The sequence below is a fragment of the Streptomyces sp. SAI-127 genome (assembly GCF_029894425.1).
In the GTDB taxonomy this organism is placed as follows: Bacteria; Actinomycetota; Actinomycetes; order Streptomycetales; family Streptomycetaceae; genus Streptomyces.
This window is the reverse complement of sequence record NZ_JARXYJ010000001.1, coordinates 394,761-509,450: the sequence shown is the minus strand read 5'-3', so window position 1 is coordinate 509,450 and position 114,690 is coordinate 394,761. Positions and strand designations below refer to the sequence as shown.

Sequence of the window (114,690 nt, the reverse complement as noted above, 5' to 3'; positions counted from 1 at the left end):
CCAGATAGAGAGAGCACACGTACTCGATGAGCAGAACAGTGTGGACCACGCACAAGTCGCCCCAACTCGTCGCCGCTGCCCTGGCGGTCGTACTGGGCGCGCCCGGGGTGGCCGCCGCCGACTCACCGACGAGCGGCAAAGCCGCCACTACGTACTACATCTCCATCGGCGACTCGCTCGCCTCCGGCTATCAGCCGGACGTCAACCAGGACACCCATATCGCTTACACCGACCGGCTCTACGCACAGCTCAAACAGCGTCAGCCAGGTCTGAAGCACATCCGTCTGGGCTGCGCCGGGGAGACCACCGCATCGCTGCTCAAGGGCGGTACGTGCCACTACCCGAACGCCAGGTCCCAGCTGGACGCCGCCGCGAAGGCCCTGGCCATGCACCGCGGCCACGTCAGCTACGTGACGATCGACATCGGGGCCAACGACATCCTGGTATGCGCCGACGACACGACCGGTGCCATCGACCAGACGTGCGTGAACCGTGCCGCTCAGGCGATCCCGAAGAACCTGGCTCAGATCACGCGTGCACTGCGCCAGGCGGGTACGCCAGGCACCCGGTACGCGGGTGCGACCTACTACAACCCGTTCCTGGCGCAATGGCTCCGCGGCGCCGCCGGGCAGCAACGCGCCCAGGACTCCGTCGGCCTGGTGAAGTCCGAGAACACGGCCATCTCGCAGGTGTACGCCGCCGCCGGATTCAAGCTCGCGGACGTGGCCGGAGCTTTCTCTTCGGACGATGTCACCCGTGTCAGTCTGCCCGGCTACGGCGAAGTACCCGCGAACTTGGCCAAGATCTGCCAACTGACCTGGGCCTGCACCATGTCAGACCCCCACCCGAATCCGCTAGGCCACCAGGTGATCGCAAGCACCTTCGCGGCGGTCCTACCGCAGAGCGGCATACACCAGCAGGCCGGGCACGCGGACTCCGGGAACGTGCAGGACACTCGCGCGAACCACCCGAAGACGAACGCCAACCTGGCGCAGACCCGCTGGTAGAGCAGCACACCGGCTGTCGTGGACGTGCGCTGTACACGTGATCATGTGCAGTTGGCGTACAGCACCGTCACCACTGGTACCGCCGCTGCCCTGCGGGGCGCTCATGCGTTGACCGCGCAGGGCATCGCCGTGAAGAGCATCCCGCAGGCAACAACATGACCCTGGGCTCGGGATTCGACCACTCAAGAGAAAGCACGACCTTGCCCCGGCACCAACCCGGCAGAGGCCGCCTCCGCCGCACAGCTGCCTCCCTGTCGGCCCCGGCGTTCGCCGGTGTCCTGCCCCCTGCAGACACTGCCCCGTTTCTCGGCCTGAAGGGGGCAGGGTGGGACCCCGGGTTCGCAGAGTGGCGTATCGAGTTTGCACCGCCCGTGAGGACGGTGACGGTGCGATGAACGACCCGGCCGCGGAGGCCACGCTCCCTTCCGGGAGACCGCGGCCGGGTCTCTTCCCATCCGGCATCCGCCCACCCGCTGGATTGTGGCGTGCAGTCGGCCCTTCAGGGGCAGGTCACCGATGTCGGAGAGGCAAGGCGGTGCACCTGGTGATGCGGGAGCCGGCGAGTAAAGCACTGATCACAGGGCCGCAGCCACTGCCGAGAGCAGGCGCCACAGTCGGGTGTGGGGCGTGGGGTCGGGGATGGCGCGGCTGGTGAGGAAGGCGAACGCAATGCCGGATTCGGGGTGGGCGAAGGCCAGGTGTCAGTTCGACCTTCGACTCACCGGCCGCCATCTCAGGGGCCGAACCGCACTCCCTGATGTCCAGACGGCAACAAGTTGACCTCCGTCGTCTGCCGGTCCCCGTCCCGTCACAGCGGAGCCGACCTGTGGGGCCGGTCGGGCCGCTGGGAGACCCTGGGTGATCCCGGGATCATGGCTTGGCCCTGACCAGCCCGGTGTCGTACGCCATGATCACTGCCTGGATGCGATCGCGCGCTCCGATCTTGGTGAGGACCCGCCCGACGTGCTTCTTCACCGTGGACTCGGTGAGGAGGAGCCGTTCGGCGATCTCCGTGTTCGTCCAGCCCTGGCTGATGGCGACCAGTACCTCGCGTTCGCGGTCGCTGAGCGTCTGCAGCCGGGGGTCCTCGGCCGCGGGCGTCTCGGCCGGTGCCAGCACCTGGTGGGCGTAGGCATCCAGCAGGCGCCGGGTCAGGCGGGGGGCCACGACGGCGTCGCCGGTTGCGACCGCGTGGATACCGGCCACGAGTTCCTCGGGGCGTGCGTCCTTGAGCAGGAAGCCGCTTGCCCCGGCCCGCAGGCCTTCGTATGCGTATTCGTCGAGGTCGAAGGTGGTGACGATGAGGACGCGCGTACGGCCGCCGGTGGCGACGATCCGGCGTGTCGCCTCGATGCCGTCCATACCGGGCATGCGGATGTCCATGAGGACGACGTCGGGTCGCAGCTCTGCGGCCAGGCGGACGGCCTCGGCACCGTGTTCGGCCTCGCCGACCGAGGTCAGGCCGGGGGTGCCGTGCAGGAGCATGCGGAAGCCCATCCGCTGCAGGGGTTGGTCATCGGCGATCAGCACGGTGGTCATGGCAGACGGTCTCCTGACACCGTTGGTGCGGTCGAGGACGGCACGTCGAGCACGACCTCCACGATCCAGCCGAGCCCGGCCTCGCGTGGTCCGATGGTGACGTCCCCGCCGTACATGGCGGCCCGCTGACGGATGCCGACGAGGCCGTGGCCGGGGTCGCCGGTCCGCGGGCCCGGCTCGGCCTGCACGTGTGCTCCTGGCGGTGCTCCGATGTCGGTGACCCGGATCCGTAGTCTGCCGACGTCGGTGGTCACCGTGACCTCGGCGGCGGAGCCCGCTCCCGCATGCCTGAGCGTATTGGTCAACGCCTCCTGGACGATGCGGTACACGGTGAGCTGTACGCCGATGCCCAGTGCGTCGACATCGCCCACCGACCGGTAGGTCACCCTCAGCCCGGCCGCGCGGACCCGGGCCAGCAGGTGGTCCAGATCACGGATACCCGGTTGCGGGTTGAGAAGCCGTTCGTCGTCCTGTTCCGCGCGCAGGACCCCCAGGACGCGGCGCAGTTCACTCATGGCCTGGCGGCCGGTGTCGCCCAGAATGCGCAGGGCCTCCGCGGACTGCTCTCTCCGGTTGGCAGCGAGGGTTGCGGCCCCGTCGGCGACGCTGACCATGACGGAGAGATTGTGGCCGACGATGTCGTGCATCTCGCGCGCGACCCGGGCGCGTTCGGCAGCGGCTGTGAGCTGGACGCGTTGGTCGCGCTCGATCTCAAGTCGCCTGGCACGGTCCTCCAACGCCGCCAGGTACATCCTGCGGATGCGGAGCGTCAGGCCGACGGCGATGGCTGCCGTCGTGGTTCCCACCAGGAAGAAGAGACCGAGCAGCGGATGTTCGACGTGCACCAGGAAGCACACGGACAGAGCCAGCCCGACGAAGGTCAGCGCGGCAGCCCAGCCCAGTACCCGCAACGAACCGTGCAGGGCCAGGGAGTACAGGGCGACGAGCGCACTGATGCCGGCCTGCTGCCAGACTCCGAGCGACCACTGGACGAAGGACACAAGCAGGATCACGAAGAACGCGACGGTCGGGGACCGGCGACGCCACCACAGGGGCACGATGAGCGCGGCGGCGAAGACGACCAGGACGGCGGTCGACAGCTGACCGCGGTTGCCCGTCTCGCCGAAGGGGCCGTTACTGCTGTCGGAGAGCAGGTCGGGCAGGCTGACGAGAAAGACGACCAGCACCACCGAGGTGTCCAGCAGCCATGGATACCGTCGGTCCAGCCGTTGATGGCGGCCCTGACCGCGCAGCAGGCGGCCCAGGACCGGGTGCGACCAGGCAGCGTCGAGACCAGGGGACGGCGCTCCCGCCGCCCCCTGGCCGCTGTCGGCAGCGGCTGCCGAGCGTTCCGGAGTCATGGATTCAGTGTCCTCGGTGCGCTGGTCAGGCGTCGGTGCGCAGGAGCCGGTAGGAGGCCCCGGCGAGGGCGAGCGCCACCCAGCCGGCGAAGACCGCGAGACCTGCCCCGGAGGAGAGGGCATCGGAGGACTGGTGCAGGGCGTAGACGGCCGAGCCCGCGTTGCTGGGGAAGTAGGGGTTGATGTTGTCGTAGAGCGAGTCGGGCAGCAGCGAGGCCAGGCCGGGGAGGATGAGCAGGATGCCGACCAGGGCGGCGATGGCACCGGCGGAAGAGCGGATGAGTACGCCCAGGGCCACGCCGAACACGGCCACCAGGCCGAGGTAGAGGCCGGCGCCGGTCAGGCTGCGCAGGACGCCGTCGTCGCCCAGGGACAGGGCGATCTTCTCGCCGTCCAGACCGAGCGTGCCCAGCTGGAACGCGGCGAGCGCGGCGATCGTGGTGAGGACCAGCGAGATGGGCCCGATCACGGCGCTCTTCGACCACAGGACCGGCAGCCGCCGCGGAACCGCGGCGAGCGTGGATCGGATCATCCCGGTACTGTACTCGCCGGCGGACAGCAGCACGCCGAGCACGCCCACGGCCAGAGACGCGAAGGTCACGCCGGTCAGCGCCAGGCTGACCGCGTCGCTGTCGCCGGAGCCCGGGCCGGGAGGCCCCTGGTTCACAGCGGCGTCCGGGCTGTAGGTGGCAGAGGCGATCGCCCCGAAGGCGACCAGCAGGACCAGGGCGACGGCCAGGGTGATCCAGCTGGAGCGCAGCGACCAGAACTTGCCCCACTCCGAGCGCAGCACCCGGCGGCCGGTCACTTTCTGCACCCTCGTGGGAGAGGACACCGCGGAAAGGTCGGTGGCAGTCATCAGGCGGCCTTTCGGGCGGTGTCGGCGGGAGCGCTGTGGTATTCCACGGCGTCGTGGGTGAGTTGCATGAAGGCCTCCTCCAAGGAGACCGCCTGCGGGGTGAGTTCGTACAGCGTCACCCCGTGCTGTCCGGCGATCGCCCCGATCTCCCGGGCGTCGCGTCCGGATACCAGCAGCTCCTCATCCGAGGAGGAGCTGATCATGACATCCGGGCCGGCCAGCAGCGAGCGCAGCTTCTGGGCCTCGGCGGTGACGACCTTCACGCCACCGCCCCCGGCCTCTCGGACGAAGTCGTCGACCGTGGTGTCCGCGAGGAGCCGGCCGCGTCCGATGATCACCAGGTGGTCGGCGATCAGCGCTGTCTCGCCCATCAGATGCGAGGAGAGCATCACGGCCCGCCCCTCGTCTGCGAGGCGGCGCAACAGGTTGCGCACCCACAACACGCCCTCGGGGTCCAGGCCGTTGACCGGTTCGTCGAGCATGACGATCGCCGGATCACCGAGGAGGGCGGCCGCGATGCCGAGCCGCTGTCCCATGCCGAGCGAGAAGGCGCCCACGCGCTTGCCCGCCACGCTGGTCAGTCCGGCCAGTTCGATGACCTCCTCCACCCGGCGGCGCGAGATGCCGTGCGTATGGGCCAGGGCCATCAGGTGGTTGAACGCGCTGCGCCCGGGATGCACGGACTTGGCCTCCAGCAGGGTGCCGATCTCGTGCAGCGGCGCGGCTTGCTTGGCGTAGGGGCGTCCGTTGACCGTGACCGAGCCTCCGGTGGGGAAGTCCAGACCGATGATCATGCGCATAGTGGTGGACTTGCCCGCGCCGTTGGGGCCGAGAAAGCCGGTCACCTCGCCTGGTTTGACCGTGAAGCTCAGGTGGTTGACGACCGTCTTGTCCCCGTAACGCTTCGTCAGCTCACGTGCTTCGATCATGAGTGTGGACCTTCCCGCCTCGAACTCGGCCACGGAAACACCGCGGTGTCTGCTTCGAAGTTACGAGCGCCTGAGACCGGAACTCTGGGACCGTAGGGGAATCTTCGGCCTGCGAGTGGTACTGCGGTACCACTCGGACGGTCTTCGCCGGCAGGTCCCACCGGCGAACGTCGATGACCGTCCATGAGGCGGAGGCCGCCAACGGAACGACTGCGGACTCGGCTCGACGGCACGATGCCGTGATGACATCTACTTTTCCTGCAGCCCCCGAGAGGGATGGTGGCTCGCGTCGGCATCAGGTCCGTAGCCGGGATGAGGTGCCGACTCGGGAAGATCCCCGAGCGGGTGAGTGTGGCCGTACTCCCTTGCGGCGCCATCTCGCCGGTCAGCGGCTCCCATCCCGTCTCCGTCGCGGTTGTCCTGCCCCCTTGGGAGCCGGGCCTGCGCGGCTGCTCCCAGGAAGAGTTCGGGAACGGCTGGGTCGTAGTCTCAGCCTGATCTCTGCAAAACCATCGGGGCCTACTTCGCATTGCCTGTGGATCGCGAAATTCATCACCGGCTGCATCGTCCGCGCCGCCCGCGTGTGCCTTGGAGGTCAGCCCCGGGGCTGCCGGGCTCGGTCTTCTTCTGCTCTGCGCCAAGCCCGCCCCAGTTACCTCCAATGAAGTGGCCATCTCATCATATGGCGGAGCAAAGAATTCCTTGCGGCACTGCCGGTTCGCCCGCCTCGGATTTAGGTTCCTCTCGCACCCTGTCATGTCACGTTCATCGGCATCTCGGGTCAGTCGAATGTCATGCTCATGGCTGCGCGGTTTCGCCGCCGCTACGCGCGTCACGGGCCTGCCAATCCAGTGCGCATCCCCACGTCTACGGAGGCAGAACCCCATGCGTGAGTCACGTCTGAGCAAGCGGAGACGGAGTCTGCGGAGACTCCTCGTCGTCTCCATCCCGGCCCTCGTCCTCACCGTCGCCGGACTCGTCGCGGCACCGACGGCCGGCGCCCAGCCCGCCGCAGCCCACTCGCACACCACCAAGGTCACGCAGAACAACAGGGCGCTGACCGACCCCGCGGCCCAGACCTTCCACTCCACCGGCAAGGCGGGCCAGAAGGTACCCACTACTCACCTGTGCGCCAGCGCCGAGCCGGGCCACGCGTCCTGCTTCGCCCAGCGCCGCACCGACATCAAGCAGCGCCTCGCCACAGCGCTCGCGGCCGCGGCCCCCTCCGGCCTCTCCCCGGCCAACCTGCACAGCGCCTACAACCTGCCCACCACAGGTGGCAGCGGCCTGACGGTCGCCGTGGTCGACGCCTACAACGACCCCAACGCCGAGTCGGACCTCGCCACTTACCGCTCCACCTACGGTCTGTCCGCCTGCACCAAGGCCAACGGCTGCTTCAAGCAGGTGAGCCAGACCGGTTCGACCACCTCGCTGCCGACCAACGACAGCGGCTGGGCCGGCGAAGAGGCCCTCGACATCGACATGGTCAGCGCCGTCTGCCCGAACTGCAACATCATCCTCGTCGAGGCCACCTCCGCCAACGACAGCGACCTCGGCATCGCCGAGAACGAGGCGGTCTCGCTCGGCGCCAAGTTCGTCTCCAACAGCTGGGGCGGCGACGAGTCCTCCTCCCAGACCAGCGAGGACACCTCGTACTTCAAGCACCCTGGCGTCGCGATCACCGTCTCCTCCGGTGACTCCGCCTACGGTGCCGAGTACCCGGCGACCTCCCAGTACGTGACCGCGGTCGGCGGCACCGCCCTGTCCACGTCCTCCAACTCCCGGGGCTGGACCGAGTCCGTGTGGAAGACCAGCTCCACCGAGGGCGCCGGCTCCGGCTGTTCGGCCTACGACCCCAAGCCGAGCTGGCAGACCGACACCGGGTGCACCAAGCGGATGGAAGCCGACGTCTCCGCGGTCGCCGACCCTGCGACCGGTGTGGCCGTGTACGACACCTACGGCGGCTCCGGCTGGGCGGTCTACGGCGGCACCAGCGCCTCCGCCCCGATCGTCGCCGGCGTCTACGCCCTCGCAGGCACCCCGGGCTCCAGCGACTACCCGGCGAAGTACCCGTACAGCCACACCTCCAACCTGTACGACGTGACCAGCGGCAACAACGGCTCCTGCTCCCCGTCGTACTTCTGCACCGCGACCACCGGCTACGACGGCCCGACCGGCTGGGGCACCCCCAACGGCACCACCGCCTTCGCCTCCGGCAGCACCTCCGGCAACACGGTCACCGTCACCAACCCGGGCAGCCAGTCGACGACGACCGGCGGCGCGGTCAGCCTGCAGATCAGCGCGAGCGACAGCGCGGGCGCGGCCCTCACCTACAGCGCCTCCGGGCTGCCGACCGGCCTGTCCATCAGCAGCTCGACCGGCAAGATCACGGGCACGGTGTCCACCGCGGGCACCTACCAGGTCACCGTCACCGCGAGTGACTCGACCGGCGCCTCCGGCTCGACGTCCTTCACCTGGACCGTCGGCTCCGGCAGCGGTACCTGCACCTCGACCCAACTGCTCGGAAACGCCGGGTTCGAGTCGGGCAACACCACCTGGACCGCGTCCAGCGGGGTCATCACCAACTCCACCAGCGAGGCGGCACACGCCGGTTCCTACTACGCCTGGCTGGACGGCTACGGCTCCGCGCACACCGACACGCTCTCCCAGTCGGTGACCGTGCCGAGCGGCTGCAAGGCCACCTTCACCTTCTACCTGCACATCGACACCGCGGAGACCTCGACCAGCAGCGCGTACGACAAGCTGACGGTCACCGCGGGCTCGACGACCCTGGCCACCTACTCGAACCTCAACAAGGCCTCCGGGTACGCCCAGAAGTCCTTCGACCTGTCCTCGTACGCCGGCTCCACCGTCACCCTGAAGTTCAACGGAGCGGAGGACTCCTCCCTCCAGACCAGCTTCGTCGTGGACGACACCGCCGTAACGACCAGCTGACCCTCCCGAGGGGAGCACCCGATCCCGCACGCGGAGACCGTCCGCGTGCGGGACACCCGTCATCCACTCAGTCGAACACCGGCAGCGGTCTCGGATGACGCGTTCGCAGCTGGGTGTGGACAAGGGCGGGCCACGCACTGGGAGCAGGTGCTCATCGGGCTGATGGCCCAGCCCAACGGGGCGCGACGATCCGGAACCTCAACGGGAGTCCTCCCGGGGCGGTCGTCGATGAAGCAGCAACCCCAGCGGGCGACCGCTGGAACCCCCCGCCTCTAGGCGGGGGAGGAGGCCAAGAGCATGGTCATCGACCACAGCACCACGGTCCGTTCCTGTCCTTGCGGCCTCGACGCGGCCTCAATCAGGCCCCACGGAGCCAGGCAAGCGCCGCGCGGGAGGGTCTCGCCGGCTCGCGAACGGGGCTCGTGCTCGCCCGTGGCGGATGCCCCTTCCCACGCGTAGGGGTTCCGCCGGGGCAAGGTCCGGGGAGAGCCACGTTCGACCGGTTTGATCCTGGAGTGCGGTGGGGGGTCAGGACAGCCTCGTCGGCATGAGCCGTGCGACCCGGACGCGGAGGACGTTCGGCTTCGCCGCGTCAGCGGGGCGGAGCGAGGATCCTTCCAGGATCGGGCGGCCCGTTCAGGTGGTGCCGATCGGGTTCACGCGTATGGTGTGCACCCGCTCCCCGGGCCGGCCTCACAACGAGAACTCGCGTATCACCGTGTTGCGGAACACCGCGCTGCCGCCGATCGTGAACAGGGCGAGCCGGGTGTCCAGCAGGTACGGGAACACCTGGCTGGTGTGCACGTAGCGGCCGTCGTCGACGAACATCTCCACCGACGTGCGGTCCACCAGGATGCGCAACTTCACCGTGCCGGCGGTCGGGTCGAACGGGGTGTGGCTCTCCTGCCACTTGCCGGACGTGTCGGCGTTCACCGTGTTGCGTCGGTTGAGGAAGGCGTAGTCTGCGTAGATCCCGGCGTCGATGTGTCGGCCGCCGTTGGGTGAGCGCCTCAGCTGGAGGCCGGCGCCGGTGAGTTGGGACCAGGTGATCTCGGTCGTCACCTCGTAGGAGATACCGGTGTAGTCGAGCACCTTCGTGCCGTCCACGGTCACGTCGCCCAGGTTCACGGTGCGGGAGACATGCGAGTCGAGGCCGGCGACGGGCCGGGAGGCGAGGTAGTAGGTGTTGTCGGATGCCTTCTTCAGGGTGATCTCGCGGACGATGGAGTCGGTGCCGTTGAAGCCGTCGCAGTCGATGGTGGGGGTGGTGTCGGCGTAGTCCCAGTTGTTCACCCATCCGATCGCGTACCGGGCGGCCGTGTCCACCGCGCCGCTCGCGTCCCGCTTCTCGAAGGTGACGGCGCCGTACCAGTCCCAGCCGTGGTCGAGCCACTGCGGGTCACGTGCCTCAGCGGTGAAGGCGCTGCCGTCGAAGGAACCCGTCCAGTAGGCGTATGTGTTGGGCAGCCCCGAGCCCTTCCCGTTGGCGCTCACGCCGAGCACCCATTTCACGGTGCCGTCGTCGGCGGTGATGCGGAACAGGTCGGGGCACTCCAGAACGCCGATGCCGTCGTGGACGAAACCGTTCACGTACGTCCAGGACTTGAGGTCGTCGGAGTGATAGAAACCGATCTTGTCGTTCTCGGCGAGGGCCATCACCCAGCGGCCCCGGTCCTCGTCGCGGATCACCTTGGGGTCGCGGAAGTCGGCGACGCCGGGGTTGGGCAGGACTGGGTCGGTCCCGTAGTTGGTGAAGGTGAGACCGCCGTCGGTCGAGTAGTACAGGAACTGCTCCTGGTGGTCGGTGCCGCCGCCGGGGGACATGGTGACGATGACGACGACCGCGCCCGCGCCGAATCCGGCCGTGTTGCCGGTGTCGACCACCGCCGAACCCGACCAGAGATCGCCGTTGACCGTGGTGTCCTTGGGCACGGCGACCCCGCGGTCGGCGAACGAGACCAGGTCCTTGGTGGTGGCCAGGCGCCACGCGGTGCCGACGTCACCGGCGAAGTAGTCGGCGTTGTAGAGGTAGTAGTAGTGGTACTCGCCGTCGATCCAGACGGGCCGCTGCGGGTCGTTCTTCCACTGGTCGGGGACCGTGAAGTGGTACGCGGCGCGGTAACTCGCCCCGCTCGCCGCGGACTTGGGCTTGTTCTTGGCCGTGGCCCCGGCCCTGGGCTGCGGGGCGGCCGTGGCCGCTGCGGTGGGCAGCAGCGCGGCGGCGGTGCCCGCCGCCGATCCCGCGAACAGTGACCTCCTGGAAATCCCCGATGTTCCGGGCATGACGCATCGTTCCTCTCGTGGCGGCCCATGAGGGCCCGTGGCGGCTCGTCACGCACGCGAGTGCGGCTCACAACGCGAGGGCGTGAAAATTTCGGCTCATGTGAAACGAGGACTGTAGACCTAACTCGTTAAAGGTCAAGCCTTCCCGACCCCTTGACAGGTCTGCCGCCCGGTTCCCATCATCTGGGGCATCACCCCTGAACTAACACGAGTTAGGCCCGTTTGATGACTGACTCGCACGTCCCCCGCCGCACGCTGCTGCGGTACGGCGCCTACGGGGCCGGAGCAGCCGCCCTGGCCGCGACCGCCGCCAGCTGGGAACGGCTCACGGGAGCCGACATCCCCGGCCGTGACGACGGCTCCCTCGTCGTCGCCACCCTCGGCTCCGCCTTCGACCCGGCCACCGTCGAGGCCCTCACCCAGGGCTTCCACCGGCTCCACCCCGACATCCCGCTGCGGGTGAACGCGGTGCAGGCCGTCGACTGGTCGGACTTCTTCGCGAAGATCCTCACCCAGATCGCCGCGGGCACCGCCCCCGACCTTGTGTACGTGGCAACCGAGGGCGTGCAGTTGTTCGCCCAACGGCTCGGCGTGCCCCTGGACCGCTGGGTGCGGCGGGACGCGGCGGAGCTGCGTGAGTACTTCGCCGACGTCCACCCCTCGCTGGTGGAGTCGATGATGTACGAGGGGAACCTCTACCAGCTGCCGATGGAGTTCAACGCCGCCGACATCTACCTCAACAAGCAGGTGCTGAAACGGGCAGGCGCGGGTTTCCCGGCGGCCGACTGGAGCCGCGACGACTTCACCGCGCTGCTGCGGGAGATGAAACGTGCCGGCGATGCGCACTTCACGCCGTACTTCTGGACCAACCGGCTGTGGGGCGGCGTGATGCCCTGGCTCTTCGCGAACGGCACGAACCTGCTGAAGGAGTCGAAGGCGCCCGGCGGCTCCTGGCTCTGGGACACCTTCTACCCGGCCGCCGACCGGCAGGGCCGCGGCGGAGGCTTCCGTTGGACGACCCCGCAGGCCACCGCCGACCGGGTCGAGGAGGCGTACGACTATCTCGCTTCCCTCGTCCAGGAGAACCTGTGCAGCCGGCCCGAGGGCGGCAACGGCAGCAATCTGGTCGGCGTGTTCTCCACCGGCCGCGTCGGCGTCACACCGGCGGGCGGCTTCTGGGCGGGCGGCCTGCACCTGGCCGGCATGCGGGCCGCCGACTACGACGTGCAGTACTTCCCGCGCTGGCGTACCCAGCGCCACCAGTTCGGCGCGGCGGGCTACGCGCTGCTGCGCACCTCGAAGAAGCAGGAAGCCGCCTGGGAGTTCATCAAGTACGCGGCGCGCAAGGACACCATGACCCGGCTGTTCCAGAGCAACCAGACCACCCCGGCCCGGCGTTCGATGCTGAACGCCGCCCGCTACGCCGCGAGCGGCCCGGCACACTGGCAGGTCTTCTACGACACCCTCGACCGGTTTCCCGACACCGGCCCGATCCCCGCGCCGCCGCAGGTCGCCGAGGTGACCGACGTCCTGCTCAAGTACACCGGCACGGCGCTGGCCTCGCCGCGTGCGGTGGGTCCCGCGCTGCGCCGGATGCAGGGCGACCTGGAGCAGGCCATGGAGCGTGAGGTATGACGAACACCCAGGTCCCGGCCGTACGTCCGCGGCCCGCCACACCACCCGCCGTCGCCGTGCGGCCGTCGGTCCGCGACCGCGGTACCCGGCTGCTGGCCGCGCTGTTCCTGGCGCCCACGGTCGTCGGCATCGTCGTCTTCACGATCGTGCCGATCATCGGGTCCCTCGTGCTGAGCCTGTTCCACTGGAACGTGATCGACCCGCCCCGTTTCGCTGGCGGCGCCAACTACCGCACGACCTTCACGGACTCGACCGTCCTGGTCTCCTTCCGCAACACGCTCCTCTTCATGGTCCTCGCGGTCTCGCTGCAACTGCTGATCGCGCTGGCGCTGGCCCTCGCGCTGAACGGGCGGATGCCGGTGTGGCTGCGGTCGGTGTTCCGTTCGGCGTTCTTCTTCCCGCTGGTGCTGTCCGCCGCTTCGATCTCGGTGGTGATGAAGTACCTGTTCAACCAGGACTTCGGGGTGGTGAACTGGCTGATCGGCCTGGTCGGCGTCGCGCCCGTGCCCTGGCTGACCTCGGAGCACGCGGCGATGGCCACGGTGATCCTGGTCTACGTCTGGCAGCAGTTCGGTTTCTCGTTCCTGCTGTTCGTCGGCGGTCTGAACAACATCCCCAAGGAGATCCACGAGGCCGCCGCTCTCGACGGCGCGACCGGCCTGCGCAAACACCTCGGCATCACGCTGCCGCTGCTGTCGCCGACGCTGCTCGTCGCGTCGGTCGTCGGCATCATCAATGCCCTGCAGGTCTTCGAACAGCCCTACGTCCTCACCGACGGCGGACCCGGCGACGCCACCCGCACCGTGGTGATGGTGATCTACGAGAGGGCCTTCGAGCAGCTCGACTTCGGCGAGGCATCCGCGGTGGGCGTGCTGCTCTTCGTGCTGATCATGGCGGTCACCGCCCTCCAGTTCCGGCTCAGCCGGCGTTTCGTCCACTACCAGTGAGCCGGTGAACCGCATGAGCCAAGCAACCCCGACCCTGAGTCGCGTACGTCACTCACTCAGCCCCTGGGCCCGGATCGCCGCACTGACCGTGTGCGCACTGCTGACGCTGGGCCCGGTCATCTGGACCGTCGCCACCTCACTGCGCACTCCGGCCCAGTCCTTCGACCTGCCCCCGCAGATCATCCCGACGCACCCGACGACCGCGGCCTACCGCGGGGTCTTCCAGCAGATCGACGTGTGGCTGCTCGCCCTGAACTCCACACTGGTGACCGCACTGATCGCCTTCGGCCAGATGATCACAGCCGGCCTGGCCGGATACGCCTTCGCGCGCCTGGAGTTCCGTCTCAAGAAGCCGCTCTTCGGCCTGGTCCTGGCGACCATGATGGTGCCGTTGCAGGTCACCATCGTGCCGGTGTTCCTGGTGCTGAAGTCGATGAGCCTCACCGACACGCTCCTCGGCCTGATCATCCCGGCCTTCCCGACGGCCTTCGGCACCTTCCTGATGCGCCAGTACTTCCTCGGTATGCCGAAGGACCTGGGCGAGGCGGCCATGCTGGACGGCGCGGGGCCCTGGCGGATCTTCCGCTCGGTGTACGCGCCTTTGGCCACTCCCGGCCTGGCGATCGTCGGCGTACTGGCCTTCAACTACCACTGGAACGAGTTCTTCCGCCCGCTGATCCTGGAGACCTCCAGCCAGAACTACACGCTTCCGCTGGGTCTGGTCTCCCTGCAGGGCAACCTCGGCACCGGGTCGATCTCGGTGGTCCTGGCCGGGGTCGTGCTCTCGATGCTCCCCGCCCTCGCCGTGTTCGTCGTCGGCCAGCGCCCTCTGCGCGAGGGCATCACCTCGGCAGGAGTCAACCGTTGAGCAATGACCCCTACGTGCCGCGTTTCAGGGTCCGTCCGCCCGTCGGCTGGATCAACGACCCCAATGGGCCGTTCCGTTGGCGGGACCGCTACCACCTCTTCTACCAACACAACCCCGACGCACCGGTGCACGCGAACGTCCACTGGGGTCATGCCTCCAGCACCGACCTCGCGCACTGGGAGCACCACCCGATCGCGCTCACCCCGACGACCGGCGGCCCCGACGAGGCCGGCTGCTGGTCGGGCTGCGTGGTCGACGACGCCGGCACACCGACCGCCGTATACACGGGAGTCGACCGTGCTCACGCCGGACTCGGCACCATCTGCCTGGCGCGGGCGGCGGACCCGGACGACGAGCGGCTGACCGAGTGGAAGCCCCTGCCGACGCCGGTGGTGGCAGGACCGCCGCCGGGACTGGACGTGGTGATGTTCCGCGACCCGTTCGTCTTCCGCCTCGCGGACAGACGCTGGGCCCTCGTCGGGGCCGGGCACGCCGACGGCACGCCGTCGGTCCTGCTCTACGACTGCGACGACCTGACCGACTGGCGGTTCGCCGGTGTGCTGCTGGATGGCAAGGACCCGGTGGCCGCAGGCGCGTTCGGCGACAAGTCGGTGGGCTGGGAGTGCCCGCACCTGTACCGGACAGCAGGCGGCGACCACGTGCTGGTGGTGTCCCTGTGGGACGGAGATCCCTGCTCCACCGGATACCTGACCGGCCGTCTGCAGGTCGATGGCCAGGGCGCGTTGAGGTTCGTGCCGCGCGCCGGTGGCCGGCTCGACCAGGGGCGGGACTTCTACGCTCCCGCCGTGCTCCAGGAGCCGGACCGCGTACTGCTGTGGGGCTGGTCGTGGGAGGCCCGCCCGCAAGAGGAGGTGCACCGGGCCGGATGGGCAGGCGTACTCACCGCGCCACGGGTCGTCGACATCCACCCCGACGGTTCACTGCGGGTGAGTCCGGCCCCGGAACTCGACCTGCTGCGCCCGGCCGAACCGTTCGTCACCGCGCCGGGCCGGGTTCCGCTTCCCCACACGTACGACCTGACGGTCACCGCATGTGAACCGACCACGGTAAGCCTGCTCCGGGGCGCGGCGGGCCGGGAGCTGACCGTCCGGGCGGACCCTGCTTCGGGGACCGTCGTCCTCGACCGCAGCGCCTGGCCCCGGACCGGCAGGGAAGGCTCCGCCCCGATCACCGTGCACGTGCCCGAGGGGCCGGAACTCACGCTCCGGCTGCTCGTCGACGGCTCGCTCCTCGAACTCTTCGTCGTGGAACGGGCCATGGTCACCGAGCGCGTCTACCGGCGCCCCGGCGACATCGCCGAGCTGGTCGTCGACGGGCCGGGTGCCCGGGTCACCGGGTGGGCGCCGGACCCACGGAGGCGCGGCTGACCACAGGGCAGGCCAGGCGCCGGACCGTCGCGGGCGGCGTACGTCCGGCCTCGATGGCGTCCAGGAGCAGCCGGGCCGCCGCCTCGCCCATCGCCCGGTGCGGCAGCGCGACCGAGGTGAGCGGCGGTGTGAGGAACGCGGCCATGTGCTCCTGGTCGTCGTAACCGACCACGGACAGATCGGCGGGCACATCGATCCCGAGCCGGGTCGCGGCGTGCAGGACACCCGCCGCGACCCGGTCGTTGTAGCACAGGACGCCAGTGGGGCGACGGCCCGGCTCGACCCCGTCGAGCAGGCGCAGCGCCCCCGCGTATCCCGCGGAGATCTCCCCGCCGCCGCGCACGATCCACTCCGCGGGCACGGTGACGCCCTCGGCGCGCAGCGCGTCCCGGAAGCCGCGGGTGCGTTCCACCGAGGCGATGTCGTCCAGACCGCCGATCACGGCGAGCCGGCGGTGGCCCGCACCGAGCAGCAGCCGGGCCGCGGTACGGCCACCAGCGCGCTCGGCAGGGACCACGGCGGGCAGGGAGCCGTCCTCGGGCAGGCAGTTGGCCAGCACCGAGTGGGTGCGGTGCAGGCCCTCGGGGACGCGGACCCGGCGCAATGACATGGCCGCGTAGATGATGCCGTCCACGCGCCGGTCGAGCAGCTCCGCGACGGCCGCGTCCTCCTTGGCCGGGTCACCGCCGGAGTCGACGGTGAGAATGAGATGGTCGCTGCCCCAGGCGGTGTCCATGGCGCCGCGCAGCAGCCGACCGGCGAACGGCGAGGACGCGATCTCATCGGTGACCAGCCCGATCACGGCCGTACGGCGACGGCGCAGACCGCGGGCCACCGGGTCGGGGCGGTAGCCCAGCCGGGCCGCGGCCTGCCGGATACGTTCCTGGGTGGCGGGGGAGAGGTTGCCCTCGGCTCGGCCGTTGAACACGAAGGACACCGCGGTGTGCGACACGCCGGCGAGCCGGGCGACGTCCCGTGACGTCGGGCGCCCGGTGCCCGTGCTCCTGCTCTCCTCGGCACCGCCCACGCCGTCCGCCGCCCTCGCCCAGCCCGTCCCTGTCGATCACCGCCCACCCTATCCGCGGGGAGCGCCACGGCACACGGGAGATCCTCAGGAGGCCGCGGTGTGGGCGTCCGATTTGAACACCGGAGTCCCCGGAGGGCGGGGACCGCTTCGGATGGGGAGCAAGCACGTCATCCGCCGGCGATGCTGATCCACCGTCCCGGTGGAGGGTAGCCGGGCCAGACCGCGCAAGCCGCTCACGACGACCGGGCTGTGGTGGCGGACCTGACCGGCGCCCTCGCTGAAGGTGACGTCCTTGGTCCGGTGGACGGTGTTCTCGATGGCCCGGTGCGCGCGCCCGGGCCGGCCCGGCAGGAAGGCCTGGCGGCTCCGAAGGCCCCGGATGCGTGCCCGCCGGGGCGGTGTGTCAGACGATGGCGAGGCGGTCCACCAGCAGCTTCACCCTCGGCTCGGCGTCCTCGGGCAGCAGGCGGCCCGCGCGGGTCAGGGTTGCAAGGCCGTGCAGGGCCGCCCAGAACACCTCGGTGAACAGTTCCGGTTGGACGCCGTCGCCGGTGACCTCGCCGAGAGTTTCCAGCAGGGCGGCGAAGGCGTCCTTCAACGGCTCGGGGGTGTCCTCCTGCGCGTACGGCAGGCCGCCGTCGAGCTGGAACAAGGCGTCGTAGACCGCCGGGTTGCGTGCGGCGAAGTCGAGGTAGGTGCGGGCCAGGGCGGCGACCCGGGCGCGGGGGCCGTCCGCGGTGGCGGTTGCGGCCCGCACCGCCGTGGCCAGTTCGGCGGCCCCTTGGAGGGCGACGGCGCCGATGATCTCGCGCTTGCCTCGGAAGTGGCTGTAGAGGACGGGCTGGCTGTATTCGATGCGCTCGGCGAGCCGGCGGGTGGTGACTGCGTCCCAGCCCTGCTGCTCGGCGAGTTCGCGGGCTGTCGCCACGATGAGGCGCTCGCGCTCCGCCCGTTCGCGCTGCTTGCGTTCCTGTACCGACATGGATTGATCCTAGCACCGCTAGACAATCGAGCGGCAGCAGTACTAGCGTTGCTTCATCAGCTAGCAACGCTAGTTCGCCACGGAGGGATCCTCATGCTCAACGCACTCGGAGTCGTCACCACCGTCGTCGTCGGCCTGATGGTGGGGGTGGAGTTCTCCGTCGCCTTCATCATGAACCGGATCCTGAACGCGCTCCCCGAGGACAGCGCCCAGCTCGGCCACGCCCACGGCGGCCGGATGCTCGGCACCCTGATGCCGTTCTGGTACATCGGCTCACTCGTCCTCAGCGCGATCTGGGCCGCCGCCGGATGGGACCACAAGGGCGCCGGACTCGTCGCCACCGCCGCCGGTCTGCTGATCGTCAGCGTGGTCATGTCGATGCTGCTACTCGTCCCGATCAACAACCGAAACAGGACCTGGACCCCCGAGAACCGCCCCGCCGACTGGAAGGAGCAGCTGCACCGCTGGGAGCGCTACCACTACGTCCGCGTCGCCGTCATCATCGCCGCCTTCGCCCTGCTCACCTCCGCCCTCGTCTGATACCGCCGCCACCTCGAGATGAGCTGGATCGCCCCTGTATATCGACGGCTTCTGCCCAGTCGGGGCGAGCCCGAGAGGGCTTCGGATTTCTGCGCCCGCGGGCAGGTGCCGCGCCGGTGGCCGCAACATCCCCACTCCTCAGGGCGGTTGCCCACCGAGATCCCGACATCCGCAAATGCAGCTGCCGCGCAGATCGGCCTGATCAGGCCATACGACTCACCGGGCTCCATGAAGCTCACCAAGCTGACGAAGTTTCGCAAGGGCAAGAAACCGTGTCGCTGAAGAAGATCAATACCGTACTGGCCGCCGCCTTCGTCCTCTTCATCCTCTGGTTCGGGACGGAGTTCATCCTGAGACCGGAGACGACGGCGACAGCTTCTTGATCATCAAGGGAATCCGCGACGTCGTCTTGGCACTGGTCCTGGGCATCCTGCTGGTGACGGGCCACCGCCGGGCGCTGGGCTGGGTGCTGCTGGTTGAGGCCCTCGCCGCGTACGGCGACATGACTGCGGTGCTGGCCCACCACGGCTCCGTGGCCACCGCGCTCGGCGTCCACGGCCTGACCGCGACACTGATGGTGGTCAACGGCTTGCTGATAATGCTCGAGACTCGCAAGGTCGCGGCCACTCCGGAAACACCCGCCCCGCAGTCCGCCTAAGGTGCGGATCGGGTAGTGATCAATCCGTGGGTTTCGCCCCGTTCCAGGCCCTGGCCCGGTAGACCGTCGTGCGTGACGCGCCCACAACTGACTGACGAAGAGTGGGAGTTCATCGGGCCACACCTGCCGATCGGCGGGTACGGCCTGTACCCCAAGACTCTGCGGCGGCAGTTCGCCGGCGTGATCTGGCGGTTTCGACCGGCGGGCAGTGGCGGGAGATGCCGAGCGCGTTCGGTGTCTGGGCATCCGTCTCCAACCGCTTCAGCCGGTGGCACGAGGCCGGCGCCCGATGCCCCGATGGAGGACCTGATCGCGGAGGCGGCGAGTCGCGGCGAGATGTCCCCGTTCAGCATTGACTCCACCATCGCAGGCGCCCACCGCGATGCCGCCGGGATGTACCTGGGCCAGTGGGTCTGCACCGCCCTGGAGAAGGCCGCCGCGGAAGAGGAGAAAGCTCGACTAGAGGGGGCAGCCCCGAAGAACAGAGCGGACGCGACGCCGAAGCGGCCGCCGAGCGGGAGGAACGGGGACGGGTTCGGCCGGTGACAGCTCCGCCTGAAGACCGCCTTCTTGGGAGGTTCGCGGGGCGGGCGGACCAGCCAGGTCCACCTCGCCGCCGACCGCAGGTGCCGCCCGTCGGCGTTCGCGTTGATCGCCGGACAGGTGGCTGACAGCCCGCAGTTCATCCCCGGCCCGCGGAAGATGGGGATCCGCGGGTCCGCGGGTCCGTCGGCCGCCCCCGCGCCCGGCCGGACGCCGTCGCGGCGATCCGCCGGCCCGGACCGGCGCCGGCCTCTACAGAGAGAGCAACACCGTCGACCGGCTGATCAACAAGCGCAAGCGCATGGCGGGGCCTCGCCACTCGCTACGACAAGACCCCGGACAGCTACCTTGCCGGTCGTTACCTGAGCGCCTCGATGATCTGGGGCAAGGAGCTCACCGGAGCGATTCGTTGAGCACGACCCGATACGCACCCTAGACGCCCGCCAGGACGCGATCGAGTGCCGCCCGGCCTACGGGTCCCCAGTGCGGCTTGCCGCCGGGAAGACCCCGGTCTCCGTTCTGCCCCATGAGCATGAGGAAGAGGCTCTTCATGGTGGCCAGCCCGCGGGCGCGCCGGATCGCCGCCTCGTCTGCATGCGCGTATGTGTCGAAGAACCGTGAGGCGGCGCCCGTGGGCAGCAACACCCATGCGGCGGCGAGGTCCCAGGCCGGATCGCCGGCGAACATGTCACCGAAGTCGACGATGCCGGAGAGCGTTCCGTCCGAGACGACGACGTTCGCGGGATGAAGGTCGCCATGCACCCACACCGGCGGGCCCTCCCACGGCAGGGCCGCAACGGCGTCGTCCCAGACCGCCCGGACGTCGGCAGCGATGTCGTCGAGGGCAACGGCTTGGAGGAAGTTCTCGAAGCCGTCGGTGCAGTTCTTGGGATGGGCGCCGCGGTCGGTACCGATGGGCGCGTCGGCGGGCGCCTCCACATGGAGCGCCTGCAGGAAGCCCGCCAACGTGTCGGCCGCGTGGTCGCCGCGGCTGATCGAGCCGTGGTCCAGCGGCTCGCCGTCGACCCACGTCATCACGGTCCAGTGCTTGGGGAAGCGCCCAGACGGTTCACCGAACCGCACCGGGGTGGGCACCGGGAGCGGCAGGTGCGGGGCCAGCACGGGGAGCCACCGCCGCTCCTTGAGCTGGAGCTCCGGGGTGGGGTCCATGCGCTGCATGCGCACGGCCAACTCCTCCCCGAGGCGCCACATTTGGTTGCCCCAGCCGCCCGCCACCTCGCGGATGGCCAGCCCCGCAAGGTCTGGATGCTGTTCCTGCAGCAGGTCGCGCACCAGGTCTGCGGTGATCTCGATATCGGTGTCGGTCATGCGAAGTCACAGTACTGAGGCGGCAGGCGGAGCGGCTCTCGCTCTCCGGATCATCTCGCTGTGATTCCTCCGGCACCACCAATTCGGTTTCTGAGAGCTGCAGATCAGGAGATGGCGCCGCTCCAGATGGTGCGGGGCATGGCACAAGCTCCGCAGCGAGTAACTGGGTGCGATTACCGGGTGGGACTCCGCGACGGGACCACTCTCCGCTGGTACGGGGAGCAGTTCAGAGACCTCATCGGAACCGGAACCGACGTGGGACCACGGTTATCTTGGTCGAAAACCCATCTACCAGGGGATTCATCCGTCTGTCAGGCCAACTTCCCACCTGACGCGGAGGCTTGGAAAAGCTCAGTGGGGACTGCCCGTCGACGAGTTGTCGTAGGTACCGTTGGGCTTGGCACGGTATGGGTAGTGGCCGAGTTTCCGGCCGCGCCGCATTCGACGGCCAGCAAGCAGCAGCACGGTGACGATGATCAAGATGAGCAGCGTGACCCCGCTGCCGGCGAGTATCAGTGCCGTCTCCATCGGCTGAGTGTATGAGACAAGGGACGGCGGGTCAGCCGAGATACAGCCCGAAGGGCAGCCAGTCGTACTGGTAGGTGAGGAGGTGCCAGACGCCGACGAGGATTGTGTGCCCTGGCCACGCCTCTCGGAGAAGCGGCTGAGGGCATCGGTCTCTGACGGCGTTCGTAACAGGGACGGGGCAGGGCTCGGTCCGTTGTCGGAACAAGACGCATGCGAGGGCGTCACGCACGACTTCCTCGACGGGCGCTCGGCCGACTCACACCTCCAGCACCAACCGTTCTCCTTCCGGTGCACGCGAGACGCACGGCAGCATGGCGCCGGCCGCACGTTCGGTGGTGGTGAGCCGGCGGTCACGATGATCTACGTGCCCATGGGCCACCCGTACCCGGCAGGTGCCGCAGAACCCCTGGCGGCAGGAGAACGGCACGTCCGGCAGGGCTTCGTGGAGAACGTCCAGGGCGGAGCGGTCGTGCGGTACGGGCAGTACCCGTCCGGTGTCGCCCAGCTGAAGTTCGAAGGGACGGCCGTCCGTGATCGGGGCCGGGGCGAAGCGCTCGAAGTGCAGGGCTGACGCGCGGCTGTCACCGAACGCGCGCCGAACGCCGTCGATCATGGGCGCGGGCCCGCAGCAGTACACAGCACCCGCCGCCGGGCTCACGCTCAGCAGATCGGCTGCTTCGGGCGCGCCCGACTCGTCGTCAGGGCGGATGGAGACCCGGCCGGGGGCTGCGGCTGCGAGTTCGGCCAGCTCTGCCGCGAAGGGCATCGAGCCGCGGCTGCGGCCGGTGTGCACGAGCCTCCAGTCCAGTCCGCGTCGGACGGCTTCCCGGGCCATCGGCAGGATGGGGGTGATTCCGATGCCGCCTGCGATGAGCAGGACGGATGTTTCGGCGGCGAAGGGGAAGGCGTTCCGGGGCCCGGTGACGGCGACGCGCATGCCCTCTCCGAGGGCGCCGTGTACCTCGGCCGAACCGCCTCCGCCGTTCGCGATGCGGCGCACCGCGATGCGGTACCGGTACCGGTCGGCGGGGTCGCCGCACAGAGAGTACTGCCGCTTGCGTCCGGAGGGCAGGTGCAGTTCGATGTGGGCGCCGGGCTGCCAGGGCGGGAGCATTCCCCCATCAGATGACCCATCGGATGCCCCGTCGGGTGCTGCCAGGCGCAGGGAGACGACGTCCTCGGCCTCCTGGTGCTTGGCGGCGACCACCAGCTCCCGGATCACGGGCTCTTCGGAGGTCGGCGGGCGCCGGGGTGGAGTGCTGCGCCGCGCGAGGCGCGTGACCGCGTTGTCGCTGAAAGCCGCCAGCTTCTGCATGAAGGAGTCGCTGCGGGGCCTGCCGTACAGGTCCGGCGGCCGGGTGACGGGTGCGCTGATGTCCATGGGATGCCTCACTGGTCGCCGGGTCATTGGGCAGCCGCTCGGGCAGCGGGGGACGCCGCCAGGTAGGCGACCGCCTGCTGGGTCGAGCCCTCCTGGGTCGGGTGGTAGCCGGGGCGGAAGTAGCGCAGCACCGAGCGGGCGAACGCGCCCGGCCGGGGCAACAGGTCCTTGCGGGCCGCGGCCAGGTAGTAGCGGAAGCGGACCTTGACCCGCTCGTCGAGTTCGGGGTCGGCGCTCATCAGGAAGCGGACTCCGCGGATCCACAGCCGGGTCAGCACCGGAGCGGTGACGAGCATGCCGACCACTCGGCGCCGGTACCGGGGATCGAGGTGCACCAGCAGGTCGAACGCGACCGAACGGTGCTCGACCTCCTCCGCGCCGTGCCAGCGGAACAGATCGAGCATCGCGGGGTCCGCGCCGGCCTGGTCCAGGTGTCCGTTGCTGAGAATCCAGTGACCCATGTACGCGGTGAAGTGCTCGAAGGCCGCTATGAGGGCGAGCCGTTGGAGGAGGTGCGCGTGGGTGGCGGCCGGCGTCAGCTCCGGCCGGTCTCCGAGCACCCTTCGGAAGATCCATTCGGACTGGAGGGTGTACGGAGCCGGGTCCAGCCCCTTGGCGAGCAGGTGCTCCAGGACCCCCTGGTGCGCCTCGGCGTGCATCGCTTCCTGGCCGATGAAGCCGCGTACGTCCTCGCGCAGCCGGTCATCGGTGATCAGCGGCAGTGCCTGCTCGAAGGTGCGCACGAACCAGCGTTCGAGTTCGGGGAGCATGAGGTGGAGCACGTCGAAGGTGTGGGTCGCGAAGGGCTCGCCCGGCAGCCAGTGCAGCGGGGTGGCGCCCCAGTCGAAGGTGACGTCCCGGGGTTGCAGCACCAGGTCGTGGTGGTCGATGGGCTCGGACGGTCGGTGCGGGTGGGCATGTGCGGCTCGGAACATGACAGGTTCCTCCATCAGCGATGGGTGTGGGGGAGGGGCGGTCAGGCAGTTGTCCCGTACTGCTGATCCGTCAGATCGGGTGCGCGGTGTGGTCCGAATCGCGGCGGAAGCTGTCTTCGACGCGCTCGGCGAATTCCGCGATCCGGGACGCGACCTCCTCGGGGTGACTGAGCTGTACCCAGTGCCCGGCGTCGATCGGACGCCGTTGTGTCTGGCCCGTCCAGTGCTCCACTCCGTACGACAGCACCGGGGTGACGCAGAAGTCGCGGCTGGGGATGATGAGTTGAACCGGGACCGTGGTCCGCCGGTCCCGGGGACGCAGCAGGCGGGGCAGCATGTTGGCGCGGTACAGCGCGGTGCCGGACACGGCGTCGCGGGCCAGCGTCGGCGCGGGGTAGGGCGTGTCCCCGGGCATGCCTTGGGAGCCGGTGAGGAAGGCGCGCCAGCGGTGTCCCAGTGCTCTCCAGGTCAGGGCGGGCAGGAGCGGAAGATGGAAGTAGGCGATGTACCAGGACCGTGCGGCCTGCCGCAGCATCTTCGGCAGATCCGGATGCCGCGGCCCGAGGCGGGCACGGATCAGGTGGCCGACGTGGTCCAGGCAGGGTCCCGAGATGGAGGTGAACGAGGCGATCCGCCCGGCCAAGCGGGTGCCGGTGACCGACTCCCAGGAGTGGATCGATCCCCAGTCGTGTCCGACCAGGTGCACCGGCCGGTCGGGGCTCACGGCGTCGAGAACCGCCTCCAGGTCGGCTTCCAGACGGGACATCCGGTAAGCGCGCAGCCCCCTGGGCCGGTGGGAGGCACCGGCTCCGCGCACGTCGAAGGCGGTGACGTGGAAGCGGTCGGCCAGGCGCTCGGCGACGGGGTGCCACACGGCGCTGGTGTCCGGATAGCCGTGGACCAGCACCACCGGAGGAGCCGTGGACGCTCCCCATTGATAGGCGGCCAGCTCCACGCCGTCCGACTCCACGCCGTCCGCGGCGATCCGGCGGGCGGCCGGGCCGGTCATAGGCCACCACCGGCAGAGGTCAGTTCACCGGCAGGGGTCAGTTCGCCGTAGTTCAGACCGCCGTGGAGGAAGCTGGGCAGCACCGGCCACTGCCGTTTGAAGGGGGCCAGCTCCGAGGAGGGCAAGATCTGCAGCCAGCGCGGGTCGCGCCGGCTGGGGTCGGCGAGGGTCTTCTCCTTGACCATGGAGTCGTACTGATCGAGGGAGTCCTCGAGGGTGTTGGCGTTGGGGACCACCTCACGGCCGTAGAACGCGGCGTGGCGGCGCACCCCGGGGATGCGGGAGAGCTCGGGCTGCCAGTTGTCGGCCGAGATGCCGTTCTCGGAGGAGACCCACACCCCGTCGGGGGTGTTCAGCACCAGGGAGTGGTTGCCGTCCGTATGGCCGGGGGTCCACAACAGGCTGACGCCGACACCGAGTTCGACATCCCCGTCGAAGGCGGTGACGCGCTCGTCCGGCACCCCGTCCATGCCTCCGTCGACGTACCAGGCCCACTGCATCGGATGCGTCGATTCGAAGGTGCCCAGCTCCCTTCGGTGCACCAACAGCTGGGCGCGTGGGAACAGCGCTTCGCGGGGCGCCCGTTCGCCGGGAACAATGCTGGTACTTCCCATGATCATGCGCACGTCCTGGACGTGCAGGTGGTCGAAGCTGACGAAGTCCACGTCCTCGGGTCGCAGTCCGCAGGAGGGCAGGACGGTGTTCGGGTCGTGGTAGTAGCGGGCGAAGACGTGCTCGGTGAGAAAGTCTCCCGCCAGCCGCTTGAGCTGGGCGTAGTACGGCGCTCGAGCCGTTCCGGCGGCGACGGTCGGCTCCCACACCAGTGTTTTCGGCTCACCGTCGAAGCCGTCGAACTGCACGACGAGCATCCGGTTGACGATGCTCACGAACGGGTTGACGGCGAGGGCTGCGCCGTGGAAGCCGAACCGGGTCGGGTACGGGGCGGCGGCGATGTCGAAACTGCGGACGGCGTGGATGCGGCCCTGCTGGACGAACCGCTCACGGTAGGTGGCCGCGGCACGGCGCACGGCGCGCAGCCGGTCACCGCGGGGCCATACGTCGTGGACACCGTCGAATTCGGGAATGGGACGCAAAGCGGCGGCGTCCTGGGCCTTCTCCGCGCTGGGCGCCGGCTTGGGCGTGGTGGTCACGGGCTCATCCTTCGGGATGGCGGGCGGTCCGGGTGCGCTGCTCGTAGGCCGCGCGGACCGACCGGTCGGACAGGGCGGCGAGCTGGTCGGGGACAAGGAGGTGATGCAGGGCGTCGCGGGCACGGCCCGGCAGGACCGCGGCCAACCGGGTCAGGGCGGCCACCTGGCGTGGAACGAAGACCTCGAACCGCGGGCGCAGCACGACGTCGAGCACCGCGTCGGCCACCTGATCTGTCGTCAGGCGCCGGGTGGGGCCGGACGCGGTGCCCACGGCCAGGTCGGTGTCCACGACGCCGGGCATCACGAGGGACACGTGCACGCCGGTGCCGCGCAGTTCGGCGCGGACGGCTGTGCTGTAGCCGTGGACGGCGTGCTTCGTCGCCGCGTAGGTCGCCTCGCCGGGCGGGGCGACCTTGCTGGCGGCGGAGGCGATGTTCACCACGTGGCCGTGACCGCGTTTCCGCATCCTGGGGATCACGAGTTTCATCCCACGCAGTACGCCGTGGACGTTGACGTCGAACTGGCGCAGGGCGGCTTCCTCCGGTTCCTCCCCGAAGGGGCCCACCCACATGATTCCGGCGTTGTTGATCAGCACGTCGATCGGCCCCAGCCGGGTCTCGACGGTGCGCAGGAAGTCCTCGAAGGAATGTGTGTCGGTGACGTCGAGAGACAGTCCGAGTGGTCGGCCACCGGGATGCGCGCCGATGGCATCAGCCGCCTCCGTGGCGAGCTCCGCGTCGAGATCGCCGATCGCCACGGCGGCTCCGGCCGCGGCGAGCCGGGCTGCGACGGCACGCCCGATTCCGCGGCCCGCCCCGGTGACCGCGATCACTCGGCCGGTCAGCGGTTGTGTGCGGGGGAGTCTGTCGCGGTCTCGTCGGCCGAACCTGTACGGGTGCCTGGGCGGTGCTGCCACGGTCGAGCCCCTTCCCTGCCCTGAGCATGAGCGGAACGCCGAGGCGGCAAGCGGCCCCCACGCACGTCTGACACGATGCCATGTCAGATGAACTGACAAGCTAGAGTGTCAGTTCAGAGCACACCGGTGTCAACACCTCTGCGAAGGGGAAAAATGACCGGCACACAGGCCGCCGGGCGGCGCTACGGCGGACGCGATGCGGCGCAACGACAGCAGGAGCGCCGCACCCGCCTCGTCCAGGCGGGCCTCGACCTGTTCGGCACGGCCGGATACGCCTCGGTGTCCGTCAAGCAGGTGTGCTCGCATGCGGGACTGACCGAGCGCTACTTCTACGAGTCGTTCCGGGACCGCGAAGACCTTCTCGCCGGGGTCTACAACGAGCTGATCGCTGCGATCACAGCCGAAACCGCGCAGGCCGCAGCCGCTGCCGCACCCGATGTCGACGCCCAACTGCGCGCCGGCCTCGAGGTGTTCATCCGCACACTGGCCGACGACGCCCGCAAGGCCCGCCTGGTGCTCATCGAGGTCGTGGGCGCCAGCCCCCGCCTCGAAGTGCGCCGCCGTGAGGTCCTGCACGAATTCGCCGCGATGGTCGCCGCCGTCGTCGGATCGCTCCCTGGCCCGGAAGGCTCCTCCGGCCGGCTGACCATGACCGCGATGAGCCTGGTCGGCGGGGTCAACGAACTCCTCGTGGACTGGACGCTGGGCCACCAGAACGCCACCGTCGACGAACTGATCGACCTGTCCCACACCCTGTTCATCGCGGCCTACCGAGCCGTCAGCGATCGGCCCTGATCACGCGGCCGGACTCTTTCATGAGCCCTTCTGTACCTGCACCGGACGGCAACTCACGCCCTCTGTTCAACGGCCCGGCGGCCCTGGTTCGATCCGACTGTCGGACGAGCGCCATACCCATGATCCATCCGGAAGCGGCGCAAGGCGATCGGGCTGAGGGGCCGCGAACCATGGCGGGCCCGTCGCGTCGTGGGAGCTGCTGAACGATGGGGGATCACCCATCGCCCGCGCCCCCGCCGGTGCGCGCCTCGGTACCTGGCCCGCGCCGGACCAGACTCCGCCGTTGTCGCTGGGCGCCTGCGAATGCCCAGGCCCGCTGAGTGCCCTGTGTCTCCCGACCGCGGTCACTTTCCGTTTGTTCGCGCGGGGACGCATTCGGCAGGATCGAGTACTGCGCGTCGCCATGACCTGAGGGACGACTCGGGACCCGGGGGCTTGGCGGGTGGATGGCCCGGGCCGGAGGCGGCGGGATGCGGCCGTCCGGCCGGGACCTGCCCACGGGTTACCAGGAGGCCAGTGAGCCGTCCGTGTTGCGCCAGACCGGGTTGCGCCAGCGGTGGCCGCGTTCGGCGGCGGCGCGGACCGCGTCCTCGTCGATGGTGATGCCGAGGCCGGGTGCGGTCGGACGGTGGATGTAGCCGTCGCGGAAGGTGAAGGGTGTGGTGTCGGCGAGGTAGTCCAGTAGTCCGCTGCTGTCGCCGTAGCCGATGCCCAGTGCCTGTTCCTGGATGAGGAAGTTGGGGATCGCGAAGTCGAGTTGGAGGCTGGCCGCGAGGGCGATCGGGCCGAGCGGGCAGTGCGGGGCCACCATGACGTCGTACGCCTCGGCCATCGCGGCGATCCGGCGGGACTCGGAGATGCCGCCGGCGTGGCTGATGTCCGGCTGGGCCACGGCGATGCCGTCGGAGAGGACCGAGCGGAAGTCCCAGCGGGAGTACAGGCGTTCGCCGGTGGCGATGGGGATGGAGGTGGAGCGCACCACGGCGCCGAGGTCCCGGGAGAACTCCGGCAGCACGGGCTCTTCGACGAAGAGCGGCAGGAGCGGCTCCAGGAGGGGCAGTACGCGGCGGGACATCGCCCCGCTGAACCGGCCGTGGAAGTCCAGTGCCAGGTCGCGCTCGGGTCCGATGGCCTCGCGGACCGCGGCCACCCCGTCCACGATGGCGTTGATGGCGGCAGGTGTGGCGAGGGGTTCCAGCTGGCCGCAGGGGTTCAGTTTGACCGCAGTCATGCCCTTGGCGACCTGCTCGGCGGCCGACTCGGCCAGTTCCTCGGGGGTCTCGCCGCCGACCCAGCCGTAGACGCGCACCCGGTCGCGTACGTGGCCGCCGAGGAGCTGGTGGACCGGGACGCCGTGGGTCTTGCCCGCGATGTCCCACAGGGCCTGGTCGATTCCGGCCAGGGCGCTGCTGAGGACGACGCCGCCGCGGTAGAAGCCGCTCTTGGCGAGGACCTGCCAGCGCTCCTCGATCCGGGCCGGGTCCTGACCGACCAGGTAGTCGAACATCTCCTCGACACAGCGGGCGACGGTGTGGGCCTTGCCCTCGACTATCGGCTCGCCCCACCCGGAGACGCCCTCGTCGGTGTCGATGCGGAGGAAGAGCCAGCGCGGTTCGACGAGGAAGAGCTCGTATCCAGTGATCTTCATGGGGTGGGTCTCCGGGTTCTGTGTTCAGTGCTGTGTACGGCCCCCAGACCGGCGGCTCCCCGCGCGGAGGGGGAGGGAGGGTCCGAGGAAGGGTTGCGGGCGTCCGTGCGGCGCGGGCAGTCCGCCGGCGTGCGGCGGTCGGGTCGGAGTGGGACGGGCGTGGCGGTTGGCCGCCCGGTACGGGCGAGGCCCGGCGGCCTACTCCTGGGAGCTGATGCTGCGGCCGCCGTCCACGAGGAGGTTTTGTCCTGTGATGAAGGAGGCGTCCTCGGAGGCGAGGAAGGCCACAGCGGCGGCGATGTCCTCGGGGGCGCCCAGCCTGCCGACAGGTGTGCGTCCGATGGTCTGCACCTTGTACTCCGAGGGCGTCTGGGTCCACAGGGCCGTGACCACGGCTCCGGGCAGGACGGCGTTGAACCTGATCTGTCCGCCGTACTCGACGGCCAACTGGCGCACGAGAGCGTCGATTCCGCCCTTGGCCGCCGCGTATGCCGGGAAGCCCTTGAAGCCGACGGCCGCGTGGACGGACGAGGTGATCACCACCGCGCCCCTGGCCGTCCTGAGCAGCGGCACCGCGGCCCGGACGCCGTAGAACACCGAGTCGAGGGAGAGCCGCAGCTGGTCGTGCCAGCCGGCGTCGTCGAGTTCGTGTGCCGCTCCTGGCAGGTTGCGACCGGCGTTGAGGTGGAGCACGTCGAGGCGTCCGGTCCAGGACTCGGCCTCGGCGACGGCAGCCGCCCACTGGGCCGGCGAGGTGACGTCCAAGGGCAGGTCGCGTGCCTGCCTGCCCTCGGCGCGGATCTCCTCGGCGACGCGATGGGCGCCCTCGACGTCCACGTCGGTGACGAGAACGGACGCTCCCTCCGCCGCCAGGCGGCGGGCGGTGGCCGCCCCGATGCCGGAGGCGGCCGCGGTGAGCAGGGCGGTACGGCCGGTGAAACGTGCCGGTGCGGCGGCGACGGTCATGGCGTTTCTCCTGGTCGTGCTGGTCTGGCCGTGGAAGCGCGCAGCACCAGCCGCGGCTCGGTCGGTACGACGACGTCTCCCGTCGGCTTGCCCTCGATGGTGGCCACCAGTGCGTCCACCGCGGCGGTTCCCAGCTCGTGCAGGGGCATCGCGACGGTGGTCAGCGGGGGATGGAGGTGCGCGGCCACGGGCAGGTCGTCGTTGCCGACCACGGAGACGTCCTCCGGGATCCTGAGGCCGAGGTCCCTGATCGCCGCCATGGCGCCTATCGCCTGGGCGAGCGAGCTGGTGTAGAGGGCGGTGACCGGTGGCCGCCCGTCGCCGTCAGCGGGGCTCAGCAGCGCCCGCGCCGCGGATCCGCCGCCGTCCTCGGTGAAGTCCCCGGAGGCGACCGGAGCGGCGTCGAGCCCCAGTGTGTCGGCGTGCCGCAGGAACGCCTCCTTGCGGACCTCGCTGGGCGTGATCCCGGGAGGGCCCGCGATGTGTCCGACCGCTCGGTGGCCGAGGCCGTGCAGGTGGTCGAGCGCGGTCACGCTGGAGCGGGCGACGTCCATGGTGATGTTGCGGCCGGAGCCCTCGACCGAGCGGTTGAGGAAGACGTGCGGGATCGCGCTGCGGCTCAGCGCGTCCAGCAGGGGGTGGCCGGGACGGGCAGAGGCGATGAGCAGCCCGTCGACCCTGCCCTCCTGTACCAGGTCGTGGAAGGACTCGTCTGCTTCCTGGCCGTCGAAGTCCTCGGCCAGCAGGGACAGATAGCCCAGTTCGCGGGCCCGCTGGTAGGCGCCGCGGGCGATGGTGACGTACGTGGGGTTGGCGAGGGCGGGGATCAGCAGGGCCAGCGCGTGGGTGCTCGCGCCGGCCAGGGCCCGGGCCCCGGAGTGCGGCCGGTAGCCGAGTGCCTCGGCGGCCTCATGGACGCGCTGACGTGTCTCCGGCCGTACGGACAGGTCCTGTCGGCCGTTGAGCACCTTGGACACGGTGGCCTTGGAGACCCCGGCCGCCTGGGCCACATCCACGAGCCTGGCCCGGGCGGGCTGTTCCGGCACGTGCTCCCCCTCTCCGGTGGGCGTTGCCCGGTCCGCGCTGCTGTGGACGGGGGTGACGCGTTTTTGCCTCTTGACACCTTCTGGCGACGCAACCTAACGTTCGCGAAAGTTTCAGTCAACCGGTTTCCTCAGACGGAAATAAGCGATAAGTCTGAGCAGAGCCCTAGAAACGGGTCATACCGAAACAGCAAGATGTCGGCCAGAGTTGACCTCAAGTCAACTGGGCCGGGGGAGTCGCCCTCGGGCTCACCGCACACGCGACCACCGTCGCACCAGCGGTCCCCAGCCATCGGTGTGCGCACCCGTCCACGCAGACGGATGCGCTCGGTCTCGGGTACCTCGCACCACCGCCGAGCGAGCCGGCGTTCCACCGCCGCCGCGCACCTCCGTTCGCTTCCCGCGGTAGTCCCTCCTGCCGCCATGACCCCCGTCGCACGTCCCCGCAGCCGCCGTACGTCTCCCACTCGCGTACGTCACGCACGAAAGGCCTTTAGGCATGCCCATGTCAACGACGACATCCCTCGACAGACGACGCTTCCTCGCCGTCTCCGCCGGAACCGCGCTCGCCGCGACCGGCCTGTCCGCCTGCGCCGGCACCGCCGGCAACAGCACGGGCGGAACGGGGAGCGGTAAGACGACGCTCACCGTGATGACGGTGCAGAACGAGTGGCCGGACAAGAAGGCCCTCAAGGCCGCCGAAGAGGCGCTGGGGATGAACCTCAACGTCATCATCTGGGACCCCACCAAGCTCAACGCCATGCTGGCCGCCAAGAACCCGCCGGACGTGGTCCGTGGCTTCGGCGCGACCGAGACCCCGTACTTCGCCGCTCGCGGCCTGATGACCGACCTGGACTCGTACTTCGCCAAGAGCTCGGTGCTGAAGGCCTCGGACCTCGACCCGGTCAACGACGTGTGGCGCTACGACGGCAAGAAGCAGGGCGCCGGCCCGCGCTACGGCATGGCCAAGGACTACTCCCAGGACTCCATGTTCTGGTACCGCACCGACCTGTTCGAGGCCGCCAAACTGGACGCGCCGAGCGCGACCGAACCGATCTCCTACGACGAGTGGCTCGACCTGGGCAAGAAGCTGGTCAAGCGCCGTCTGGGCAAGGTCAAGGTGTACGGCCTGAACGCCACCGGAATGGGCGTCTTCCCGCAGCTCATGGGCATGACCGCCTCCGCCGGCGGCAGCTTGTTCGCCGAGGACCTGGCCACCGTGGACTTCTCCTCCCCGGAGGCGCTCAAGGCGCTGCAGTGGTATCTGGACTACGCCAAGGCCGACATAGGCCCCAGCGTCAGCAACCCCAACCCGGACGGCTGGGACGGCCCCACCTACCAGGCCAACCGCATGGCGATGAGCTGCAACGGCTACTGGTTCGGCGGACTCATCGGCGGTGACCCCAAGCTCGCGGCAGTCTCCCGCTTCGCGCCCGCCCCGCAGCTCGGCAGCCATCGCGTCAGCTCCTGCTTCGGCGCCACCGGCTTCTGGATCCCCAGGGACGCCAAGAACAAGGAAGCGTCCTGGAAGTTCTTCGAGTGGTACTTCGGCGGCAAGCCCGCCCAGGAGCGCGCGGCGAGTGGCTGGGGCATCCCCTCCCTGACCTCGCTGCGCTCGAAGATGCCGCAGACCAGCGCCTTCCAGAAGCAGGCCTTCCAGGTGCAGGAGCAGGAGCTGCCGCACTTCTCGGTGCTCAGCTTCACCCCCTACGCCCAGCAGGCCGCCCTGGAGGGCGTGCTGAGCAAGGTCCTGCCGGGCGCCTTGAAGTCCGGAACCCCGGCGGGCAAGGTCGCCGACACGCTCAACTCCCGGATGAACGAGCAGCTCGCCCAGGGCAAGGAGCTCGTGGGGTGAGCACCGAACAGATCACCGCGCCGGGCGCGCCGTCCCCCTCCGGGGAGACGGCCGCCCGGCCCGGGCCCCGGGCCGGCGCGCCCACCGGCCGCGGGCGCGGCTCGCTCACCACCCGCCGCGCCTTCTCCTTCTACGTGTTCGCCGGACCCTGGGTGCTGGGCTTCCTCGCCCTGACGGCCTTCCCGCTCGGCTACGCGCTGTGGCTGAGCCTGACCAACTCCGACGGGCTGTCGAACAACTCCCGCTTCGTGGGCCTGGCCAACTACCGGGAGGTCCTCACCGATCCGGAGACGCTGTCCTCGCTGGCCCGCACCGGCGTGTTCACCGCGATCACCGTGCCGCTGACACTCGCCGCGGGGCTGCTGCTGGCGGTACTGGTCAACCAGCCGATCAGGGCACGAGGACTGTTCCGCACCCTGCTGTACCTGCCCGCGGTCGTCCCACCGGTCGGCGCCGCCCTCACCTTCAAGCTGATCTTCGACCGGGACTCGGGCGCCGCCAACGGTTTCCTGGACGCCCTGAACATCGACGGCGTGAGCTGGCTGATGGACCCCTACGCCCGCTGGGTCCTGATCACCCTGACCCTCTGGGGCGCCGGCAACGCCATGATCGTCTCGCTGGCGGGATTGCAGGACGTGCCCAAGGAGCTGTACGAGGCCGCCCGCATCGACGGGGCCAACACCTGGCAGACCTTCACCCGGATCACCCTGCCACTGCTTTCCCCGGTGCTGTTCTTCCAGGTCATCACCGGCATCATCGCCGCCGTACAGAGCTTCCTGCCACTGCTGATCTCCCTCGACCCCACGCCCAGGGGCGTCACGTCGGTACCCGAGGGCAACTACCTGTTCATGATCCACGTGTTCGCCCAGTACTTCGCCAACGGCCGCTACGGATACGCCTCCGCGATGCTCTGGGTGCTGTTCCTGATCATCATCGCGATCACCTTCCTGGTCTTCAAACTCAGCAAGGGCGCGGTCTTCTACGCCGTCGACCCGGAGCCGGACAAGACGTCCCGGCCGCGCACCCTCGGAGGCAAGTGATGGTGTTCCGCCGCACAAGTGCCGTCTACATGCTGCTGGTCGGCGCCCTCGTCCTCTTCCTGGGCCCCTTCGCCTGGCTGCTGGACACCGCTCTGAAGGCCCCCGACGAGCTGCGCGCGCTGCCCATCCACTGGTGGCCGCACCACCCCAGCCTGAACAACTTCCGGGACGCGCTGACCCAGATCGACTACTTCGGCTACGCCCGCAACTCCTTGACGATCGCCACTCTGTACGCCGTCCTGGTCACCCTGGCCTCGGCATGGGCGGGCTACGGATTCGCCCGCCTCAACGCGCCCGGCAAGCGGCTCATCTTCAACGTGCTGCTGTCGACGATGATGCTGCCGCAGATCCTCACCCTCATCCCGACCTATCTGCTGTTCGCCAAGCTGCACCTCACCAACACCTACGTGCCCTGGGTGCTGTGGGGTCTGTGCGGCGCCCCGTACCTGATCTTCCTGTTCCGGCAGTTCTTCTCGAACATGCCCAAGGAGCTGGAGGAGGCCGCGATCATCGACGGCTGCGGGCAGTTCCGTATCTTCTGGCGCATCTTCCTGCCGCAGTCCTGGCCCGTCATCGCCACCAGCCTGATCCTTTCCTTCAGCTGGACCTGGGGCGACTACATCGCGCCCGCCCTGCTGCTGGACGACGCCCACACCACGCTCGCGGTCAAGCTCGCCTACGGCTACGTCAACGAGCACGGCTCACCGCTGGGGAACCTGGTCGCCGCGGGCGCGGTGATGTACGTCGTCCCGGTGCTGGCCCTGTTCCTGATCGTGCAGCGGGGCTTCGTCGCCGGCGTCGCCACCTCCGGCCTCAAGTGACCCGCGTCTGACTCACGTTCACCAACGCACCCCGCTGCAAAGGAACTTCGTATGACCGACAGCCAGGCAACCGCCAAGTCCCCTGCGGCGGTGGGGGCATGACAGAGCGTCCCGCCCTCACCCCGCAACTCGGCCGGACCCGGGTCATGGCCATCCTCAGGTCGACCGACGCCTCCGGGCTGCCCGCGGTGGCCCGGGCACTGGCGGCCGGCGGCGTCACCTGCCTGGAGGTCACCCTCACCACCGCCGGAGCGCTCGACGCGCTGACCCGCATCCGGGCGGAACTCGGCCCCGACGTCGCGGTCGGCGCCGGCACCGTGATCACCGGCGGCCAGGCCCGGGACGCCCTGGCGGCGGGAGCGGAATTCCTGGTCGCCCCTGTCGTGGACACCGCCGTCATCCGGCACGCGGCGGACCGTGGCATCCCGTGTTACCCGGGCGCCTGGACACCGACCGAGGCGTGGCAGGCGTGGCAGGCGGGCGCCGCCGCCGTCAAGCTCTTCCCCGCGAGCACGGGCGGACCTGCCCACCTTCGCCAGCTACGAGCACCCCTGCCCGACATCCCGCTCGTCGCCGTCGGCGGAGTCGGCATCGACGAGGCACGGGCCTACCTGGACGCGGGGGCCTGCGCGGTCGGCATTGGCTCCCCGCTGCTGCGCGGGGCGGACCGGGACCCGACTGCGCAGGCACTGGACGCCCTCACCACGAGGGCGCGCACCCTGCTGGACGCGGTGGGGGACACCGTACGGGCTGGGGGGACGAACACGTGAGCAACCCTCAGCCCCCGCCCCGCGAGCCCTACCTCGTCACCCTCGGCGACGTCCTCGCCGTCATGGCTACCCGCAACCCCGGCCCGTTCGCGCTCGGCACGACCCTGCGCCTGGGGATCGCCGGCGCCGAGTCCAATGTCGCCGTCGGCGTCAGCCGTCTCGGCGGATCCGCCACCTGGATCGGCCGGGTGGGCGACGACGAACTCGGCGACCTCGTGCTGCGGGAGCTACGGGCCGAAGGGGTCACCACCGTCGCCGCGCGCGACCCCGCACCCACGTCCCTGCTGCTGAAGGAACGCCGTACCTCCACGCACAGCCGTACGCGCTACTACCGCACCCACACGGCCGGCGCGCGGCTGACCGCCGACGACATCCCCGAGCACCTTGTCGCCGGAGCCGCGGTCCTGCACATCACGGGCATCACGCCGGCACTCGGGGAGGGGCCGGCCGCGGCCGTGACCCGGGCTGTGGACATCGCCGCCGCCGCCGGAGTCACCATCTCCCTGGACGTCAACTTCCGATCACTGCTGTGGAGCGAGGCCGAGGCCCGCTCGGTCCTGCGGCCCCTGCTGTGCCGGAGCGACCTGGTCTTCGCCGGACCGCAGGAGGCCGCTCTCGTCGTGCCCGGGGCGTACGGACCGGAGGAACTCGCCAAGGGCATCTGCGACCTCGGACCCGCCGGAGCGGTGATCAAGCTGGGCGAGGAAGGCGCGTACGCCCTCCTCGACGGACAGCCCCACCGGCAGCCCGCCGTACCGGTCCGCGTCCACGACACGGTGGGTGCGGGAGACGCGTTCGCCGCCGGGTACCTGGCCGAACTGCTCGCGGGGGAGCCCCCGGAGCGGCGGCTGCGGACCGCCGCCCTGCTCGGCGCCTTCGCGGTGAGCACCGCCGGCGACTGGGAGGGCCTGCCCCGGCGCTCCGAACTCGGACTGCTGGACCACCACGACGACATCGTCCGCTAAAACCCGCCTTCCACCCGCCCCGTTCGACGAACTTCCCAGGACCACCCATGCGCACAAGCCCCCTCACCGGCGCGATCCCCGTCCTCACCGGCTCGTACACCACGGACTCCGGCGGCGACGGCCCCGGCATCGCCGCCCTCCTGCTCGATCCCGCGACCGGCCGCCTGGCCTACGACGACGAGGTGAAGCCGCTGCCCGTCAGCGGGGCCTCCTTCCTGGCGGCGCACCCGTCACTCGGCGTCGTCTACAGCACGAACGAGACCGAGACGGGAACCGTCAGCGCCGTCGCCCGCGCCGGCGACGGCACCCTGTCCCCGCTGGGCGACCCGGCGAGCAGCGGCGGGGCGAACCCGTGCCACCTCAACGTCCATCCGAGTGGGGAGTGGCTGCTGACCGCGAACTACGGCAGCGACATCGCGCCCGGGACCGTCGCGGTGCACCGGCTGGGCGCGGACGGACGCCTGCTGGAGCCGACCGACCTCGTCGTCCACCAGGGATCGGGACCGGTCACCGGACGGCAGGAGGGCAGCCACGCCCACCAGGTCCTCGTCGACCCCGCGGGCCGTTTCGTGCTGGCCACCGACCTGGGAGCGGACGCCGTCCTCACCTACCGGCTCGACACCGTCACCGGAACCCTGGAGCGGGCAGCGGTGAACCCGATGCGCAACGGGTCCGGCCCCCGCCACCTAGCCTTCGCGCCCGGCGGCGACCTGGTGTTCAGCGCCGACGAACTGTCCTCGACCGTCACCTGCCACCGCTACGACGCCACGCACGGCACGCTGACGGCTCTCTCCTCCGCTCCCGCCACGACAGCGAAAGACGTCGTCAACCAGCCCGGCGGAATCGTCGCGTCGCCCTGCGGACGCTTCGTGTGGGTGACCAACCGCGGCGCGGACACCATCGCCGCGTTCCGCCTCGCCGGCACCGCCCTGGAACCGCTCGGCGAGGTTCCCGCCGGCGGCACGTGGCCCCGCGGCCTCGCTCTGGTGGACGGTCATCTGCTCGTCGCCAACCAGCACAGCGGCACGCTCGCCACCCTGCGCGTCCTGCAGGACGGAACCCTCGCCCAGCTCCACCCGCCGATCTCCGCGCCCTCGGTGGTCTGCGCCCTGGCGCTCTGACCGCCCTCCCTTCCCTGTTTCCTCCCCTCCACATCCGAAATGACGTCCGAAGTGACGTCCGAAAGGCAGTCATGTCCGAGCCCGGCACCACCACCCCGGCCGCCCGCTTCACCCTCGACTCGGCCTTCGCGGTCGGCAGCGTGAACCCCCGTCTGTACGGATCGTTCGTCGAGCACATGGGCCGCTGTGTCTACACAGGCATCTACGAGCCCGGGCACCCAGCCGCCGACGCGGACGGCCTGCGCCAGGACGTCCTGGAACTGGTCCGTGAGCTCGGTGTGACCACCGTCCGCTACCCCGGCGGCAACTTCGTCTCCGGCTACCGCTGGGAGGACAGCGTCGGCCCGCGCGGGGAGCGGCCCACCCGGCTGGACCTGGCCTGGAAGTCCACCGAGACCAACGAGTTCGGCCTGGGCGAGTTCATGGACTTCTGCGGCAAGACCGGCATGGAGCCCATGATGGCCGTCAACCTCGGCACCCGCGGCGTCGAGGACGCCGTACGGCTGCTGGAGTACTCCAACCACCCCGGCGGCACCGAGCTGTCCGACCGCCGCGCCGCCCACGGCGACAAGGAACCGTACGACATCCGCATGTGGTGCCTGGGCAACGAGATGGACGGCCCCTGGCAGACCGGGCACAAGACACCCGAGGAGTACGGCCGCCTCGCCGCCGAGACCGCCCGTGCCATGCGGCAGGTCGACCCCGGTCTGGAACTGGTCGCATGCGGCAGCTCCAGCTCCTCCATGCCGACGTTCGCCTCCTGGGAGTCGACCGTCCTCCAGGCCACTTACGACCTCGTGGACTACGTCTCCCTGCACGCCTACTACGAGGAGATCGACGGCGACCGGGACTCCTTCCTGGCCTCCGCCGTCGACATGGAGCACTTCATCGAGTCGGTCGTCGCCACCTGCGACCACGTGCGGGCCCGCCTCAAGGCGAAGAAGCACATCAACCTCTCCTTCGACGAGTGGAACGTCTGGTATCAGAAGCGGCCCAACCCGCATGCGGTGGAGGAGTGGCAGCAGGCGCCGCGCCTGCTGGAGGACGTCTACACCGTCACCGACGCCGTGGTCTTCGGTTCGCTGCTCATCGCGCTGCTGCGGCACGCCGACCGGGTCACCTCGGCCTCCCTCGCGCAGCTCGTCAACGTCATCGCGCCGATCATGACCGAGCCGGGCGGCCCGGCATGGCGGCAGACCACGTTCTTCCCCTTCGCCCAGGCGTCGGCGTACGGACGCGGCAGGGTGCTGCGCGTCGAGGTGGACAGCCCGACGTACCCCACCGCCCGCTTCGGTCACGTACCGCTGTTGCACGCCACCGCGGTGACCGACGACGAGACCGGCGACATCACTGTCTTCGCGGTCAACCGCAGCCAGACCGACGCGCTGCCGCTGGAGATCGACCTGCGCGGGGTCGACGCCCGCACCGTGGCCGAACACCTGGTCCTGGCCGACAGCGACCCGGAGGCCACCAACACCGCGGACCGGCCCGACCGTGTCACCCCGCACGCCGCCACCGGCACGACGCTCACCGAGGGCGTCCTGCACGCCGAACTCGAACCGCTCTCCTGGAACATGATCCGCCTGACACGCCGGCAGAACTGACGACATCGACGTACTGACCGCCCACGGGCCCATGCCACCGCCGGCGTCAACGCCGCCGACGCCGGCGCACGGGTCTGCCGGCCGCGGACCGGGCCATCCGGATCACCACGCGCCCCGGACCTCGCACGAGCTCCGCCTTCGGGATACCACCGCACTCACGCCCGGGAAGAACCCATGACAACCGTTGCCCGACCTCTGTTCCGAGACCCCGTGCACGACGGCGCGGCCGACCCCACCGTCATCTGGAACCGGCACGCCGACGAGTGGTGGATGTTCTACACGAGCCGCCGCGCCGACGCGCCACCGATGGACGACGTGAGCTGGGTGCATGGGACCGACATCGGGATCGCGTCCTCCTCGGACGGCGGAGCCACCTGGCTGTACCGGGGAATCACCCAAGGGCTGGACATCGAGCCCGGGCGGCACACCTACTGGGCCCCCGAGATCGTCGACGACGGCACCCAATACCACATGTTCGTCAGCGTGATCCGTGGTGTTCCGACCCAGTGGGCGGGCCACGGACGCACAATCCGTCACTACACGAGCCACGACCTCTTCTCGTGGACCTACCGTTCCACCCTGCCGCTCTCGTCCGAGACGGTGATCGACGCCTGCGTCCTGCGGCTCCCCACCGGCGGCTACCGCATGTGGTACAAGGACGAGGCCGATCACGCCCACACCTACGCCGCGGACAGCGACGACCTGGTCCGGTGGACCGTCCGAGGACCTGCCGTCGAGTGCTCGGAGCACGAAGGCCCGAACGTCTTCGAGTTCGGCGGCAATTACTGGATGCTCGTCGACGAATGGCACGGCCTGCGGGTTCTTCACTCGCGGGATCTGGAGACCTGGGAACCGCGAGGACTCGTTCTCGATCGGCCGGGGCAGGGCCCGGACGACGCGTCCTATGGATACCACGCCGATGTCGTCACCAGTGAACTCGGCGCCTTCGTCTTCTATTTCACGCATCCCGGGCGATCCGACGAGGGTGCTGCGCACCACAGCACCCACCACGACCGCAGAAGCTCGATCCAGGTCGCCCGCCTGCGGGTGAACGGAGACACCCTCGTGTGCGACCGCGACGAAGCCCTTGAGGCCCCCATCCTGCCTCTCGAAGGGCCGATCCGGTGACGCGGGAGTCGTTCACCCCCAACTGGCCCCGTCTCACAAGGATGATCCCGTTCGTCGCCGCGCTCCTCCTCGTCACCGCATGCCGTGCCGAAGCACCGGCCGGCTCCGGCTCCGGCTTGGGTGTGACCCTGCTCGACGGGGACCGGATCTCCGTCTCGGGCCCGACCGTCGTCTCGGCCATTCCCATCGACGACCAGGGCGATGTCGACGCGGCGGCCGCGCGGAGCCAGATCCCCTCGCTCAAGAGCGTGTCGCTGCAGTATCCCGATGTCCGGGTTCTCATCACCGACGCGGACGGCCGCACGACCGACGCCGCGCTGCAGAACTTCGCGGCGAACTGGGCGATCCTGCCCACACTCGTGGTCGCCGCCGACTCGGCTTCCGCCGCCACCCAGCTGTCCAGTGACGGACAGCTCCACACACTCCTGATCGGCGCCGACGGACACGTGGTCGCCGATTGGACGAACCGCCCTGCCCCCACACAGGCGATCGTCGCTGCGCTCCGCAAGGGGGCGGTGAGTCCCACCACCCATTCCGACAACGTCGTACGGAAAGAAGCGCCATGAGACACCCCACAGAGACAAGACGTGCCTTCGCAGTCGCCGTCGTCACGCTGCTGATGGCCTGCGCCGCCGTCGTGCTGACACCGGCCGAGCGGGCTCACGCGGCGGGCTCGACCTACTACGTGGACTGCTCGGCGGCATCCAACGGGACCGGCACCTCCGGCTCGCCATGGAACTCGACGGCAGGCCCGAACGCGACGACCTTCGCCCCGGGGGACCAACTCCTCTTCAAGCGGGGCACGACCTGCTCCGGACTCCTGCACCCGCTGGGCTCGGGCAGCGCGGCAGGCGGGTCTATCACCATGAGCGCCTACGGCACCGGCGCCCTGCCGATCATCGCCGGGGGCGGCGGCACGGACGCGATCTACCTCTACAACCAGGAGTACTGGGAGATCTCCGACCTGGGGGTGACGAACACCGGCGCGGTGAAGGGCGCGAACGAGCGACGCGGTGTCTACGTGGTCCTCGAGAACTACGGGACGGGGCACCACTACAAGGTCAGCAACCTCACCATCCATGATGTGAACGGAACCCAGTCGAAGGCCGTCGACGGCAGCTCCGGCATCCAGTTCTCCGTCATCGGGACCACGACGCCCAGCGCCTTCGACGACATCGTCATCGACGGCAACACGGTGTCCAACGTCGCCCGCAGCGGTATCAACATGGGCAGCCTGTGGGGATGCCGGCCGTCCATCGGCTGCAACAACCCGGTCTGGACCCCCTGGACCGACGTCGTCGTCCAGAACAACACCGTCCACGACACGGACGGCGACGGCATCGTCGTGCAGAACTCGCAAGGCGCCGTCATGCAGCACAACGTCGTCTACAACGCCGCGAAGGGAAACACGGCGAACGCGGGCATCTGGGCCTGGGACTCCGACAACACCGTGATCCAGTACAACGAGGCGTACGGAACCCAGAAGAACTCCGGAAACTCCGACGGCCAGGGCTTCGACGTCGACTACGGGCAGGACGGCACCGTCGTCCAGTACAACTACAGCCATGACAACGCGGGAGGGTTCATCCTCTTCTGCGGCTGCGGCGGGGGGTCACACCTCGCCAGCAACGCGGTGGTCCGCTACAACGTCAGCGAGGACGACCGGCTGCGCGCCATCACCATGGACGGGTCGCAGGACTCCAAGTTCTACAACAACACCATCTACCTCCCGTCCGGATCCACCGCGAACGTCCTCGAGGTCACGGGCGCCTGGAACGACCTCACGCTCGCCAACAACCTCATCTACAACCTGGGCAGTGGCGGCTACGTCTACACGTCCGGCCAGCCTGCCTCGAACTTCGCCTGGCGGAACAACCTCTTCTACGGCAACCACCCGGCCGGTGAGCCCTCCGACCCAGGAAAGATCACGGCGGATCCGCTGCTGAACTCGCCAGGCACCGGTGGCACCGGCATCGGCAGTGTGACGGGCTACCAGCTCACCGCCTCCTCCCCGGCCATCGGCGCGGGAGTCGTCATCCCCGACAACGGCGGCCAGGACTACTGGGGATCGACCGTTCCCTCGGTCTGCGCGCCCGACATCGGCGCCGACCAGTACAGCTCGCCGAACGACGCGACCTGCCTGGCGAACGAGAACCTCGGCTTCGAGAAGGGGACGACCACCGGGTGGAGCAAGTGGAACTCCGCCTCGGTGGTGAACACGACCTCCCACACCGGAACCTGGGCGGCCAAGATCTCGTCGTCGCCCGCCTCCCTCGAACAGTCCGTCCCCGTCGCGCCCCGGACGTCGTACCGCGTCTCGGGCTGGGTGAAGTCGGATGTCGCCGGTGAGGTCATGAACGTCGGCGTCAAGAACACCGGCGGTCTGGAAACGGTGGCGAGTTCCAGCGGCACCTCGTGGACGTTCGTCTCCGCGGACTTCACCACCGGGGCGACGAACAACACCGTACGGCTGTACTGCTACAAGAGTTCGGGCACGGGGAACGGCTACTGCGACGACATGGCCGTCACGCCCGTCAGGAACTACGCGATCAACGGCAACCTCGAGTCCGGCCACACCGTGCCCTGGCGCAACGGCGACTTCTCGCTCACGAGCACGGCGGCCAACGGCAACGCCGCCGCGCTGACGAACGCGTCCCTGAGCGGAGGCACCCTGTTCCAGATCATCACCGGCCTCACACCGAACACCACGTACAGGCTGACCGGTTCCCTTGCGAGCCAGACCGCCGGCACCACGACGGCACTGGAGGCCAAGCTCTACAACGGCACGGCTGTCACGAGCGCTTCGACCACATCGAGCACCTACTCGAAGCAGTCGACGACCTTCACCACGGGCGCAGGCGTGACCTCTGCTCGTATCTACTGCCATCTCGTCTCCGGAAGCGGTGACGGCTACTGCGACGAAGTCACCCTGACCCAGCAGTGACCGACATTTCCTTTCCGGCGACGACCACAACCGCGAGCGGTGACTCAAGGAGGTGCGCGCCGAGGGCCCCCTGCCGGTGACGGGGGCCAAGGACAATTGGTGAGCGTGGGCGTGTCGGACTGGCCACGGGCAAAGCCCGTGGGGGACGCCCACGCTCTCTCCATGTCGAAACAGGCGGAAGATGAGAGCGCCACGAGCGCGATACCGAAGGCGACGGGCCGGGAGCCACTACGCGACCGCCGTTCTTGCCGCCGACGAAGGCGACTGTGCCGGGTGGGGCGAAGCTGCGGTCCAGGCGGGTCAGGGGGCGGTTTCTGGGGCGGTTTCCGGCGGCGTCCGGGATGAAGTCGTAGCGGACGGGGCGGTCGATGATGTCGACCGCCCCGAGTGAGCGGACCAGTTCGCCTGCGTGGGGTCCGCAGACGCTATGTTGAACTGAGGTGTTTCTAGTCGGCCGTTCGAGGTGCCCTGGACGTGTTGAAGGATGTTGACGGAGCCTACGGGTGACGGCATGATGACCGACTGCGTGGCCTACGCCGAACCTCCCGCGACCGTCCCCAGCACGGTCTCCTGTCGGAGGCAAAGGGACCAGCGTCTCAGGTCGTTGTTGCAGCCCGATCGCCTCGTGCGAGGTTGCTGGGGAGCCGTCGCTCAAGGCGTGGAAGGCCGCGATGACAGCCCGTAGGAACTTCAAGCGCCAGGTGCGTGCCCGCGCCGCCAAGACCGGCGAGTCCTACACGTCCGCCCTGCGGCACTTCCTTCCGACTCCATCAGGAGACGTCATGTCGGAAGCAAGCAATCTCAAAAGCGTGCGGCTCGCCGTAGCGCAGTCCGCCGTACGCGAAGACCCCCGAGACGTAGAAGCGCTGCGCGAAAGCGGGCGTGAGGTCCGTGCCCTGATGCGCCAGGCCAGCGCTCAGGGAGCGAGGATCGTGCACTTTCCGGAAGGCGCGATCTGCTTTCCCAGCAAGTTCGTCATGTCCGTCGACGGCCCGGACGCGGTCGGCCCGGCGGACTGGGATCGGTGCCAGTGGCCGGTGCTCCAATCGGAGTTGGCTGCGATCGCCGAGCTGGCGCGCGAGTTGCGGTTGTGGACGGTGATCGCATCGGTGCACCGCTTGAGCGGCCCGAACCGTCCGCACAACAGCCTCTATGTCATCTCCGACGGCGGCGAGGTCGTCACGCGTTATGACGAGCGACTGCTGTCGAAGACGAAGGTCTCGTACATGTATACGCCGGGCGTCTCACCGGTGACCTTCGAGGTTGACGGTGTGCGCCTCGGCTGTCTGCTCGGCATGGAGATCCACTACCCGGAGTTGTTCGCAGAGTACGAGAGGCTGGATGTCGGCTGCGTCCTGTTCTCCACCAGCGGCACCCCGGGGAACACCGCTGCCCAAGCCCAGGGTCACGCCGCGGTCAACAGCTACTGGGTCAGTTTGTCGGTGCCCTCACAGCACAGCGCACCGTCCGGAATTGTCGCTCCCAACGGCGACTGGCTCGCGCGGTGCCGCGCGGACGGTTCGCCATCGGTGGCGGTCGTGAGCCTCGACGACAGTTCCGAGGCCGCTGCCGGCGCGGTGACCTACGGGCGTCCCTGGCGTCGTGAGGCACGATCGGGCATCTACACGGAGCATCAGGTGAGCGACCCGCGCAGCGAAGACCGGACAGCGGCCTTCTAGCTCAGACACAGAATCCGAGGGGTTCGCGCGCACGGGATGGCTCCGGGCGCCGCGAACACCTCGGTTTCAGTCTGGTCCGCATATTGGTGAAACAGCTGACGAGCGGAAGGCGCCTGGTGTGGCGGCTTGCACCTGGCCGCTGCTTGAGCCGGGGCGCCTGCGCCGGGACCGTGCGGACTAGCGACATACGATCGGCCAGTTGATGGCGCAGGTGAACGTTCTCCACCGCGGATTGGTGCAGAGCGTCCACTCGTGCCTCGACGTCGGCCTTGAGATTGTGTCGACTTCCGGCTTGGCCGCCCGTCCGGAGCGAAGACAGTGTGCTCGAAGACGAGGCACCCCGGCCGGAACTCGCCGCCGCCAGAAGTGGTGGACGGGCGGGCCGGGGCTGTCTGGGAGGCGCGCTCCCTTTGCCCCGGTCAGATGACGTTGACGGTGTCGAGGAAGCGGGCGGCGAGTTCGGTGTCGCCGGTGACCCTCACGTTGTCGCGCCAGGACGACCGTTGCGTGCCCCAGTCGGGGAAGGCCAGCGCGGAGGCGGTGATGTGCGCCGCGACCGTGCCGTCGGACGGAGCCAGGCCGCCTGCCTCATCGAACCACCAGGTCCCGCCGCCAGGGCCGGTGAGCGTCAGCGCGACGTGGGCGTCGAGCCCGGCGACCGGCGCCTTGGCGACCTGATTGCTCAGTACGGCGATCATCCACGTCACGACCGCGCGCATCCTGTCCGCATCGGTGGCCGGCACGGGCCGGCCGAGCGCGGGGGCCATGTCGTGGCGCAGGTGCGTGTGGTGGTCGAAGACGAGTGCGCCGCCGATCATCAGACCCAAGGGGTAGCGGCCGAGTTCGGCCATCGGTGCCCGTACTCGGGCGGCCGGTGTGCGTCTGACGACGTCGAGGAGCCTGGTGGCTCGCCGGCCGGCGCGCTGGTACTCGGCCAGCACCTTGGCACGGCTCCAGTCCCGCCGTCGGTCGACGGGGTCTTCGTTCGCCCGTTCGAGGCTGGCGGCGAAGCTCGTGCGCAGCCCGGCGGGTGTGTAGAAGCTGCGCGCCATCGCACCGATGTGGGCGACGACATCGGCGATGCGCCATCCGGCCGCGGCGCTGGGCGCGGTCCACTCGTCGTCGGTGAGGGTGCTGGTGAAGTTCAGCATCTCGGTGCGTTCGGCGCGCAGGGCGGCGGCCATGTTCGGCAGGTCGGCGGGGGCAGGCGCTTGCTCATGTAGTTGTCTTCTCTGGTGGTGAGGCGGGGCGGCGGATGGCCTGTACGGCGGCGTCGTAGAGGTCGTAGGTGTCGGCCTGTCCGCCCAGGCGCATCCACTCCTCTGTCGCTGCCTGGAGGCAGGTGATTGCCGCGGCCGCAATCGCGCGCGCCTGCAGAGGGCGGTGTTCGGAGTCGGGGAGTCTCGGCTCGATCAGCGGTGCGAACAGGTCCTGCCAGCGGGCCTGCTTCTCGGCGTGGCCGGCGCGCAGGGATTCATTGCCGAACAGCAGCGTGATCATCTCGAGCCGGCGCTCGGCTGTGAGGTCTATCTCCTCGAGCACCTGGAACGCCGCACGCAGCGACGTCCACGGGTCCTCGTCGGCCGGGCGCTCGGCGAGCCGCGCGGCGATCAATTCCCCTTGCTCGGACAGGCCGTTGAGCGCGAGGTCCTCCTTGCTGCGGAAGTAGTTGAACAGGGTCCGTTTGGAGACACCCGCCGCGGCGGCGATCTCGTCGAGGGTCGTGTCGTCGTACCCCTTGGCGGCGAACAGCTCGAGGGCGGTTTTGGCGAGGAGCGCGCGAACCACCGAGCGGGTCTGCTCACGAAGGGGTGCCGGTTTCTGAGTCATGCACCGATGGTACATCGCTTCTCTGAATGCAATCACTTGCACTCGGTGCAAGCATGTGCCTAGAGTGCAGGGCATGAGCAAAATCGACTATCGCCGCCAGACCGTCATCGTCACTGGAGCCAGCTCCGGGCTCGGCGCGGAATTCGCACGCCAACTGGCTCGTCGCGGCGCGGATCTCGTACTCGTCGCCCGCCGCGCGGACCGGCTCAAGGACCTGGCCGACGAACTCACCCGCGCCCACGGCGTCACGGTGCATGTCGTCGCCCGCGACCTGGGCCAGCCCGATGCCGGCCGCATGCTGCGCGCCGAACTCGAATCCCGTGGCATCCACGCCACCGGACTGGTCAACAACGCCGGCTTCGGCAGCCACAACGCCCTCACCGAAGAGGACCCGGACCGCCTGCAGAGCATGATCGCGCTGAACGTCAGCGCGCTGGTCGACCTCAGTCGCGCCTACATCGGCCCGCTGAAATCCGCCGACACCGGCATCCTGATCAACGTCGCCAGCCTGCTGGGCTTCCAGCCGACCCCGTACCTGGGCGTCTACGGCGCCACCAAGGCCTTTGTCCTCAGCTTCACCGAATCGCTGTGGGAGGAAAACCGTGGAACCGGCCTGCGCGTCCTCGCCGTGTGCCCCGGCGCCACGAAGACCGAGTTCTATGACGCCGCCGGCAGCGAGACGGCCGACTACGGCGCGAAGCGAGTCACCCCCGAACACGTCGTCAGGATGGCCCTCGACACGCTCGACCGCCGCTCCGCGCCCCCGTCGGTGATCACCAACGGCCGCCCGATCGCCCTCGCCGGCAAGATCCTGCCGCGCCGCCTGATCGTCCGGTTCATGGGCCGCATGGCCCGCCCCTAAGGGCTTGCAGATCATTAAACGTCGTCTTGATCTCGTTGCGGGGTTCGCTGGTTTGCGCGAGAACCGAGCTTTGAGGGCGGCGAGGACGATGGGTGGCGTCGTCGCGGGTGGGATGGTGATGCCGTGTGCCTCGAGGAGTTTCCTGTTCTTCGGGGGGTGCGGTGCATCGCGGTCCGGCTGCTGCCGAACAGCACGGCGAGAGGTTCCGCGGCCAGGGCGAGTCGCAGATGGAGTACGGTCGCCAGGACCTGTTCGGGGAAGGCGAGCCGGGGCGGACGGCCGCGCCCCATATCGCCGTCCAGGGCCAAAGTCCCTGTGAGTGCATGCGGTTGTTGCCGGGACATGCCGCTTCAGGGCTGGATCGGACAGCAGTGCCTAGGTCCCACTGCGGGGCCGGAGCCTGCGGAGCCCGGGCCGTCGGGGCGGCCGGACGGGGCTGCGGGTGCAGGGCATGGTTCCAGTCGCCGTGGAAGACGTGCCTGGTCAGCGGCAGTGCCGCCATCTCTGCGTCACCGATACGGACTCCGGTGGGATAGGTGTTGGTGTCGAGGGCGGCGCTCACACGAAGTCCGGTGCGGGTGGTGGCTGCCCTCGATGGTCTTGGCGTTGGGCCGGCAGGCTGAACCCCTCCTCCCGCAGCAGGCCGGCGACGGTGTCGGCGCTGACACGGTGCCCGGCCCGGGTCAGCTCGCGCGGCAGCGTGCGGGTGGACTTCACCGTCCGCCGCAGCGGCGACATCGGATCACCCCGCACATCCGGCTCAACCAGCGCCAACAGTGCCGGCCGCAGCCCCGGATCCAGATCCGCGACCCTCCGACGGCCCCCGCCCGGACGCCGCACCCGCCCCAGAGGCTCCTCACCGGCCTCGAGTTCGAACACGCCCTTGCGGACCGTCGTCTCGCTGACCGCAGCGGCCTGTGCCATGGCTCGGACACCGCCGTGCCCCCAGGCCCCGGGCCTCCGCAGCCATCAACAGCCGTCGCTCCCGCTCGTCCAGATGCGGGAGCAACACCGCGAACTTCACGGCGAGTTGGTGACGAGTTTCATCCGGGATGGGCATACCACACCAACGAGCCTCAGAACGGGAAGCATCACCTTGACCCTCTGCAAGCCCTCAGCACCGCGAAGTCAGCGGGACTGCCGGACCATTTCGCGTAGAACAGAGGACCGAGGATGGAGGCGATCACAGCAGACCGTACAGGCGGAATGAACGACGATGTGCACATCTGCCAGGTCCAGGCGGCCACGCTGGTGCCGTAGATGATCCCGATCGAACGGTTATTCCATATCTTGACGAGACCGAACGCCCGGAGGCGCACTCGAGGCCGACTCGAAAAAGGTTTGGGCTCCGAACTCTGGCGGCGACCATCCCGTCGCCGAGCAGCCTCTCCAGTTCCACAAGGCGTTTCGCTAGGGCATCATGGATCCGAGTGTTGCGAATTTCGTAAGATGACAACCTTATGACAGACACTAAGCCCGCGATCGAGGCTCCGCAGGGGATTCTCTGACTGACCCCCAAACTGGTCGCCGCAGGCAGTAGAGCCAGAAGCTTGAAACGTATGTCGACCATTTGCCGCCATGCTTCGACGGCCGTCTTGTAGTCGAGTTCCGGCAGTCTTGGGAGCTCTTGCATTGCGCTCGATCCGTCGGTCACTCGTCCTTCTCTCTCTCCAAGGGATTGCGCGGCGGGAAAATCACTGAGCTGTTTCAGAGTGGCCACTGATCGGGTGACACCGGCGGTCACGCAACGCACGAGGCTCCCGTGCCGTTGGGGGAGGTGTTCGAAGTCTCAACCCACAGGCACAGGAGCCGCGTTGGTTCCGTATTCTGCCGCACTCGACCTGCCTCATGCCCTGGTCGAGTGGGTCACGATGCTTATCGTCACCCGCGAGGGTGACCGCCGCTGCAAGCTCCCGCCGCACCAGCGTGCCCTGGTCGGTTTGGTGTACCTGCGTCGGCACGACACCCTCGCCCAGCCCGCTGCCGGGTTCGGCATCTCCGTCGGCACCGCGCACGCCTACGTGGCAGCCGTCGTCGACCTGCTGGCCGACCGCGCGCCCTGCCTGCTGCGTGCCCTGCGTGAGGCCGATCCGGACTACGTCCTGTTGGATGGCACACTTGCGGAGTGCGACCGGGTCGGCGACAGCCGGGCCGACTTCTCTCACAAGCACCGCCGGCACGGGGTGAACGTGCAGGTGGTGACCGACCCTGCCGGGCGGCTGCTGTGGATCTCGCCCGCACTGCCCGGCCGTGCGCACGACCTCACTGCGGCCCGCACCCACAGGATCATCCGGATTTGTGAGCGCCAGGGCGTGCCGGTTCTCGCTGACCGTGCCTATATGGGAGCCGGCCCGTGGGTGACGACGGCCCTCAGACGCCCGCCGGGCCGTGACCTCACACCCACGCAACAGACCGTCAACCGCGCGCTGTCCGCAGCACGGGCACCGGTCGAGCGTGGCGTCGCGCGGCTGAAGTCATGGCGGAATTTCCGCAGGGCCCGGTGCAGCCCGAATCGAATGACGTCAATCGCCGCCGCCGTCCTCACCCTGGAGCGGCAACGCTGAAGACATCACTGCGTCGAGATCGCCGACAACATCCCCGGACTCGTCCCCGTCCGCGACTCCAAGACCCCCACCGGCCCCACCCTCCTCCTCCCCGCCACCGCCTGGACCCCCTTCATCCCCGCCCTCAAGTCCAGCTGAAGAACATCGGCGCGGTAGCCGAAACCTGTGACGATCACCGCAGGCGCGACGAGGAGCGGGACGACCGACGGTCCCGCTCCCGCCACACCGCGGTGGTCCGCCCTGCGTGCTACAAGGAGCCGAGAACCCCGTCGACCCGCGCGTCCGCTGAACGGACGTTCCGCAGGAAGTCCCCTTCGGAGATTTTCGGAAGGTCGCCCGCGAGATGGGACATCGACATCTTGAACAGGGCTTTCCCGTACTGCGCCCAGTAGTACCACTCGGTGCACCCGGTCGCCGGAGCTCCGTCCAGGCAGATCACCTGGGTTCTGTCGGCGTTCAGCCCTTCGGGGGCGTCGACGAACTTCGGCTTCCACGGCCACGTCTTGGCGTAGTACTTGTCGGGAGACTGCTGCCCGAAGACCTCCTTCGCCCGCCCCGTGTCCCCGTAGAAGCCGACGTACTGCCCGAGGGTGCACCCCTCGGACGTGGAGCCGAGTTCCGTACGCCACCAGCGCGTCGCGTGATACAGCCGGGCGTCGCCCCCGGACCCCGCCCCGTCCTTCACGTCGACGTACGAGCCGCCGCACTCGCCATCCGTGAGCCCGGCCGTGGGCAGGATCATGGCGCTCAGATCGATGTCGGGCTCCGGGATGGACTCCGGGTCGTCGCAGCCCGAAAGAACGCCGAGCAGCACGGCGATCAGGCCGGCAGGGACGCTGCGGTTCCGGAACGTTGTTCTCACGGGATCACCTTGTATTCCCAGCTGTCGTCGGATCCTGCGGAAGCGGCCTGCCATCCGGGAATGGCGTCCACGATCGCTCGGTGGAGGTCCATTTCCGTGATGTCCGGACCGAGCCGGTCGTAAAGATCCATTCCCACGGTGATCGATATGTCGTCACCGCCCCCTTCGTCTGTCGCTCCGAACGCTGCGCCGGTCCCGTGCGATCCCACGATCAGTTCGCCTCGGCCGAACCCGGCAGCTCGTCCTGCGTAGCCGAAGTGGATGTTCGACCAGACATCGTAGAGGAGCTTTCCTCCCGGGCCGTTGGCCAGAATCTCCGTTCGGAAGTCCGAGGACTCCAGGGCGAACCTCTGCTGGAGTTGCCGCTTGTGGTCCCATTCGCCACCACTCATCGTGAGGTATCCGAATTGGGCCAGAGCCGCCGAATGACCGGCCGCTTCCTCGAAGTTGCCGAGGTATTCACCTACGATTCCACGGAGCAGAGCGTCGATGCGGCCACCCGTGTCCCCCATGGCCATGCGCCAGCTCGTGGGTGACGAAAGCCCTCAGACGTCCGCCGGGCCGTGACCTCACGCCCACCCAACAGGCCGTCAACCGTGCGCTGTCCTCAGCCCGGGCACCGGTCGAGCGCGGCATCGCGCGGCTGAAGGCATGGCGGCTCTTCCACAGAGATCCGTGCAGCCCGAATCGAATGACGTCAATCGCCGCCGCCGTTCTCACCCTGGAGCGGCAACGCTGAAAAGGCTCACTGAGCAGGCGTGGAAGTGGACGAAGATCTTCCAGGAGACTCCCGCCACGCCGCGTTCTGCTTCCCTGATGGGCAGGGTGTCGAGAGCGATCGAGTTCGCCTTCCCGTCCGATGGGCGAGTTGTTGCTGGAGTGCCGACGGCGGCGCGGTTGGCAGGCTGCTTCGCTCTGCCCAGATCCGTCGTGGTGTGACACCATGAACGTCATGTCGATCCAGGATGCTGGCCAAGTATCGGACATCGTACCGGAGTTGAAGCGAATACGAGACCGTGTGCCGGTCCGCCTGGACGTGGACCCTCTGCCAGTCATTCCTCATTTCGAGAAGCTGGCCTTGATTATTCTGGACCGACCGCCGACACGACAAGGTGAATTGGTTCGCAATGTTCTACTGGAAATTCTGCCGGAACTGACGGAGCTGGACCGGAAGGCGCTCCGCGCTGAGTTCGGGTTGGACAGCGATATCCGGTTCCTTCGCTCAGTGGAACGCAGAACGCGAGCGGCCGACGTGTACGGCTACTCCTTGAGCCACTTCCGTCAGCGAGGGCTGGAGGAGAGGCTCCTCACGCAAATTGCGGCCGCAATCGTCGACCTCGCCCGAAGCCGCCTTGCGGCGGGACCACAGATGCTGAACGGGAAGGCCGGAATCCTAGATCAGGACATGCCCACGGACAGCCCTAAGCGTCAAGGGACCGCGCATCAGAGCCCGAGCCGCTCAGATCCCGTTCCCAGGCAACTGCCCACGACGATCGGTGACTTCGTGGGTCGGGACGACGCCATCACCCAGCTGGACCGCATGCTGGGTCGAGACACGAACCCAGCATCGAGGGCGGTGATCATTTCTGCCATCGACGGTACTGCCGGAGCGGGCAAGACAACCCTGGCCGTGCACTGGGCCCACCGAGTACGCGAGCGTTTCCCCGATGGGGACCTCTTCATCAACCTGCGCGGTTACGATTTCTCCGCCCCGGTCACCGCGGCCGAGGCTCTGGATTACTTCTTGCGCGCCCTGGGAGTCTCACCGAAGAAGATCCCCGATGGAGTCGACGAGAAGGCAGGGCTCTTCCGGACGTTGCTGCACGACAAACGTATGCTCGTCGTGCTGGACAACGCGGCGACTCCTGATCAAGTCCGGCCCCTGCTGCCCGCGTCCGCGAACTGCCTCGTCCTGGTGACGAGCCGAAGTCGACTGTCCGGATTGACCACGACGCATTCGGCTCGCCGTATCACTCTCGACCTGCTTTCCGAATTGGAATCGGTGGAGTTGCTGCGCGAGATGACGGCTAGAAACGGGCCCGATGACGAGATTCAGTTCATGGAGATGTCACGGCTGTGTTCTTATCTCCCGTTGGCTCTGCGCATCGCAGGGGAACGGGCGGTCACGCACCCACGTCGGTCACTAGCGTCCCTGGTGGCGGAATTGGAGGACGAGACCGGCCGGCTCGACGAGTTGAGCCTCGACGACGAATCCACTGCAGTAAGGTCGGTCTTCTCCTGGTCGTACAAGAGCCTCAAGGACACCGATGCTCGGATGTTCAGACTGCTGGGGGTACAGGCCGGCGCTGACATCACCATGCCCGCCGCGGCTGCGCTGGCCGGACTGCCCCCGCATGCCGCACGCGCCAGCCTGGCATCGCTGGTCCGCGACCATCTCGTCGAGGAAGGGGAAGCGGGCCGCTACGGCTTCCATGACCTGCTGCGTTCCTACGCCAAAGAACGTGCTGAGCAGCAGGAGGAGCCCGCGGAACTCCGTTCCGGAGTCGAACGCCTGGCCACCTGGTATTTGCACGCGGCGGAATCCGCGAACCGAATGATCATGCCGCAGCGACAGTCGTTCCCATTGCACCCGTTGGAGGAGCCGGCGGAGGTCCCAGTGTTAGCCGACTACGCGAGGGCCATGGCATGGTGCGAGAGCGAGCGCTCCAATCTGACGCGGGTCGTGGTGCAGGCGGATGAGCACGGCCTGCATGTGCCGGCCTGGCAACTTGCGGTTGTGCTACGCGGGTTCTTCAACATCCGCAAGCACTGGACAGACTGGACCACCACCCACGAGGTGGCGCTCACTGCCGCCCGTGCCGCAGGGGACCCGTACGGCGAAGGCCGCGTGCTCAACGGGCTTGGGACGGTCTGCAAGCAACTGGGCCGGTTCGAGGAGGCCGTCGCCTTCCATCAGGAAGCGCTGATGAATCGCGTTGCGATCGGCGACACCGTGGGCCAGGCTTCAGCCCTGGATAGCCTGGGCAACGCCCAGCGTGAGACCGGTTGCTTCGATCTGGCCATCGAGTCCTATCGAAAGTCCCTGGACCTGCGCCGAGAGATATCCGATCGGCACGGTCAAGCATGGTGCTTGAACAACCTTGGCGAGGCATATCAGTCCCTGGGCGAACACGCGCACGCCATTGGCTACCTCACAGACGCGTTGCTGCTGCGCAGGGAAGTGCAGGATCACTGGGGAGAAGGCCGGACGCTGCACAATCTGGGTGTGTCGCACTCTAAGTCGGCACAGGTACAGCAGGGCATGGAATATCTTGCCCAAGCGCTCGCGATCCGACGGGGGCTCGAGGACCGGTGGGGTATCGCGTGTACCTTGCACCAGCTGGCACAAACCCAACTCGACTTGGGTCATGTGGAGGCGGCCCGGACTGCCTGGGCCGAGGCCCTCACGCTGTTTAACGAGCTCAACGACCCTCAGGCGGATGAGGTGCGTGAGGCCCTCATGGGCGTCCGCGCCCCGTGGTCAGGTCACTGAGGCACTCTGCGATCAGCAGGGCGGATGTATGTATCCCCACCGGGGCCGTGCGGAGTTGTCCTGCGTCGCACCAGCTCGATTGACTCCAGAATCGCCGCACGAGCGTTGGGAATGAGGTCGACATGCCGCACGTCCGACAGATCGACCCAGTTGCTCTCCACGATGCAATCACCCTCGCTCTGCAGACTGATGTCGGTGGTCAGAGCCGAGCAACGACGCGAGACGGCGACGACCGTGAGGACCTCCGCACGCGTATTCAGCGTCCAAGACCAGATCGCAAGGGGTTCGTGGGCCTCGATCTCGAGCCCCACCTCCTCCCTGACCTCCCGTTTGATGTGCTCGTCGAGTGATTCGCCGCTTTCGAGCCGCCCCCCGGGGATCTCCCACTTCAGCGGCTGGTAGGGATCTCCGGCGCCCTTACGGATCAGCAAAATTTTGCCCGCCTCGATGATCACAGCCTTCTGTGCGAACTGAACCTTCGTCTCGGCCATCAGCGCTGGTCCCATCGATCGGGTGGTTGGTCAACCGGGTGTCCGTGTCCACTGCGCCGGGGCTCCGCTCCTGCTATCACCGCGCTGAGCCGGCTCCGGCCTCGTTCGACCACGTCGAGCCGGGGGAAGGCCATCCAGTCCGCGAGTTCGGGGACGCCCAGCAATTCGGCGGTCTTCGTCCGCAGATAGTGCCGGGGCAGCTTCTTCGGGGTCGGCACATACCCGATGCCGCCGTTGGCGCGCTCGACCATGATGTACGGCAGGGGGTCCTGGGCGTAGTGGTCGATGAGGTGCTGCCAGTCACGCAGCGGCACGAGACGATGATCCTGGCTGACAGCCGCGGGCAGGTCGACCGCAGACGCCACCAGGTGCAGATGCGCGTGGTAGCAGTGGTCCTCGCCCTCTCCCTCCGGTAGGCAGGCTCCGCTTCGGCCGTGCTCGAAGAAGAACGAGGCTCCATACACGCCACGTTGAGCGGTCGCGATCGTCCGGCGGAGTTCTTCCAGCTCGTCCCCCCACGCGGTCGGCGCCGCCGCGATGCAGGACACATGAACGCGGGTCACGACTAGGACATACCCCTCCGCCAGAGGGCCCAGGCCAGCGATGGCGACGAAGTTCGCCGTCTCCAGGATCACCCGGCCCTCGTAGTCCTTCGTACAGAACTGGCACGTAGCGATGCTCCCGCAGTGCGGAGGAGCGAGGTTCGGTCCGGACACCCGTCCTCCTGGGGTGGTGTGCGCTCGACGCATCGGGCCTGGACGGTCGTACGAGTCGGCGACATTCAGCGGAGAGTAACCCATGGAGTCCGCAAAGTGCAGAGGACAAGTTTCATGGAGGTGCCCGGGGTTGGGGCATATCCCGGGCACGGCTGGTCACGGCATGGGCAGGCCCTGGGCAGCCCTGTTCCTTTTCCTGACTTGGCGGGCGTAGGCCCGCCAAGTCCTTGGAGGGGAGACATGGTCGACACAGTTCTCGCGCTGTCCAGCGTTCTTCTGACGGCGGCGCAGATCATCCTGGACTACAGTCGCCAGCGCGCACAGGACCGGGACCGGGAGGAGGGCGATGCCGACGAGACCGGCCGGTGACGACCGTGTCGATATCGCTCCGGTTCCCGATCCGTCACCGGGCACTGCTCTCGATTTCCGTGTCCCAGTCGATGACCGTGAGCCGCCCGTCACTGACCTTGAAGCAGAGGCAGGCTTCCTGGGCGCCTATTTCACGCAGGCACTGGGCAAGGCGCCCGATGGCCTCTCTGCGCTCATGCAGTTCTCGGGCGACAGCCCTGAAATCGCCCCGCCACGGCCCGTCGTCAGGAACACCCTCGGGGGACGTGACACGCCGGTAGGCGGATGGCACATGTATCACCTGCACGTCGAACGTGCAGGTGGGACGTGTACGTACGGCCCGTATATACGGACGGTCGAAGTCCGGCAGCGTCACGCTCTCGATGAGCCGTGGGCTGGCGTACCACACCATCTCTAGCACCTGCTCCCCATCCGGTCCGGGTACCGTGAGCCGACCGCCGAGGTTGAAGCCGCTCGTGTCCACCGAGGAATCGCAGCACCACAGTTCGTGCCTGAGTCCCTCGTTCTGCTCCCGGATCCGGGCAAACGCGGCCGGGACCTCCTCGACGTCGGAGACGCGGCAGTTCGCGAGCTGCGCTCCTCTGTGCCACGGGACTACCTTGATCACGACCATGTGGTCCCGCCCTCTCCCCGCCAGCCGGTCCGTGGTCCACTGCACCGCTTCGTCGACCTGGGACAGGTCGAACCGCTTGACCTGCTCCTCGATCGTCTTCAGGGACTCGAGGCCCGTGCGTGCCAGCACCAGATATTTCAGCCACTTCAGCGGTTCGGCCGCTAACTCCTCTTCCCGCAGCAGCGGTTGCTGTCCGGCAAGGCCGTTCGCAGCACTCGGCAGCCGCAGTGCGGCAAACCGTTCCCGGACATCTAGCGCGAGCACCATCGTCGTCCTCCCGTTCGTCCCGGCCTGCCACGCAGAGCCTCACGGACGGCCGCTGTCGCCGCCTGTCCGCAGCGACGCTTCCCGACCGTGTACAGGGCCCAGACGGCCAGCTATCAGGCGTGCACTCGGCACGGCGGGGGATGGGCAGCTGACGTAGTCGATCCGCAATCGGGCGGAGAACTCCAGGATGTCCGGCCGGCTGCCCTGCTCACCACAGATGCCCACGGTCATTCCCGGTTTGACCGCGCGCGCCTCGGCCAGGGCCACTGACATCAATCGACCCACGCCCTGGGCGTCGAATTCCTGGAAGGGTGTTGCCGACATCTGCCGGTAGGCCGGATGCGCCAGGAAGGTCGATTCGGCCAATTCTCGGGAGCTCGCCCAGGTCGCCTGAGCCAGGTCGTTGGTACCGAAGGACAAGAAGTCGCATTCACGGGCCAGTTCACCGGCCACGAGGGCGGCACGCGGAGTTTCCACCATGGATCCGAAACGATGGCGTACCCCGGACTGCGCCACAGAGAGCTCGGTGGCGACCTCGTTCACCATGGTTCGGATGACGCGGAGTTCCTCAGGCGCGCTCACCATGGGCACCAGCACGCCGAGATTCACCTCATTCGACGCCTCGCTCGCCCGCAACGCGGCAATGAAGAGGGCCTTGACCTGCATCGCGGCCAGTTCGGGCGCCGTCAGGCACAGGCGTGCACCACGCAGTCCCAGCGACGAGTCCGCTAGGTGGGCCCTTCTGGAGGCAGCCCTGATCTGGGTTTCCGTCAGAAGTGACCCCATCCTCTCCCTCAGGACCTCCTCCTGCGGCAGGAATTCCGACAGCGGCGCGTCAAGCAGCCGGACGACCACTGTCCGTCCGTCCGCGGACCTCAGCAGGGCGGTGAGTTCGTCCGCCAATAGTTGCCTCAGCGCGTCCAGACATTCCTTGTAGCGCACATATGATGGGCTCCGGACCGAGTTGCGGATCGTCTCCTCGTACGATGCCACTGCCCCGGTGCTGCGTCCCCAGCGGTTCAGTTGAGCGCGGGCAACGGCTTCCTCTCGGGACAACTCACTCGTGGCCAGGGTAAGCACGAGGGTTTCCTGGAGCAGCGCGTGGAGGCTCGGCCTGACCATCAAGTGCTCCAGTCGGCAGAGCCCGATGCCTCTGGCGCCGTGCCCGAAGGCTGTGGCGGCCTCGTCGGCAGTGTCCGCGTTGGCGTAGATCCGGACCTGAGCCCGGTCGTCGCAGTGTTGCAGCAGCGTGGCGACCGGGCCGTGCGTTTCGACTGTCGGCGAAACCGTGACACGGCGGCCCTTGTACAGGACGCCTTTGTCGCCGTCGACGCTCAACCAGCCTCCGACGGCGACCTTTTCTCCCCCTAGGAAGCACACGTCTCGTTCCTGCGGCACTCGCAGGGAGGACACGCCCATGACACAAGGCTTGCCGGCACCGCGCGCTATGACCGCGACATGAGACGTCAGGCCGCCGGTTCCATATACGAGTCCGGTTGCCTGGAGTACGTTCGGCATGTGTTCGGGCAGTGGTGACTCCGCGACGAAGATTGCGGGCAGATTCTGCCGGAGGGCCTGTGCCACATGAGCGGAGTCGAGACAAACCACGCCCGTGCACACTCCCGCCGCCCCGGCGGTTCCGGCGGCCAGGGGCTGCCCGGACAAGGCGTCGGGCTGGGAGTTGGCAAAGTACGGATGGAACAACCGCCTCATTCGGGCGGGTTCCATGCGATCCAGAAGGGCCAGCCAGTCGGCGCTGCCTACTGTGGCCGCGTTCGCAGCCGTGACCAACGCGTCCGTGGTCAGGTCAAGAACGGTGCGGCCGCAGAGCAGAACCGCACCGGAGACCACCACACCCTCCAGCTGCTCGGCTTGCCCCGGACCACAGGAGTCGCCGGTGCTGGCGCGCGACCACAGATCCCGGGCTTGCACGGCGAGGTCCGGATGGGACCTCTCCAGCTCCCGCGCGTCGAGCACTTCCTCCGCACCACCGCCCAGGAGATCGTCGAGACTGCTGCCGGGAGCGTACGCGCAGTGAAAGGTGGGAGTGCCGGTGCGCGGGTCGCAGGAATGCACCGCGATGCTTCCCCAGAAGCCAGGGGTGTTGAGGTCGACAACGTGACGGACGGCTAACGACACGGCTCGCTGCTCCTCTGCTCCCGTTCGAGTCGGGGCGCCGCTCAGCCGCTCGAGGGTCACGGCGAGTTGATCGACGGGAAGACCGGGAAATCGTGTGCCCGTGCTCTTCTCGTACAGGTCGAGAAAGCGGTATGTGAGTCGTCCCAGTGCGGTTGCGGACAGATATCGGTCGCGTGTGACCCCAGCGTCGGACAACGCTTTCAACTCGGTTTTCACGAAGATCTGCTGGGGAACCTCGCAAACCTGGACCGCGAATTGCTCCACGAAGCGCTTTAGATACAACGCTCCGTCCGTACCGCGCTGTTCGCCCCCCGTCAGTAATACGTGGATCGGGCCGAGCAGCCGCGTGTCGTGCATCGGACCGGCGCCTGGCAAAGATGTAAGGCAGCTGACAGTGGCCCGGACGGTCGGCGGCTGACCCTCCGCCATGCCCGGGGCGAGCACGTGCATCACCTCAGGGATACGCCTCAACGCCTCGGACAGGTCGCCCACTGTGCGGGCACCGTTCGGATCGGGCGAAAGCTCGATCCCAAAACCCGGCACGGTTGGCAAGCCACGGTGGGCCAGGGCGTCGAGGGACCAGTGGGTGCGCGCTGTTCCGGCCGGGTCGGGCTCGCCCCAAGCGCGTATCCGTAGACTACTCATCACGGCCTCCCCGTGTGCTAGGGCTTGGCTACGTCGGGGCGCCGCGTGGCAGTGTCAACCGGCCGTCTCGTTGCGCAGCCAGACCAGGCGGCTGTCGAAGGACCCGCGTTCTGCCGCCTTCGCTGTGCGCACCGACTCGACAACGTGCCAGTCCGCCCCCAGATCCCCGCTGAGGGCACGGAGGACCTCAAGGACGTCGGCAAGTTCCTCCAGCGCCTGTTGACTGTTCTCGGCCGCGAGGAATTCGTCGACTTCCTCGCGAAGCTTGTCCCGCAGACGCGCGCTGTACTCAGCGGGACCGGCGGTGTACAGGACAGGCTGTGCACCGGATGCGCGGATGATCTCGGGGATTCCGTCCCGGACCAGCTTTCCTTCGGCCATGTCTTCCGCGCACCGATCCGTTCGATCCTTCCAGGCCCCCGGCCGTAACCTGCCTGACGTGGCCTCGCTCTGAAGAACGTCACGTAGCCCCCGCGCGTCGTTTTCCTCCGAGCAAACCCCCACGTTGCTATGCCCCGTTCTCCTCCGCTCAATCCATTCGATGTCCGGTTCGCCGGGACCTCGACGTTGCTCTCACCTTCGCCCGCCGTCTCGTTACAGGCGGGGCCAACTTGGCGCAACCCGCGGACGTACAGGTCCCCCCGATCCTCCGGCCGTCGCGGTCGCTGAGTCCGGAGAAGGCGCCCGAGTCGTACAGCCATACCTCGGCGTCGCACGTCCGATCAGTGTGAAGCGTGCAAGGGTCTCGCTCACTTGTTCGGTGCGGCGCCAGACGTCGGCACTGGGAGGGCTCCGCGATCCCAGGGACGGAGGACGGCCCAGCCATGCTGGACGTCCTCCGCGAGCTCGTCGAGCATGTTGCCTGGCTGCTGCACGAGCACCGTCGCACACGCAAGACTCGTTGGCGCAGGCTCGGTTGCTTCGAGCAGGCTCTTCTCGCCCTGGTCCACTTGCGTAAGAACGAGACGTTCTCCCAGCTCGGCGCCGGTTTCGGCATATCCGAGAGCGCTGCCTGGCGCTACGTCGACGAGACCCGGGACGTCCTGGCCTCCCGGGCTCCCGGCCTGCACGAAGCCCTCACCGGCCTCGGTGAGGGCGACCACGTCATCGTTGACGGAACGCTGATTCCCACCGACCGAGTCCACGCGGATGAGCCGCACTACTCGCAGAAGCACAAGAAACACGGCATGAACGTCCAGGTCATCGCTGCAACTGACGGCACACCGCCCCTGGTTCTCCCGCCCCACCCCGGGCCGCACCCACGACCTGACCTCCGCCCGTGCCCACGGCATCGTCCAGGCATGCCCGACCCGACACATCCTGGTCCTGGCGGACCGCGCCTACCAGGGCGCCGGCACCGCCGTCCGCACCCCCTACTACCACCACAGCGAACAGCCTGAGCACTACCAGCAGTTCAACCGCGACCACGCCCGCCTACGAGCCCCCGGCGAACGCGCCTTCGCCCGGCTCAAGTCCTGGCGCATCATGCGCAGAGCGCGCTGCTCGCCCCGACCTATCAGCCGCATCGTCCAAGCCATTCACATCCTGCTGACCTGCGACTATTCATGATGAAAGAGGCTCACTGAGACCCCGCCCCTTCAGCAGTCGGCCGACGGTCGGAGCGGAGACCGGATGCCCTTGTCTCGTCAGCTCCACGGCGAAGTTGCGCAGGGACTTGGTGGTCCAGCGCAAAGTGCGCCACGACACGGCGATCGGTGAGAACCGTGAAGTGCTGCAGGGGAACCGCCGGCGGGATGGGCTGGGCGGGCAGGACCGCGAGGTTCCCGAGCAGTGCGGTGACGTCAACGGCGGCGACGAAGACGAGGCCGGCCTTCCAGGAGATGTGCTGGCCGATGGTGGTTCCGACGCGGACGCCGACGACGGTGCCGAGGGTCAGGCCGCCGATGATGATGGACATGGCGCGGCCGCGGTGGGCAGCCCGGCCAGGGCGGCGGCAACGGCGGAAGCCGAGGGCTGCACCGAGGCCGGCGGCGGTTGGGGCGGTGAGGAGCAGGGCGAGGTTGGGGGCTGCGATGGCGAGGTTGGCCAGGATGAACAGGGTCAGGGTGCAGGCCATGAGGGGCTTGCGGGGGCAGCCTGCTGGTGGAGGCGGCGAGGAAGGGGCGGCCAGGCCGTAGGCGAGGGCGAATGCGGTGATCGTGGGCGGCGGCGCCGGTGGTGATGTCCAAGCCGTGGGCGATCTGAGCCAGGATGAAGGAGCCGGTGCCCATGGCGAACGAGCCGAGGGTCAGGACGGCGACGGGTTGCAGCCGGTGCCTGGGGGCGGACTTGCCGACGGCGGTGTCGGCAGGGCTGCGAGTTGGGGTGCGGCGGTTCATGGTGGGCGAACTACCGGTAACAGCCCGCCTCGATACCGCTGTTCACGTACGAGTCGACCCTGATCGAATAACCGGCACCGGTGGTGAGGTCCGGGCGGCTCCCATGGCCGTCCTCCGCGAGAAGTTCGGCGGTGAGGAAGACGATCCGCAGGCTCATCGCCTCTCTGACGAAGCACAGATCGTCAGGCGACGCTTCAGGGTCTGGGCTCCATCCGCCTTGTAGCGTCGCCGTCCGGTAGTGCCCAGCCGCTTCGGCCCGTGTGCCGGGAAAGGCGTATGTCCGCTCGGCGTACACCATGACATCGCCGCTGTCCGCCCAGCAGCCGGCGTCGACCTTCTCGAAGCCCCGGGCGACGGTGGCCTCGGCGGGCCGGGAGTCCAGGATGTCGAGCGCAGCCATCTCCTCCACTCGGGGGTCGGTCCCCTCGCAGTCCTCGGCGGGATCCAGCAGCGCGCATCCGGTGAGCGTCGCGGCCATGAACGCGGGCGCCAGTAGAAGGGATATCGGGCGGCTGATACCTGTTCGTAGGGACAAAGAGGGCTCCAGGGTGTGGGCCGGGGCAGCGGGCGGGCGACTGCCAGGTAAAAGAGTCATCGGTGCTGGCTCCGGAGCGGTCACGGCCCGGTGCTATCAGAAGCCGCCACCCTCGCATCACTTCTGACGTGAGCGGGGCACTTTGACGACACTCCCCAGCGGCACCTGGCGGACGACCTTGAAGAGCCGACCGCCGATCTGGTGATCGCCGCGCTGATCCTGGCCAACGAGGACCTAGCCCGGCAGTTGGCCCCGCTCCTGGGTGAACTCGACGCCACCGCCTGCTCCCAGGTGGAGATGCACCACCGGGTCGAGGCCAGCCGCGCCCGCACTCATACCACCGTGCCGGTACCGGTGATCACCACCCTGACCTTCGCGAGTGCCCTGATCCTGTTCACCCCCCCTACCTCACCCCCTGCGACTCCGTTACCGGGCAACTAATCCTGGCCCCTGATCGGAGCGCTGTTCACGGTCGCGTGGCCGCGCCGCATGGCCCGCATCGCGGAACCGGACCGGTTCTCCAGTGGGATCGAATCCGTCGGCCACGCAACTGAGGCGGCCGCATCCATGCCTCGGGAGGCGACCTGAATGATGCCCTCGTACTGCTGAGTGTCGGAGTCGGCCTGGGCCTGTGGGCACTGGTGGCGTGGCTGATCCCACCCCACTCGCCCCTGGCCGCACTGATCTCCCGGCTCAACGCCCCGTCCGCGCCGTTGCCGATCCTTGTGGCCGACAAGGGCGGTTGGACCATACGCCCCAGTACTCCATTCACCGGCCTGCTGCAGGCCGTCGGACTGCCCGGCCGCACCATCAGCCAGGACCCGGCCATCACCGAACGGGCGCCCGAAACCCACCTGGCGGAAAGGCCGCGCTCGCGCTGAACGGGCTTCTGCTTCCCGGCGTGGTCGGCGGCCTCCCCGCTCTGGGAGGACTTCCATTGCCCTGGTCCGTGCCGCTGGGCGCAGCGGTCAGGCGGTCGGCGGTGATGTGATCAGGGCAGGTAGTCGGCGACGAGCAGCGCGAATTCGTCGGGTGCGGCGAGGCGGATGCCGAGGGTTTCCGCCTTGGCGCGCTTGGAGCCTGCGCCCTCACCGGCGACCACGAGGGAGGTCTTCTTCGAGACGCTGGAGGAGGACTTGCCGCCGGCCCGCTCGATGAGCTCGTTCATCTGGTTGCGGCTGAGGTTTTCCAGGGGCCCGGTCATCGAGCCGGTGACGACGACCGTCATACCCGTGAGCGGCCGGTCGTCCGGGGTGTCGGCGGGGACTGCCGGGTTGTCGTCTGCCGCGGGCGGGGGAGTGGCGCCTGGTTCGGTCATGCTCACCCCGGCCGCGGCGAGTCTGTCGATGAGCTCGGTGAGTTCGGCGAGTTCGGCGACGATGGAGGGGGCCTTCTCCGGGCCGATGCCCTCGACCTGTTGCAGGGCCTCGGCGTCGGCGGCACGGATGTTGTCCATGGTGGCGAAGTGGCGGGCGATGCGGCGGGACATGGAGCGGCCGGTGCCGCGTACGCCGAGCGCGCACAGCACCCGCGACAGCGGCCGGGTCCGGGCCGTGGCGAGGGCGGCGAGCAGGTTGTCGGTGCTCGTCTCGCCCATCCTCTCCAGCGCCAGAAGCTGCTCACGGGTCAGGGCGAACAGGTCGGCCAGATCCGAGACCAGGCCGGCCTCGACGAGCTGGACCACGCGGGTGGCGCCCAGGCCCTCGATGTCGAGCTGGTCGCGGCCGGCGGCGTAGGAGAGGGAGGCCACCAGATGGCAGTTACGGCCCTGCTCGCACCGCCACCGCTCCTGGCTGGTGTCGATGGCGGAGCCGCACCTCGGGCACATCTCGGGGAACACGATGGGCTGTTCGTCGCCGGTGCGCAGGTGGGCGACCGGCGCTTCGATGCGCGGGATGACATCGCCGGCGCGATGGACCATGACGTGATCGCCCAGCCGAAGGTCACGGCGGGTGATGTCGGCCGGGTTGTGCAGCGTCGCGTAGGTGATGGTGGCGCCCTCGATCTGCACCGGCTCCAGGACGCCGCGCGGGGCGATGATCCCGGTGCGGCCCACGTTCCACTCCACCGCCACCAGGCGGGTGATCTTCTCCACGGCCGGGAGCTTGTAGGCGATCGCCCAGCGGGGCGCGCGCGATCCGGAACCGGCGGCTCGCTGGTCGGCGGCCAGGTCGGCCTTGATGACGATGCCGTCGATCCCGAAGGGCAGTGCGGCGCGGAGTGCAGCGATCTCCCGCACACGCTCCAGGACTTCGTCCACGGTCGTGGCCGTGACGGTCGGCACCGCGGTGGCGGCGGCGGTGTGCACTCCCAGCCGGGCGGCCAGAGTCATCAGCTCGCTGTGGGCGAGCCCGTCCAGCCGTTCGGCGAGCTCGGCGTCGGTGTCCGGCAGGGGCAGCAGGCCGTAGCCGAAGAACGTCATCGGCACCGTGTACGCCCGCTCCTTGGCCCGCAGCGTGCCCGCGGACGCGCCGCGCGGGTTGGCGAACGGCTGCCCGCCGTGCGCGGTGCGCACCTCGTTGGCGTGCTCGAACTGGGCCGTTGTCATGAGGACTTCGCCGCGCACCTCCACGGTGACCGGCTGGTCCAGCTTCTCCGGCAGCCCTTCGAGGGTGCCGATCGCGTGCGAGACGTCCTCCCCGGCGATCCCGTCGCCGCGGGTGATCAGCCGGGTCAGGCGCCCCTGGGCGTAGCGGGCCGCGACGGCGAGACCGTCGAGCTTGGCCTCCACGCTGAAGCGTTCCACCTCGTGCCCGATCCGGCGGGCCAGCGAGGCCGTCCACGCGGTGAACTGCTCGGGCGAGAACACGTTGTCGAGGCTCAGCATCGCCACCGTGTGCGGCACATCGCCCTCGACCGCGCCGCCGGCGACCTTGCCGGTGGGGGAGTGCGGCAGCACCTGGTCGGGGTGTGCGGCCTCCCACACGGCGATGCCGCGCACCAACTGGTCGTAGGCGTCGTCGTCGAGCGGAGAAGTGCCGTCCGTGTAGTAGGCGGCCGCGGCCGCCACGACGTCCTCGACGGCCTGCGCGTAGGCAGCGGCGTCCACGATCTGCGCAACTGGTGTGGTCATGTCGTCATCCTGCCTCCCACCACTGACAACGCCACTGGCTAACTGATCGTTTCACCATGAGGCTCGCGCAGCGAAGATGTTGGTGCAGCGTCTCCGGCCCCCTCTAATCCTCATGTCGGAACGTGTCAGCAGGGCCGCTGGCCGCTCAGGTACAAGGGTCCCTATGAGTGGGGCGAGTGGTGGGCTGCGCCAACGAAGCCGGCGTCTGGCAAATACTGCACGAGGTCCCGCTCGCCCAGCTGAACGCAGGCTCACGTCTGGACTGGTCCCGCTGCGTGGTCGACTCCTCCCACGTCCGGGCGCCAATAGTCCGGCAGCGGTTGGTGCCCTGAGCTGTGTTCTCGGTAGGGGCAGCGGCGGGCGATGGCTTGGTGGTGTCTTCTCCAGGCCGACCAGTTCAGTGCGTGGATGACGGGATCGCGGTCGGCTCGTGGACGGGGCAGGGGAGCGTCCAGGAGTCGCCGGGTCTCTGCCACGGTGAGCGGGACGGGTGCTGATCCGTTTTCTGCAGCCCCTTTGCCTCTCCGCCGCCCTGGGCTTGTGCTGCGAGTGCGGTCAGGACGGCGTGGGCGAGCATGGACAGGGTGATGTGGCGGTACCAGCCGATGTAGCGGCGGACCTCGTACTCGTCCAGGCCGCACTCGTGGTCGAACCGTGGACATGCGTGCGGAGGATCCCGAGTGCACACGTGTCCACGGGCGCTCCGCCGGACCACCCCCGCGACTCACCGGCCGGCGAGTCTGGCGTAGTCCCCCTGGAAGAAGACCAGCGGACGGGGATCCCCGGCGACCGCCAGGTCGAGCACCCGGCCCAGGACGAAGAGGTGGTCGCCGGCCGGGACGACATCCGCCACCTCGCACTCGATCCACGCGGCGACGCCGTCGAGCACCGGGGCGCCGGTGGCTCCCGGGCGCCAGTCGAGGCGGCCGAACTTGTCGCCCCCACTGGTCGCGAAGGCCGTGGACAACTCCGCCTGATGCTCCGCCAGCACATTGGCCACGAAGGACCCGGCCCGTTCGATACGTGGCCAGCTCGTGGAGGTCACGCTGGGGAAGAAACCGACCATGGGCGGCTCCAGCGACACCGACGCGAAGGAACCCACGGTCAGACCGACCGGCTCGTCCCCGTCGATCGCCGAGATGGCGACCACACCGGTCGGAAGATGTCCGAGTACGCGGCGGAAGTGCGCCGAGTCGAAGACCGAGGCATCCACACGAGTCGTCATCGCTCTCCCCATGAGAAGGTAGCCGCCGCACAAACGCACGGCGGTTGATCGCTCACGGAAAAATCGTAGGAGCTGATCCGGCGGGCGGAGAGGGCGAGTCTGTGCCGGTAGCCGTCCCCCTGGGTGCGCCACCACCACGCTCGCGCCTCGTGCGTATTGGTGCTGCCAATATGACATCTGCGAACTGGTTCGGTTCCGCCTGCCGGTGAATCATCGTGTTCATGTCCGGGTTGACCAGGCCCAGTTGGGGTCTCCGTCGCAGGGCCGTGACGCGGCTGCCCCCTCTCGCCGCGTTCCGGTTCGCACAGAGACCCTGATCCGTGGAGACCGCGGCCCTGCGACCGCCGCCCTCCACCCGCCGCCCTCCACCGGATCGCTGGCCTGGTGCGCCCCCTCTCACGAACCCTTGGTTCGATCCGCGAAAGGAACCCCGCCTCATGCGCGCTGTCGGAATAGAAGAGTTCGGCGAACCCGAAGTGCTGAAGGTCGTCGACCGTCCGATGCCCGTACCCAGGGCGGCGCAGGTCCGTATCCGGGTCACCGCCGCCGGGGTCAACCCCACCGACCTGCTGCTGCGTTCGGGGGCACTGGCTGCCGCCCTGGCCGGACAGCAGCCGCCGTACACCCCCGGTATGGACGCCTCCGGAGTCGTCGACGCGGTCGGTGACGGTGTCGACCTCGCGGTCGGGGAGCCGGTCATGGCCTTCGTCAACCCCTTCCACGCCGGTGGCGGAGCCCAGGCCGAGTACATCGTGGTGCCCCGCGACCAGGTCGTCGCGGCGCCCCGGGGCCTCGACCTCCGCGATGTCGCCGGGCTGCCCATGAACGGGCTCACCGCGAACCTGGCCCTCGCTCTCCTCGACCTGCCGGCAGGGGCGACGCTGGCCGTCACGGGAGCGGCGGGCGCGCTGGGCGGCTATGTGGTGCAGCTCGCCAAGCACCGTGGGTTGCGGGTGGTCGCCGATGCCGCCGTGGGGGACCGTGACCTGGTCCGCGGGCTCGGTGCGGATCTGGTCGTGCCGCGCGCCACCGCCACCGCCGATCTCGCCGGGGCGTATCGCGCCGCGGTTCCCGAGGGTGCCGACGCGATCGTCGACGCGGCTGTCATCGGTGCCGACGCCTTGGGAGTGGTCAAGGACGGCGGAGGGTTCGCCAAGTGCCGCCCCTACGAGCTCGCTTCGGAACGTGACATCACCATCCACGCGGTGCAGGTTCCGGGGCACCCTGCCAAGCGGTCCGCCCTGGAGGAGCTGGCCGCGCTGGCGGAGAAGGGTGTGCTGACCCTGCGCACCGCCGACGTGCTCGCTCCCGAGAGGGCCTTCGAGGCGCACCGGCGACTGGAGGCCGGGGGCGTCCGGGGGCGTCTGATCCTGGCCTTCTGACAGCCGTTGTCGGTGACCTGGACTGCTTCTACGTGTGTGAAGGGTGGCTTGCATGAAGGTCGACAGTGTCGCTCCGGCTCAGGAGGAGACCAGGGACAACAAGGGCGCCGACAGAGAGCGGCGGGCCGCTCTGCGCCACTTTCTCAGGTCACGCAGGGCCCGGCTCTCGCCCCGGGACGTCGGGCTGACGGTGGCCGGGCGCAGGAACACGCCGGGGCTGCGGCGCGAGGAGGTCGCCGTACTGGCCGGGGTGAGCGCCTCCTGGTACACGTGGCTCGAGCAGGGCCGGGACATCAAGGTGTCCGAGGACGTGCTCGACGCGGTCAGCAAGGCGCTCAGCCTGGATCGCACCGAGCGCGCGCACCTGTACCTGCTGGCCGGAGTCAACCCGCCGGCCGCCCGCCAGGAGGTCACCGCGGAGGAGCTGTCCCGGCTCCGGCTCGCCACCGAGGCGTGGCAGCCGGCCCCGGCCTTCGTGGTCGACCGGTACTGGAACGTCCTGGTGAGCAACGGCCCCGCGCGCACGCTGCTCGGTGTTCAGGACAAGGACTCCAACTACCTCTGGTCGTTCTTCACCGACGGCCGCTATAGGAGCCGCTATCCCCACTGGTCGGACGTGGCGAGCCGCCTCGTCGGTCAGTTCCGGGTCCAGGCCGTGCGCTTTCTCGACGATCCGAACTTCGAACGCCTGGCGAGAAGGCTGTGCTCGGCGAGTCCGGACTTCGAGCGGATGTGGGCGCGGCACGAGACCTGGGACACGGGGATCGCGACCGTGGAGGTGCGTCCCGCCCCCGGTCGCAGGGCCGCCTTCCACCATGTCGTCATGGGGCTGCACCAGAGGTCCGAGCCGTTGCTCATGCTCTACATGCCCATCCCGACCGACGGCGAGCGGGCCGGGTGAGCTCCGGCACGGCCTGGGCATCCGCCGGATGTTCAGTCACTGCTTCGCCTCGCGCCGGGCCGCCTCGATGATCGCGTCGAGCAGCCCGGGGAAGGCGCGCTCCAGGTCGGCGCGGCGCAGGGAGTTCGTCTTGACCGTGCCCTCGTACTGCTGCCTGAGGATTCCCGCCCTTCGCAGCACCTTGAAGTGATGGGTGCTGGTGGAGCGTGTGACGTTGATGTCGAAGGTCCCGCACGCCATGTTCCGCTCCGAGTCGGCGAGTTGGCGCACGATGCTGCGCCGCACCGGGTCGGCCAGTGCCTCCAGCACGCCTTGGAGCGCTATGTCCTCGGCGGCGAGGTGATCGGTGATGCGCTCGGTGGTCGGTGCGGTCACGTGACTCGGCCTCCTTGCGTTCCGGTATGACGCCTTCATCGTACGACGGCGGTCATATGACGACGGTCATCAAATTTGACCGTCATCGTCATAGTGGTTTCAATGGACACGGGGAGAGATCCCTGGCCGCGGTCTTCGGTGGTCTGCGGTCGTTCTTCGCCCCAGTGAGCCCTCCCGGAGGAGAGAACGATGCCCCGTGCTGAGTCCCAAGCAGTGCCGTTGCCCGGTGAGGTGACACCGGCCCGGCGGGAGGTGCCCCCCGGACTGCGGCTGACCGCCCTCGCCACCGGCTTCGTCATGGCCGCCCTGGACGTGACCGTCGTCAACGTCGCCGGCTCGGCGATCCAGGAGCAGTTGCACGCCTCGCTGCCGGAGCTGACCTGGATCGTGGACGGGTACGTCCTGGTCTTCAGTTCGCTGCTGCTGCTCGCCGGCGGCCTGGCGAACCGCCTGGGCGCCAAGAACGTCTATCTGTGGGGCATGGCCGTCTTCTTCGTGGCCTCCCTCGGCTGCGCGCTCGCGCCGAACGCGGTCGTGCTGATCGTCGCGCGGCTCCTGCAGGGCGTGGGGGCCGCGCTCTTCATGCCGAGTTCGCTGTCCCTGCTGGTGTTCTCGTTCCCGGAGAAGCGGCAGCGCACCCGGATGCTGGGCCTGTGGTCGGCGATCGTGGCCACCTCGGCGGGCCTGGGCCCGACCGTGGGCGGTCTTCTGGTCAGCGCGTTCGGCTGGCAGAGCATCTTCGTCCTGAACCTGCCCATCGGCATCATCGGCATCCTGCTGACCAGGCGCTTCATCGACGCGTCCGAGACGCGGGCCACCAAGCTGGCGGTACCCGGCCATGTCCTGTGGATCGTGGCACTCGCGGCCCTGAGCTTCGCCCTCATCGAGGGACCGAGGCTCGGCTGGGGGGCCGGCGGGATGGTGATCTCGTACGTCGTGCTGGTGGTCGCCGCCGTTTCGCTGCTGGTGCGCGAACGTCGCGCCGACAACCTGGTAATGCCGTGGAGCTTGTTCGGCCGGCCGAGCTTCGCCGGTGCCAACCTGGTGGGATTCCTCTTCAACCTCGCGCTGTACGGCAGCATGTTCATGTTGAGCCTGTACCTCCAGCACGCCCGCGGTGCCTCCCCGTTCCAGGCCGGACTCGAACTGCTGCCGATGACGATCTGGTTCCCGCTGGCCAACGTCGTGTACTCGCGCATCTCCGCCCGTTTCTCCAACGGGGCACTGCTGACGGTCTTCCTGCTGGTCGCCGGGATCGCCTCGCTGACCATGGTCGAGGTGTCCTCGGCCACGCCCTACTGGGTGCTGGCGGTGGCCGTGGGCCTCGCCAACATCGGCGCGGGCATCATCTCCCCGGGGATGACAGCCGCTCTGGTGGACGCCGCCGGCCCCGAGCACGCGAACGCGGCCGGATCCGTGCTCAACGCCAACCGGCAGATCGGCACCCTCGTGGGCATCGCCGCGATGAGCGTCGTACTCGGCGCCACCTCGGACTGGAACCGCGGGGCGGCGCTGTGCTTCGCCGCGATCGGCGTCGCGTATCTCGCCGCCGCGGCGGGCGCCTGGCTGCTGATCGCCCGTACGGAACACCGCGAGGCCGCCGTCGCCGCGGCCTGACCGCCCGCCGGCAGTGGGAAGAGCCGCGCGCAGCGCCGCTGCCGCACCGGTGCCGGACATCACCCGGTGCGGCAGCGGCGCTGGAGGACGATCGCTCACCCGGCGGCCGCGCCGCGCGGCCGTGCTCCGTGATCGGGGAGGGTGAGCTTGCCGCCGAACAGGTCGCGGTTCTCCTGATACCACCGCGCGGACTCGGCCAGCGGGCGCGCCGAACCGGTGAAGTGGGGAGCCACATAGCGTGCCAGCAGGTCATAACTGCGCCTGGTCCGCTCCGGATCGGCCCAGTCCTGGAGGTACACCAGCAGGGTGCCGAAACCGCCGGTCTCCTCCTGCATGCGCCGGATGCCCGCCACGCAGTCGTCGACCGAGCCCACGATCGCGCTGCCGGCCTCGATCGCGGCCTCGATCGCGTTCTCCGGTTCGACGCCGGGAATGCTCACGTCGAGGCCGCGCAGGTCACCCCAGTACTCGTGGGCCCACCTCTGGTAACCGGCGCGGACGTCGTCGATGGCCTGCGCACGGGTCTCGGCGACATGGATCGGCAGCGTGATGCGCCAGTTCGAGCGGTCCACCGTCCTGCCGTGCTCCGCGGCGGCCTCCTCGGCGTACCGCCACTGCGTCTGCATGTCCGGAGGCCGGTGGCCGGGCCGGGACACGCCGAACGAGACGGTGCTGATGCCGAGTCGACCGGACAGCCGCACGCTGTGGGGCGAGGCGACGCTCGCGGCCGCGATCTCTATCTTGCCCGCCCGGTACGGCGCGAGCTGGAGTTTGGCGTCCTGCAGGGTGAACCACGGTGTCTTCCTGGTGACCGGCTGGTCGCCGTGGAGCAGTTCCACGACCGCCTCCAGGGACTCGCCGAACATGCGGCGCATGTCCCCCCACTCGCGGCCGAGCATATGGGCGTCCACCGGGCTGCTTCCCGCCCCGACGCCGAGGATGAAGCGGCCCCGGGTCAGATGGTCGAGATGCATGGCCCGGGTGGCCACCATGAAGGGATGGTGATACGGCAGTGTCATCACGCCGGTGGCCAGTTTGATCTGGCGCGTCCGCTCGGCGGCGACGGCCACGAACAACTCGGGGACGCCGATGCTGTTCCAGCCCAGCGAGTGGTGTTCGCCGATCCAGAATTCGTCGTAGTTGAGCCGGTCGAACAGCTCGATCAGTTCGAGATCCCGCTCGAACTGCAGGGTGGGATCCTCGCCGAGCGGATGGAACGGTGCCAGAAACGCGCCGAATTTGAGTCGTTCCGGATACATCAAATCCCCTGTCTGTCATGGCTGGTTCGCCGCCTGAACGAATATATGGGCCGACCGGCCAGACAGGGGGGAGTCGGTTTCTCCTATGGGCGGCACCACCAGTGCCGGTGGTAGCGGGACCAACGCGCTCTGGAGCCCCGCTATGCGCCCCCCTAACGTAGGTGAAAGTCGCTGGAAGAGATTCCGGTGCGTTCTTGCACTTTCCTTGCTGATGACATTCCAGAGCGGGTGGAGCGGACATATGCGTCTGGGCTTCGGTCTTCCGACATTCGGTCCGGCGGCCAATGAGGTGAACGGCATCGCCCGGTTCGCCGCCGAGGCGGAGAAACTTGGCGCGAGCAGCCTCTGGGTCGGCGACCGACTGTTGACCCCGGTGGATCCGGCGGTCGGTTATTCGCCCGGTTCCCGTTTCATTCCGGACGAATTCCGGGTGGCGGCCGACCCGTTGACGGCACTGGCGGTCGCGGCGGCGGCCACCGGCGAGGTCCGGCTGGGCAGCAGCGGCATCAACGCGCCGTGGTACCCGCCCGCCCTGCTGGCGCGCGCCCTGGCCGCAATCGACGTGGCCAGCGCCGGCCGGCTCGTCGCCGGGTTCGGGAGCGGCTGGTCGCCCGAGGAGTACCAGGCCGCGGGGGTGCCGTTCGAGGGGCGTGGAGCGCGGCTGGACGAACTGCTGGACGTGCTCGTGGCCTGGTGGACGACCGACCCCGTGGAGCACCGGGGCCCGTTGTTCACGATCCCGGCAGGCCACGTCGGCCTCAAGCCGGTGCAACGACCGCATCCGCCCATCTATCTCGGCGCGTTCGGGCCGCGGGCGCTGCGGCGGATCGGGGCGCGGGCCGACGGCTGGATGCCGGTGTGGTGGGCCCCGGAGGCCTTTCCGGCGAAGCAGCTCACCGAGGGGTGGGCGACCATCCGGCATGCCGCCGAGGACGCCGGGAGGGATCCGGACGGGATCGGGGTGATCCTGCGGGTCAACGTGGCCTCCGGCACGCCGGTCACGGTGGTCGCCGAGGAGGTGCTGAAGATGCGCTCGGTGCTGCCGGCTTCCGAGGTCTTCGTCGACTTCACCTTCGTGGCCGGCACGGTCGACCACACCCTCGACCTGGCCGGGAACCTGCTGGAGCTCGTCTCGGCGGAGTGAGGACGCGGGATGGACGGGGCGCCGGGTGCGGAGGACCAGCACCCGGCGCCCCACGGCTCGCCGGAGCCCCCGGACCGTGACCGACCCGGCCGAACCGACCCGGGCGGTCGGCAGGCGTCCCGCCGGAAGGCCCGCCGCCCCGGCGATTCACGCCGCCGCCGGCACTCTCGACTCCTGGCCGGTCAGGATCTGCTGGTGCAGCTCGTGCAACGGACGGCACGGTGCGATACCCAACTCGCGGTCGAGCAGGGAACGCACCTGCCGAAAGGCCTGGAGGGCGTCGGCCCGCCGGTCGGACCGGTACAGGGCGAGCATCAGCTGCCGGTGGAACGCCTCGATCAGCGGATGCTTGTTCACCAGCGCGTACAGCGGCCCCACCAACTCGCGGTGCCGCCCCAGCATCAGGTCCGCCTCGTTGCCCAACTCGAGGCACTCCAGGCGTGCTTCCTCGGCCCAGGTCGCGAACTCGTTCACGATGGGGCCGCCGCGCAGCTCACCGAGTACCGTGCCGCGCCACAGCGCGAGCGCCCGGTGGCAGGCCGCGGAGGCCTCCTGATACCGCCCGGCACGGAACGCGGCCCGGCCCTGCCGGGCCATCCGGTGGAACTCGTGAGCGTCCAGGGTGCCGTCACCGAGCTCCAGGACATAGCCGGGGAACCGGGTCACGATCGGACTGCGGCCCCGGTCCACCCGTCCGAGCACCTTGCGCAGCTGCGAGATGTAGACGTGCACCGTGGCGACGGCACGGCGTGGGGGCTCCTCACCCCAGATCTCGGTGCACATCTGGTCTGTGGAGACGACATCGCCGGCGCGCACCACCATGGCGGCGAGCAGGGACTCCATTTTCGGAGCGGTGACCGTGAACACGTCCTGGCCGTCGGTGATGCGCAGGCTTCCCAGGATCTCGAATCGCATGAGGCTGCCTTCCTGGTGGGGGGAGGCCCGACAACGCTCGGCGCGACACTGGGCCGGAGCGTTCGTCGAGGCGGATGGTGCGGTGATCGTGTGTCACTGGAAAACGGCGGTTGCGCACGCCGGCATTGCCCGCCGAAAGTTTCCGTAATATGTCCTCCGGTTACAGGTTCGCCCATTTCGGGAACCGGTCCTGCGCTGTTCCCATGGAGTTGATTTCAGCCTCTCAGGAAGTCTGTGTACGTGCATCAGTAGAAACACGTACGGCCATCAGTCTGGCCAGCTCCGCCCGAGAACCGATCTCCAGTTTCCGGTAGACGCGCGAGAGATGGACCTCGATCGTGCGCGGGCTCACCCGCAGTGTTTCGGCGACCTCACGGGTACGTCTCCCGGTGCCGACCAGCCTCGCCACCTCCAGCTCGCGCCGGGTCAGAGACGCGAGGTCGGGTGCCGAAGCCGTCGGCGAGGGTGCTGCGGAGGGCCGGTCACGCTCAGGAGAGCCTTCCTGGGGGCGGCCGGACGGCAGCTGGGCGAAGAGCGGTACCTGCCAGTGATCGGCCAGTTCCCGCGCCGCCGACCACAGCACCTCCGCCTCCTCGGGCCGTGCGCCGGAACTCGCCGCCCGGGCGGTCCGTACGGCCGCGCGCAGGCTCGGGAGTCTCAACTGTGCGCCGTCGAAGAGGCGTTCGGCTTTCCGGTAGGCGCTGATCGCCGCGGTCGGCTGGTTCTGCTGGGTGAGCACATGGCCCCGGGCGAGGAGGGCGTAGGCCTGGATGTGCGGCAGTGCGCAGATCTCCGTCACCCGGGAGGCGCGCTCTGCCCACAGTGTGGCGCGGGTGCCGCTGGAGACACAGGCCAGCGTGAGCAACTCGTAGGCGCGGGTCCGTAGTGACGGGCTGAGTAATCCGAGGTCAGGGGCGCCCAGTTCGAGCAGCAGATCCAGGCAGCGTTCCTGGCCGCCCTGGAGGAGGAGGGATTCGGCAACCGTCAGCACGGACAGGGAATGCCAGGTGTCGCTCCAGGAACGCAGAGCCCGCAGCGCTTCCTCCGTACGCGCCGAGGCGCGGCTGCTGCCCGGCGGCTCCGCGTAGGTGATGCAGAGCGCCTCCTGGGCCATCGCGTAGGCCCGCAGCCGGTCCGCGCCCAGGTGCCCGGCCAGGTCAGCGGCGTCGGCGGCCGAGCGCCGCGCGCTGTTCAGCCGGCCCTGCCGCATCTGGGCGTCGGCGAGTCCGCTGAGCAGGACAGGGAGCATGGTGTCGGGGGAGCGGCCCGCCGAGACGGCGATACCGCGCGCATAGCGGGACTCCGCCTCCTGCGGCCGCCCCAGCGACAGGGCGCACCAGCCGAGCAGGGCGAAATACTCCGTGTGCAGGCGCATGTCCGCGATCGGGAGCTCGTCCATCTGCCGTACCGCGGCGTCGTACGCGTTCAGGGACCGCGCGGTGCGGCCGGCGGTCAGCTCGGCGAGGGCGTGCAGGGACAGGGCGCCGGCCAGCGTCGTCGCCCGCCCTGCGGAGCGGGCCAGTTGGAGCGCGGCGGAGGCGAGGACGGCCAGTTCGCCGTCATTGCACAGGGACGACACGATGCCCCGAAAAATCGTCAGCCGGGCGAGCAGATCCGTGTCGGCGGCGGAGCCGGCCCGCGCGAGTTCGGCGCGCAGCAGTGCGTCGGCCTCGGCGAACCGACCATGCAGGCACTCCACCAGGACGCAGACGCGTATCACCGCGTGCCGCGCCTCGTCAGGCCGGATCCCGTCATGCCGGCTGAGCAGGTGCCGTAACGCCTCGTCGTCGTTGAGGAAGTCGCCTGCCTGGAGTGCTCGGGCCAGCGGCGGAATCAGACCGAGCAGCCGGCCCGGCGAGCGGTCGTCCCGGGCGAGGCCACGCAGTGCGAGCAGCAGCCAGCGGATGGCGTCCTCGGGGGCGCTCAGCGCCGCCTCCGTACCGGCCCGGGCCAGCGTCTCCAAGTCCTCCGACGTGAACGTGCTGGTGGACAACTCGATGTGTACGGCGCGCTCGGGGGCTGGGGCGGCGCGGTGACTGAGGCCGGTCAGCGCCCTGCGGTGGGCCCGCCGACGCCGGCAGTGGTCCATCCGCTCGTGCACCAGGTCGCGCAGTACCGGCTGGCGGAAGACGAGACGAGTGGTGGCGTGCGGCAGCGGGCGCAGGATATCGAGCCGGATCAGCCCGGTGACGGCCCCGCAGGTCTCGTCGAAGGGCAACTCGCAGACGGCGGCCAGTTCCTCGCGGGTGAAACGATCGCCCAGCACTGCCGCGCCCTCGGCCACCAGGCGTTCGGCGGGGTTCAGCAGTTCCACCTCGGCGGCGAGCGGGGCCAGCCGACCGGTGACCAGGCCGGTGGTCAGAGAAGGTTTGAGCGGTGCGGACTCGCCGAGCACCAGCAGACTCAGGATGTTGCCCTGGCTTTCCGTGTACGCCGATCGCAGCCAGCCGGTGTCGGGCCGTACGTTCAGCAGCCGGGCAGCCTGTTCCGGGCTGATCGGACCGAGCCCGACGCGGGTCACCCGGCCCTGTTCGGCACCGTAGGCGAGTGTGCTGAGCAGCAACGGGTCGGCCTGCCGTGGCCGATGGGCGATGACGATGAGGACGGGCGCCCTGAGCGGCCAGCGCACCAAGTGGTCGGCGAACTCCAGGGACTTCGGGTCGGCCCAGTGGAAGTCGTCCAGCACCAGCAGCAGTCCACCGCTCTCGTCGGCGGCACCGGCCAGCAGGGTGTGCACCGCCTGGGACAGCGGGAGCGGCTGGGGCGGGTCCGCGCGGCCGCGCCGGGCGCACAGTCCGGCCCGGATCAGGTCGGCGTGGGCCGGTGAGAGCCGATCGAGACGCTGTGGTGTCACCAGGTCGCCGAGGGCCCGGGTGAGGACGCTGAACGCGTCGCGTTCCGCGGGGTAGCAGCGGCCGTCGAGCACCCGGACTCCCTGGTCCCGGGCCGCCGCCGTCAACTGGGCCAGCAGCCGCGTCTTCCCGGACCCGGGGTCTCCGTGCAGTTCGACGACGCCACCGTGGCCTTCGCCGACCCGCTGGAGTGCGTGGAACAGTCGCAGCGCCTCACCGCAGCGCACCGATGCCGTCCGTGGCGTATTCGTGGTGGCCGAAGATGTCTCCACAATGACTGAAACCTTTCCCCCGAACCGGTCAATCGTTCCCACGATAACGACTGCTGCGCGAATGAGGGGGAGGCTTCTTGAGCGGTAAACAATAGATGGCGTGCGAAATGGGTTATTCCTGGTCGGTTTCCTTGACCAAGTTTTTGTTTCCGGTTGGTCTGCGAAGCATGGTTTTTACATTCCGGTATCCGGTCGGCCGTCGACTCAGATCCGCTCCGTGGTGAACGGCAGCAACTGGGAGATCACCCGCAGCGTGGCCTCGGGGTACTCCCGGTGGAAGAAGTGGCCGCCCGGCAGGGTGTGCACCCGGAAGTCGTACGACGTGTGCCGCGCCCACTCCTGGGCCTGTGCCGGCGTCAGCAGCGGGTCGTTCTGCGCCGCCAGCACCCGCAGCGGTACGGGCAGCGGCACGGCGGGGTGACGCGGATGGCTGTGCACCAGACACAGGTCATCCCGCAGCAGGTCGACGGACCTGCGCAACCAGACCGGGTGACGCGCCACCCGGTCCGGGACACCGCCCAGGCCCCGCATCCACGAGGTGAGTTGGGCGTCGGAGGCGTTCCGCGGGGCCACGGCGGAGCGCGGCAGGTGCGGCGGCGCGCACGCCCCCACCATCAGCAGCTCCGGCGCGCGCCGGTCCGTCGCCACCAGGCGCCGGGTCAACTCATGGGCGATCAGACCGCCCAAGCTGTGCCCGTACACCGCGTAGTGCCCCTGCATCAAGGGGGCCAGCTGCTCGTCGAGTTCGTCCAGCAGCCGCCCGAAGTCGAAGATCCTCGGCTGCCGTATCCGACGCTCCCGCCCCGGCAACTGCACGGGAACCACGGTGACGGCCGGGCCGAGCCAATCCTGCCAGCTGCTGAAGGAGGAAGCAGCACCTCCCGCGTGATGGAAGCAGAACAGCCGGATCGAGGCGGTGTCCGGCCATCGCTGCCACGGCAGAAGACAGGGGGGCGCGGTGCCGGGGCGTGGGGCAAGGTGGTCACTGGGCGTCATGTCCTCACCGTCCTGAGAGCGCTGTAGGGGCACCGGGTGCTTGCGGGGTGTGCGGAGGCGGTGCCTGTGCCGTGGTCCTCCGCCGTCCGGTCGTGCGGTTCGGTGCCTGTGCCTTGGCCCCGTGCCGCCCGGCTGGGCATCCGCGCTCCGCACTCCCACCCCGTCGCCGGTGTCGGCGGACTCGCCGTGTCTCGGCCGCCGGCCCCGGGGGAGCCGCTCCGCGCTGTCGGCTCCGCCTCGTCGCGGACCACGATGAGCACGTGGTCGTAGGGGCCCACCTGTTCAGCCCTCCGGGTCGGCCCTGCAAGTTCCGCACCTGCCACCGGGCCACGGCGGCGTAATCGTTGGCGATCCCTCTAAAGCCGCCCTAACGGCTACCTGGGGTAGACGCTCGGGCCAGAGCTACTTAAGGCGGGCTTTGGGCCGCCCGGTTAGACCTGCCTCCATGGCACCGGGGATCATCGAAGTTCGACCTGAACCCCGGTGGTGTAACCCCTGTCACGTGCCGCACACGGTGGGGAAGCAGGTGGGTAAGGTGGCGTACATCTCAGTGCCTATGGCTCGACAAAGGGGCGGGAAGTCATGCCGACTGGCCGTCAGTTAAAGGAACTCGGACAGTTCTTGAAGGTGCGCAGGGGGGAAGTGGACCCCACCGAAGTGGGCCTGCCACGCGCCGGCGTGCGCAGAACCCCCGGTCTGCGCCGTGAGGAAGTGGCACTTCTGGCCGGTGTGGGAGTGTCGTGGTACACCTGGATCGAGCAGGGCCGGGCTGAGAACGTGTCCGCCGAGGTGCTCGCCGCGATCTCCCGGGTGCTCAGCCTGGACGACACCCAGCGTCAGTACGTGTGGCGGCTCGCCGGTCTGAGCTCGGCCCACTTCGCCTCCTCGCCCCCACCGGACGGGGAATCCTTCAAGCCCTTCGTCGACAACTGGCTGCCCAACCCCGCCTATGTTGCCGACCGGGTGTGGAACGTGGTGGTGGCCAACGCCGCCGCCCGCGAACTGCTGGCGCTGGACTCCGGCTGCGGCAACCTCGTCGAGGACTTCTTCCTCAACACGCAGACACGCGTCCGGTACCCGGACTGGGAGCAGGACGCGGCGACGGTCGTGGCACGCTTCCGGGCCCACGCCGCGAACCACTCCGGCGACCCTCTGCTGGAGGCGATGGTGGACCGACTGCTCGCGCGAAGCGAGCAGTTCGGGAAGCTGTGGAACGCGCAGGAGGTGCAGGAGGACTCCTGCGGCATCGACCTGCTCCAGCATCCGCGGGCCGGTGAGCTGTCCCTGCGGCGGACGACGCTGGACTTCACCCCCCGACTGGGCCTGCGGCTCACCGTGTTCATGCCGGTGCCCGGGACCCGCGCGGAACGAGCCCTGCCGCTGCTCACCCTGTCGCGCGACGTAAGAGGCTCCGCGGCCTGAGAGCCGGGTTGTCCCGCCGGACCGGTGGGACAACCCGGCCTTTTTCTCTCCGTCTTCACCCTCCTCTGCCGAAAGTGCCTTCGCCATGTCTGCTGTACTGCCGCTCGAGCGGCTGACCCGTCCTTCGCCGCTGCGCTCACTCACCTTGGGGGACTGGCGACTGACCCATGTCCCGGACGGCATGGTCCAGTTGAGGCCGGAGGGCTGGTTCACCGGACTCGGCCCGGACGACCTCGCCGCGCTCGCCCCCTACCAGGACCCGGACGGTTTCCTGATCGCGTCGGTGGGCGGTCTGCTGGTCGAGCATCAGGGCCGGACCCTGCTGATCGACGCCGGATTCGGCCCCCGGCGTCTGGAGGCAGCGCAGACGCACCCCGCCCTGGGCGTGCTGGCGGGCGGTGACCTGATCACACTCCTCGGAGCGGCGGGGGTGGATGCCCAGGCCCTGGACACAGTCGCCTTCACCCATCTCCACGACGACCACATCGGATGGGTACTGGCGGACGACGGCTCCCACTTCGAGGGCGTCACGTCCTACGTGCTGTCGGCGGCCGAGTGGCGCGAGGGCGGCGGCTTGCTGCCGAGGCGCCTCGCGGACCGGGTCCGCACGGTACCTGACGGCGCAGAGGTGATCCCCGGTGTCACTCTGCGGGAGTGGCCCGGACACACCGGCGGCCACGCGGGATACGTGGTGGACGTCGCGGCCGACCGGTCCGGGGACGACGGCGTCCGCCGGGTGCTGGTGCTCGGGGACGCCCTGCACTCTCCTGCCCAAGCGGCACACCCTGAGTGGCGGGTGTTCTTCGACGGCGCGGGCGAGGAGGCGGTCAGGACGCGCAGGGCCGTGCTCGAGGAGGCCGCGCGGCCGGGCACCATCTGTTACGCCGGGCACTTCGCGGACGTGGTCTTCGGCCGGGTCGAGGCCACGGACGGCGGCTTCCGATGGCAGCCCGTGGAGTGAACGGACCGCGCCGATACGGCAATTGCGCCGTGGACGGCAGGGCGCGGGTACTCCACCCCGGCCCGCTGTGCGGTCCGCGACGCTCGGAAGCCCGCCTGCCCCCGGTCAAGGGCGGAGCCTGTTGGCGGCGACCAATATGTTGAGCGCGCACTGTTTGGTGATCGCGATCGGCGTGAGGCTTCTGGCCATGCCGAAGACACACTCCTCAGAACTCTCCATGACGGGGAAGCAGAAGACGATCCTCGTCGTTCTGCTGGGCGCGCAGTTCATGTTCGCCGTCGACTTCTCCATCCTCACCGTGGCGCTGCCGGAGATCGGCTCGGACCTCGGGTTCGGGCTCGACAGCCTCCAGTGGATCTCCACGGCCTTCGCCCTGACCGCCGCCGGCTTCATGCTGCTCTTCGGACGCATCGGCGACCTGATCGGCCGTAAGAAGCTCTTCCTCGTCGGGATGGCGCTGCTGACGGTCTCCTCGTTGCTCGGTGGTCTGGCCACCAGCCCCGGACTGATGATCGTGGCCCGGGTGCTGCAGGGCCTCGCCACGGCGATCGTCACCCCGTCGGGCATGGCGCTGATCACCACCAGCTTCGAGGAGGGCCCGCTGCGCACCAAGGCGCTCGGGCTGAACGGCGCGCTGCTCTCCCTGGGCTTTGCCGGTGGCGCGGTCCTCGGCGGTGTGCTCACCGACCTGCTCTCCTGGCGATGGGACTTCTTCATCAACGTCCCGGTCGGCGTGGCCCTGTTCATCGGCGGCATCCTGGTGATCACTGACTCGGTGGCCGAGGACCGGCCCAAGCTGGACGTGCCCGGGTCGATCACCGTCACCGCGGGCCTGCTCGCCTTCGTGTACGGCGTCACCAGCGCCGAGCGGGAGGGCTGGGACTCCCCCCAGACCTGGGCCACGCTCCTGGTCGCCGCCGTACTGCTGGTCTCCTTCTATGTGATCGAACTGAAGTCCGCCGCGCCGCTCGCCCCGGTGCGCATTCTGAAGGCCAACTCCGTCAAGTGGGGCAACCTGGGAGGTCTGATCACCTTCTCCATGGAGTCGGCCCTGTCCTTCCTGCTCACCCTCTATCTCCAGCAGGTGCTGGGCCTCACCCCGTTCCAGACGGGCCTGATGTTCGGCTTCCTGGGACTCGGCGCGTTCCTCGGCGGCACCTTCGCATCGAAGATCATCGCTCGTACCGGCGCCAAGGGCAGCCTGGTCCTCGGCCTCGCGGTGCAGGGTGTGATGACCGGTGTGCTGTTCTGGCTGGGTGAGGACAAGACCGTGGGCATCGCCGCGGTCCTGGTCACCACATTCGTCGGCGGGTTCGGTCACGTCCTGGCGATCGTCGCGTACACCGTCGTCGGCACCTCCGGCATCGAGGACCGCGAGCAGGGGCTGGCCACCGGTCTGGCCGCCATGACCCAGCAGATCGGCTTCACCCTCGGCATCCCGGTGATGTCCGCCGTCGCCGCCTCGCAGTACGGAGCGCTGGACAACGGCGTCGCCTCCGCGGCCGGCGTCCTGGACGGCACCACCTTCGGCATCCTCGTCGACGGGCTGGTGGTCCTGGCCGGCGCCCTCGTCATCAGTGTCCTGTTGCGGACGGCGAAGTCCGCTGCCCCCACCGTGGTGCGCGTCGGCGACGGCGAGGGGGAGCCCAGCCTCACGGTCGCCCCGTAATCGGCCTCCCGGCCGCTTCGGGTGCGGGGCCGCTCGCCCCGCACCTACGGCCCGGTACGCACGGCACAAGGAAGGAACCCGATGTCTGCTCAGTCTGCCTCGTCCCTTCTGCCCGTCACTCCGCCCTATCTCCCGGACGTCTCCGACTACCTGGGCGCACCCGAACGCCGGTTCTTCGGCGAGGGATACAAACGTGCCCGCCACCGCCTCACCGGCCTCCACATACCCGAGGCGGTGGACGGCCCGGCCGCCGGGGCACCCGCACTGGCCGCCACCGCGCAGGTCGACTACCCGCGTGACTGGTCCCGCAAGGGCGACACCGACCAGCGGCCGCACCTGTCCACCGTCGACGTCCTGCTGCTCGGCGCCCAGCTCACCGAAGCCCTGCTCACCTCCCATCTGAGCCTGACGGACCGGGAGCTGGCCACGGTCTGGCTCGCCCGGGTCCGTATCAAGGCCGGCACCCGTCCGGTGGAGGAGGACCTGGCCGGGTTCCCGGTCTCGGCGTACATCGCCGAGGGGCTGCCCTCTCCGCGGCCCGGCCGCACCCGCACCGCAGTCGAAGCCGTCGTGGGCACGCTGCGCATCCGCCTGGAGACCGACCACCCGGACGTCCGTCCCGGCGAACGTCCCCGGGCCCAGCCCGTGGTCCGCGACGGCGGCTACGGCGACACTCACCGGCTCGGTGCCCAGCGGGTCGAGAGCATGCAGGTCAGGCCGGACACCAACGTCGCCACTGCCGACGTACGCCTCACCGGCGGCCCGCACGGCACGCTCGGCGGCATGGAGGGCGAACAGCAGCCGTCCGTACACCTGGTGGATGCGTTCGTGACGGCCCTTCAGGTCGGGCAGGTCCTGCTGTACGAGCTGGACCGTGTGCCCCGCGCCGCCTCCGACACCCTGTGGATGCGCAACACGCTGCTGGAGGCCGGCACCCCGCACCGGCCGCGCGCCACCGCCGACGGTGGTCCGCTGCCGATGCGCGCGGAGCTGCGCGATGCCGTCCTGCTCAACAACCGGCACGGCGAGACCTGGCGCCGCGCGGACATCGCCGCGCACCTCGCCGACATCACGGTCGTCTGCTCTGTGGCCCACCGTCTGCCGTCGTCCACGACCTGAACCGCCCTCACGCACGCCGGCGTTCGGGCACCGGAGCCCCGGCGCCGACCATCCACCACGGGAGAATCACATGAAGCTCGCCATCGCCGGCACCTACTCCGTCGGCAAGACCCTCACCACGATGGCCGTCTCGCACCTGACCGGCCTGCCCCGTTCCGCCGCCAAGACCATGCGGGAACTGCTGCCCATCTCGATCCCCGGCAAGACGCTGGAGGAGTGCACCCCGCCCGAGCTGATCATGCTGATCATGCGGCGCAACCAGGAGCGCGCGGTCAACGAGTCCCACCTGCCCGACGGCTTCGTCTCCGACGGTTCCTCGCTGCACGAGTGGGCCTACGGCACCGTCCGCGTGCTGGTCGGCATCAATCCCAACGAGTCGGTGAACCTGGAGACCATAGAGGTCAGCGAGGAGATCGGCTTCTACGGCAAGGTCCTGACGCAGATGGCCGTGCCCGCCAAGCAGCACGCCCGCGCCACCTACGACTCCTTCGTCCACCTGCCCATCGAGTTTCCGCTGGTCCCCGACGGGCACCGCCCGGTCAACGAGCGCTTCCGGTCCCTCGCGGACGAGCTGATGCTCAAGACCCTGGACGAGCTGAACATCCCGTACCACACGGTGGGCGGCTCCATACCCGAGCGCCTTCAGAAGATCATCGACATCTACGGCTTCAAGCCCGTGATGAGCATCGACGCGGCGATCGAGAAGGCCCAGGCCGAGTACGCGCTCATCGACACGAGTTCGGAGCTCACCCGCGCCGCCGCCTGAACCCCGGCCGCCGCGCGAGGGTGCCCGCACCCGGCCCGACCACCCCTACGGAACAGAGCCACCGCCACGAGGACACACAGAACCGGACACCACACAGGAAAGTCGGGGGAGACACATGCCGTACGCCGTCCTGCGCGGGCTCGGCGCCCATCTGCCGTCGAGGCGCGTCACCAACGCTGAACTCGCCACCCTCTTCGAGACGTCCGACGAGTGGATCACCACCCGCACCGGGATCAGGGAGCGCTACTGGGCCCCGCCCGGCCAGTCCACCGGCGACCTGGCCACCGAGGCGGGCCGCGCGGCCCTGAAGTCCGCCGGCCTCGACGACGGACCCGACGTCGGGCTGCTCATCGTCGCCACCACCACACCCGACCACCCCTGCCCCGGCACAGCGCCCGATGTGGCGGCCCGGCTGGGGCTCGGTCACGCTGCCGCGTACGACATCTCCGCGGTGTGCTCCGGCTTCGTCTACGCCCTCGAAGCGGCCGCCAACGCCATCCAGGCGGGCCGGGTCGAGCGGGCGCTGGTCATCGGGGCGGAGACGTACTCCACCATCCTCAGCCCGAACGACCGCACCACCTCTGTCATCTTCGGCGACGGAGCCGGGGCCGTCGTACTGGGCCGCGGGGCCGACGGCGAACCGGGCCGGCTGCTCGGCTTCGATCTGGGCAGCGACGGCAGCGGCAAGGATCTCATCCAGATCCCGGCGGGCGGCTCCCGACAGCGCACCAGCGGACTGCCCGCAGCCGAGGACGACCAGTACTTCACCATGCAGGGCAAAAAGGTGTTCGCCCACGCCGTCCGGCGTATGTCGGACTCATCGCTCGCGGTGCTCGACAGCGTCGGTTGGAGCGCGGACGAGGTCGGCTACCTGGTCGGTCACCAGGCCAATCTCCGCATCCTCCGGGCCGTGGCCGAACAGCTCGGGCTCGACGCCGGCCAGGCCGTCACCAATATCGACAAGGTCGGCAACACCTCCGCCGCGTCCATTCCCCTGGCGTTGGCCGACGCGGCGGCGGCGGGAAAGTTCCGCACCGGCGAACGCCTGCTGCTCACCGCCTTCGGCGGCGGTCTGACCTGGGGATCCGCGGCGCTCACCTGGCCGGACATCGTTCCCGTCTGAGGCGACGCCCCGAATACGGCGCCCCCGCACCGCGTCCCTCGCGCGCACCGCCGCCGCTGCGCCACTCCTCGGGACCCACGCGTCCCCCACCCCACGCGTGCCGAGGCCCGTGGAAAGCCCGCCCGCTCGGCACCGGAACCGTGCACCACACCGAACCGGAGAGGAAACACCGTTCCATGAGCAACTCCGTCACCTCCGCCTCCGTCGCCGCCCTCGCCGACGCGGTCCTGACCCTTCTGGTCGACAAGTACGAGGCCCCCGCCGAAACCACCGCCGCCGACACAGAGTTCGAACTCATCGGCTTCGACTCGCTCATCCTCGTCGAGGTCGCCGTCGACCTCAGCCGCCGCTACGGCACAGAGGTGGCCGACGACGAACTCCAGGAGGCGGGCACCGCCGCCGCGGTCGCCGAGCTCCTGGTGGCCAAGGGCGTTCGCGTCTGACCCTGCCGATCCTCGCGTCGCACCCGCCGACAGCGCGGCCGGCCCGGCCGCGCTCCTTCCCCGGGATGGACCCGCCATGACCCCCGCCGACCACCGCCCCGCGGCCTTCTTCGACGTCGACAACACCCTGACCCGCGGCACCGCGCTCTTCCGCTTCCTCGCCTACTGGTACGCCGTCCAGGGCCGGCCCCCGCACGAGGCCGTACGGGAACGGCAACGCCTGAAGGCCATGACCACGGCCGGGGCCGACCGGGCGGAGACCAACCGCGCCTACTTCCGGCTGCTGACCGGCGCCCCGGCCGCCGAGATCACCCGGGCCGCCGAGTCCTGGTTCCGCGCCGAGCTGGCCCGTGGCGGCTTCTTCCACGAACCGGTCCTCGAAGCGCTGCACACCCGCCGCCAGGACGGCCACCAGGTCGTCCTGGTCTCCGGCTCCTTCCCCGCGCTGCTCCTGCCCGTGCTGGAACACATCGGTGCACACCACCTGTTGTGCACCGAGCCGGAGATCACCCCGGTCTCCCGCACCTACACCGGCCGGCTGGCCGACCGCCCCCACCAGCCGATGATCGGCCGCGCCAAATCGGAGGCCGTTCGGGAACTGGCCGCCGCCCACCGCATCGACCTGGACTCCTCCATCGCCTACGGCGACCACGTCTCCGACGCCCCGCTGCTCTCCCTGACCGGCCGCGCCGTCATCGTCGGCGACGACCAGGAGCTGCGGCGTCTGGCCGCCCACCACGGCTGGGACCGGCTGCCCAAGGCCCCCGCTCCACCCGCCGTCCCCCTCCCCGAACCGAACACCGTCCCACCAGGAGCGATGCTGTGAGGATCGCCGTCGTCGGCGCCTACGGAGCCGGCAAAACCACCCTGATCACCGCCGCCACGGCCCGCATCGGCCTGCCCGCCGCCCACGGCACCCCGATGCGGGACCCCGCCGGCAGCCGGCCCAAGCCCCTGGAACAGACCACCGAGCCAGAGCTGATCCAGCTCGTCGTCCGCCGCCACGCCGAGCGACTCCTCGCCGAGGCCGCCCACCCGGGCGGATTCCTCTCGGACGGCTCCCTGCTCCACGAGTGGGTCTACGCCACGGTCCGGCTCGCCGTCGGCCTCCACCCCGGCGGCGACCGGAATCCCCAGGTCGTGACGGCCGACCCCGACAGCCCCTACCGAAGCGTGCTCGACCATCTGGGCCGCGAGTTCGTGCAGCGCGCCGTCACCTCGTACGACGCCTTCGTCCACCTCCCGGTCGAGTTCCCCCTCCACGACGACCCGCCCCCCATCAGCGAACACTTCCGCACCCTCTCGGACCGCCTCCTCCTGACCACCCTTCATGCAACGGGCATCCCGGTCCTCACAGCCACAGGCCCCCTTGAGTCCCGCCTGCACACACTGCTCACCCTGATCCCCGAGCCCGCCCCCGTGCCCCCGTGACCGACGCAGGATGACAGCGGTAGCGGCGGCATGCACGCAAAGACCCCGCAGGGTGCCCCGGCGGGGCACTGACAGCATCTGTACGGGCCCATAGCCGCCGTGAGCTGGTACTTTCCGGCACGGTCACGGTGCCGGAGGAACGTCGGCGCCGTCGTAGGGGTGGTTCCCGGTGACCGCGCCGAGCCAAACGCCGCGCGGTGTGTCTGCGAGTGTCTGTGACGCTCCCTGGGGAGGCGCGGGTACGGGTGTTGGCGTTGAGGTGTGGGTGCGGCGTGGTTGTGCGTTGGTGGTGGCGTCGGTTGGGAGCCGTCGGAGACGAGGAAGTTGAGGACCGGGGCGAGGTCGGAGTCCGGGTCACCCAGCTTGCCTCCCAGCGGGATCGTGCGGGCCTGCTCGGCGTCGTGGGCCGCGAGTTCCTCCTCTGTCATCCGCGCCCGGTACCCGTCGTACATCCCCGTCCATATCACCGGATCGACAGAGTTCACCCGGATCCCGTAGCGCCCCCATTCGGCGGCGAGGGTACGAGTGAGCGAGAGCACCGCCCCCTTGGACGCCGAATAGTGCGCTCCGTTCGGATAGGGGATGAGGGCGGCGTCGGAACCGAAGTTGATGACGGTGCCGCCGTTCTCCCGCAGGTACGGAAAGACGGCCTGAGCGGTGAGGAAGGTGCCCTTGGCATTCACCGCGAAAACACGATCCCAGTCCTCTTCGGAGATACTCTCCGCAGGCGCCCCCATTTCGATGCCGGCCACGTTGACCAGGGCGTCGACGCCGCCCAGCTCCCCGGCGGCGGCGGCCACGGCCGTGGTCACCCCGGACTTGTCCGAGACATCGGCGTGGAAGTAGGAGACGGTGCCAGGCCCCTCGGAGGTGATCTTTTCGGCGAGAGCCCTGCCCGGTTCGTCGCTGATTCCCAGTGCGGCGACCCGGGCTCCGGCTCGGGCAAATGACGCGATGGCCGCCGCCGCGATTCCCCGGGAGCTGCCGGTCACAATGATGCGCTTGTCCTGAACAGTCATGGCGCTTTCCGTATATGACGAGTGGATGCGAGGCAGACGTGTGCGCATCTGGCCTCACTCCGCCAGTGTTCCGTAGGGCACACGGTCATCAACAGGTCAAACCCTGCTCACTACTCGCCAGAATTCTCCCGACCCGCGCTGTTCGCCCTGAAGGAGTTGCGAAACGCCCAGAGCACGCAGACCAAAGGGGCCAGTAGTTACAGATCGGGGCAGGGGGAGGGCAAGCCCCGGCGTTACTGGCGCTGCCCGCGGCACCTGCTGAGACCTCGGGACGGCGAGCACGTAGCCGACGGCGGTCTCTTCCAGTATCCGGCGAAAGCGCCATTCCTGGCCGTAGGCGGCATCCGCGGTGACCCAGGTGATCGGCAGCGGCGAGGCGAGTGCCACTCGTTGGAGGGGCGGTCCGGAAAGGCCGCCCCTGACGCGTCATCAGCCCAGTACGCTCCCGACGATGCCGCTGACCAGGCCAGGTAGCGAAACGCCGCTGGAGTGTAGGCCTTGCGATGAGCCTGGCAATGCGGATCTCCAACGGCGCCCCGTCGGCGCCGATAAGAGCCCCGTCCTGGCCTGACTGCGCCACGTCGGCGGCCGCAAACCGGCACCGCGGCCCCCGGTTGCCCGCTGGGCCTGCCTGTCAGGATCTCGGCCTCCCTGGCAGGCGCCACGCTGTCTAACGTGAGGACTGTGAATGCACTCGGAGATTTCCTACGAGCCCGACGTGCCGCCGTCAGCCCGCTGGACGTCGGCTTGCCGCCGGGAGGCCTGCGTCGTACACCAGGCCTCAGACGCGAGGAGGTCGCCGCACTGGCCGGGATCAGCACGCAGTACTACGTGCGCCTCGAGCAGGGACGCGAGCGGTCGCCCTCGCCGCAGATTCTCGATGCACTGGTGTCCGTGTTCGGCCTTGATGCGCCGGCGATCAACCACATGTATCTGCTCGCCGGCCGCGCCCCTGCGACACTGCGCCCGGAGAACGATCACGAAGACGTAGCCCCCGGCCTGCAGCGCCTGCTCCAGATGTGGACGGGGCAGCCCGCGATGGTGCTGGACCGGTGGCACAACGTGCTGGCGCGGAACGCTCTTGCCGAGGCCTTGACCAGCGGCTTCACCATCACGGGCAACTACGTGCGGACCACCTTTCTCGATCCGGTGGCACGCAGCTTCCACGTTGATTGGCACAAGGCGGCCCGTGCTGTCGCGGCCTCGCTGCGCGCCACCGCCGGCACGGCCCCCAACGATCCCCGGCTGACAAGGCTCGTGAGAGAAGTGTCGGCGGCCAGCCCGGACTTCCGGCGCTACTGGGCGGACCACGAGATATTCGAAAAGGGCAGCGACATCTGCGGCTTCTCCCATCCTGTCGTCGGCTCCTTGGAACTGGTCGTGGAGACCTTCACCGTGGACCGCGACCCCGGCCAGCGGCTCATCGTGTATTACGCCGAACCGGGCAGTCCGTCGGCTGACGCGCTGGCACTTCTGGGGAGCGTGCACGCGGAGCCCGTCAGCGGAGAAGCCGGCCGCCGGGTCGGCGGGACAGCCCACTCGGCGGAGTTCCTGTCCCCGTGGCAGAAGAACGGAAGACAGTGATGCAGCGGGGCTCCGCCGGTGTCACCCATTAACGGCCTCGGGTGAATTCCTGTGATCTGCCTGGCTGTTCCTTCGGTCCGTGCTGCTTGATCACTGCCGGCACGTTCAACTTCTTTTCCGGGGTTTCTAAGTGACTGCCTTATGTGTTGACCGCCGCCACCGGCGGAGGCGTGTACCAAGTCATACCGACGCACATGTCGTTACTTTGGGTGGCCAAGAATGACCGACGTCATGTATCTGGTCAAAGGCTCGCGTTTTTCGGGGCTCGTGAATATGGGGTACGGCGGCTCGTTGGGTGACCGTGTGGTCGCGGCGCGGGATCGGGCTTTCGTCGGGCGGGCGGCGGAGCGGGCGCTGTTCCGGTCCGTGCTGGCGGGGGAGGATCCTGCCGGTGCGTCTGTTGTCTACCTGCACGGGCCCGGCGGGATCGGCAAGTCCACGCTGCTGCGGCGGTTCGCCCTCGATGCGCGGGAGGCGGGGCGGCTGGTGGTCGAGGTGGACGGCCGTACGGTTGCCGCGACGCCGCAGGACTTCGAGTACGCCGCGGGAAAAGCCACCGGCGAGCCGGGCGTGGTGCTTCTGGTCGATGCCTTTGAACACTGTCACGGCCTGGAGTACTGGTTGTGGGAGCAGTTCCTGCCGTGCCTGCCGCTGGGCGGCGTCGTCGTGATCGCCGGACGCACGGCCCCGGATCCGCGTTGGGTCGCCGACCCCGGGTGGGGTGACTTTCTGCATGTGGTGCCGCTGCGAAACCTGACCCCGGGCGACGCCGCGGCGTTTCTGCGGGTGCGCGGCGTCCCCGCTGGAGCGCACCACGCGGTGCTGTCCCTCGCCGGCGGCAATCCGCTGGCCCTGTCCCTGGCGGCGGCGGTCGCCGTTCAGCAGGAGGCGGAGGGGACACTGCGGGCGGCCGACTGGTCACCGGGCGGCGAGGTGATCGCGACGCTGTTGTCGCAAGTTGTGGGAGATCCGCCGAGTGCGGAGCATCGCACGGCGCTGGAGGTGTGCGCTCAGGCCGAGGTCACCTCTGAGGCCCTGCTGCGGGCGATGACGGGCGAGCGAGCTGCCGAACTGTTTGCCTGGCTGCGCGCCCAGCCGTTCATCGAGTCCACCTCGTCGGGACTCTTTCCGCATGATGTGGTGCGCGAGGTGCTGGTGGCTGATCTCCGGTGGCGTGATCCGGACGAATTCGTGGCCCTGCGTGGGCGGATGCACCAGTATCTGCTCGGCCGGGTCCGGGAGGTGCCCGCCGCGCAGATGCTCCAGGCGATGCAGGCCCTGATGTACCTGCAACGAGATGTCGGCGCAGCCGGCCATGTCTCCGACACCTTCGAGGGACACCCCTGCGGCCTGGTGCGGGAGCTGCCCTGTACTCCTGCCGACCATGAGCGCGTGGTGGAGCTGGTCCACGAGGCAGAGGGCGCCGAATCGGCCGCGATCGCCCGGTTCTGGCTGGATCGGCAGCCCCAAGCGTTCAGGGTCTACCGGTCGACTCGGACCGATGACATCGTTGCCTGCTCCGCATGGCTGCAGTTGAACGAGCCTGAGGGGGAGGATGTCGATCCGGTGGTGGCCGCCGCCTGGGCCCACGCGCGCGCCGACATGCCGTTGCGAGCAGGAGAGCACATAGCCATCGCGCGGTTCGACGTGGACCCGCAGGCGTACCAGCGGCCGTCGGCGTCCAACACTCTGGCCAAGTGGCGTGCGATGGGTGAGATCATCCGGGCCGACCATCTCGCATGGTCGTTCAACGTGATGCGGGACGACGGCTTCTGGCACGGTCACCTGGAGCGCTCCGAGATGCTGCCCGTTAATGCCAGGCCCGCGGTAGGCCACCACCGGTACCGTCTGGCCGCCCACGACTGGCGTACCCAACCCGTCATGGCGTGGATGGCGGAGAGACACGAAGCTCTGCTGACCGGCGCGGGTATCGTCACGTCTCCGGGCGGAACTGCTCAGGAACGGGCCGAGCATGTCGTGCTGTCCCGCTCAGAATTCGACGCCGCCGTACGGGACGCCCTGCGCGCGCTGTGGTGGCCCAGTCAACTGGCACGAAACCCCCTGAGCCGCACCCGCCGCGTCGCGGAGCACGGCCAGAGCCTGCACGATGCCCTGCTCCACGCCATCGACACCCTGCGCGATGAGCGCGGCGGAGAGAAACGTCACCACGTCGTCATGACCACGTACAGCAAGGCCGCACCCACCCAGGAAGCCGCGGCCAGGCGCCTCGGAATGTCCTTCAGCACCTACCGCCGGCACTTGGCAGCCGCCGTGAAACACGTCAGCGATGTCATGTGGGGCCATGAACTGAACGGCGCACCGTTCCTCCCCGCCGACCGGGACCGGGACCGTAATGGCTCGGTGTAACTCCCGATCACGCACGATGCAATGGACAACCAGTGAGAATGCGACCGAGAACGAGGCTGTCGAGCCGGCGGCGGCTGTGTCGGAGAAAGCCGTGCACGACCAATTGATCGACAGTTTGTCCAGCACCGTCTCGAGCGCCTGGTCATAGGTGACGTGCGCGCCAACATGATGCCCCACCCACCACCGCGTTCACATCGGCACACCGTCGGGGTCACTCGCGCTCTTCGCCGAGAAACGGGGAGGAATCACTTGAGGGCTGGCCGCTTCGATCGCCGAGGCACTCGGCCTCGACGGCCCCGAGCCCTGGGACATCGAGGCAGCCGGCGCGTTCTGGTGGCCCGCTTTCACTGGCGGGGCCCTGGCCTCCAACAGTCGCGTCCGCACCACACGAGCCCGCGACATCCTCGGCTGGAAGCCCCGCCACGGCTCGGTCACCGAGTGGATCGCCACGGACCCGACCTCGTGACCCGAAGCGGGGTGGGTCAGTGACGGTACGACTGCCTCGTCGGTCAGGTGTGGTGTGTGCAGCACTCCTAGGAAGATCCCGGCCTTCTCCTGCCATCGAAAGCACGGCAAGTTCGCAGGTGAACGATCCGTCAACGGGGCTTCTGCCCTGACTGAGCAAGGAGGACGCGGTGACACGGACAACCTCGGAAACGACAGGGCGGGGCAGCGACCGGAAGGTCGTACTTGTCACGGGTGCCACGAGCGGCATCGGCGAAGGCATCGCCAGGCGGCTTGCTGCGGAAGGCCACCACATCGTTGCTGGTGCGCGTCGAGAGGATCGGCTGACCAGCCTGGCGGAGAGCGTCCGAGCCGACGGCGGCAGCATCGATGTACACCGTCTCGATGTCACCGACCGGGCCGACGTGGCCAGGTTCGTCGACGAAACGGTTACTGCCCAGGGCCACATCGACGTGATCGTCAGCAACGCCGGCGTCATGCCGCTGTCGCGCCTCGACTCACTGCTGGTGAACGAGTGGGACCGGATGATCGATGTCAACGTCAAGGGCCTGCTGCACGGCATCGCTGCGGCTATGCCGCACTTCCAGCGCCAGAACAGTGGGCACTTCATCACCATTGCGTCGATCGGTGCCTACTCCGTGGTCCCCACCGCTGCCGTGTACTGCGCCACGAAGTATGCGGCCTGGGCGATCACAGAAGGACTGCGGCAAGAGGCTGAGCCGTTCATCCGGGTTACCACTGTCTCACCTGGCGTCGTCGAGTCCGAACTGGCCGACACCATCACCGAACCGGGAGCCGCGGCGGCAATGAAGGCTTACCGCTCGGCGGCCATCTCGCCCGATGCCATCGCTCGTGCGGTCTCCTATGCGATCAGCCAGCCCGCCGACGTCGACGTCAACGAGTTGGTCATCCGGCCTGTGCGGCAGCGCCCGTAGCGTCGCGGCGGTTTGCGGTCTGAGCCCGCAGGCGTGCGCATGTCGGTGCACAACGAGTACTCCGTACTGGTCGAAGCGGCGGCAGATGGCCGGCCGAACACGGCGAGCCCAGGACTGGCGTACCCAGTCCGCCATGGCGTGGACGGAGGAGAAGCGCGAAGCTCTGCACGAGTGCGGGGCTGCCGTCACATCTGCGGCCCGAACTCCGCAGGATCGGGTCGGAACCTCTCATTCCGTCCCGGCCGGAGTTCGACATGGCCGTACGGAGGCCCTGCGGGTGCTGTGGTGACCCAATGAGCTCGCGGCAGATCCCCGCAGCCGCAGCCGCCTGATTGCGGAGACGGGCAGGAGCCTCCATGACCTCCTGCTGCGTGCCATCAGCAGAACGGTGAGGCAGGCAACTCGGCTGCGGCAGGCCGTGCCTGGGAGATCTGCGCCGCCTGGCAGTTGTCGTACCTCGTGGAATGCCCGAGTGACCGTGGACTCCGACGTACCCGTGGAGGTTCTGCGGGAGCTCACCGAGGCTGATGACCAGCTGAGCGCGGATCCGCGCGATGCGCGATCGCACCGGGCTCTGGCCGCGACGTCTTCTATGGCGCCACGTCGCAGGAGCAGGCGGCAGAGCAGCTCCGCCTGCCGTTCAGTGCCTACCGCAGGCACCTCAGCAGCGGGCTCGCCCGTGTGGCCGGGCGTGGAGGTCGACTGAGCGCGAAGTGGACAACTAGCGGACAGGGAACGGGCTGGTCCGGGCCTGGTTGATGGCTGAGGGTGGAGCGGTATCCACCATCCGCGCACCCACCGGATCCGGAGCGTGTGCGGACCACGTTCGCCCGAGGAGCACCATCGTGACGACGGCCCCAGCTCAGTCGACCAGCATGCCCGCAGAACGGCCGCTCGGGGTGGCTGAGCACTTCATGTGGCTGATGAACCAGAACCGCCCCACCCACTCGGCCACCGCCATCGAAGTCGCGGGCCCCACCGAGGTGCATGGGTGGCGAACGGCGCTGAACACCCTCCAGCGCCACCACGCCCTCCTCGGCGCCCGTATCCGCGACAGCGGCAACGGCCCCCGGCTCTCGTTCGGCCACGCCGCACAGATTCCGCTGCGAGTGACCGACCTGGCGGCGACCGGGTGGCAACAGGAACTGGCCACCGAGATGCGCCACGGAGTCGATGCGGCCGCGATGCCGCCCGTACGGGCCGTCCTGCTGTACAGCCCCGAACGGTGCGCGCTGGTTCTCGTCGGGCACCATGCGGTGGTCGACGGGCTGTCACAGGCATATCTCGTACGAGACCTGTTGACCCTCGTCAGCGGCGGGAGCATCGAGGGGGCGCCCGAAGGGCATCCTGGACATCCGGTGGACCACTTCCTGGCTCGAGAGATCGCCGCCGCAGCCACGACTCTGCCGAGCGACATGGACATCCCCCTCTCCGACAGGCCAGGCATCTACCGGACACCCGACCCGGACGCCGCGCTCTCCATCGATGCCGCCGCTCTGAGCCGGCCCCAGACAGCCGCACTGCGCGAACGCGCCCGGGCAGAAGGCACCACGGTGCACGGCGCTGTCGCCGCGGCGGCCCTGGGCGCGGCGGCCGAACTCAACGCGGCCTGGTCGACCGTCCCGCTGCGGGTGCACTCGCCCCTCAGCCTGCGCGGACTCCTTCCCGCGCCGGCTGAAGGCATGGGCAACATCCTCGCCCCGGCCACCACCGCACAGGTCGGCAAGTGGAGCGACCCGTGGGAGGCGGCCCGGTCCTTCACCGACACCCTCGCCCCGTTCCGCCACAAGAGCGCGCTGCTTCAGTCGCTCGCTCTGTGGACAGGCGTCTTCCAAAACCGCCCGGCCCCGGCTGACATGGCCGGTATGCTCGCCGCCGCCGCACCCCACGAACTGCTGCTCACCAATCTCGGAGCCCTGCCCATCGGGACGTCCTACGGTTCGTTGACCCTCAAAAGCTTGTGGGGACCTTCGGTCCTCTTCGGATTCGAGGGAGAGCAGACCCTCGGTTTGAGCGCACTCGCCAGCACACTGCGCATTCTGCACACGAGCTTCAGCCCGGTGCCCGAGCTCTTGGAGTTGACCCGAGAGCGGCTGCTGTCCGCCATCGGTGGCACTGGCTGATCCCCCGACACCAGCGAGAGTGCCCCAGCCGGCCTCGTGTCTGACCTCGCACCGCGAAATGCCCGGACAACACTCAGATCGGTTACGGCCGGCTGTGGGCCACTGGCTTCACCTCGCGCAGACGGTCTGGAAGGCGCGGCCCTCGGCGTGCTGTCGCCACAGGAGTTCGGCCACCGTCGCGGGCTCATGCTGTTGCCCGGGGCCCAGTGCGCCGACGATCGCGGTGTGTGCCACACGTATGCCTTCGGGGCTGAGCTCTTCGTGCAGCAGGCGGGCGTAGGCCACCTCCGCGGCGTAGGAGACGGCGGAACTGGCACGCGCGGTGCTGGGTGCGACGGCGGCACCGCCTGTGGTGAACAGCAGGGTTCCGCTGCCACGCTCCCGCATGGCGGGCAGCACGGCCTGAACCGCATCGATTGCGCCGAGGACGCTCAGGCCCAGTGACAGTCGGAGGTCCTCGGAGGTGGTGCGGGTGACGGGCTTGATCCAGTCCAGCGAAGGCAGGGGGCTGTACAGCAGGACATCGATCGGGCCGAGGCGCTCCGTCAGCTCCGTCAGCGCCGCGGCTGCGGCCTGCGGGCGGGTGATGTCCGTTGCCGTACTGCGGGCAGTGATGCCTTCTTTCGCCAGTGTGTCCTGCATGTTCTGCAGCCTGTCGCGGTTGCGTGCGACCAGGCCGACGTCGAAACCTTCCGCTCCGAATCGGGCGGCAGTGGCCAGACCGAGGTTCGGTCCTGCTCCGATGATCGCCAGCGTAGGCATGGATCCTCCAGGGTGGGGTCGTTCGTGTCAGGCAGTGGTGCGGTCGTCGGGGCAGTCGGCGCTGAGCGTGACATCGCGCCATGTGGTGAGGTTGGTCTTGAGGGTGTCGTGCCGGGCCAGGGTGACGTCGAGGGCGACCGTGCCCAGGAGCGGGCGCAGCGGGGGGTTTTCGGTCTGCACCGCGTCGACGATGGCGGCGGAGGCGCGTTCGGGGTCGCCGGGCTGGTGCCCGTAGGTGTCCAGGGTGTTCCTGCGGCGGGCGCCGGCGGTGTCCGCGTAGTCGTCGATCTGCGTGGCGGACTGCCGCATGGAGGGGCGGGGCCAGTTGGTGCGGAAGGCTGCGGGCTCGACGATCGTCACGTTGATGCCCAGCGATGACACCTCGGCCGCGAGCGCGGGGTACGGGCGCGGCGGACTTCAAGGAATGGCGGCCTGAGCGAACTCAGTCGTCTGCGACGATGTCCTGCCGCACGGCCTCGGATGCCTGGGCCGTTTCCGTCGCGGTGAGGCTGCCGAGCAGCGACAGTGCGTGGGCGGAGGGGCTGCCGGGCTCGGCCTGGTAGACGACGAGTTGCTGACCTGGCGCGCTGTTGATGGTCAAGGACTCGTAGTCGAGTGTGAGTTCACCGACGACCGGGTGGCGGAAGCGTTTGGTCTCGTGCCTCTTCTGGCGGATGTCGTGGCGCGCCCACAACGTGCGGAACGCTTCGCTCTTGAGTGACAACTCGCCCACCAGCTCGATCAATCGCGGATCGTCGTAGTCGGTTCCCGCCGCCTCGCGCAGGCCGCCGACCGTGTTGGCGGCGACCCGGTCCCAGTCCGGGTAGAAGTCCCGGGCGTCAGGGTCGAGGAAGACGAGCCGCATCAGGTCTCCGCTGTAGGTGTGGCCGGCGAACAGGGCGCCGCCCAGGGGGTTGTGGGCCAGCACGTCCATACAGCGCCCCAGAATCACGGCAGGTGTGCCGGTCCAGCTGTGCATCATCTGCCGTAGAGCCGGGCTCACCCGCTGACGCCGGGCGTTCTTGCGGGAACGTGCCGGCACAGGCCGGGCCAGCCGGTGCAGATGTGCGATCGCGTCGTCGTCCAGCAACAGTGCTCGGGCCAGTGCGTCGAGCACCTGCACCGAAGGGTTCCTTTCGCGGCCCTGTTCCAGGCGCACGTAGTAGTCGGTGCTCAGCCCGGACAGCATGGCCACTTCTTCCCGGCGCAGGCCCGCCACACGGCGGCGGCCGATCACCGGCACGTCCTTTTCCTCGGGCTGCACCAGGCCGCGTCGAGCTCGCAAGAACTGTCCCAGAAGGTTGTCACCGTCCATGCCATCGACATTAGCCCCGCACCACATCCCACGCAGCTGTGCAAGGTGGCCGCGATACTCCTAGGGTCGCCGTGCCAGGCGCCAGGCCCGCCCGGCGCAACGGGCTTCCGGCCCCGCGCTCTTGCCCGCTGTCCCCGACGGCGGCACCGGACATCACCTGAGCACCGACAGGCGGAGAGACCCGTGCGCGCGTCGGCCTGAACGGCGCGATCACGCACATGCGCCATGGCTGCCCAGTCGGTTCCGGACCCTGCTCAGGCTTGTGACTGTTCGAGGTCGGTCGCGCGGGGAGTCATGTCCTGGGTGCCGATGACGGAGAGAAGTTCCAGCTGGGCGGCGCCTTCGGTGCCCGGTGGGGCACTGAACCACAGCAGGCGCTGGCGTCCGTCCTCGCTGAACAGGCTGTGGCAGTCCAGCTCGATGACGCCCAGCGTGGCGTGCACGATGCGCTTGTGGTCGGCCCGTCTCAGGGCGACGTCGCGGGTGTCCCACAGGGTGGTGAACTCTTCACTGCGCCGTCGTAGCGCGGCCACCATCCGGTGCACTTCGGTGTCGTCGCCGCGCCGGGCGGCGACCGCCTGGAGGTCGGCGACGAAGACCCGCGAGTGGTGGGGGTGGTCCTCGGCCGGATAGAGGGTACGGGCGTCCGGATCGGTGAACCAGCGGTAGACGAAGCTGGCCGCAGGGCCGCGCACGGCAGGGGGCCGGCCGACGAGCGCGGCAGCCAAAGGGTTTTGGACGAGGGTTTGGTGCAGGTCGGTGATGACCTGAGCGGGAGTGGTGGTGAGCTGGTCCAGCAGGCCGAGCAGGCCCGGCTGGACGTGCGCGGTGGGACCGTGTGCCGCCGGGGGCGTCATGCGGTCGGCGAGGTGGAACAGGTGGTCGCGTTCGTCGCCGTTCAGTCGCAGCGCTCGGGCCAGCGCGGCGAGCACCTGGGCCGAGGGCTGGGCGCCGCGTCCACGTTCCAACTCCGTGTAGTAGTCGGCGGACAGGCCCGCCAGCTGTGAGACCTCCTCGCGTCGCAGTCCGGGGACCCGGCGCCGCGGCCCCGTGGGCAGGCCGACATCGGACGGGCGGATTCGGGCGCGCCGGGACTTCAGAAACGCGGCGAGTTCGGAGTGGTTCACGCTCCCCATCGTGACGCGTACCGGCGTCCTGAGCCAGGGGGTGGCAACCCCTGGGTAGAGACAGCCCTGGCTGGTGGGTCACGACCGGCCCACGCTGGAGAAGCGGGCAGGGAGCAGCCGGTGACAACGCCGACGCGCCACGCCCCGATCCACCCATCCTGCCAGTCCGCCTCTGGCGCCTCTCACAGGAGTCCCCTTGTCCTCCCAGCAGTCCGCGGCGAGTCGTGCCGCGCTCAACGACCAAGCAGACCAGCCCCGCGTCGCCATCGTCACCGGCGGCTCCCGCGGCATCGGCCGCGCGACGGTGAGCCGGCTGGCCGCCGAAGGATTCGCCGTCGTGGTCGGATACGCCGGCAATCGTGATCTGGCCCAGGCGGCCGTCAAGGAGGTCACCGCCGCCGGGGGCCGGGCCATCGCCGTCCAGGCCGATGTCGCCGACGAGCAGGAGGTGGCCGCACTGTTCGACACCACCGAGTCCGAGTTCGGTGGGGTCGACGTGGTCGTCCACGCGGCCGGCCGACTGTACCTGTCCCCGGTCGCCGACCTGGACCTGGCGGAACTGGACGCACTCCACCGCACCAACATCCGCGGGAGCTTCGTCGTCGCCCAGCAGTCCGCCCGCAGGGTCCGCAGCGGCGGGGCCATGATCACCTTCTCGACTTCCATAGTGGGCCTGGCCCTTCCCGGCTACGGCGCCTACAGCGCCGGCAAGGGTGCCATCGAGGCGCTCACGATGATCCTCGCCCGGGAGATGCGCGGCCGGGACGTCACCGTCAACGCCGTCGCCCCCGGCCCAACGGCCACCGACCTGTTCCTCGACGGCAAGGACCAGGAGACCATCGCACGTATGGCCGCCCAGCCCCCGCTGGAACGACTTGGCACCCCCGCCGACATCGCCGAGGTCGTCGCCTTCCTCGCCTCACCGGCCGGTCACTGGGTCAACGGCCAGGTCGTCCGCGCCAACGGCGGCATCGTCTGACCCCACCTCGGCGCCGATGCCGTACGTGTTCCGCATCCGTTCTCCCCGCAAGGACGGCCATGGCCTCCGACACCGCCAGAACCATCCCGGTGACCGGACCCGTACGCCGTCGAACTCGACGTCACCTGCCAGGAGTCCGCCGACACCGATGCCCGCTCCCGCCGGCACCTGGACACTGCGCATGCGCAGGCAGCTCCCTGTAACCCATCCGAGAAAAGAAGAGAGAACCACCATGCCGTTCGCCAACTTCAAGGTCCCCGCAGGAACCCTCGACGAGAAGCAGAAGGAAGAGATCGTCACCCGCACCACCGAGCTCTACGTCGAGATCTACGGCGAACGGGCCCGCGCCAACACCATGGTGCTGGTCGAAGAGGTCACCGACGGCGGCTGGGGCATCGGCGGCAACGTCCTGACCCTTGCGATGCTCGCGCAGTCACCCGAGGACTGACGCCGCTACCGACGGGCGGGGGAGCGTGACGTTCCCCGCCCGGCACCCCCTAATTCCTGCATCGAACCCAAGCCATTCCTGTCGTGACACCGCGCTTTCGCGACGCACCAGAAGCGTCCGCCGACAGCTGGTCGATGTTCTCAATTCCTCCGCAATCCATACCAAGAGGGTGACCGCGCCATCACGCAGCGCATTGAATGACGGATCATGGTTACCAGTTGAGCACTTTATGAACATCGCCTTGCCTGTACGCGGCCCAATGATCCAGGGATGCTCTTGGTCATCATCCACTATCTGTACTACGTCGGGTTTCCGTAATGCCCATCCCTCAGACTCTGTACGCGCCGAAACCTTCCCCATCGGCCGACTCCGGAATTCCAGCCCCGGTCGACGCGGTTTTCTCGATGCAACGAGACGGAACAGCGGCCTTGCTGCGCGACATGAGGAGCCAGGGCGTCATGCCGACGTTCCCCCATCCATGGGGATCGACAGGCGCCTACCGTTCCCTGCTGCGCCGGCCGCAACCCCTGGCACTTCTGGACGTACCGGACATCAGCCTGGTCCCTGACCTGCCGCAGCGCGTTCACGTACTCAGCAGGCTGTCCACGGTCGTCGTACTGGTACCAGATGACACCGACTCGGTCTCCTTACTGCGGGCCGGCGCTGGCAACGTACTGTCTCGCAGTGCGTCGCCCAAGGAGTTGGCCAGCCGAATAGCTGCCGAGCGCCGCTGGCTGGCAGTGCTTTCCCCGCTTCATTCCACGGACGACGGCAATGAGTGCCCGAAGCCCACACTGAACGTAAAGCACGCCTCTCAGAAAATTCTTCTGGAGCTCATCCAGGCCGTGAGGCATCCATGGTGCTGTCACGACCTGTGCCTCCTTCTCGGCGATGCACAGCGTCCGCTCAGCCGGCGCGCCCTGCAGGCCCGCATGACGCGCCTGACCCACCGAATGGCGGAGTGTGACACCTCGTTCACCATCACCAAACAGTGGGGTCGCACCACCTTCGGCCGAGCTGCAGAACAGCGGCCTGCCGCCTCGAAGCCCATGCCGTGATCTATGACGAGCCGGCTGCGGAGCGGCGAGCTCACACGACTGCCTCCGCCGACCACTGAGCCTGGTGGGTGCCCTTTCACCTCACGCGCGTGTCAGCGGCCTTGCGGTGTGCCGGGCTGTCCTCGCGATAAAAGACGTAGCCGCCGTGGTGAAGGACGTCGCCCTGGAACGTTCCGTCGGCCGTGAAGCCCGAGTCGTCCGCATACTCGATGCGATTCCCTTTGACCCAGTAGCGGCCGGTATAGGCGCTTTCACGGTTGCCCCGCGCTTCGTCATAGCGGCCGTTCGGGAGGAGCTCCTGTCGGATCTGATCGTCCGCGGTGACCCACATCCCGACGTACGTGTGGAGCTCACCCGAGTTACTCGTCTCGCTGCCGGCGGAGGCAGGTTGTTCACCGGGCACCTGCTGACAGGCCACCGCCGCGGCCACACTGACCAGGGGTGCAACGATCCTTAGAGTGCTGTTGTTTTGACGCATGCACAGATGATGACCCGCGAACCCCGTGGAGCGAGAGGCCGCGCTGCTCCTGGGAGCCGTGCACCCACCCGCCGACACTGGCGCGTGCGCTTCGAAACAGGTCGCGCTTGCCAGTCATGTGTGTTGGGCGGTCTCGCCGATGTCCGACGAGCCGCCGTTCGCCATCGGTTGGGACATCGCCGACACAGTGGATGCCGTCGGCCCGGGTGTGTCCGCCTTCGCTCCGGGACGAGGTCCTTGGCATGCTCGCCCTCCCGGGGGGAGGCAACACCTACGCCGAGTACGTCCTCGCCTCCATCAGCGAGATCATCCACAAGCCCGCCCAGCTCGCCACCGGGCCGGCGGCCGGCCTCCGATGGCCGACGTCACGGCCTGACACCGAGCTGCGGGCGGCGTCGGCCACCTCGCGGTGCAGATCGCCAAGACCCAGGGCGCCCACGTGCTCGGCACGGCGAGCGCGGGCAAGCACGAACTGCTGCGCCGCCTCGGCAAGCCTCATCGCCTCAGCTCAGAGGCAACTCGGCGCGCATTTGACCAAGTCTCGGGCACCTCCTTCGCGAAGGCGCGCGGCTAGAGTCTCCGACCCACGCCAGCGGAGTTTCGCCCGGCATTGGAGCAGTTGTTGGACAGGGAATGGCCTGGCTCTCATCAGTGCGGCCGCGTGAGTCTGGATCGTATCTGTTTCGCCTTTCAGGAGAACGTCCATGACTCATGTGCTGGTCCTCGGCGCCGGTCCCACCGGACTCACGACCGCGATGCTGCTCGCCGCCGACGGCCACCGCGTCACCGTGGTGGAGCGGAACCCCCACGAGCCGCACGGCGACGCCGCCGGGCTGTGGGAGGGGTGGGAGCGGCGTGGGGTGAAGCAGTTCCGCATGCTGCACATGGTCATGCCTCGCTGGCGGATGGAGATGGAGCATGAACTCCCGGAGGTGGTCGCCGAACTGGAGGCCCTCGGCGGCACCCGGATCAACCTGATCCAGTTCGCGGACTTGCCGGCGGAGGCTGCCGGGGCCCGCCCCGGGGATGAGCGCTTCGACAGCGTAGCGGCCCGCCGCCCGGTGTTGGAGGCGGCGGTCGCGCGCGTCGCGTCTCGGACGGAGGGCGTCACCGTCTTGCGGGGCGTGCACGTCACCGCGCTGGTCAACGCCTCGGCGACGAAGAGCGCGACCCCGCGGGTGGGCGGGGTGGTGACCGCCAACGACCAGGTGCTCCACGCGGACCTGGTGGTCGACGCGAGCGGCCGGAACTCCGCCGTCCCACAGATGCTGGACGCCATCGGAGACCGCGCGCCCGTCATGGAGAGCGAGCCGAACGGATTCGTCTACTACTCCCGCTACTTCCGGGCGCCCCAGAACAACCGGCCGTCGTACCGGGGCTGGGTGCTGGAACATCACGAAGGGCTGACGGTCGGCAAGTTCGCCTGCGACAACGACATCTGGGCCCTGGGACTCTATGTCTCCTCCCGGGACCGGCAGTTGCGGGCCCTGCACGACACCGACACCTGGCAGCGGGCGGTCGCGCTCTTCCCCGATGTCGCCGAGTGGGCGGCCCATGAGCCGGTGGGCGGTGTGCGAGCGATGGCGGGCACCCAAGGCGAGTACCGCCGCCGCGTCGTCGAGGGTCGGCCGGTGGTCACCGGCTTCGTCGCGGTCGGGGATGCCTGGGCGACCAGCAACCCGGCGCGTGGAGCGGGCCTCAGCACGGGGGTGCTGCATGCCCAGGCACTGCGCGACACACTGCGCGAGGTCGGCCCCGCCGACGCCGAGAAGTTGGTGCTCTGGTTCGACGAGCTCACCGAGGCCCGCCTGACACCCATCTACCGGAGCATCACAAGCTGGAGCCGCCACCGGCTGGCGGAGATCGACGGGGACATCACCGGCGAACCGTACGAGACAGCGGACCCGAGCTGGGTGATCGGCAAAGCCCTTGACGCGGCCAAGCTCCGCGACCCGGACGCGCTCCGCGCGTTGGCCGACCTGGCGATGCTCCACCTCCCGGCCCAAGAGGTACTGGGGGCCCCGGGCCTGACCGAGAAAATCATGACCCTCGGCGCCAATCAGCCGCGTTACCACGCCCCCGGCCCCTCACGCGCCGAACTCCTGGCCGCCATCGGCGCCTCGCGCGACTGAGCCGGATGCCTCCCCGGCCTCAGGCATAGCGCGCTCGAGGACGTCGCCGCGCAGCGGGTGGTGAAGACCCTCATGTTTCCCTGACACCGCCACCCGCGTCCGGGAACCCAGGCACGGGCCGCTGTTCCGAGGGAGCTGGTGACCGAGCGGACTCAGGCAGGCAACACCACCTGGCCAAGGCAGCCAGTGCCGCCAGCGCCGCCGGCACGCCAGGCGCGTCAGCCAGACGGAGGGTGGACACCGACGGGGCGGAGGCGGCCCGCCGAGGCCTCGGCAGCGCCAGGTCAAACAGCGCCCGTACATGTGCGGTCACCGAACAGTGCGGTGACGGTCCCGTCCCAGGGCAGCGGTCGGCCGACCGCCATCGGAGCGGTCGAAGGCGTCTGCCGCTCACTTGATCGGCGCCCGCCGGGACTCACCGGAGCCCACCGCCCCGCTCGGCCTGATGGGCCTTCCATGCCGGATGCGAGCTTCAGTGCCGCTGCCCCGCCTCTGACCACCACCGCTACCAGCTCACTACCCGATCAGGAACTGCCCTGCGGAGGAACTACACCCGTGCGAGACAAGTCACCCATGACCGCCATCGCTGAGATACCGGGCCCCAAAGGCCTTCCCCTGCTCGGCTCGGCACTCGACCTCCGGCGCGACTCACTGGACACTCTCCTGCGCGCGCGGCGAGAGTACGGCGACGTGGTCCGTATCTCCGCCGGCCCACCAGGACTGCGTTCGGTGATGCACTGCGTCTTCTCCGCGGAGGGCGCACAGCAGGTCCTGGCCACCCAGACGGCCAACTTCCGCAAGGACAACCGGCTTTACGAGGAGATCCGGCTGTCCATCGGTAATGGCCTGCTCACCAGCCAGGACGCCGACTATCTGCGCCAACGCCGCCTCATCCAACCGCTGTTCACCAAGCGGCAGGTGGACGGCTACGCCACAGCGGTGACGCTGGAGGCCGGGAGCATGGTGGAACGCTGGCGCACCGCCCACGACACGGTCGTCGACGTGAACAGGGAGATGGACCGGTTCGCACTACGCACAGTGGCGCGCATCCTCTTCGGCGCGGACATCGAGGCGGCCGCCGACGTCGTGCACGACCACTTCCCCGTGATCAATGCGTACGTGCTCCGGCGCGGCTTGTCCCCCGTCAATCCGCCGCGCTCCTGGCCCCTCCCGGCCAACCGCCGCGCCGAGGAGGCGACCCGCGCGGTGTACGCGGTCTGCGACCGGATCACCGCCGAGCGCCGGGCGGCCGGAACGACAGCGGCTGCCGACGACCTGCTCTCTCTCCTCTCCCGGGCGAGCAGCGAAGAGGACGGCAGCCTTGACGCCGCCGAACTCCGCGACCAACTCCTCGTGTTCCTGATTGCGGGCCACGAAACGACCGGGACATCCATGACCTTCGCGCTGCACTTGCTGTCCCGGCACCCGGAGGTCCAGGCGCGGGCACAGGAGGAGGCCGACCTCCTGCCGGCCGGGCGTACGCTCTCGGCCGCCGACCTTGACGGGCTGCCGTATCTGACGAGGGTGCTGAAGGAGGCCATGCGGCTGTACCCGGCCGCTCCGCTGATCGGCCGCCGGTCCGTCGAAGCCGCCGAGGTCGACGGGCACCTCATTCCTGCCGGGGCTGACGTTCTGGTCCCGCCGTGGGTCATCCACCGCCACCCGGACCTGTGGGACGACCCCGAGCGCTTCGACCCCGAACGCTTCACCCCCGAGCGCGAGGGTGCCCGGCACCGCTACGCCTGGTTCCCCTTCGGCGGCGGTCCACGCGCCTGCATCGGTCAGCACTTCGCGATGCTCGAGTCCGTGCTCGCTCTGGCGGTGTTGCTGCGCGCTTACGACTTGGAGGCGGTGGACAGGGAGATCTCCTTGATGGCGGGGATCACGCTTCAGGCGACGGGGGCGGCGCGGGTGCGGCTTCGGGCCCGCGCTCAGGCCCGTTGATACGTAGGCGCTGCCCTGCTTTGAGGGGCGATCTCAACCCGTCGAGCGCGTTGCTGGTGGCGGGTGGGAGTTCTCGGCCCGGTGGTTGAGGCGCTTCGACTGCCGGTGCTGCACCGATCGCATGCGGCGCAGCCCGACAGCGTTCCCGGCGGCGGGACTTCGTGCACCGCTGGGGCCGAGCGGGCCAGGAGCCAACCCCGACGTCAGGAACCCGCGTCGGAGACACAGCGAGGATCGTGTCGATCTCGGCGCCCGTGCTCGTGACCGGCGTCACCGGTGACGTCCTGGTCTGGAACCCGCTGGCGCATGCCCTACTCACCGGCCGCCTCGATGTGCACGCCCCCGAGGACCCGGAGCACCGGTGGCAGCCCTGGCACTCCCAGGCACACCCGGCCCCTACACCGGACACTCGGGTTACCGGCGGCGGAGTGAACCAAGTCATATCGACGCGCGGTCTCATCCCTTCGGTTGGTCTGGGGTGCGCGGCGTAAGGTGCTCGGCCATGCATGGTTCGGTTGGTGGGGGGCTTGTGGATTCGGGGAACGGTGGCTTGTTGGGTGACCTGGTGGTCGCCGCGCGGGACCAGGCGTTCGTGGGGCGGGTGGCGGAGCGGGCGGTCTTCCGGTCCGCGATGGCGGGGGACTCCCACGCGCCGTCGGTTCTGTATCTGCACGGGCCCGGCGGGATCGGCAAGTCCGCGCTGCTGAGGCGGTTCGCTCTCGAGGCGCACGAGGCGGGGCGGCTGGTGATCGAGGTGGACGGGCGTACGGTCGCCGCGACGCCGGAGGACTTCGAGCACGCGGCCGGGAAAGCGATCGGCGAGCCGAACACGGTGCTGTTGGTCGACACCTTCGAGCTCTGCCACGGCCTGGAGCACTGGTTGTGGGAGCAGTTCCTGCCGCGGTTGCCGCTGGGCACGGTCGTGGTGGTGGCCGGACGCGCGGCCCCCGATCCCCGCTGGGTCGCCGATCCGGGGTGGGCGGACCTGCTGCGGGTGGTGCGGTTGCGGGATCTGGCCCGGGAGGATGCCGCCGCCTTCCTGCGCGTACGAGGTGTCCCGGCCGGGACGCACCACGCGCTGCTGTCCTTCGCCAGTGGTAATCCGCTGGCCCTGTCGCTGGCGGTGGCGGTCGCCGCGCAGCGGGACACGGACGGGGCGCGGGGTGCTGCCGACTGGTCACCGGGCCAGGACGTGATCGCGACGTTGCTGCCCCAACTCGTAGGCCACGCCCCGAGTGCGGCGCACCGCACGGCGCTGGAGGTGTGCGCGCAGGCCGATGTCACCTCCGAGGCCCTGCTGCGGGCGTTGACGGGCGAAGACGCCGCTGAACTGTTCGCCTGGCTGCGCACCCAGCCGTTCATCGAAGCCACCGACTCCGGGCTCTTTCCGCACGATGTCGTGCGCGAGGTGTTGGCCGCCGATCTCCGCTGGCGGGACCCCGAGGGATTCGCCGCCCTGCGCCGACGGATGTACCACCATCTGCTCGCCCGGGTCCGTGAGGTGCCCGCCGCACAGGTGCTCCAGGCGATGAACTCACTCGTGTACCTGGACCGTTCCCTCGGTCATCTTGCCGACACCCTCGTATGGGACCCTGAGGACGCGGTGCGGGAAATGCCGTGTACGCCTGACGACGAGAGCCGCGTGGTGGACCTGGTCCACCTGACGGAGGGCGCCGAGTCCGCCGCGATCGCCCGCTTCTGGCTCAACCGGCAGCCCGAAGCGTTCAGGGTCTACCGCTCGAACCGGACCGACGAGATCACGGCCTTTTCGACGTTGCTGCGGCTCAGCGGACCCGAGGGGGAGGACGTCGACCCGGTGGTGGCCGCCGCCTGGTCCCACGCCCGCGCAGGCAGCCCAATACGAGCAGGCGAGCACATGGCTGTTGCACGGTTCATGGTGGACGCACAGGCGTACCAGCGGCCCTCGGCATCTCTGAACCTGGTCACGTGGCGCGTGACGGCGGAGATCATCCGGGCCGACCGTCTTGCGTGGTTGTTCGTCGTGATGAGGGACGACGGGTTCTGGAACGCTCACCTGGCGCCCGGCGACATGCTGCCGACGGACGCCAGCCCGGTGATCGGCGACCACGGCTACCGCCTGTTCGCCCACGACTGGCGTATCCGGTCCGCGATGGCGTGGGTGGCGGAGAAGCACGAAGCTCTGCAGGAGGACGTGGCTGCCGTCACGCCTGCGGTCACACCTCCGCAAGAGCGGTCGGATCACGTGGTGCTGTCCCGGCCGGAGTTCGACACCGCCGTACGGGACGCCCTGCGTGCACTGTGGTGGCCGGGCGAACTCGCGGCAAACCCCCTCAACCGCAGCCGACTGGTCGCAGAGCACGACCAGAACCTCCACGATGTCCTGCTCCACGCCATCGACACCCTGCTGGGGCAGCGCGGCGGAGAGACACGTCATCAGGTCCTCACGACCACGTACAGCAAGACCGCCCCCACCCAGGAGGCGGCGGCCCGACGCCTCGGGATGTCTTTCAGCACCTACCGCCGCCACCTGACGGCCGCGGTGCAGCACATCAGGGACGTCCTGTGGAGTCACGAACTGAGCGGAACAGCGGTCCTTCCGGTGGGCCGGGGCCTGCCGGCGGACCAGTGAGGCGGGCAGCCCGGCTGAGCGATGTCCGCCGCCGCGCCGTGGAGGTGGCCTCGCTCAACGAGCCCTCTGCCGCTGCACGCCGGGGCCGTCAGTCGGTGGCCTGTGCCGTGGGGCCGTTCGGACCGACGGAGGAGAGCGTGTTGCCGGCCATCGCCACGATCTCGTCCCTGACGAGGACAACGCTCGGCGCCCAGTCCTGGGACGCGTCCCCGAGGATGTCGACGGCGGAGGTGCGCCAGAGTTCCTTGCCGGTACTCAGGTCGAGGGCCACCACGCGGCCGATGCGGTTGGAGAAGTAGATGTGCTCGTACGTCGCCGACAAGACCGGCTGCGACAGGCCCTCCATGCCGGTCGACCGCTGCCACAACTGCTTGCCGTCGTCGGCGGACACCGCGGTGACGGTTCCGTTGGTCTGGGCGAAGACCACGACGTCGTCGCCGAGCAGGGTCGGCGCGCCGCGTAGGGTGCGGGACAGCGGCACGGGACGGACGGCGCCGGTACGCGGGTCCACCCGGAGCAACGTGGTGTACCGGCGCTCGCTCTCGATCTCCCCGTCCTGGTTCGCCGCCGCCGCGGGCTGCGCGTAGACCGGTGCGCCTCCGGACTGTCCGATGCCCTGCGATCCGATCGGCAGGGCCGCGAGTTTGCGTGCCGTGCCATCGGCCGGGTCGAGGCGCAGCAGGGTGGTGGTCTGGCCGGTGATCGTGCACTCGGCGTACGGAACGCCGGCCAGGGACAGCGGTGCGCAGAACGCGGCCTTCGGCGACTGCCACAGTTCCTTCCCCGACGTGTCGTACGCGATGAATCCCTGGATGTCGTTTGTGGAGGTCAGCAGCCCGCCGCTGAAGACGACCGAGCTGTCGCTGTCTCGCACCCATCTGCGCTTCCCGGTGGCGGTGTCCAGAGCCGCGGTCCGGAATTCACCATGGGTCTGCTCGGCGACGTACACGACTCCGTTCCGTACGCCGTAGGGCATCGTGTTCTGTACGGAGTCGCCGGACCGCCAGATGACGCGGCCGGTGGCGGCATCGACCTTGGCGACGGTGAAGCCCTCGCCGCCGCAGTAGAGGACGGTGCGCTCGGGGACGCACCCCGGCGGGCCGGAATCCATCGCGGTGTCGGGCACGGAGCCGAGGCGGAGCGTCGTCTGCCAGGGGTGCCAGCCGGCGGGGAGCGAAGGGGTGCGTGCGGTGGGTCGTTCGTCGCCGCCGAAGGCGTTGACCGCCGCGAGGCTCAACGCGGTGACGGCGACCGCTGTACCTACGGCCGTGAGCAGACGCGTGAGCCGTCGGCCACGACGATCTCTGCGCAGACCTCGGCCGGTGACGGGTTCGGTGGAGGCTCCGGGCATCGCCTTTTTGCCTGTGTCGACCGCGTTGCCGAGGTCGTCGGAATGGTCGGGGTGACCATGTTCGCCGGGACCGGTGGTGTGGTCGGAGTTGCCGGAGCCGGAATTGCCGGAGTCGGCTGTCTGCGGTAACGCGCGGAGCCAGTCGTGCAGTTCCCCAAGTCCGGGGCGTGCCGCCGGGTCCTTGTCCAGACAGCGTTCGACGATACCGCGCAGTGGTCGCGGAACCTCGTCCAGTGTCGGCGGCTCGTACATCACCTGATAGCCGGCCATGTACGGCGTGTCCGCGTCGAACGGTCCGCTTCCGGTGGCCGCGTAGGCCAGCAACGAGCCCAGCGAGAACACGTCCGACGCCGGGGTGACGTCGCGCGGCGAACGCAGCTGCTCCGGTGACATGAACGGCGGCGTGCCGATCAGGTTGCCCGTGACGGTCAACTGCTGGTTGTCGGCGGCACGCGAGATGCCGAAGTCGATGACGCGGGGGCCGTCTTCGGCCATCAGCACGTTCCCCGGCTTCAGATCGCGGTGCACCACCCCGGCCCGGTGGATCTCGCGCAGCGCCTCGATGAGCCCCAGTGCCAGGATCCGCAGCTCCGGTCCGGTCAGCGGGCCGCCGCGGTCCACGCAGGCCGCCAGGCTCGGGCCCGGTACGTACAGCGTGGCCATCCATGGCCGCTCGGCATCCGGGTCGGCGTCGACGACGGGTGCCGTGAACGCCCCGCTGACCCGGCGGACCGCCGCGATCTCCTGCCGGAAACGGACGCGGAACTCCTCGTCCTCGCAGAGCTGTGGGTGCACCAGCTTCACGGCGACCCTGCGTCCGGCGGCCGAGCGGCCCAGGAACACGGTGCCCATGCCGCCGGCACCGATCCTGTCGAGCAGGACATAGCTCCCCACGGCTTCAGGGTCACCATCTCGCAATGGCATGGACGGTCACACCCTTTTTCTTACGTGGATCGACGGCTGAGCTTGGGCCAAGGCCCTTGTGCGGGACGCCAGTTCCAGGTCACCAGGCGAGCGCGTCGCTCACGTTGTCCTGCCAGAAGGTGACCTGGGCGTTGTCGTCCTCGACGTACAGGGAACCGCCGGGAACGGGTACATCCACCCCGTTCTCGGTGGACGAGTCTCCCGCGTCGGGGCCGTGCAGGGACAAACCGATCGAGGAGGTCGTGACCTTGGTCTGACTGTTGCGGTCGACGGACGCGGTGATCAGGCCCGCGTACGCGGTGGCGCCGCGGTCGAGGGTGACGACGGCTTGTGGCTGGCTCGGCCCCAACCTGGCTGTTTCGGATTGCGAGTTCTCACTCAACCGCAGGGCGGGGTAGCGGTAGATGTGGCAGGGCTTCGAGCCGGTGTTCGTAGCCGTGATGAGGACATGGTTGATGGGGCTCTTCACCTCTTTGATGGCGAACTTCAACGAACCGGTGGTGCAGTCCACGGGCTTGGCACTGCCGGAGCCCGTGCCGGCGGACGAGGTCTTGCCGGAACTCGCTCCGCTGCCGCCACCGTTTCCGGAGCCTTGGGAGCCCGCGCCCTTCGTGGCTTGCCCCGTGGCGGTGGCAGACGCCGATGCCGAAACGGCGGTGGCGGTGGAGGTGGGCGTGACGGTCGTGTCGGTGGGCTCCGTGGTTGCCGTTCCGACCGACTTCGACTCGGCGTCGCTTTCTCCGCAGGCGGTGAGCGCCAGGGCCAGGACGATGGAACTGGCCAAGGCCACGGCAAGTCGATGTGTGCGCAAGCTGGTTACCTCTTCATGACAGGACGTTCTCGGCCGGGCCGCGTCGGTTCGTGTTCTTACAGCGCCGTCAGCGTTCTGCAACGCAGGCCGACTGCCCAGCGGGCACCGGGCGCCTCACGGTCCGATCGTGGCATCGTCACCGGCCCGGACCGCGCGGCCACGGTGCTCATTTCCTGGTCGTCCCATGCCAACTAATGCTCACCGCCATGACGTTCGCCGAGCCGCTGAGACGACCTCGTGAAGCCGACGCTTCATCCATCAGCAATAGTCAGCCTCAATGCGGTTCTTCGCCGAGTTCGGCGAAGAGCCAAGCCGGCGGCCTCGGTGCGAGCGCCGACAAGCCCCTTGGGATCAGCCTGCGTCCAGACCTGCGCTATGAGTTGGCATGTGTGCTCAAGCCTTTGGCCGTACAGGAATGGACACGAGTGAGCACCTATTGAGCACCTCGTGTTGTGGTGTCGGGGTGGTCACTCTTGCCAGACTCCGACTGCGGTGGGCGGCACTCCATGGTGTGTCCGCCGTTTCAACGTCACATGAGTCAAAGGATCACGCGTGTCCCTACACATTCCCCCCGTGCACGTTCCGCCGGACGGTGGTGAGCCTGTTTACCTGGTGGGTGACACGTACACCACGCTGCTGAAGGCGACGCACACCAATGGTGAACTCTCCCTGGTGGAGGCCATCATGCCCGCGGACGCCGGACCGCCTCCGCACACGCATCACGGCGAGTCGGAGACGTTCATCGTCATGGACGGAGAACTCGTCATCACCGCCGGGGACGAAAAATACGAGGTCGAGGCAGGCGGGGTGGTCTACGTGCCCAAGGGTGTACGGCATTCCTTCAGGAACCTGAGCCGGACCAAGCCCGCGCGCATCTACTTCCTGTACGCCCCGGGCGGCATGGACGCGATGTTCACCGAGATAGGTACTCCGGGCGTGCGCGGACAGGTGGGCCCGCCGCTCAACGAAGTCGACGTGAAGGCGATGGCCGCCGTCGCCGACACATACGGATTCACCTTCGACTGACGCCGCACCGCGGTACCGCTCATTACTCAGGCCAGGAATCGGGGGCAGAACCACTCGGTTCCCCCAAGCATGTCCCTCGTCCGTCCCGCCGGAACGGTCTGCCGTGGGCCAAAGACGCTTTGGCCGCCGTCGTTGGGCGGACGCGCAGTCCGTCCGGTCCGGGCGGACCGGTAGTTGCCTGCCCGCTGCCAGCCGACGTTCCGCGTCGCCTTCGAGCGGCCGATGACATGGCCGCCACATCACGTTGAGGAGTTCCGTGCGCATCCTGTTCTCCACCACGCCCGCCTTTGGACACTTGCTGCCCATGCTGCCGCTCGTTGCGGCGGCTCGCCGTGCCGGTCACGAAGTCGCCGTGCTCAGCCATGCGTCGATGGCCGCCTCGACTGCTCCGACGCCCTTACTCCCTGCCGGCCCGAGCATCCCGGAGACCCTGCAGGATGTCACCCGACGTGCCGAAATTGACGCTATGCAGGACATGGCGGCCGGACCGGTCGAGTTCTTCGTCGAATCCCGAGTGGGCCTGGGTGCGGAGGCCGCGGTTGCCGCCGCCACCGCCTTCGCCCCCGACTTCATCGTCGCCGACATGGTCGACTACCTCGGCCCACTTGCCGCTGCCTCGCTAGGCGTCCCTTGGGCAGCGCATGGGGCGGCCCTGCCGCTCGACGCCGGGCTGGCTAGCGTGCTTGCCGAGGCTGCCGTCGCTCGCTTCGCCCATTACGGAGTGGCCCCCACGGCGCCCGTCGCCTACATCGACCCGTGGCCCGACAGTCTGCTTCGGGACGGCTACACGCTGCCCGCGGAGCGAATAGCCATCCGTCCCGAGCCGCACTCCGACGAGAACAGCATGTGGTCCCGGCCGAAGTTCGCCGACCGCGAGGACCGCCCGTTGGTCCTCGTGACTCTGGGCACGGTTGTCGAGGATCCCGGCACCCTCGCCGCAATCCTGGACTCGCTGGCCGCCCTGGACGTCAACGTTCTTGTCGCTCCTCACTCCGCAACGGACGTCGGGGACCGGCCGGTCGACCCCACGCGGGTGCACCTGGCCGGTTTCGTCCGATGAGGTACCTGCTGGAGGGAGTGGACGTGGTGGTGTCCTCTGCGGGAGCGGGCAGTGTGCTGTCCGCGTTGAGCGCCGCCCGGCCGATGGTCCTGTGCCCGATGGGCCTGGACAAGCCCGTCAACGCCGCGCGCGCCGCCGAAGCGGGCGCGGCCGTGGTCATCGACACCCCGGACCAGGTCGCCGACGCGGTCGCGCGAGTGCTTGCCGACCAGGCGGTGGCCGACGGCGCCGCGACGGTGGCCGAGGAGATAGCCGGGATGAACTCGGCCGACGACGTTCTCGGGCTTTTGTTGAAGTGCCTCGGGTAACCCGCCTGCGAGACGTTCCCAACCTGGCTCCGGTACGGGCCCGG

General features: G+C 69.0%; 100 protein-coding genes and 8 pseudogenes. 60 read left to right on the top strand and 48 right to left on the bottom strand.

Annotated features, from left to right (window positions below; genetic code table 11):
• The first annotated feature begins 26 nt into the window (after positions 1–26).
• The gene (locus M2157_RS02520) at positions 27–1,007 is read left to right on the top strand and encodes an SGNH/GDSL hydrolase family protein (RefSeq protein ID WP_280864259.1); all 981 of its coding nucleotides are present in this window, start codon (positions 27–29) and stop codon (positions 1,005–1,007) included.
• An 870-nt stretch (positions 1,008–1,877) separates the two neighbouring features.
• Here M2157_RS02520 and M2157_RS02515 read toward each other — a convergent pair.
• From M2157_RS02515 to M2157_RS02500, 4 genes are read right to left on the bottom strand one after another with little or no spacing between them, the layout of a single operon-like run.
• Complete coding sequence (locus M2157_RS02515; protein ID WP_280860105.1) at positions 1,878–2,546, bottom strand: response regulator transcription factor; 669 nt, start codon at positions 2,544–2,546, stop codon at positions 1,878–1,880.
• Positions 2,543–3,907, bottom strand: coding sequence for a histidine kinase (locus M2157_RS02510; RefSeq protein ID WP_280860104.1), 1,365 nt, complete (start codon positions 3,905–3,907; stop codon positions 2,543–2,545). The genes M2157_RS02515 and M2157_RS02510 overlap by 4 nt, the downstream gene beginning before the upstream one ends.
• Positions 3,908–3,932: 25 nt before the next feature.
• Positions 3,933–4,766 (bottom strand): ABC transporter permease, encoded by an 834-nt coding sequence (locus M2157_RS02505; RefSeq protein ID WP_280860103.1) that lies wholly within the window; start codon positions 4,764–4,766, stop codon positions 3,933–3,935.
• A complete protein-coding gene (locus tag M2157_RS02500; protein WP_280860102.1) occupies positions 4,766–5,695 on the bottom strand; it encodes an ATP-binding cassette domain-containing protein in 930 nt (309 codons plus the stop codon). Before M2157_RS02500 ends, M2157_RS02505 begins: the two co-directional genes overlap by 1 nt.
• An 885-nt stretch (positions 5,696–6,580) precedes the next feature.
• On the opposite strand from M2157_RS02500, the gene M2157_RS02495 reads away from it, so the two are divergent.
• Positions 6,581–8,650, top strand: coding sequence for a putative Ig domain-containing protein (locus M2157_RS02495; protein WP_280860101.1), 2,070 nt, complete (start codon positions 6,581–6,583; stop codon positions 8,648–8,650).
• A 693-nt stretch (positions 8,651–9,343) separates the two neighbouring features.
• Here the strand turns inward: M2157_RS02495 and M2157_RS02490 are convergent.
• Positions 9,344–10,933: a GH32 C-terminal domain-containing protein gene (locus M2157_RS02490; RefSeq protein WP_280860100.1), complete on the bottom strand. Its 1,590-nt coding sequence runs from the start codon at positions 10,931–10,933 to the stop codon at positions 9,344–9,346.
• Positions 10,934–11,158: 225 nt separating this feature from the next.
• On the opposite strand from M2157_RS02490, the gene M2157_RS02485 reads away from it, so the two are divergent.
• The 4 genes from M2157_RS02485 to M2157_RS02470 are packed head-to-tail and all read left to right on the top strand — an operon-like array spanning position 11,159 to position 15,771.
• The gene (locus M2157_RS02485; RefSeq protein WP_280860099.1) at positions 11,159–12,568 is read left to right on the top strand and encodes an extracellular solute-binding protein; all 1,410 of its coding nucleotides are present in this window, start codon (positions 11,159–11,161) and stop codon (positions 12,566–12,568) included.
• Positions 12,565–13,515, top strand: a complete 951-nt coding sequence (locus M2157_RS02480) for a sugar ABC transporter permease (RefSeq protein WP_280860098.1) — start codon at positions 12,565–12,567, stop codon at positions 13,513–13,515. Before M2157_RS02485 ends, M2157_RS02480 begins: the two co-directional genes overlap by 4 nt.
• A gap of 13 nt (positions 13,516–13,528) precedes the next feature.
• Positions 13,529–14,383, top strand: a complete 855-nt coding sequence (locus M2157_RS02475; protein ID WP_280864258.1) for a carbohydrate ABC transporter permease — start codon at positions 13,529–13,531, stop codon at positions 14,381–14,383.
• Positions 14,380–15,771, top strand: a complete 1,392-nt coding sequence (locus M2157_RS02470; protein ID WP_280864257.1) for a glycoside hydrolase family 32 protein — start codon at positions 14,380–14,382, stop codon at positions 15,769–15,771. Before M2157_RS02475 ends, M2157_RS02470 begins: the two co-directional genes overlap by 4 nt.
• Here the strand turns inward: M2157_RS02470 and M2157_RS02465 are convergent.
• Both M2157_RS02465 and M2157_RS02460 read right to left on the bottom strand, forming a co-directional pair.
• Positions 15,734–16,798 (bottom strand): LacI family DNA-binding transcriptional regulator, encoded by a 1,065-nt coding sequence (locus M2157_RS02465; protein ID WP_280864256.1) that lies wholly within the window; start codon positions 16,796–16,798, stop codon positions 15,734–15,736. The two genes, M2157_RS02470 and M2157_RS02465, sit on opposite strands and share 38 nt — an antisense overlap.
• A 403-nt stretch (positions 16,799–17,201) precedes the next feature.
• On the bottom strand, positions 17,202–17,780 hold the full coding sequence (locus M2157_RS02460; protein WP_280864255.1) for a TetR/AcrR family transcriptional regulator: 579 nt from the start codon (positions 17,778–17,780) through the stop codon (positions 17,202–17,204).
• Between the two features lie 93 nt (positions 17,781–17,873).
• On the opposite strand from M2157_RS02460, the gene M2157_RS02455 reads away from it, so the two are divergent.
• The 3 genes and pseudogenes from M2157_RS02455 (at position 17,874) to M2157_RS02445 (ending at position 19,934) form a co-directional block, all read left to right on the top strand.
• Positions 17,874–18,320 (top strand): DUF1772 domain-containing protein, encoded by a 447-nt coding sequence (locus tag M2157_RS02455; protein WP_280860091.1) that lies wholly within the window; start codon positions 17,874–17,876, stop codon positions 18,318–18,320.
• Positions 18,321–18,592: 272 nt separating this feature from the next.
• Positions 18,593–18,978 (top strand): annotated as a pseudogene (locus tag M2157_RS02450) (DUF4267 domain-containing protein).
• Positions 18,979–19,050: 72 nt separating this feature from the next.
• Positions 19,051–19,934: pseudogene (locus tag M2157_RS02445) on the top strand (transposase).
• Between the two features lie 19 nt (positions 19,935–19,953).
• Here the strand turns inward: M2157_RS02445 and M2157_RS02440 are convergent.
• From M2157_RS02440 to M2157_RS02410, 7 genes are all read right to left on the bottom strand, one after another.
• Positions 19,954–20,850, bottom strand: a complete 897-nt coding sequence (locus tag M2157_RS02440; protein WP_280864254.1) for an aminoglycoside phosphotransferase family protein — start codon at positions 20,848–20,850, stop codon at positions 19,954–19,956.
• Between the two features lie 351 nt (positions 20,851–21,201).
• Complete coding sequence (locus M2157_RS02435; protein WP_280864253.1) at positions 21,202–21,378, bottom strand: hypothetical protein; 177 nt, start codon at positions 21,376–21,378, stop codon at positions 21,202–21,204.
• Between the two features lie 256 nt (positions 21,379–21,634).
• On the bottom strand, positions 21,635–22,759 hold the full coding sequence (locus M2157_RS02430; RefSeq protein ID WP_280864252.1) for a PDR/VanB family oxidoreductase: 1,125 nt from the start codon (positions 22,757–22,759) through the stop codon (positions 21,635–21,637).
• Positions 22,760–22,782: 23 nt separating this feature from the next.
• On the bottom strand, positions 22,783–23,694 hold the full coding sequence (locus M2157_RS02425) for a metal-dependent hydrolase (protein ID WP_280864251.1): 912 nt from the start codon (positions 23,692–23,694) through the stop codon (positions 22,783–22,785).
• A 70-nt stretch (positions 23,695–23,764) separates the two neighbouring features.
• Positions 23,765–24,703 (bottom strand): alpha/beta fold hydrolase, encoded by a 939-nt coding sequence (locus M2157_RS02420; RefSeq protein WP_280864250.1) that lies wholly within the window; start codon positions 24,701–24,703, stop codon positions 23,765–23,767.
• The gene (locus tag M2157_RS02415; RefSeq protein WP_280864249.1) at positions 24,700–25,854 is read right to left on the bottom strand and encodes a hypothetical protein; all 1,155 of its coding nucleotides are present in this window, start codon (positions 25,852–25,854) and stop codon (positions 24,700–24,702) included. The genes M2157_RS02420 and M2157_RS02415 overlap by 4 nt, the downstream gene beginning before the upstream one ends.
• Positions 25,855–25,858: 4 nt before the next feature.
• Positions 25,859–26,770, bottom strand: a complete 912-nt coding sequence (locus M2157_RS02410) for an SDR family oxidoreductase (RefSeq protein WP_280864248.1) — start codon at positions 26,768–26,770, stop codon at positions 25,859–25,861.
• Between the two features lie 153 nt (positions 26,771–26,923).
• On the opposite strand from M2157_RS02410, the gene M2157_RS02405 reads away from it, so the two are divergent.
• Entirely contained in the window at positions 26,924–27,565 is a 642-nt protein-coding gene (locus tag M2157_RS02405) for a TetR/AcrR family transcriptional regulator (protein WP_280864247.1), read from the top strand.
• Between the two features lie 502 nt (positions 27,566–28,067).
• Here the strand turns inward: M2157_RS02405 and dgoD are convergent.
• The 3 genes from dgoD to M2157_RS02390 all read right to left on the bottom strand — a co-directional run bounded on the left by dgoD (position 28,068) and on the right by M2157_RS02390 (position 31,225).
• Entirely contained in the window at positions 28,068–29,213 is a 1,146-nt protein-coding gene (gene dgoD, locus M2157_RS02400; protein ID WP_280864246.1) for a galactonate dehydratase, read from the bottom strand.
• Positions 29,214–29,411: 198 nt separating this feature from the next.
• Positions 29,412–30,179, bottom strand: a complete 768-nt coding sequence (locus tag M2157_RS02395; protein ID WP_280864245.1) for an SDR family NAD(P)-dependent oxidoreductase — start codon at positions 30,177–30,179, stop codon at positions 29,412–29,414.
• Positions 30,176–31,225, bottom strand: coding sequence for a LacI family DNA-binding transcriptional regulator (locus M2157_RS02390; protein ID WP_280864244.1), 1,050 nt, complete (start codon positions 31,223–31,225; stop codon positions 30,176–30,178). Before M2157_RS02390 ends, M2157_RS02395 begins: the two co-directional genes overlap by 4 nt.
• 502 nt (positions 31,226–31,727) lie before the next feature.
• Between M2157_RS02390 and M2157_RS02385 the strand changes: the two genes are divergently transcribed.
• The 11 genes from M2157_RS02385 to M2157_RS02335 all read left to right on the top strand — a co-directional run bounded on the left by M2157_RS02385 (position 31,728) and on the right by M2157_RS02335 (position 45,149).
• The gene (locus M2157_RS02385; protein ID WP_348541775.1) at positions 31,728–33,077 is read left to right on the top strand and encodes an extracellular solute-binding protein; all 1,350 of its coding nucleotides are present in this window, start codon (positions 31,728–31,730) and stop codon (positions 33,075–33,077) included.
• Positions 33,074–34,117 carry a sugar ABC transporter permease gene (locus tag M2157_RS02380; protein WP_280864242.1) on the top strand — a complete coding sequence of 348 codons (1,044 nt, stop codon included), beginning with the start codon at positions 33,074–33,076 and terminating at the stop codon, positions 34,115–34,117. Before M2157_RS02385 ends, M2157_RS02380 begins: the two co-directional genes overlap by 4 nt.
• Entirely contained in the window at positions 34,117–34,938 is an 822-nt protein-coding gene (locus M2157_RS02375; protein ID WP_280864241.1) for a carbohydrate ABC transporter permease, read from the top strand. Before M2157_RS02380 ends, M2157_RS02375 begins: the two co-directional genes overlap by 1 nt.
• 98 nt (positions 34,939–35,036) lie before the next feature.
• Positions 35,037–35,708, top strand: a complete 672-nt coding sequence (locus tag M2157_RS02370; protein ID WP_280864240.1) for a bifunctional 4-hydroxy-2-oxoglutarate aldolase/2-dehydro-3-deoxy-phosphogluconate aldolase — start codon at positions 35,037–35,039, stop codon at positions 35,706–35,708.
• Entirely contained in the window at positions 35,705–36,673 is a 969-nt protein-coding gene (locus tag M2157_RS02365; protein ID WP_348541774.1) for a sugar kinase, read from the top strand. The genes M2157_RS02370 and M2157_RS02365 overlap by 4 nt, the downstream gene beginning before the upstream one ends.
• 47 nt (positions 36,674–36,720) lie before the next feature.
• The gene (locus tag M2157_RS02360) at positions 36,721–37,794 is read left to right on the top strand and encodes a lactonase family protein (protein ID WP_280864239.1); all 1,074 of its coding nucleotides are present in this window, start codon (positions 36,721–36,723) and stop codon (positions 37,792–37,794) included.
• 71 nt (positions 37,795–37,865) lie between these two features.
• Positions 37,866–39,398 carry an alpha-N-arabinofuranosidase gene (locus M2157_RS02355; RefSeq protein ID WP_280864238.1) on the top strand — a complete coding sequence of 511 codons (1,533 nt, stop codon included), beginning with the start codon at positions 37,866–37,868 and terminating at the stop codon, positions 39,396–39,398.
• A gap of 174 nt (positions 39,399–39,572) precedes the next feature.
• The gene (locus M2157_RS02350) at positions 39,573–40,526 is read left to right on the top strand and encodes a glycosyl hydrolase (protein ID WP_280864237.1); all 954 of its coding nucleotides are present in this window, start codon (positions 39,573–39,575) and stop codon (positions 40,524–40,526) included.
• Positions 40,527–40,567: 41 nt separating this feature from the next.
• The gene (locus M2157_RS02345) at positions 40,568–41,092 is read left to right on the top strand and encodes a hypothetical protein (protein ID WP_280864236.1); all 525 of its coding nucleotides are present in this window, start codon (positions 40,568–40,570) and stop codon (positions 41,090–41,092) included.
• A complete protein-coding gene (locus M2157_RS02340; RefSeq protein ID WP_280864235.1) occupies positions 41,089–43,470 on the top strand; it encodes a carbohydrate binding domain-containing protein in 2,382 nt (793 codons plus the stop codon). The genes M2157_RS02345 and M2157_RS02340 overlap by 4 nt, the downstream gene beginning before the upstream one ends.
• A 782-nt stretch (positions 43,471–44,252) precedes the next feature.
• On the top strand, positions 44,253–45,149 hold the full coding sequence (locus tag M2157_RS02335; protein ID WP_280864234.1) for a carbon-nitrogen hydrolase family protein: 897 nt from the start codon (positions 44,253–44,255) through the stop codon (positions 45,147–45,149).
• A 419-nt stretch (positions 45,150–45,568) separates the two neighbouring features.
• Here the strand turns inward: M2157_RS02335 and M2157_RS02330 are convergent, their stop codons facing one another.
• Positions 45,569–46,333 carry a maleylpyruvate isomerase family mycothiol-dependent enzyme gene (locus M2157_RS02330; protein WP_280864233.1) on the bottom strand — a complete coding sequence of 255 codons (765 nt, stop codon included), beginning with the start codon at positions 46,331–46,333 and terminating at the stop codon, positions 45,569–45,571.
• Positions 46,334–46,364: 31 nt separating this feature from the next.
• Positions 46,365–46,979 carry a helix-turn-helix domain-containing protein gene (locus M2157_RS02325; RefSeq protein WP_280864232.1) on the bottom strand — a complete coding sequence of 205 codons (615 nt, stop codon included), beginning with the start codon at positions 46,977–46,979 and terminating at the stop codon, positions 46,365–46,367.
• Between the two features lie 73 nt (positions 46,980–47,052).
• Between M2157_RS02325 and M2157_RS02320 the strand changes: the two genes are divergently transcribed.
• Positions 47,053–47,841, top strand: a complete 789-nt coding sequence (locus tag M2157_RS02320) for an SDR family oxidoreductase (protein ID WP_280864231.1) — start codon at positions 47,053–47,055, stop codon at positions 47,839–47,841.
• Here M2157_RS02320 and M2157_RS02315 read toward each other — a convergent pair.
• Both M2157_RS02315 and M2157_RS02310 read right to left on the bottom strand, forming a co-directional pair.
• Positions 47,816–48,403 carry a hypothetical protein gene (locus M2157_RS02315; protein ID WP_280864230.1) on the bottom strand — a complete coding sequence of 196 codons (588 nt, stop codon included), beginning with the start codon at positions 48,401–48,403 and terminating at the stop codon, positions 47,816–47,818. The genes M2157_RS02320 and M2157_RS02315 overlap by 26 nt on opposite strands.
• 7 nt (positions 48,404–48,410) lie before the next feature.
• Positions 48,411–48,901, bottom strand: a pseudogene (locus tag M2157_RS02310) (ISAzo13 family transposase); the annotation flags it as partial.
• Between the two features lie 754 nt (positions 48,902–49,655).
• On the opposite strand from M2157_RS02310, the gene M2157_RS02305 reads away from it, so the two are divergent.
• A complete protein-coding gene (locus M2157_RS02305) occupies positions 49,656–50,405 on the top strand; it encodes a transposase (protein ID WP_280864229.1) in 750 nt (249 codons plus the stop codon).
• Positions 50,406–50,423: 18 nt separating this feature from the next.
• The gene (locus M2157_RS02300) at positions 50,424–50,543 is read left to right on the top strand and encodes a DUF397 domain-containing protein (RefSeq protein ID WP_280868153.1); all 120 of its coding nucleotides are present in this window, start codon (positions 50,424–50,426) and stop codon (positions 50,541–50,543) included.
• A gap of 109 nt (positions 50,544–50,652) precedes the next feature.
• Here M2157_RS02300 and M2157_RS02295 read toward each other — a convergent pair whose 3' ends face one another.
• The gene (locus M2157_RS02295; RefSeq protein ID WP_280864228.1) at positions 50,653–51,267 is read right to left on the bottom strand and encodes a hypothetical protein; all 615 of its coding nucleotides are present in this window, start codon (positions 51,265–51,267) and stop codon (positions 50,653–50,655) included.
• Positions 51,264–51,785, bottom strand: a complete 522-nt coding sequence (locus M2157_RS02290; RefSeq protein ID WP_280864227.1) for a polymorphic toxin type 44 domain-containing protein — start codon at positions 51,783–51,785, stop codon at positions 51,264–51,266. The genes M2157_RS02295 and M2157_RS02290 overlap by 4 nt, the downstream gene beginning before the upstream one ends.
• Positions 51,786–51,796: 11 nt before the next feature.
• On the opposite strand from M2157_RS02290, the pseudogene M2157_RS02285 reads away from it, so the two are divergent.
• Together M2157_RS02285 and M2157_RS02280 are read left to right on the top strand one after the other, a co-directional pair.
• Positions 51,797–52,006: pseudogene (locus tag M2157_RS02285) on the top strand (transposase family protein); the annotation flags it as partial.
• Positions 52,007–52,219: 213 nt separating this feature from the next.
• Complete coding sequence (locus tag M2157_RS02280) at positions 52,220–54,760, top strand: tetratricopeptide repeat protein (RefSeq protein ID WP_280864226.1); 2,541 nt, start codon at positions 52,220–52,222, stop codon at positions 54,758–54,760.
• Here M2157_RS02280 and M2157_RS02275 read toward each other — a convergent pair.
• Entirely contained in the window at positions 54,754–55,251 is a 498-nt protein-coding gene (locus M2157_RS02275) for an NUDIX domain-containing protein (protein WP_280864225.1), read from the bottom strand. The two genes, M2157_RS02280 and M2157_RS02275, sit on opposite strands and share 7 nt — an antisense overlap.
• Positions 55,251–55,967, bottom strand: coding sequence for a hypothetical protein (locus M2157_RS02270; protein ID WP_280864224.1), 717 nt, complete (start codon positions 55,965–55,967; stop codon positions 55,251–55,253). The genes M2157_RS02275 and M2157_RS02270 overlap by 1 nt, the downstream gene beginning before the upstream one ends.
• Before the next feature lie 240 nt (positions 55,968–56,207).
• Here M2157_RS02270 and M2157_RS02265 point away from each other — a divergent pair, with 240 nt between their 5' ends.
• Complete coding sequence (locus M2157_RS02265; RefSeq protein WP_280864223.1) at positions 56,208–56,336, top strand: hypothetical protein; 129 nt, start codon at positions 56,208–56,210, stop codon at positions 56,334–56,336.
• Between the two features lie 34 nt (positions 56,337–56,370).
• Here M2157_RS02265 and M2157_RS02260 read toward each other — a convergent pair whose 3' ends face one another.
• From M2157_RS02260 to M2157_RS02250, 3 genes are read right to left on the bottom strand one after another with little or no spacing between them, the layout of a single operon-like run.
• Positions 56,371–57,216, bottom strand: coding sequence for a hypothetical protein (locus M2157_RS02260; RefSeq protein ID WP_280864222.1), 846 nt, complete (start codon positions 57,214–57,216; stop codon positions 56,371–56,373).
• A 39-nt stretch (positions 57,217–57,255) separates the two neighbouring features.
• Complete coding sequence (locus tag M2157_RS02255; protein ID WP_280864221.1) at positions 57,256–60,000, bottom strand: putative PEP-binding protein; 2,745 nt, start codon at positions 59,998–60,000, stop codon at positions 57,256–57,258.
• Between the two features lie 54 nt (positions 60,001–60,054).
• A complete protein-coding gene (locus tag M2157_RS02250) occupies positions 60,055–60,381 on the bottom strand; it encodes a nucleoside triphosphate pyrophosphohydrolase (protein WP_280864220.1) in 327 nt (108 codons plus the stop codon).
• 443 nt (positions 60,382–60,824) lie between these two features.
• Here M2157_RS02250 and M2157_RS02245 point away from each other — a divergent pair.
• Positions 60,825–61,569: pseudogene (locus M2157_RS02245) on the top strand (transposase family protein).
• A gap of 27 nt (positions 61,570–61,596) precedes the next feature.
• Here M2157_RS02245 and M2157_RS02240 read toward each other — a convergent pair.
• Positions 61,597–61,692 (bottom strand): annotated as a pseudogene (locus M2157_RS02240) (hypothetical protein); the annotation flags it as partial.
• 1 nt (position 61,693) lies between these two features.
• Here M2157_RS02240 and M2157_RS02235 point away from each other — a divergent pair.
• Entirely contained in the window at positions 61,694–62,182 is a 489-nt protein-coding gene (locus tag M2157_RS02235) for a hypothetical protein (protein WP_280864219.1), read from the top strand.
• A 167-nt stretch (positions 62,183–62,349) separates the two neighbouring features.
• Here M2157_RS02235 and M2157_RS02230 read toward each other — a convergent pair whose 3' ends face one another.
• A complete protein-coding gene (locus M2157_RS02230; protein WP_280864218.1) occupies positions 62,350–62,817 on the bottom strand; it encodes a hypothetical protein in 468 nt (155 codons plus the stop codon).
• A 258-nt stretch (positions 62,818–63,075) separates the two neighbouring features.
• Between M2157_RS02230 and M2157_RS02225 the strand changes: the two genes are divergently transcribed.
• Both M2157_RS02225 and M2157_RS02220 read left to right on the top strand, forming a co-directional pair.
• Positions 63,076–63,315, top strand: coding sequence for a hypothetical protein (locus tag M2157_RS02225; protein WP_280864217.1), 240 nt, complete (start codon positions 63,076–63,078; stop codon positions 63,313–63,315).
• Between the two features lie 200 nt (positions 63,316–63,515).
• Positions 63,516–63,755 (top strand): hypothetical protein, encoded by a 240-nt coding sequence (locus tag M2157_RS02220; RefSeq protein WP_280864216.1) that lies wholly within the window; start codon positions 63,516–63,518, stop codon positions 63,753–63,755.
• 110 nt (positions 63,756–63,865) lie between these two features.
• Here M2157_RS02220 and ligA read toward each other — a convergent pair whose 3' ends face one another.
• A complete protein-coding gene (gene ligA / locus M2157_RS02215) occupies positions 63,866–65,947 on the bottom strand; it encodes an NAD-dependent DNA ligase LigA (protein ID WP_280864215.1) in 2,082 nt (693 codons plus the stop codon).
• A 194-nt stretch (positions 65,948–66,141) separates the two neighbouring features.
• On the opposite strand from ligA, the pseudogene M2157_RS02210 reads away from it, so the two are divergent.
• Positions 66,142–66,249, top strand: a pseudogene (locus tag M2157_RS02210) (IS5/IS1182 family transposase); the annotation flags it as partial.
• A 95-nt stretch (positions 66,250–66,344) separates the two neighbouring features.
• Here the strand turns inward: M2157_RS02210 and M2157_RS02205 are convergent.
• Both M2157_RS02205 and M2157_RS02200 read right to left on the bottom strand, forming a co-directional pair.
• Positions 66,345–66,593, bottom strand: a pseudogene (locus tag M2157_RS02205) (IS701 family transposase); the annotation flags it as partial.
• A gap of 78 nt (positions 66,594–66,671) precedes the next feature.
• Positions 66,672–67,172, bottom strand: coding sequence for a flavin reductase family protein (locus M2157_RS02200; protein ID WP_280860087.1), 501 nt, complete (start codon positions 67,170–67,172; stop codon positions 66,672–66,674).
• Positions 67,173–67,609: 437 nt separating this feature from the next.
• Between M2157_RS02200 and M2157_RS02195 the strand changes: the two genes are divergently transcribed.
• Together M2157_RS02195 and M2157_RS02190 are read left to right on the top strand one after the other, a co-directional pair.
• A complete protein-coding gene (locus M2157_RS02195) occupies positions 67,610–68,554 on the top strand; it encodes an NADP-dependent oxidoreductase (RefSeq protein WP_280864214.1) in 945 nt (314 codons plus the stop codon).
• A gap of 52 nt (positions 68,555–68,606) precedes the next feature.
• On the top strand, positions 68,607–69,455 hold the full coding sequence (locus tag M2157_RS02190; protein WP_280860085.1) for a helix-turn-helix transcriptional regulator: 849 nt from the start codon (positions 68,607–68,609) through the stop codon (positions 69,453–69,455).
• Positions 69,456–69,491: 36 nt separating this feature from the next.
• Here M2157_RS02190 and M2157_RS02185 read toward each other — a convergent pair whose 3' ends face one another.
• Entirely contained in the window at positions 69,492–69,830 is a 339-nt protein-coding gene (locus M2157_RS02185; RefSeq protein ID WP_037721374.1) for a helix-turn-helix transcriptional regulator, read from the bottom strand.
• Between the two features lie 189 nt (positions 69,831–70,019).
• Between M2157_RS02185 and M2157_RS02180 the strand changes: the two genes are divergently transcribed.
• Positions 70,020–71,447 (top strand): MFS transporter, encoded by a 1,428-nt coding sequence (locus tag M2157_RS02180; protein WP_280860084.1) that lies wholly within the window; start codon positions 70,020–70,022, stop codon positions 71,445–71,447.
• Between the two features lie 95 nt (positions 71,448–71,542).
• Here M2157_RS02180 and M2157_RS02175 read toward each other — a convergent pair whose 3' ends face one another.
• Complete coding sequence (locus M2157_RS02175; RefSeq protein WP_280860083.1) at positions 71,543–72,706, bottom strand: LLM class flavin-dependent oxidoreductase; 1,164 nt, start codon at positions 72,704–72,706, stop codon at positions 71,543–71,545.
• Positions 72,707–72,947: 241 nt separating this feature from the next.
• Here M2157_RS02175 and M2157_RS02170 point away from each other — a divergent pair, with 241 nt between their 5' ends.
• A complete protein-coding gene (locus M2157_RS02170; protein WP_280864213.1) occupies positions 72,948–73,850 on the top strand; it encodes a TIGR03619 family F420-dependent LLM class oxidoreductase in 903 nt (300 codons plus the stop codon).
• A gap of 147 nt (positions 73,851–73,997) precedes the next feature.
• Here the strand turns inward: M2157_RS02170 and M2157_RS02165 are convergent, their stop codons facing one another.
• The 3 genes from M2157_RS02165 to M2157_RS02155 form a co-directional block, all read right to left on the bottom strand.
• Complete coding sequence (locus M2157_RS02165; protein ID WP_280860081.1) at positions 73,998–74,765, bottom strand: AfsR/SARP family transcriptional regulator; 768 nt, start codon at positions 74,763–74,765, stop codon at positions 73,998–74,000.
• Between the two features lie 223 nt (positions 74,766–74,988).
• Positions 74,989–77,889 carry a helix-turn-helix transcriptional regulator gene (locus tag M2157_RS02160; protein WP_280864212.1) on the bottom strand — a complete coding sequence of 967 codons (2,901 nt, stop codon included), beginning with the start codon at positions 77,887–77,889 and terminating at the stop codon, positions 74,989–74,991.
• Positions 77,890–78,093: 204 nt separating this feature from the next.
• Complete coding sequence (locus tag M2157_RS02155) at positions 78,094–78,885, bottom strand: alpha/beta fold hydrolase (RefSeq protein ID WP_280860079.1); 792 nt, start codon at positions 78,883–78,885, stop codon at positions 78,094–78,096.
• A 582-nt stretch (positions 78,886–79,467) separates the two neighbouring features.
• On the opposite strand from M2157_RS02155, the gene M2157_RS02150 reads away from it, so the two are divergent.
• From M2157_RS02150 to M2157_RS02110, 9 genes are all read left to right on the top strand, one after another.
• Positions 79,468–80,307, top strand: coding sequence for a helix-turn-helix transcriptional regulator (locus M2157_RS02150; protein ID WP_280860078.1), 840 nt, complete (start codon positions 79,468–79,470; stop codon positions 80,305–80,307).
• An 85-nt stretch (positions 80,308–80,392) separates the two neighbouring features.
• Positions 80,393–81,268 (top strand): MBL fold metallo-hydrolase, encoded by an 876-nt coding sequence (locus M2157_RS02145; RefSeq protein ID WP_280864211.1) that lies wholly within the window; start codon positions 80,393–80,395, stop codon positions 81,266–81,268.
• Between the two features lie 187 nt (positions 81,269–81,455).
• On the top strand, positions 81,456–82,937 hold the full coding sequence (locus M2157_RS02140; protein ID WP_280864210.1) for an MFS transporter: 1,482 nt from the start codon (positions 81,456–81,458) through the stop codon (positions 82,935–82,937).
• Positions 82,938–83,018: 81 nt separating this feature from the next.
• Complete coding sequence (locus tag M2157_RS02135) at positions 83,019–84,056, top strand: AvrD family protein (protein ID WP_280864209.1); 1,038 nt, start codon at positions 83,019–83,021, stop codon at positions 84,054–84,056.
• 70 nt (positions 84,057–84,126) lie between these two features.
• Positions 84,127–84,822, top strand: coding sequence for an AAA family ATPase (locus M2157_RS02130; protein ID WP_280860074.1), 696 nt, complete (start codon positions 84,127–84,129; stop codon positions 84,820–84,822).
• A gap of 115 nt (positions 84,823–84,937) precedes the next feature.
• Positions 84,938–85,945: a beta-ketoacyl-ACP synthase III gene (locus tag M2157_RS02125; RefSeq protein WP_280864208.1), complete on the top strand. Its 1,008-nt coding sequence runs from the start codon at positions 84,938–84,940 to the stop codon at positions 85,943–85,945.
• Between the two features lie 176 nt (positions 85,946–86,121).
• Complete coding sequence (locus tag M2157_RS02120; RefSeq protein WP_280864207.1) at positions 86,122–86,388, top strand: acyl carrier protein; 267 nt, start codon at positions 86,122–86,124, stop codon at positions 86,386–86,388.
• Positions 86,389–86,464: 76 nt separating this feature from the next.
• On the top strand, positions 86,465–87,214 hold the full coding sequence (locus tag M2157_RS02115; RefSeq protein ID WP_280864206.1) for an HAD-IB family hydrolase: 750 nt from the start codon (positions 86,465–86,467) through the stop codon (positions 87,212–87,214).
• Positions 87,211–87,819, top strand: a complete 609-nt coding sequence (locus tag M2157_RS02110; protein ID WP_280864205.1) for an AAA family ATPase — start codon at positions 87,211–87,213, stop codon at positions 87,817–87,819. The genes M2157_RS02115 and M2157_RS02110 overlap by 4 nt, the downstream gene beginning before the upstream one ends.
• On the opposite strand, the gene M2157_RS02105 is transcribed toward M2157_RS02110, so the two are convergent.
• Together M2157_RS02105 and M2157_RS02100 are read right to left on the bottom strand one after the other, a co-directional pair.
• Positions 87,717–88,838: an SDR family oxidoreductase gene (locus M2157_RS02105; protein ID WP_280864204.1), complete on the bottom strand. Its 1,122-nt coding sequence runs from the start codon at positions 88,836–88,838 to the stop codon at positions 87,717–87,719. The genes M2157_RS02110 and M2157_RS02105 overlap by 103 nt on opposite strands.
• 96 nt (positions 88,839–88,934) lie before the next feature.
• On the bottom strand, positions 88,935–89,225 hold the full coding sequence (locus M2157_RS02100) for a transposase (RefSeq protein WP_280864203.1): 291 nt from the start codon (positions 89,223–89,225) through the stop codon (positions 88,935–88,937).
• A gap of 297 nt (positions 89,226–89,522) precedes the next feature.
• Here M2157_RS02100 and M2157_RS02095 point away from each other — a divergent pair, with 297 nt between their 5' ends.
• From M2157_RS02095 to M2157_RS02080, 4 genes are all read left to right on the top strand, one after another.
• Positions 89,523–90,422, top strand: a complete 900-nt coding sequence (locus M2157_RS02095) for a helix-turn-helix domain-containing protein (protein ID WP_280864202.1) — start codon at positions 89,523–89,525, stop codon at positions 90,420–90,422.
• Positions 90,423–90,641: 219 nt separating this feature from the next.
• Positions 90,642–92,789, top strand: a complete 2,148-nt coding sequence (locus M2157_RS02090) for an ATP-binding protein (RefSeq protein ID WP_280864201.1) — start codon at positions 90,642–90,644, stop codon at positions 92,787–92,789.
• A 635-nt stretch (positions 92,790–93,424) separates the two neighbouring features.
• Complete coding sequence (locus M2157_RS02085) at positions 93,425–94,189, top strand: SDR family oxidoreductase (protein WP_280864200.1); 765 nt, start codon at positions 93,425–93,427, stop codon at positions 94,187–94,189.
• An 845-nt stretch (positions 94,190–95,034) separates the two neighbouring features.
• Entirely contained in the window at positions 95,035–96,312 is a 1,278-nt protein-coding gene (locus tag M2157_RS02080) for a condensation domain-containing protein (protein WP_280864199.1), read from the top strand.
• A 108-nt stretch (positions 96,313–96,420) separates the two neighbouring features.
• Here the strand turns inward: M2157_RS02080 and M2157_RS02075 are convergent, their stop codons facing one another.
• From M2157_RS02075 to M2157_RS02060, 4 genes are all read right to left on the bottom strand, one after another.
• Positions 96,421–97,074 carry an SDR family NAD(P)-dependent oxidoreductase gene (locus M2157_RS02075; protein WP_280860064.1) on the bottom strand — a complete coding sequence of 218 codons (654 nt, stop codon included), beginning with the start codon at positions 97,072–97,074 and terminating at the stop codon, positions 96,421–96,423.
• A gap of 27 nt (positions 97,075–97,101) precedes the next feature.
• On the bottom strand, positions 97,102–97,455 hold the full coding sequence (locus M2157_RS02070) for a hypothetical protein (protein WP_280864198.1): 354 nt from the start codon (positions 97,453–97,455) through the stop codon (positions 97,102–97,104).
• Positions 97,456–97,516: 61 nt separating this feature from the next.
• Entirely contained in the window at positions 97,517–98,389 is an 873-nt protein-coding gene (locus tag M2157_RS02065; RefSeq protein ID WP_280860062.1) for a helix-turn-helix transcriptional regulator, read from the bottom strand.
• A gap of 254 nt (positions 98,390–98,643) precedes the next feature.
• Positions 98,644–99,516: a helix-turn-helix transcriptional regulator gene (locus M2157_RS02060; protein WP_280860061.1), complete on the bottom strand. Its 873-nt coding sequence runs from the start codon at positions 99,514–99,516 to the stop codon at positions 98,644–98,646.
• Between the two features lie 196 nt (positions 99,517–99,712).
• Here M2157_RS02060 and M2157_RS02055 point away from each other — a divergent pair, with 196 nt between their 5' ends.
• The 3 genes from M2157_RS02055 (at position 99,713) to M2157_RS02045 (ending at position 102,001) form a co-directional block, all read left to right on the top strand.
• Positions 99,713–100,495: an SDR family oxidoreductase gene (locus M2157_RS02055; RefSeq protein ID WP_280864197.1), complete on the top strand. Its 783-nt coding sequence runs from the start codon at positions 99,713–99,715 to the stop codon at positions 100,493–100,495.
• Positions 100,496–100,727: 232 nt separating this feature from the next.
• Positions 100,728–100,943, top strand: coding sequence for a 4-oxalocrotonate tautomerase family protein (locus M2157_RS02050; protein WP_280860059.1), 216 nt, complete (start codon positions 100,728–100,730; stop codon positions 100,941–100,943).
• Between the two features lie 458 nt (positions 100,944–101,401).
• Positions 101,402–102,001, top strand: coding sequence for a hypothetical protein (locus M2157_RS02045; RefSeq protein ID WP_280860058.1), 600 nt, complete (start codon positions 101,402–101,404; stop codon positions 101,999–102,001).
• 76 nt (positions 102,002–102,077) lie between these two features.
• Here M2157_RS02045 and M2157_RS02040 read toward each other — a convergent pair whose 3' ends face one another.
• Both M2157_RS02040 and M2157_RS02035 read right to left on the bottom strand, forming a co-directional pair.
• Positions 102,078–102,404, bottom strand: coding sequence for an Atu4866 domain-containing protein (locus M2157_RS02040; RefSeq protein WP_280868152.1), 327 nt, complete (start codon positions 102,402–102,404; stop codon positions 102,078–102,080).
• Positions 102,405–102,750: 346 nt separating this feature from the next.
• Entirely contained in the window at positions 102,751–102,978 is a 228-nt protein-coding gene (locus tag M2157_RS02035) for a hypothetical protein (RefSeq protein ID WP_280860057.1), read from the bottom strand.
• A gap of 205 nt (positions 102,979–103,183) precedes the next feature.
• On the opposite strand from M2157_RS02035, the gene M2157_RS02030 reads away from it, so the two are divergent.
• The 3 genes from M2157_RS02030 (at position 103,184) to M2157_RS02020 (ending at position 109,166) form a co-directional block, all read left to right on the top strand.
• Complete coding sequence (locus tag M2157_RS02030; protein ID WP_280860056.1) at positions 103,184–104,611, top strand: FAD-dependent oxidoreductase; 1,428 nt, start codon at positions 103,184–103,186, stop codon at positions 104,609–104,611.
• 573 nt (positions 104,612–105,184) lie between these two features.
• Positions 105,185–106,555, top strand: a complete 1,371-nt coding sequence (locus tag M2157_RS02025) for a cytochrome P450 (RefSeq protein ID WP_280864196.1) — start codon at positions 105,185–105,187, stop codon at positions 106,553–106,555.
• A 553-nt stretch (positions 106,556–107,108) separates the two neighbouring features.
• On the top strand, positions 107,109–109,166 hold the full coding sequence (locus tag M2157_RS02020) for an ATP-binding protein (RefSeq protein ID WP_280864195.1): 2,058 nt from the start codon (positions 107,109–107,111) through the stop codon (positions 109,164–109,166).
• 88 nt (positions 109,167–109,254) lie between these two features.
• Here the strand turns inward: M2157_RS02020 and M2157_RS02015 are convergent, their stop codons facing one another.
• Positions 109,255–111,411, bottom strand: coding sequence for a PQQ-binding-like beta-propeller repeat protein (locus M2157_RS02015; protein WP_348541773.1), 2,157 nt, complete (start codon positions 111,409–111,411; stop codon positions 109,255–109,257).
• Positions 111,412–111,520: 109 nt separating this feature from the next.
• Complete coding sequence (locus M2157_RS02010; RefSeq protein WP_280864193.1) at positions 111,521–111,910, bottom strand: DUF4232 domain-containing protein; 390 nt, start codon at positions 111,908–111,910, stop codon at positions 111,521–111,523.
• Between M2157_RS02010 and M2157_RS02005 the strand changes: the two genes are divergently transcribed.
• The 5 genes from M2157_RS02005 (at position 111,897) to M2157_RS01985 (ending at position 114,646) form a co-directional block, all read left to right on the top strand.
• Positions 111,897–112,271, top strand: coding sequence for a hypothetical protein (locus M2157_RS02005; protein WP_280864192.1), 375 nt, complete (start codon positions 111,897–111,899; stop codon positions 112,269–112,271). The two genes, M2157_RS02010 and M2157_RS02005, sit on opposite strands and share 14 nt — an antisense overlap.
• Before the next feature lie 187 nt (positions 112,272–112,458).
• Entirely contained in the window at positions 112,459–112,692 is a 234-nt protein-coding gene (locus M2157_RS02000; RefSeq protein WP_280864191.1) for a hypothetical protein, read from the top strand.
• 133 nt (positions 112,693–112,825) lie between these two features.
• On the top strand, positions 112,826–113,278 hold the full coding sequence (locus M2157_RS01995; RefSeq protein ID WP_141757936.1) for a cupin domain-containing protein: 453 nt from the start codon (positions 112,826–112,828) through the stop codon (positions 113,276–113,278).
• A gap of 256 nt (positions 113,279–113,534) precedes the next feature.
• Entirely contained in the window at positions 113,535–114,338 is an 804-nt protein-coding gene (locus M2157_RS01990) for a hypothetical protein (protein ID WP_280864190.1), read from the top strand.
• Entirely contained in the window at positions 114,335–114,646 is a 312-nt protein-coding gene (locus M2157_RS01985) for a nucleotide disphospho-sugar-binding domain-containing protein (RefSeq protein WP_280864189.1), read from the top strand. Before M2157_RS01990 ends, M2157_RS01985 begins: the two co-directional genes overlap by 4 nt.
• Positions 114,647–114,690: the final 44 nt, after the last annotated feature.

Bases quoted from the DNA above. Each gene is read 5' to 3' on its own strand.
- M2157_RS02120 (WP_280864207.1), top strand. From the start codon at position 86,122: ATGAGCAACTCCGTCACCTCCGCCTCCGTCGCCGCCCTCGCCGACGCG.
- M2157_RS02420 (WP_280864250.1), bottom strand. From the start codon at position 24,703: ATGACCGGCCCGGCCGCCCGCCGGATCGCCGCGGACGGCGTGGAGTCG.
- M2157_RS02505 (WP_280860103.1), bottom strand. From the start codon at position 4,766: ATGACTGCCACCGACCTTTCCGCGGTGTCCTCTCCCACGAGGGTGCAG.
- M2157_RS02135 (WP_280864209.1), top strand. From the start codon at position 83,019: ATGTCTGCTCAGTCTGCCTCGTCCCTTCTGCCCGTCACTCCGCCCTAT.
- M2157_RS02360 (WP_280864239.1), top strand. From the start codon at position 36,721: ATGCGCACAAGCCCCCTCACCGGCGCGATCCCCGTCCTCACCGGCTCG.
- M2157_RS02515 (WP_280860105.1), bottom strand. From the start codon at position 2,546: ATGACCACCGTGCTGATCGCCGATGACCAACCCCTGCAGCGGATGGGC.
- M2157_RS02325 (WP_280864232.1), bottom strand. From the start codon at position 46,979: ATGACTCAGAAACCGGCACCCCTTCGTGAGCAGACCCGCTCGGTGGTT.
- M2157_RS02005 (WP_280864192.1), top strand. From the start codon at position 111,897: ATGGGGCTCTTCACCTCTTTGATGGCGAACTTCAACGAACCGGTGGTG.
- M2157_RS02115 (WP_280864206.1), top strand. From the start codon at position 86,465: ATGACCCCCGCCGACCACCGCCCCGCGGCCTTCTTCGACGTCGACAAC.
- M2157_RS02180 (WP_280860084.1), top strand. From the start codon at position 70,020: ATGCCCCGTGCTGAGTCCCAAGCAGTGCCGTTGCCCGGTGAGGTGACA.
- M2157_RS02490 (WP_280860100.1), bottom strand. From the start codon at position 10,933: ATGCCCGGAACATCGGGGATTTCCAGGAGGTCACTGTTCGCGGGATCG.
- M2157_RS02340 (WP_280864235.1), top strand. From the start codon at position 41,089: ATGAGACACCCCACAGAGACAAGACGTGCCTTCGCAGTCGCCGTCGTC.
- M2157_RS02035 (WP_280860057.1), bottom strand. From the start codon at position 102,978: ATGAGGCTTGCCGAGGCGGCGCAGCAGTTCGTGCTTGCCCGCGCTCGC.
- M2157_RS02065 (WP_280860062.1), bottom strand. From the start codon at position 98,389: ATGGACGGTGACAACCTTCTGGGACAGTTCTTGCGAGCTCGACGCGGC.
- M2157_RS02290 (WP_280864227.1), bottom strand. From the start codon at position 51,785: ATGGCCATGGGGGACACGGGTGGCCGCATCGACGCTCTGCTCCGTGGA.
- M2157_RS02320 (WP_280864231.1), top strand. From the start codon at position 47,053: ATGAGCAAAATCGACTATCGCCGCCAGACCGTCATCGTCACTGGAGCC.
- M2157_RS02150 (WP_280860078.1), top strand. From the start codon at position 79,468: ATGCCGACTGGCCGTCAGTTAAAGGAACTCGGACAGTTCTTGAAGGTG.
- M2157_RS02440 (WP_280864254.1), bottom strand. From the start codon at position 20,850: ATGACCGACACCGATATCGAGATCACCGCAGACCTGGTGCGCGACCTG.
- M2157_RS02105 (WP_280864204.1), bottom strand. From the start codon at position 88,838: ATGACTGTTCAGGACAAGCGCATCATTGTGACCGGCAGCTCCCGGGGA.
- M2157_RS02345 (WP_280864236.1), top strand. From the start codon at position 40,568: ATGATCCCGTTCGTCGCCGCGCTCCTCCTCGTCACCGCATGCCGTGCC.
- M2157_RS02275 (WP_280864225.1), bottom strand. From the start codon at position 55,251: ATGGCCGAGACGAAGGTTCAGTTCGCACAGAAGGCTGTGATCATCGAG.
- M2157_RS02200 (WP_280860087.1), bottom strand. From the start codon at position 67,172: ATGACGACTCGTGTGGATGCCTCGGTCTTCGACTCGGCGCACTTCCGC.
- M2157_RS02395 (WP_280864245.1), bottom strand. From the start codon at position 30,179: ATGACCGTCGCCGCCGCACCGGCACGTTTCACCGGCCGTACCGCCCTG.
- ligA (WP_280864215.1), bottom strand. From the start codon at position 65,947: ATGACCACACCAGTTGCGCAGATCGTGGACGCCGCTGCCTACGCGCAG.
- M2157_RS02030 (WP_280860056.1), top strand. From the start codon at position 103,184: ATGACTCATGTGCTGGTCCTCGGCGCCGGTCCCACCGGACTCACGACC.
- M2157_RS02250 (WP_280864220.1), bottom strand. From the start codon at position 60,381: ATGGCCGAAGGAAAGCTGGTCCGGGACGGAATCCCCGAGATCATCCGC.
- M2157_RS02375 (WP_280864241.1), top strand. From the start codon at position 34,117: ATGGTGTTCCGCCGCACAAGTGCCGTCTACATGCTGCTGGTCGGCGCC.
- M2157_RS02165 (WP_280860081.1), bottom strand. From the start codon at position 74,765: ATGCGATTCGAGATCCTGGGAAGCCTGCGCATCACCGACGGCCAGGAC.
- M2157_RS01985 (WP_280864189.1), top strand. From the start codon at position 114,335: ATGAGGTACCTGCTGGAGGGAGTGGACGTGGTGGTGTCCTCTGCGGGA.
- M2157_RS02170 (WP_280864213.1), top strand. From the start codon at position 72,948: ATGCGTCTGGGCTTCGGTCTTCCGACATTCGGTCCGGCGGCCAATGAG.
- M2157_RS02230 (WP_280864218.1), bottom strand. From the start codon at position 62,817: ATGGCCGCGACGCTCACCGGATGCGCGCTGCTGGATCCCGCCGAGGAC.
- M2157_RS02260 (WP_280864222.1), bottom strand. From the start codon at position 57,216: ATGGTGCTCGCGCTAGATGTCCGGGAACGGTTTGCCGCACTGCGGCTG.
- M2157_RS02050 (WP_280860059.1), top strand. From the start codon at position 100,728: ATGCCGTTCGCCAACTTCAAGGTCCCCGCAGGAACCCTCGACGAGAAG.
- M2157_RS02190 (WP_280860085.1), top strand. From the start codon at position 68,607: ATGAAGGTCGACAGTGTCGCTCCGGCTCAGGAGGAGACCAGGGACAAC.
- M2157_RS02075 (WP_280860064.1), bottom strand. From the start codon at position 97,074: ATGCCTACGCTGGCGATCATCGGAGCAGGACCGAACCTCGGTCTGGCC.
- M2157_RS02025 (WP_280864196.1), top strand. From the start codon at position 105,185: ATGACCGCCATCGCTGAGATACCGGGCCCCAAAGGCCTTCCCCTGCTC.
- M2157_RS02350 (WP_280864237.1), top strand. From the start codon at position 39,573: ATGACAACCGTTGCCCGACCTCTGTTCCGAGACCCCGTGCACGACGGC.
- M2157_RS02125 (WP_280864208.1), top strand. From the start codon at position 84,938: ATGCCGTACGCCGTCCTGCGCGGGCTCGGCGCCCATCTGCCGTCGAGG.
- M2157_RS02175 (WP_280860083.1), bottom strand. From the start codon at position 72,706: ATGTATCCGGAACGACTCAAATTCGGCGCGTTTCTGGCACCGTTCCAT.
- M2157_RS02385 (WP_348541775.1), top strand. From the start codon at position 31,728: ATGTCAACGACGACATCCCTCGACAGACGACGCTTCCTCGCCGTCTCC.
- M2157_RS02430 (WP_280864252.1), bottom strand. From the start codon at position 22,759: ATGGACATCAGCGCACCCGTCACCCGGCCGCCGGACCTGTACGGCAGG.
- M2157_RS02280 (WP_280864226.1), top strand. From the start codon at position 52,220: ATGTCGATCCAGGATGCTGGCCAAGTATCGGACATCGTACCGGAGTTG.
- M2157_RS02090 (WP_280864201.1), top strand. From the start codon at position 90,642: ATGACCGACGTCATGTATCTGGTCAAAGGCTCGCGTTTTTCGGGGCTC.
- M2157_RS02355 (WP_280864238.1), top strand. From the start codon at position 37,866: ATGTCCGAGCCCGGCACCACCACCCCGGCCGCCCGCTTCACCCTCGAC.
- M2157_RS02405 (WP_280864247.1), top strand. From the start codon at position 26,924: ATGACCGGCACACAGGCCGCCGGGCGGCGCTACGGCGGACGCGATGCG.
- M2157_RS02370 (WP_280864240.1), top strand. From the start codon at position 35,037: ATGACAGAGCGTCCCGCCCTCACCCCGCAACTCGGCCGGACCCGGGTC.
- M2157_RS02495 (WP_280860101.1), top strand. From the start codon at position 6,581: ATGCGTGAGTCACGTCTGAGCAAGCGGAGACGGAGTCTGCGGAGACTC.
- M2157_RS02145 (WP_280864211.1), top strand. From the start codon at position 80,393: ATGTCTGCTGTACTGCCGCTCGAGCGGCTGACCCGTCCTTCGCCGCTG.
- M2157_RS02130 (WP_280860074.1), top strand. From the start codon at position 84,127: ATGAAGCTCGCCATCGCCGGCACCTACTCCGTCGGCAAGACCCTCACC.
- M2157_RS02265 (WP_280864223.1), top strand. From the start codon at position 56,208: ATGGTCGACACAGTTCTCGCGCTGTCCAGCGTTCTTCTGACGGCGGCG.
- M2157_RS02045 (WP_280860058.1), top strand. From the start codon at position 101,402: ATGCCGACGTTCCCCCATCCATGGGGATCGACAGGCGCCTACCGTTCC.
- M2157_RS02520 (WP_280864259.1), top strand. From the start codon at position 27: ATGAGCAGAACAGTGTGGACCACGCACAAGTCGCCCCAACTCGTCGCC.
- M2157_RS02435 (WP_280864253.1), bottom strand. From the start codon at position 21,378: ATGGAGACGGCACTGATACTCGCCGGCAGCGGGGTCACGCTGCTCATC.
- M2157_RS02480 (WP_280860098.1), top strand. From the start codon at position 12,565: ATGACGAACACCCAGGTCCCGGCCGTACGTCCGCGGCCCGCCACACCA.
- M2157_RS02500 (WP_280860102.1), bottom strand. From the start codon at position 5,695: ATGATCGAAGCACGTGAGCTGACGAAGCGTTACGGGGACAAGACGGTC.
- M2157_RS02510 (WP_280860104.1), bottom strand. From the start codon at position 3,907: ATGACTCCGGAACGCTCGGCAGCCGCTGCCGACAGCGGCCAGGGGGCG.
- M2157_RS02140 (WP_280864210.1), top strand. From the start codon at position 81,456: ATGCCGAAGACACACTCCTCAGAACTCTCCATGACGGGGAAGCAGAAG.
- M2157_RS02485 (WP_280860099.1), top strand. From the start codon at position 11,159: ATGACTGACTCGCACGTCCCCCGCCGCACGCTGCTGCGGTACGGCGCC.
- dgoD (WP_280864246.1), bottom strand. From the start codon at position 29,213: ATGAAGATCACTGGATACGAGCTCTTCCTCGTCGAACCGCGCTGGCTC.
- M2157_RS02195 (WP_280864214.1), top strand. From the start codon at position 67,610: ATGCGCGCTGTCGGAATAGAAGAGTTCGGCGAACCCGAAGTGCTGAAG.
- M2157_RS02475 (WP_280864258.1), top strand. From the start codon at position 13,529: ATGAGCCAAGCAACCCCGACCCTGAGTCGCGTACGTCACTCACTCAGC.
- M2157_RS02455 (WP_280860091.1), top strand. From the start codon at position 17,874: ATGCTCAACGCACTCGGAGTCGTCACCACCGTCGTCGTCGGCCTGATG.
- M2157_RS02000 (WP_280864191.1), top strand. From the start codon at position 112,459: ATGACGTTCGCCGAGCCGCTGAGACGACCTCGTGAAGCCGACGCTTCA.
- M2157_RS02330 (WP_280864233.1), bottom strand. From the start codon at position 46,333: ATGGCCGCCGCCCTGCGCGCCGAACGCACCGAGATGCTGAACTTCACC.
- M2157_RS02425 (WP_280864251.1), bottom strand. From the start codon at position 23,694: ATGTTCCGAGCCGCACATGCCCACCCGCACCGACCGTCCGAGCCCATC.
- M2157_RS02255 (WP_280864221.1), bottom strand. From the start codon at position 60,000: ATGAGTAGTCTACGGATACGCGCTTGGGGCGAGCCCGACCCGGCCGGA.
- M2157_RS02460 (WP_280864255.1), bottom strand. From the start codon at position 17,780: ATGTCGGTACAGGAACGCAAGCAGCGCGAACGGGCGGAGCGCGAGCGC.
- M2157_RS02155 (WP_280860079.1), bottom strand. From the start codon at position 78,885: ATGACGCCCAGTGACCACCTTGCCCCACGCCCCGGCACCGCGCCCCCC.
- M2157_RS02335 (WP_280864234.1), top strand. From the start codon at position 44,253: ATGTCGGAAGCAAGCAATCTCAAAAGCGTGCGGCTCGCCGTAGCGCAG.